Annotated in this window: 114 protein-coding genes, 4 tRNA genes and 3 pseudogenes (2 of these 121 running past the window's edge); 99 read left to right on the top strand and 22 right to left on the bottom strand. The window is 70.6% G+C overall.

All coding sequences use genetic code 11. The annotated features are described in order from the left end of the window. Together ABD369_RS04650 and ABD369_RS04645 are read right to left on the bottom strand one after the other, a co-directional pair. Positions 1–584: the start of an acyl-CoA carboxylase subunit beta gene (locus ABD369_RS04650; RefSeq protein WP_344634894.1), read on the bottom strand. The gene continues 1018 nt to the left of window position 1, outside the view; 584 of the gene's 1602 nt are visible here — the first part of the coding sequence; its start codon is at positions 582–584; the stop codon falls past the left edge of the window. Between the two features lie 513 nt (positions 585–1097). Further along, on the bottom strand, positions 1098–1499 hold the full coding sequence (locus ABD369_RS04645) for a PLD nuclease N-terminal domain-containing protein (RefSeq protein WP_344634893.1): 402 nt from the start codon (positions 1497–1499) through the stop codon (positions 1098–1100). 79 nt (positions 1500–1578) lie between these two features. Here ABD369_RS04645 and ABD369_RS04640 point away from each other — a divergent pair, with 79 nt between their 5' ends. The 3 genes from ABD369_RS04640 (at position 1579) to ABD369_RS04630 (ending at position 4457) form a co-directional block, all read left to right on the top strand. Further along, entirely contained in the window at positions 1579–3030 is a 1452-nt protein-coding gene (locus ABD369_RS04640) for a menaquinone biosynthesis decarboxylase (RefSeq protein WP_344634892.1), read from the top strand. A gap of 67 nt (positions 3031–3097) precedes the next feature. Then, a complete protein-coding gene (gene mqnP, locus ABD369_RS04635) occupies positions 3098–4000 on the top strand; it encodes a menaquinone biosynthesis prenyltransferase MqnP (protein ID WP_425557531.1) in 903 nt (300 codons plus the stop codon). A 79-nt stretch (positions 4001–4079) separates the two neighbouring features. After that, on the top strand, positions 4080–4457 hold the full coding sequence (locus ABD369_RS04630; protein ID WP_344634890.1) for a VOC family protein: 378 nt from the start codon (positions 4080–4082) through the stop codon (positions 4455–4457). An 89-nt stretch (positions 4458–4546) separates the two neighbouring features. Here ABD369_RS04630 and ABD369_RS04625 read toward each other — a convergent pair whose 3' ends face one another. Further along, positions 4547–5287: a cyclase family protein gene (locus ABD369_RS04625; protein WP_344634889.1), complete on the bottom strand. Its 741-nt coding sequence runs from the start codon at positions 5285–5287 to the stop codon at positions 4547–4549. Between the two features lie 104 nt (positions 5288–5391). Here ABD369_RS04625 and ABD369_RS04620 point away from each other — a divergent pair, with 104 nt between their 5' ends. The 6 genes from ABD369_RS04620 (at position 5392) to ABD369_RS04595 (ending at position 10975) form a co-directional block, all read left to right on the top strand. After that, positions 5392–6033 carry a UbiX family flavin prenyltransferase gene (locus tag ABD369_RS04620; RefSeq protein WP_344634888.1) on the top strand — a complete coding sequence of 214 codons (642 nt, stop codon included), beginning with the start codon at positions 5392–5394 and terminating at the stop codon, positions 6031–6033. 158 nt (positions 6034–6191) lie between these two features. Further along, on the top strand, positions 6192–6653 hold the full coding sequence (locus ABD369_RS04615; RefSeq protein WP_344634887.1) for an Lrp/AsnC family transcriptional regulator: 462 nt from the start codon (positions 6192–6194) through the stop codon (positions 6651–6653). Positions 6654–6669: 16 nt separating this feature from the next. Continuing rightward, positions 6670–7632 carry a threonine ammonia-lyase gene (locus ABD369_RS04610; protein ID WP_344634886.1) on the top strand — a complete coding sequence of 321 codons (963 nt, stop codon included), beginning with the start codon at positions 6670–6672 and terminating at the stop codon, positions 7630–7632. Positions 7633–7693: 61 nt separating this feature from the next. After that, complete coding sequence (gene mqnE, locus ABD369_RS04605; protein WP_344634885.1) at positions 7694–8857, top strand: aminofutalosine synthase MqnE; 1164 nt, start codon at positions 7694–7696, stop codon at positions 8855–8857. A 147-nt stretch (positions 8858–9004) separates the two neighbouring features. After that, positions 9005–9928, top strand: coding sequence for a L,D-transpeptidase family protein (locus ABD369_RS04600; RefSeq protein ID WP_344634884.1), 924 nt, complete (start codon positions 9005–9007; stop codon positions 9926–9928). Between the two features lie 105 nt (positions 9929–10033). Then, positions 10034–10975: a beta-ketoacyl-ACP synthase III gene (locus tag ABD369_RS04595; protein WP_344634883.1), complete on the top strand. Its 942-nt coding sequence runs from the start codon at positions 10034–10036 to the stop codon at positions 10973–10975. Positions 10976–11155: 180 nt separating this feature from the next. On the opposite strand, the gene ABD369_RS04590 is transcribed toward ABD369_RS04595, so the two are convergent. After that, positions 11156–11797, bottom strand: a complete 642-nt coding sequence (locus ABD369_RS04590; RefSeq protein ID WP_344634882.1) for a TetR family transcriptional regulator — start codon at positions 11795–11797, stop codon at positions 11156–11158. A gap of 338 nt (positions 11798–12135) precedes the next feature. Between ABD369_RS04590 and ABD369_RS04585 the strand changes: the two genes are divergently transcribed. Then, positions 12136–14427 carry an outer membrane protein assembly factor BamB family protein gene (locus ABD369_RS04585; protein ID WP_344634881.1) on the top strand — a complete coding sequence of 764 codons (2292 nt, stop codon included), beginning with the start codon at positions 12136–12138 and terminating at the stop codon, positions 14425–14427. A 49-nt stretch (positions 14428–14476) separates the two neighbouring features. Here ABD369_RS04585 and galE read toward each other — a convergent pair whose 3' ends face one another. Then, a complete protein-coding gene (gene galE / locus ABD369_RS04580; protein ID WP_344634880.1) occupies positions 14477–15460 on the bottom strand; it encodes a UDP-glucose 4-epimerase GalE in 984 nt (327 codons plus the stop codon). 208 nt (positions 15461–15668) lie between these two features. Between galE and ABD369_RS04575 the strand changes: the two genes are divergently transcribed. The 4 genes from ABD369_RS04575 to ABD369_RS04560 all read left to right on the top strand — a co-directional run bounded on the left by ABD369_RS04575 (position 15669) and on the right by ABD369_RS04560 (position 22911). Then, entirely contained in the window at positions 15669–17291 is a 1623-nt protein-coding gene (locus ABD369_RS04575) for a glycosyltransferase (protein ID WP_344634879.1), read from the top strand. A gap of 252 nt (positions 17292–17543) precedes the next feature. Next, positions 17544–20450: a bifunctional glycosyltransferase/CDP-glycerol:glycerophosphate glycerophosphotransferase gene (locus ABD369_RS04570; protein ID WP_344634878.1), complete on the top strand. Its 2907-nt coding sequence runs from the start codon at positions 17544–17546 to the stop codon at positions 20448–20450. Beyond that, positions 20447–21589, top strand: coding sequence for a glycosyltransferase family 4 protein (locus tag ABD369_RS04565; protein ID WP_344634877.1), 1143 nt, complete (start codon positions 20447–20449; stop codon positions 21587–21589). Before ABD369_RS04570 ends, ABD369_RS04565 begins: the two co-directional genes overlap by 4 nt. Positions 21590–21777: 188 nt before the next feature. Then, a complete protein-coding gene (locus ABD369_RS04560) occupies positions 21778–22911 on the top strand; it encodes a S1C family serine protease (protein ID WP_344634876.1) in 1134 nt (377 codons plus the stop codon). 111 nt (positions 22912–23022) lie between these two features. On the opposite strand, the gene ABD369_RS04555 is transcribed toward ABD369_RS04560, so the two are convergent. Then, positions 23023–24222 (bottom strand): sensor histidine kinase, encoded by a 1200-nt coding sequence (locus tag ABD369_RS04555; RefSeq protein ID WP_344634875.1) that lies wholly within the window; start codon positions 24220–24222, stop codon positions 23023–23025. A 310-nt stretch (positions 24223–24532) separates the two neighbouring features. On the opposite strand from ABD369_RS04555, the gene ABD369_RS04550 reads away from it, so the two are divergent. From ABD369_RS04550 to htpX, 11 genes are all read left to right on the top strand, one after another. After that, positions 24533–24940: an NADH-quinone oxidoreductase subunit A gene (locus ABD369_RS04550; protein ID WP_344634874.1), complete on the top strand. Its 408-nt coding sequence runs from the start codon at positions 24533–24535 to the stop codon at positions 24938–24940. 59 nt (positions 24941–24999) lie between these two features. Further along, on the top strand, positions 25000–25581 hold the full coding sequence (locus ABD369_RS04545; RefSeq protein WP_344635094.1) for an NADH-quinone oxidoreductase subunit B: 582 nt from the start codon (positions 25000–25002) through the stop codon (positions 25579–25581). After that, positions 25578–26693 carry an NADH-quinone oxidoreductase subunit C gene (locus tag ABD369_RS04540; protein ID WP_344634873.1) on the top strand — a complete coding sequence of 372 codons (1116 nt, stop codon included), beginning with the start codon at positions 25578–25580 and terminating at the stop codon, positions 26691–26693. The genes ABD369_RS04545 and ABD369_RS04540 overlap by 4 nt, the downstream gene beginning before the upstream one ends. A 2-nt stretch (positions 26694–26695) precedes the next feature. Then, positions 26696–27649, top strand: coding sequence for a complex I subunit 1/NuoH family protein (locus tag ABD369_RS04535; protein WP_344635093.1), 954 nt, complete (start codon positions 26696–26698; stop codon positions 27647–27649). Beyond that, on the top strand, positions 27649–28203 hold the full coding sequence (locus ABD369_RS04530) for a NuoI/complex I 23 kDa subunit family protein (RefSeq protein ID WP_344634872.1): 555 nt from the start codon (positions 27649–27651) through the stop codon (positions 28201–28203). Before ABD369_RS04535 ends, ABD369_RS04530 begins: the two co-directional genes overlap by 1 nt. Further along, positions 28200–28892 (top strand): NADH-quinone oxidoreductase subunit J family protein, encoded by a 693-nt coding sequence (locus ABD369_RS04525; RefSeq protein WP_344634871.1) that lies wholly within the window; start codon positions 28200–28202, stop codon positions 28890–28892. Before ABD369_RS04530 ends, ABD369_RS04525 begins: the two co-directional genes overlap by 4 nt. 6 nt (positions 28893–28898) lie before the next feature. Then, on the top strand, positions 28899–29267 hold the full coding sequence (gene nuoK, locus ABD369_RS04520; protein WP_344634870.1) for an NADH-quinone oxidoreductase subunit NuoK: 369 nt from the start codon (positions 28899–28901) through the stop codon (positions 29265–29267). Continuing rightward, complete coding sequence (locus ABD369_RS04515; RefSeq protein WP_344634869.1) at positions 29264–31279, top strand: NADH-quinone oxidoreductase subunit 5 family protein; 2016 nt, start codon at positions 29264–29266, stop codon at positions 31277–31279. The genes nuoK and ABD369_RS04515 overlap by 4 nt, the downstream gene beginning before the upstream one ends. A gap of 52 nt (positions 31280–31331) precedes the next feature. Continuing rightward, positions 31332–32903: a complex I subunit 4 family protein gene (locus tag ABD369_RS04510; RefSeq protein ID WP_344634868.1), complete on the top strand. Its 1572-nt coding sequence runs from the start codon at positions 31332–31334 to the stop codon at positions 32901–32903. 51 nt (positions 32904–32954) lie between these two features. Beyond that, positions 32955–34502, top strand: coding sequence for an NADH-quinone oxidoreductase subunit N (locus ABD369_RS04505; RefSeq protein ID WP_344635092.1), 1548 nt, complete (start codon positions 32955–32957; stop codon positions 34500–34502). Positions 34503–34720: 218 nt separating this feature from the next. Further along, a complete protein-coding gene (htpX, locus tag ABD369_RS04500) occupies positions 34721–35584 on the top strand; it encodes a zinc metalloprotease HtpX (protein WP_344634867.1) in 864 nt (287 codons plus the stop codon). A gap of 45 nt (positions 35585–35629) precedes the next feature. Here the strand turns inward: htpX and ABD369_RS04495 are convergent, their stop codons facing one another. The 5 genes from ABD369_RS04495 to ABD369_RS04475 all read right to left on the bottom strand — a co-directional run bounded on the left by ABD369_RS04495 (position 35630) and on the right by ABD369_RS04475 (position 39703). Then, on the bottom strand, positions 35630–36082 hold the full coding sequence (locus tag ABD369_RS04495; protein ID WP_344634866.1) for a DUF7144 family membrane protein: 453 nt from the start codon (positions 36080–36082) through the stop codon (positions 35630–35632). 150 nt (positions 36083–36232) lie between these two features. Continuing rightward, complete coding sequence (locus ABD369_RS04490; RefSeq protein ID WP_344634865.1) at positions 36233–36592, bottom strand: hypothetical protein; 360 nt, start codon at positions 36590–36592, stop codon at positions 36233–36235. Positions 36593–36656: 64 nt separating this feature from the next. Next, a complete protein-coding gene (locus tag ABD369_RS04485) occupies positions 36657–37277 on the bottom strand; it encodes a hypothetical protein (protein WP_344634864.1) in 621 nt (206 codons plus the stop codon). 65 nt (positions 37278–37342) lie between these two features. Continuing rightward, positions 37343–37918 (bottom strand): TerD family protein, encoded by a 576-nt coding sequence (locus tag ABD369_RS04480; RefSeq protein WP_344634863.1) that lies wholly within the window; start codon positions 37916–37918, stop codon positions 37343–37345. Positions 37919–38137: 219 nt separating this feature from the next. Beyond that, on the bottom strand, positions 38138–39703 hold the full coding sequence (locus ABD369_RS04475; protein ID WP_344634862.1) for an LCP family protein: 1566 nt from the start codon (positions 39701–39703) through the stop codon (positions 38138–38140). A gap of 370 nt (positions 39704–40073) precedes the next feature. On the opposite strand from ABD369_RS04475, the gene ABD369_RS04470 reads away from it, so the two are divergent. The 3 genes and pseudogenes from ABD369_RS04470 to ABD369_RS41070 form a co-directional block, all read left to right on the top strand. Further along, complete coding sequence (locus ABD369_RS04470; RefSeq protein ID WP_344634861.1) at positions 40074–40481, top strand: BlaI/MecI/CopY family transcriptional regulator; 408 nt, start codon at positions 40074–40076, stop codon at positions 40479–40481. Between the two features lie 147 nt (positions 40482–40628). Continuing rightward, positions 40629–41030, top strand: a complete 402-nt coding sequence (locus tag ABD369_RS04465) for a YccF domain-containing protein (protein WP_344634860.1) — start codon at positions 40629–40631, stop codon at positions 41028–41030. A 47-nt stretch (positions 41031–41077) separates the two neighbouring features. Next, positions 41078–41878: pseudogene (locus ABD369_RS41070) on the top strand (squalene/phytoene synthase family protein); the annotation flags it as partial. Positions 41879–42098: 220 nt separating this feature from the next. Here the strand turns inward: ABD369_RS41070 and mug are convergent. Next, the gene (gene mug / locus ABD369_RS04455) at positions 42099–42659 is read right to left on the bottom strand and encodes a G/U mismatch-specific DNA glycosylase (protein ID WP_344634858.1); all 561 of its coding nucleotides are present in this window, start codon (positions 42657–42659) and stop codon (positions 42099–42101) included. Between the two features lie 166 nt (positions 42660–42825). On the opposite strand from mug, the gene ABD369_RS04450 reads away from it, so the two are divergent. Then, positions 42826–43299 (top strand): hypothetical protein, encoded by a 474-nt coding sequence (locus tag ABD369_RS04450; RefSeq protein ID WP_344635112.1) that lies wholly within the window; start codon positions 42826–42828, stop codon positions 43297–43299. 19 nt (positions 43300–43318) lie between these two features. Here ABD369_RS04450 and ABD369_RS04445 read toward each other — a convergent pair. Then, positions 43319–43633, bottom strand: a pseudogene (locus ABD369_RS04445) (response regulator); the annotation flags it as partial. Positions 43634–43731: 98 nt separating this feature from the next. Then, positions 43732–44220 carry a YajQ family cyclic di-GMP-binding protein gene (locus tag ABD369_RS04440; RefSeq protein ID WP_344634857.1) on the bottom strand — a complete coding sequence of 163 codons (489 nt, stop codon included), beginning with the start codon at positions 44218–44220 and terminating at the stop codon, positions 43732–43734. A gap of 236 nt (positions 44221–44456) precedes the next feature. Here ABD369_RS04440 and ABD369_RS04435 point away from each other — a divergent pair. Further along, positions 44457–44537 (top strand) — tRNA-Tyr (locus ABD369_RS04435). A gap of 144 nt (positions 44538–44681) precedes the next feature. On the opposite strand, the gene ABD369_RS04430 is transcribed toward ABD369_RS04435, so the two are convergent. Continuing rightward, positions 44682–45281, bottom strand: coding sequence for a superoxide dismutase (locus ABD369_RS04430; protein WP_344634856.1), 600 nt, complete (start codon positions 45279–45281; stop codon positions 44682–44684). A 426-nt stretch (positions 45282–45707) separates the two neighbouring features. Between ABD369_RS04430 and ABD369_RS04425 the strand changes: the two genes are divergently transcribed. The 4 genes from ABD369_RS04425 to ABD369_RS04410 all read left to right on the top strand — a co-directional run bounded on the left by ABD369_RS04425 (position 45708) and on the right by ABD369_RS04410 (position 51221). Continuing rightward, positions 45708–46286 (top strand): universal stress protein, encoded by a 579-nt coding sequence (locus tag ABD369_RS04425; protein WP_344634855.1) that lies wholly within the window; start codon positions 45708–45710, stop codon positions 46284–46286. 10 nt (positions 46287–46296) lie between these two features. Next, the gene (locus ABD369_RS04420; RefSeq protein ID WP_344634854.1) at positions 46297–46707 is read left to right on the top strand and encodes a hypothetical protein; all 411 of its coding nucleotides are present in this window, start codon (positions 46297–46299) and stop codon (positions 46705–46707) included. A gap of 338 nt (positions 46708–47045) precedes the next feature. Then, positions 47046–48917, top strand: coding sequence for an APC family permease (locus ABD369_RS04415; protein ID WP_344634853.1), 1872 nt, complete (start codon positions 47046–47048; stop codon positions 48915–48917). A 309-nt stretch (positions 48918–49226) separates the two neighbouring features. Then, complete coding sequence (locus ABD369_RS04410; protein WP_344635091.1) at positions 49227–51221, top strand: APC family permease; 1995 nt, start codon at positions 49227–49229, stop codon at positions 51219–51221. 378 nt (positions 51222–51599) lie between these two features. Here the strand turns inward: ABD369_RS04410 and ABD369_RS04405 are convergent, their stop codons facing one another. After that, positions 51600–52895: an amidohydrolase family protein gene (locus tag ABD369_RS04405; RefSeq protein WP_344634852.1), complete on the bottom strand. Its 1296-nt coding sequence runs from the start codon at positions 52893–52895 to the stop codon at positions 51600–51602. Positions 52896–53150: 255 nt separating this feature from the next. Here ABD369_RS04405 and ABD369_RS04400 point away from each other — a divergent pair. The 6 genes from ABD369_RS04400 (at position 53151) to ABD369_RS04375 (ending at position 55862) form a co-directional block, all read left to right on the top strand. Continuing rightward, positions 53151–53223, top strand: a tRNA-Thr gene (locus tag ABD369_RS04400). Positions 53224–53266: 43 nt separating this feature from the next. Continuing rightward, positions 53267–53339, top strand: a tRNA-Met gene (locus tag ABD369_RS04395). An 82-nt stretch (positions 53340–53421) separates the two neighbouring features. Next, complete coding sequence (rpmG, locus tag ABD369_RS04390) at positions 53422–53586, top strand: 50S ribosomal protein L33 (RefSeq protein ID WP_006604855.1); 165 nt, start codon at positions 53422–53424, stop codon at positions 53584–53586. 149 nt (positions 53587–53735) lie between these two features. Continuing rightward, positions 53736–54194: an FAS1-like dehydratase domain-containing protein gene (locus ABD369_RS04385; RefSeq protein WP_344634851.1), complete on the top strand. Its 459-nt coding sequence runs from the start codon at positions 53736–53738 to the stop codon at positions 54192–54194. 5 nt (positions 54195–54199) lie between these two features. After that, complete coding sequence (locus ABD369_RS04380; RefSeq protein WP_344634850.1) at positions 54200–54622, top strand: MaoC family dehydratase; 423 nt, start codon at positions 54200–54202, stop codon at positions 54620–54622. Between the two features lie 199 nt (positions 54623–54821). Continuing rightward, on the top strand, positions 54822–55862 hold the full coding sequence (locus tag ABD369_RS04375) for a UDP-N-acetylmuramate dehydrogenase (protein WP_344634849.1): 1041 nt from the start codon (positions 54822–54824) through the stop codon (positions 55860–55862). Between the two features lie 34 nt (positions 55863–55896). Here the strand turns inward: ABD369_RS04375 and ABD369_RS04370 are convergent, their stop codons facing one another. Both ABD369_RS04370 and ABD369_RS04365 read right to left on the bottom strand, forming a co-directional pair. Then, on the bottom strand, positions 55897–56916 hold the full coding sequence (locus ABD369_RS04370; protein WP_344634848.1) for an adenosine deaminase: 1020 nt from the start codon (positions 56914–56916) through the stop codon (positions 55897–55899). A 91-nt stretch (positions 56917–57007) separates the two neighbouring features. Beyond that, positions 57008–58246, bottom strand: a complete 1239-nt coding sequence (locus tag ABD369_RS04365; protein ID WP_344634847.1) for a pyridoxal phosphate-dependent aminotransferase — start codon at positions 58244–58246, stop codon at positions 57008–57010. A gap of 272 nt (positions 58247–58518) precedes the next feature. Between ABD369_RS04365 and ABD369_RS04360 the strand changes: the two genes are divergently transcribed. The 18 genes from ABD369_RS04360 (at position 58519) to ABD369_RS04275 (ending at position 80881) form a co-directional block, all read left to right on the top strand. After that, a tRNA-Trp gene (locus tag ABD369_RS04360) sits at positions 58519–58591 on the top strand. A 149-nt stretch (positions 58592–58740) separates the two neighbouring features. Next, positions 58741–59082, top strand: a complete 342-nt coding sequence (gene secE, locus ABD369_RS04355; RefSeq protein ID WP_344634846.1) for a preprotein translocase subunit SecE — start codon at positions 58741–58743, stop codon at positions 59080–59082. A gap of 207 nt (positions 59083–59289) precedes the next feature. Continuing rightward, complete coding sequence (nusG, locus tag ABD369_RS04350) at positions 59290–60141, top strand: transcription termination/antitermination protein NusG (RefSeq protein WP_344634845.1); 852 nt, start codon at positions 59290–59292, stop codon at positions 60139–60141. Positions 60142–60300: 159 nt separating this feature from the next. Further along, positions 60301–60735, top strand: coding sequence for a 50S ribosomal protein L11 (gene rplK / locus ABD369_RS04345; protein WP_207809812.1), 435 nt, complete (start codon positions 60301–60303; stop codon positions 60733–60735). Between the two features lie 112 nt (positions 60736–60847). After that, positions 60848–61570: a 50S ribosomal protein L1 gene (gene rplA / locus ABD369_RS04340; RefSeq protein ID WP_344634844.1), complete on the top strand. Its 723-nt coding sequence runs from the start codon at positions 60848–60850 to the stop codon at positions 61568–61570. A 168-nt stretch (positions 61571–61738) separates the two neighbouring features. After that, positions 61739–62644, top strand: a complete 906-nt coding sequence (locus ABD369_RS04335) for an SCO4651 family lipoprotein (protein ID WP_344634843.1) — start codon at positions 61739–61741, stop codon at positions 62642–62644. A 31-nt stretch (positions 62645–62675) separates the two neighbouring features. After that, a complete protein-coding gene (locus tag ABD369_RS04330; RefSeq protein WP_344634842.1) occupies positions 62676–63494 on the top strand; it encodes an SCO4651 family lipoprotein in 819 nt (272 codons plus the stop codon). 357 nt (positions 63495–63851) lie between these two features. Further along, a complete protein-coding gene (gene rplJ / locus ABD369_RS04325) occupies positions 63852–64415 on the top strand; it encodes a 50S ribosomal protein L10 (RefSeq protein ID WP_344634841.1) in 564 nt (187 codons plus the stop codon). Between the two features lie 112 nt (positions 64416–64527). After that, positions 64528–64911, top strand: a complete 384-nt coding sequence (gene rplL, locus ABD369_RS04320) for a 50S ribosomal protein L7/L12 (RefSeq protein ID WP_344634840.1) — start codon at positions 64528–64530, stop codon at positions 64909–64911. A 736-nt stretch (positions 64912–65647) separates the two neighbouring features. Beyond that, positions 65648–69124, top strand: coding sequence for a DNA-directed RNA polymerase subunit beta (rpoB, locus tag ABD369_RS04315; protein ID WP_344634839.1), 3477 nt, complete (start codon positions 65648–65650; stop codon positions 69122–69124). Positions 69125–69238: 114 nt separating this feature from the next. Then, positions 69239–73144: a DNA-directed RNA polymerase subunit beta' gene (locus ABD369_RS04310; protein WP_344634838.1), complete on the top strand. Its 3906-nt coding sequence runs from the start codon at positions 69239–69241 to the stop codon at positions 73142–73144. Positions 73145–73292: 148 nt separating this feature from the next. Further along, positions 73293–74738 carry a WGR domain-containing protein gene (locus ABD369_RS04305; RefSeq protein ID WP_344634837.1) on the top strand — a complete coding sequence of 482 codons (1446 nt, stop codon included), beginning with the start codon at positions 73293–73295 and terminating at the stop codon, positions 74736–74738. Between the two features lie 98 nt (positions 74739–74836). Beyond that, complete coding sequence (locus tag ABD369_RS04300) at positions 74837–75598, top strand: SIR2 family NAD-dependent protein deacylase (protein WP_344634836.1); 762 nt, start codon at positions 74837–74839, stop codon at positions 75596–75598. Positions 75599–75834: 236 nt separating this feature from the next. Next, positions 75835–76509 carry a DUF4097 family beta strand repeat-containing protein gene (locus ABD369_RS04295; protein ID WP_344634835.1) on the top strand — a complete coding sequence of 225 codons (675 nt, stop codon included), beginning with the start codon at positions 75835–75837 and terminating at the stop codon, positions 76507–76509. Positions 76510–76606: 97 nt separating this feature from the next. Next, on the top strand, positions 76607–77824 hold the full coding sequence (locus ABD369_RS04290; RefSeq protein ID WP_344634834.1) for a sensor histidine kinase: 1218 nt from the start codon (positions 76607–76609) through the stop codon (positions 77822–77824). A gap of 49 nt (positions 77825–77873) precedes the next feature. Then, positions 77874–78554, top strand: a complete 681-nt coding sequence (locus ABD369_RS04285) for a response regulator (RefSeq protein ID WP_344634833.1) — start codon at positions 77874–77876, stop codon at positions 78552–78554. 101 nt (positions 78555–78655) lie between these two features. Next, entirely contained in the window at positions 78656–79864 is a 1209-nt protein-coding gene (locus ABD369_RS04280; RefSeq protein ID WP_344634832.1) for a cytochrome P450, read from the top strand. A 12-nt stretch (positions 79865–79876) separates the two neighbouring features. Next, on the top strand, positions 79877–80881 hold the full coding sequence (locus ABD369_RS04275) for an ADP-ribosylglycohydrolase family protein (protein ID WP_344635090.1): 1005 nt from the start codon (positions 79877–79879) through the stop codon (positions 80879–80881). Between the two features lie 87 nt (positions 80882–80968). On the opposite strand, the gene ABD369_RS04270 is transcribed toward ABD369_RS04275, so the two are convergent. Beyond that, positions 80969–82252, bottom strand: a complete 1284-nt coding sequence (locus ABD369_RS04270; RefSeq protein WP_425557541.1) for a DUF2786 domain-containing protein — start codon at positions 82250–82252, stop codon at positions 80969–80971. 161 nt (positions 82253–82413) lie between these two features. Further along, positions 82414–82572, bottom strand: a pseudogene (locus tag ABD369_RS04265) (ATP-binding cassette domain-containing protein); the annotation flags it as partial. 296 nt (positions 82573–82868) lie between these two features. Here ABD369_RS04265 and ABD369_RS04260 point away from each other — a divergent pair. From ABD369_RS04260 to tuf, 5 genes are all read left to right on the top strand, one after another. Next, a complete protein-coding gene (locus ABD369_RS04260; protein WP_344634830.1) occupies positions 82869–83537 on the top strand; it encodes a DUF1707 and DUF4190 domain-containing protein in 669 nt (222 codons plus the stop codon). Between the two features lie 379 nt (positions 83538–83916). Continuing rightward, entirely contained in the window at positions 83917–84288 is a 372-nt protein-coding gene (gene rpsL, locus ABD369_RS04255; RefSeq protein WP_014144289.1) for a 30S ribosomal protein S12, read from the top strand. A gap of 2 nt (positions 84289–84290) precedes the next feature. Next, the gene (rpsG, locus tag ABD369_RS04250) at positions 84291–84761 is read left to right on the top strand and encodes a 30S ribosomal protein S7 (RefSeq protein WP_344634829.1); all 471 of its coding nucleotides are present in this window, start codon (positions 84291–84293) and stop codon (positions 84759–84761) included. A gap of 39 nt (positions 84762–84800) precedes the next feature. Further along, positions 84801–86906: an elongation factor G gene (gene fusA, locus ABD369_RS04245; protein ID WP_344634828.1), complete on the top strand. Its 2106-nt coding sequence runs from the start codon at positions 84801–84803 to the stop codon at positions 86904–86906. Between the two features lie 234 nt (positions 86907–87140). Continuing rightward, positions 87141–88334 (top strand): elongation factor Tu, encoded by a 1194-nt coding sequence (gene tuf, locus ABD369_RS04240; RefSeq protein WP_344634827.1) that lies wholly within the window; start codon positions 87141–87143, stop codon positions 88332–88334. A 100-nt stretch (positions 88335–88434) separates the two neighbouring features. Here tuf and rfbC read toward each other — a convergent pair whose 3' ends face one another. Together rfbC and rfbA are read right to left on the bottom strand one after the other, a co-directional pair. Further along, entirely contained in the window at positions 88435–89025 is a 591-nt protein-coding gene (gene rfbC, locus ABD369_RS04235; RefSeq protein WP_344634826.1) for a dTDP-4-dehydrorhamnose 3,5-epimerase, read from the bottom strand. Further along, positions 89022–89897: a glucose-1-phosphate thymidylyltransferase RfbA gene (rfbA, locus tag ABD369_RS04230; RefSeq protein ID WP_344634825.1), complete on the bottom strand. Its 876-nt coding sequence runs from the start codon at positions 89895–89897 to the stop codon at positions 89022–89024. Before rfbA ends, rfbC begins: the two co-directional genes overlap by 4 nt. 96 nt (positions 89898–89993) lie before the next feature. Between rfbA and rfbB the strand changes: the two genes are divergently transcribed. From rfbB to ABD369_RS04050, 36 genes are all read left to right on the top strand, one after another. Beyond that, on the top strand, positions 89994–90977 hold the full coding sequence (gene rfbB, locus ABD369_RS04225; RefSeq protein ID WP_344634824.1) for a dTDP-glucose 4,6-dehydratase: 984 nt from the start codon (positions 89994–89996) through the stop codon (positions 90975–90977). Beyond that, the gene (gene rfbD, locus ABD369_RS04220) at positions 90974–91837 is read left to right on the top strand and encodes a dTDP-4-dehydrorhamnose reductase (RefSeq protein WP_344634823.1); all 864 of its coding nucleotides are present in this window, start codon (positions 90974–90976) and stop codon (positions 91835–91837) included. Before rfbB ends, rfbD begins: the two co-directional genes overlap by 4 nt. A gap of 159 nt (positions 91838–91996) precedes the next feature. Beyond that, on the top strand, positions 91997–92362 hold the full coding sequence (locus ABD369_RS04215) for a DUF2304 family protein (protein WP_344634822.1): 366 nt from the start codon (positions 91997–91999) through the stop codon (positions 92360–92362). After that, on the top strand, positions 92359–93162 hold the full coding sequence (locus ABD369_RS04210; protein WP_344634821.1) for a glycosyltransferase family 2 protein: 804 nt from the start codon (positions 92359–92361) through the stop codon (positions 93160–93162). Before ABD369_RS04215 ends, ABD369_RS04210 begins: the two co-directional genes overlap by 4 nt. Further along, on the top strand, positions 93163–94047 hold the full coding sequence (locus tag ABD369_RS04205; protein ID WP_344634820.1) for a glycosyltransferase family 2 protein: 885 nt from the start codon (positions 93163–93165) through the stop codon (positions 94045–94047). Positions 94048–94104: 57 nt separating this feature from the next. Next, the gene (locus ABD369_RS04200) at positions 94105–95400 is read left to right on the top strand and encodes a hypothetical protein (RefSeq protein WP_344634819.1); all 1296 of its coding nucleotides are present in this window, start codon (positions 94105–94107) and stop codon (positions 95398–95400) included. Between the two features lie 475 nt (positions 95401–95875). Beyond that, complete coding sequence (gene rpsJ, locus ABD369_RS04195; protein ID WP_012785157.1) at positions 95876–96184, top strand: 30S ribosomal protein S10; 309 nt, start codon at positions 95876–95878, stop codon at positions 96182–96184. Between the two features lie 14 nt (positions 96185–96198). Continuing rightward, entirely contained in the window at positions 96199–96846 is a 648-nt protein-coding gene (rplC, locus tag ABD369_RS04190; RefSeq protein WP_344634818.1) for a 50S ribosomal protein L3, read from the top strand. Between the two features lie 4 nt (positions 96847–96850). Then, positions 96851–97528, top strand: a complete 678-nt coding sequence (gene rplD, locus ABD369_RS04185) for a 50S ribosomal protein L4 (RefSeq protein ID WP_344634817.1) — start codon at positions 96851–96853, stop codon at positions 97526–97528. Continuing rightward, positions 97528–97848 carry a 50S ribosomal protein L23 gene (rplW, locus tag ABD369_RS04180; RefSeq protein ID WP_344634816.1) on the top strand — a complete coding sequence of 107 codons (321 nt, stop codon included), beginning with the start codon at positions 97528–97530 and terminating at the stop codon, positions 97846–97848. The genes rplD and rplW overlap by 1 nt, the downstream gene beginning before the upstream one ends. A 43-nt stretch (positions 97849–97891) precedes the next feature. Then, positions 97892–98728 (top strand): 50S ribosomal protein L2, encoded by an 837-nt coding sequence (rplB, locus tag ABD369_RS04175; RefSeq protein ID WP_344634815.1) that lies wholly within the window; start codon positions 97892–97894, stop codon positions 98726–98728. Between the two features lie 11 nt (positions 98729–98739). Beyond that, the gene (gene rpsS / locus ABD369_RS04170; protein ID WP_110670521.1) at positions 98740–99021 is read left to right on the top strand and encodes a 30S ribosomal protein S19; all 282 of its coding nucleotides are present in this window, start codon (positions 98740–98742) and stop codon (positions 99019–99021) included. 69 nt (positions 99022–99090) lie between these two features. Beyond that, a complete protein-coding gene (gene rplV, locus ABD369_RS04165; RefSeq protein WP_030232471.1) occupies positions 99091–99438 on the top strand; it encodes a 50S ribosomal protein L22 in 348 nt (115 codons plus the stop codon). Then, complete coding sequence (gene rpsC, locus ABD369_RS04160; RefSeq protein WP_344634814.1) at positions 99438–100259, top strand: 30S ribosomal protein S3; 822 nt, start codon at positions 99438–99440, stop codon at positions 100257–100259. The genes rplV and rpsC overlap by 1 nt, the downstream gene beginning before the upstream one ends. A 4-nt stretch (positions 100260–100263) precedes the next feature. After that, positions 100264–100683, top strand: a complete 420-nt coding sequence (gene rplP / locus ABD369_RS04155) for a 50S ribosomal protein L16 (protein ID WP_344634813.1) — start codon at positions 100264–100266, stop codon at positions 100681–100683. Further along, positions 100683–100907 (top strand): 50S ribosomal protein L29, encoded by a 225-nt coding sequence (gene rpmC, locus ABD369_RS04150; RefSeq protein WP_045305889.1) that lies wholly within the window; start codon positions 100683–100685, stop codon positions 100905–100907. Before rplP ends, rpmC begins: the two co-directional genes overlap by 1 nt. After that, positions 100907–101179, top strand: a complete 273-nt coding sequence (gene rpsQ / locus ABD369_RS04145) for a 30S ribosomal protein S17 (RefSeq protein ID WP_014136278.1) — start codon at positions 100907–100909, stop codon at positions 101177–101179. Before rpmC ends, rpsQ begins: the two co-directional genes overlap by 1 nt. A 100-nt stretch (positions 101180–101279) precedes the next feature. After that, on the top strand, positions 101280–101651 hold the full coding sequence (rplN, locus tag ABD369_RS04140; protein WP_030232481.1) for a 50S ribosomal protein L14: 372 nt from the start codon (positions 101280–101282) through the stop codon (positions 101649–101651). Between the two features lie 15 nt (positions 101652–101666). Continuing rightward, positions 101667–101978 (top strand): 50S ribosomal protein L24, encoded by a 312-nt coding sequence (gene rplX, locus ABD369_RS04135; protein WP_344635089.1) that lies wholly within the window; start codon positions 101667–101669, stop codon positions 101976–101978. After that, positions 101978–102547, top strand: coding sequence for a 50S ribosomal protein L5 (gene rplE, locus ABD369_RS04130; RefSeq protein ID WP_344634812.1), 570 nt, complete (start codon positions 101978–101980; stop codon positions 102545–102547). The genes rplX and rplE overlap by 1 nt, the downstream gene beginning before the upstream one ends. 4 nt (positions 102548–102551) lie before the next feature. Beyond that, positions 102552–102737, top strand: a complete 186-nt coding sequence (locus ABD369_RS04125; RefSeq protein WP_344634811.1) for a type Z 30S ribosomal protein S14 — start codon at positions 102552–102554, stop codon at positions 102735–102737. Positions 102738–103004: 267 nt separating this feature from the next. Then, positions 103005–103412, top strand: coding sequence for a 30S ribosomal protein S8 (rpsH, locus tag ABD369_RS04120; RefSeq protein WP_344634810.1), 408 nt, complete (start codon positions 103005–103007; stop codon positions 103410–103412). A gap of 22 nt (positions 103413–103434) precedes the next feature. Next, positions 103435–103974, top strand: coding sequence for a 50S ribosomal protein L6 (rplF, locus tag ABD369_RS04115; RefSeq protein WP_344634809.1), 540 nt, complete (start codon positions 103435–103437; stop codon positions 103972–103974). A 3-nt stretch (positions 103975–103977) separates the two neighbouring features. Next, complete coding sequence (gene rplR, locus ABD369_RS04110; RefSeq protein WP_344634808.1) at positions 103978–104361, top strand: 50S ribosomal protein L18; 384 nt, start codon at positions 103978–103980, stop codon at positions 104359–104361. 48 nt (positions 104362–104409) lie between these two features. Beyond that, entirely contained in the window at positions 104410–105030 is a 621-nt protein-coding gene (gene rpsE, locus ABD369_RS04105; RefSeq protein WP_045305885.1) for a 30S ribosomal protein S5, read from the top strand. Beyond that, positions 105030–105212 carry a 50S ribosomal protein L30 gene (gene rpmD / locus ABD369_RS04100; RefSeq protein WP_030300409.1) on the top strand — a complete coding sequence of 61 codons (183 nt, stop codon included), beginning with the start codon at positions 105030–105032 and terminating at the stop codon, positions 105210–105212. The genes rpsE and rpmD overlap by 1 nt, the downstream gene beginning before the upstream one ends. Position 105213: 1 nt before the next feature. Then, a complete protein-coding gene (gene rplO / locus ABD369_RS04095) occupies positions 105214–105666 on the top strand; it encodes a 50S ribosomal protein L15 (protein WP_344634807.1) in 453 nt (150 codons plus the stop codon). Between the two features lie 267 nt (positions 105667–105933). Beyond that, positions 105934–107241, top strand: coding sequence for a preprotein translocase subunit SecY (gene secY, locus ABD369_RS04090; protein WP_344634806.1), 1308 nt, complete (start codon positions 105934–105936; stop codon positions 107239–107241). Further along, complete coding sequence (locus ABD369_RS04085; RefSeq protein ID WP_344634805.1) at positions 107241–107900, top strand: adenylate kinase; 660 nt, start codon at positions 107241–107243, stop codon at positions 107898–107900. The genes secY and ABD369_RS04085 overlap by 1 nt, the downstream gene beginning before the upstream one ends. A gap of 133 nt (positions 107901–108033) precedes the next feature. Further along, a complete protein-coding gene (map, locus tag ABD369_RS04080; RefSeq protein ID WP_344634804.1) occupies positions 108034–108873 on the top strand; it encodes a type I methionyl aminopeptidase in 840 nt (279 codons plus the stop codon). A 108-nt stretch (positions 108874–108981) separates the two neighbouring features. Beyond that, complete coding sequence (gene mscL / locus ABD369_RS04075; protein WP_344634803.1) at positions 108982–109407, top strand: large conductance mechanosensitive channel protein MscL; 426 nt, start codon at positions 108982–108984, stop codon at positions 109405–109407. Between the two features lie 171 nt (positions 109408–109578). Next, positions 109579–109800, top strand: a complete 222-nt coding sequence (infA, locus tag ABD369_RS04070; RefSeq protein ID WP_003956442.1) for a translation initiation factor IF-1 — start codon at positions 109579–109581, stop codon at positions 109798–109800. Positions 109801–109835: 35 nt separating this feature from the next. After that, complete coding sequence (gene rpmJ / locus ABD369_RS04065) at positions 109836–109949, top strand: 50S ribosomal protein L36 (RefSeq protein WP_003956441.1); 114 nt, start codon at positions 109836–109838, stop codon at positions 109947–109949. Between the two features lie 173 nt (positions 109950–110122). Continuing rightward, the gene (gene rpsM, locus ABD369_RS04060) at positions 110123–110503 is read left to right on the top strand and encodes a 30S ribosomal protein S13 (RefSeq protein ID WP_344634802.1); all 381 of its coding nucleotides are present in this window, start codon (positions 110123–110125) and stop codon (positions 110501–110503) included. A gap of 72 nt (positions 110504–110575) precedes the next feature. After that, positions 110576–110983: a 30S ribosomal protein S11 gene (gene rpsK / locus ABD369_RS04055; protein WP_014136257.1), complete on the top strand. Its 408-nt coding sequence runs from the start codon at positions 110576–110578 to the stop codon at positions 110981–110983. A 121-nt stretch (positions 110984–111104) separates the two neighbouring features. Further along, on the top strand, positions 111105–111895 hold the 5' portion of the coding sequence (locus tag ABD369_RS04050; RefSeq protein ID WP_030263446.1) for a DNA-directed RNA polymerase subunit alpha. Its footprint extends 232 nt past the window's final position; the window shows 791 of its 1023 coding nt (coding positions 1–791); its start codon is at positions 111105–111107; the stop codon falls past the right edge of the window.

The raw sequence follows: 111895 nt of genomic DNA, 5'->3' as shown, positions 1-111895 counted from the left end.
GCCGGCGAGTACGCCGCACCGCCCGCGCACGGGCCGAGCATCACCGAGATCTGCGGGATGACACCGGAGGCCTTGGTGTTGCGCTGGAAGATGCCGCCGTAGCCGGCCAGCGCGGTGACGCCCTCCTGGATCCGGGCGCCGGCGCCGTCGTTCAGCGAGACCAGCGGCGCGCCGGCCGCGATGGCCATGTCCATGATCTTGTGGATCTTCTGCGCGTGGGCCTCGCCCAGTGCGCCGCCGAAGATCCGGAAGTCATGGGCGTAGGTGAAGACCGTCCGGCCGTGCACGGTGCCCCAGCCGGTGATCACACCGTCGGTGTGCGGCTTCTTCGCCTCCAGGCCGAACCCGCTGGCCCGGTGCCGGCGCAGTGGCTCGACCTCGCGGAACGAGCCCTCGTCCAGCAGCAGATCGATCCGCTCGCGCGCCGTCAGCTTCCCCTTGGCGTGCTGCGCCTCGGTGGCCTTCTCGCTCGGGCCCCGGCGGACCTTCTCCCGGAGATCGTGCAGCTCGGCCACCCGCCCGCGCGCATCGGCCGGGATCTCGGGGATCTCGTCGCCGACCGGCGCCTCGTGCAGAACCGTCATCTCGAACCACTCCAAGTGTGAGGGAACTGTCCGACAGCCGGCCTGCGGTGGCGGCGGCTGCTGCTGCGAACACTTCTTCACCTACGACACTACGAGGGTTCGGGCCCGGGTTTCGGCGTCGATTCCGTACAAGGTCGGGCCCGAGAACATGTGAAAGCCGTACAGAAAGCATGAGCGGCGTACCGCTCACCCATAGCTCGGGGTCGGCTACCGGGGGATGTGGCGGATGATCGGTGTGATGCACCGATTCCGCAGGTCAGCGCGGCAGGCCGGGCGCGCGACGGAGGTTCGGACGGATGTCCGGCGAGGCGGTGCGGGAAGCGGGGGCGGCGCCCGGGAACGCCCTGGCGGCGGCAGCGGATGGTAGGGATGTACCAAAGCGGTGCCCCGCGCCCGAGTGCCGGGCCCGGAGGTCCGAATGGGTGGTTCCCATGGGCCGTCCGCGTGTCGGCACGCCCTGCTCACGGCCCTTGGCCGACCCCTCGCGGGGCGGATCACCGGGGCCGGGACCGGTCAGGCGGGGCCGCCGTCCTCCGGGTGGCCCTTGCGCCGCAGCTCCTCCTCGCGGCGGCACAGGTCAGCCTCCCACCGCCTGAGCATGTCCTCGTGCCGCCGGTCCTCTTTGTGGGGAGTCTCCTTGTCGAGGGAGGCCAGGAACTCGGGGTCGTCGTCCGGGGCCATCGGGCGGGTCCGCCCGGCGCCGTCCGGGCCGCTCGCCGTCCGGGCAGCCGCCCGGCCGCGCCACCTCCCCGCCGCCAGCCAGGCGACCGAGCCGACCAGCGGGAAGAGCAGCACGATGATCACCCAGGCCGCCTTCGGTAGGTGGCGGACCTCCTCCTCGGGAGTGGTCAGGCAGTCGATGAAGGCCCAGATCCACAGGGCGAGCACGAGCAGCGGCGGCAGAATCCTCAGCACAGCGGCGTTCTCCCCCGGGCGATGACAGGTGGGGCCCTCTTTGCGGGCCCAGGCTAGTCGGTGTCGGATACTGACACGTATGGCATACGACGATCTCCGTTCGTTTCTCCGGGCGCTGGAGCGAGAGGGCGACCTCAAGCGCATCAAGGTCGAGGTCGACCCCTATCTGGAGATCGGAGAGATCGTCGACCGCGTGCAGAAGGCCAAGGGCCCGGCGCTGCTCTTCGAGAACGTCAAGGGCTCCTCGATGCCGCTGGCGATGAACGTCTTCGGCACCGAGCGCCGGCTGGCCAAGGCGCTCGGCCTGAAGTCGCCCGACGACATCTCGGAGAAGATCGCCGGACTGCTGAGGCCCGAGCTCCCACAGGGCTTCACCGGCTTCCGGGACGCCTTCGGCAAGCTCGCCTCGATGGCCCACGTGCCGCCGCGCAACGTCAAGGACGCCCCGGTCCAGGAGGTCGTGCTCACCGGCGACGACGTCGACCTGGACCGGCTGCCCGCGCTGTTCACCTGGCCGCTGGACGGCGGCTCCTTCTTCAACCTGGGCCTGACCCACACCAAGGACCCGGACACCGGCATCCGCAACCTCGGCCTGTACCGCCTGCAGCGGCACGACAAGCGGACCATCGGCATGCACTGGCAGATCCACAAGGACAGCCGCAACCACGCCGCCGTCGCCGCCAGGCGGGGCGAGAAGCTCCCGGTCGCGATCGCCTTCGGCTGCCCGCCCGCCGTCACCTACGCGGCGACCGCCCCGCTGCCCGGCGACATCGACGAGTACCTGTTCGCGGGCTTCGTGGCCGGCGAGCGGGTGCGGATGGTGGACTGCAAGACCGTCCCGCTCCAGGTCCCGGCCGACGCCGAGGTGGTCCTGGAGGGCTGGCTGGAGCCCGGCGAGATGCTGCCGGAGGGCCCGTTCGGCGACCACACCGGCTTCTACACGCCGCAGGAGCCGTTCCCGGCGCTGAGGATCGACTGCGTCACGATGCGCCGCCGGCCGCTGCTGCAGTCGATCGTGGTCGGCCGCCCGCCGACCGAGGACGGACCGCTCGGCAAGTTCACCGAGCGCTTCTTCCTGCCGCTGCTGAAGGTGATCATTCCGGACATCGTCGACTACGACCTGCCCGAGGCCGGCGGCTTCCACAACTGCGTGATCGTCTCGATCGACAAGAAGTACCCCAAGCACGCCCAGAAGGTGATGCACGCCATCTGGGGCGCCCACATGATGTCGCTGACCAAGCTGATCATCGTGGTGGACTCCGACTGCGACGTGCACGACTACCACGAGGTCGCCTGGCGCGCCTTCGGCAACGTCGACTACAGCCGCGACCTCACCGTGGTCGAGGGGCCGGTCGACCATCTGGACCACGCCTCCTACCAGCAGTTCTGGGGCGGCAAGGCGGGTATCGACGCCACCCGCAAGCTCCCCGAGGAGGGCTACACCCGCGACGGCGGTTGGCCCGAGATGGTCAGCTCGGACCCGGCCACCGCCGAACGGGTGACCCGACGCTGGAAGGAGTACGGACTGTGATGAAGCCTGTCACGATGGTGCCGGAGGAGCCCGGGGTCCGTCCCCGCGCTCGCGGGGTCGATCCGGAGTGCGAACTGTGACCACGGCCGCCGTCCCGCAGAGCAAGACCCGGGCCTTCCTCAGGCTGGTGATGATCGAGCACTCGGTCTTCGCCCTGCCCTTCGCGTACATCGCCGCGCTCACCGCGATGTTCCTGGACGACGGCCGGATGCACTGGGCCGAGCTGGTGCTGGTGACCATCTGCATGGTCGGCCTGCGCACCTTCGCGATGGCCGCCAACCGGATCATCGACCGGGAGATCGACGCCCGCAACCCCCGCACCGCGGGCCGCGAGCTGGTCACCGGCGCGGTCTCGGTGCGCACCGCGTACACCGGCTCGGCGATCGCCCTGTTGGTCTTCCTGGGCGCCGCCGCCGCGCTCAACACGCTCTGCCTGGTGCTCGCGCCGATCGCCGTCGTCCCGATGGTGGTCTATCCGTACGGCAAGCGGTTCACCGACTTCCCGCAGGCGATCCTCGGCCTCGCCCAGGCCATGGGCCCGGTCGGCGCCTGGCTGGCCGTCACCGGTACCTGGTCCTGGGACGCGGTCGTGCTCGGCCTCGCCGTCGGCATCTGGATCGGCGGTTTCGACCTGATCTACGCCTGCCAGGACGTCGAATCCGACCGCGCCGACGGGGTCCGCTCGGTGCCCGCCCGCTTCGGCGTCGCCGCCGCGGTGCGGGGCGCCCGGGTCTGCCACCTGGTCACCACCGGTCTGCTGGTCTGGTTCGCCGTCCGCACCCATGCCGGCCCGGCCATGTGGACCGGCCTGGCGGTGGTGGCCGGCGCCTTCGTCTACGAGCACACCATCGTCAGGCCCGGCGACCTCTCCCGGCTCAACCGGGCCTTCTTCAGCACCAACGGCTTCGTCGGCATCTCGCTCTTCGTGTTCGCCCTGCTCGACCTGGTCATCCGGGGTCTGGGCGGCTGACTCCGTTCCGGCCGCACCTGTCGCGGGCAGTGCCTATGCTGCCGAGCAGAGGGGCAGGTGCGGTCGGCGAGGAGGAACGATGATCGGCAAGTTGCAGTGCGTGGTGCTCGACTGCCACTACCCGGCCGGGCTGGCGCACTTCTACGGCACCCTGCTGGGCGGCGAGATCGGCCGCCCCGACCCGAGGTGGTCGGTGGACGACGAGTGGTCGACCGTCCACCTGCCCGACGGGATGGTGCTGGGCTTCCAGCGCGTCGAGGACTACCGCCCGCCGATGTGGCCGGACCCGGCCCACCCGCAGCAGCTCCACCTGGACATCGAGGTGGAGGACCTGGCCGAGGCCGAGGAACGGGTGCTGGCTCTCGGCGCGGAACTCAAGGACGTCGAGACGGGCTGGCGGGTCTACCTGGACCCGGCTGGGCACCCCTTCTGCCTCCTCCAGCGCGCCGTCTCCTAGGCCGGCACCGCTGCGGGCCCTTCGGGGCTCACACCGGCGTCCGGGTCGGCGACGGGCGGTGCCCAGCGGGTTGGTCAGCCCGGGGTGGATCAACCCAGCCGGGCGACCGCGCGGATCGGAGCGCCGTCGGCGGCGACCAGGCGGAGCGGGAACAGCGAGAGCTCGATCGGGCGGCCCGCCGCCTGCGCGTCGAGCAGCGGGGTCAGGTCGGTGAGGTTCTCGGCGATCACCGCTCCGCCGGGGGAGCCGAGCAGGATCCGGTGCGCGGCCAGCGTGGCGGGCTCGGCGGCGGGGTCGTGCTCGTCGGAGAGATCGGCGAGCAGTGCGGCGACGGCGACATCGCCCGGGCCCGGGTCGGGGGTGGGGTCGATGCTCAGGGCGTCCACGCCGACGGTGCGGACGCCTGCCGCGACGATCGCCTCCGCCGCTTCGGGCGTGAGCCAGGGGTGGGCGAGGTAGCCGTCGGTGCCCCAGTGCCTCGGCCAGCCGGTGGCGAGCAGCAGGATCGTCCCAGGGGCGGCGAACTCCAGTGCCGGTGCGAGCAGTTGGGGTGTCACGCCGGTGCGCGGAGCGAGCCCGCGAAGGTCGGCTAGCACGGCCGGCCCGGTGAACAGCTCCAGCGGCAGCCCGTCCAGGGTGGGCCAGGTGACGTCCACGTGGTACGGGGCGTCCACATGCGTGCCCGACTGCGAACCCAGGTGCAGGCCAAGCACGTTGACCCCGGCGGTGGCCGTGGTGAGCGCGGGCCGCAGTTCGACCTCCGGATCCCCGGGGTAGACGGGCATGCCCGTGGTGACCGGATGTGTGAGGTCGATCAACGTCGGCGCCATGCACCCATCTTCGCGCAGCCGGGCGAGGCCCGGGCGGCGCGGGGCTTCCCGGGTTTCCGGGGTCGCCCCTCCGCCCCGAGGGGGCGGGGTTATGGTGCGGAGTCATGGAGCAGCAGAGCGCACGTCAGCCGTGGGTGGTCGGAGTCTCGGGCGCGTCGGGAACGCCGTACGCGGCCTCGGTGATCCGGGCGCTGCTGGCGGCGGGCGAGGCGGTGGACCTGGTGGTGAGCCGGGCGGCCCGGCTGACCATCCTGGACGAGACCGGGGTGTCCTTCCGCGACGCGCACTGGCAGGAGGACCTGGCGGCGTGGACCGGCGTCGAGGACCTGAGCGACGTCCGCTACTGGTCGGCGGGCGACTTCGCGGCCGGCCCGTCCAGCGGCTCCTACCCGGCGAAGGGGATGCTGGTGGTGCCGGCGACCACCGGCGCGGTGGCCGGGATCGCGCTCGGGCTGAGCAAGGACCTGCTGCAGCGGGCCGCCGCGGTGACCCTGAAGGAGCGCCGCCCGCTGGTCGTCTGCGTCCGCGAGACGCCACTCGATGGGGTGACGTTGAAGCACCTGGTGGAGCTGGACGCCCAGGGCGCCGTGGTGCTCCCCGCCTCGCCGGGCTTCTACGCGGGCGGTTCGACCGCCCGTGAGCTGGTGGACTTCGTGGCGGGCCGGGTGCTGGACGCGGTCGGGGTGCGGCACGGGCTGTACCGGCGCTGGGAGGGCGAGCTCGGGTCCGGCGGCAAGACGGCGTGATCCCGGGGCCTTTGGGCCTCAGCGGCAAGGGCGAGTAAAGCCTCGCAGCCCGGGAGAGTATGTTCTTTGCGATATCCGGGTTGATCCGCGCACGGCGCCTTTGATTCCGGATAATGATCTGTGGGTCTGTAGCGGTTCGGAAGGACGCGGGCGGATATATGGACACGGTTGACAGACAGCTCATCCAGGCGCTGAGGGAGAACGGCCGGGCTTCGTACGCCGAGCTGGGACGCCTGGTGGGCCTGTCGGGCCCGAGCGTGACGGACCGCATCAACCGGCTGGAGCAGGCCGGTGTGATCACCGGCTACCGGGCCACGGTCAACCCGGCCTCGCTGGGTTTCGGGGTCACCGCGCTGATCGGCCTTCAACTCACCGACGCGGCGGACCACGAGGACGTCGCGCACCGGCTGAAGGACCTCGCCGAGGTCGAGGACTGCTGGTTCATCGCGGGTGACGACTCGTACATGCTCAAGGTCCGGGTGCCGGACGTGGAGGGCCTGGAGTCGGTGGTCAAGCGGCTCTCCGGCACGAAGGGCGTAGCCCGCACCAGGACCACGGTTGTACTCTCCACCAAGTGGGAGAACCGGGTGAGCGAACTCCCGCTGGACGCCTTGGACTAGGGACGGGGAGGGGCCCATGGCACTGGTCGGCCTGGAGGAGCTGCGCGCCGCGCAGCAGCGGATCGCCGCAGTGGCGGTACGGACTCCGTTGATCCCGTGCCCATGGGCCGCCGACGGTGCTCGCACCCTCTGGCTCAAGCCGGAGAACCTGCAGCCCACCGGGGCGTTCAAGATCCGTGGCGCCTACAACCGGCTGGCCGCGCTGAGCGACGCCGAGCGGGCCCGCGGCGTGGTCGCCCAGTCGAGTGGGAACCACGCCCAGGCGGTGGCCTACGCGGCGCGGCTGCTCGGCCTCAAGGCCGTGATCGTGATGCCGGACACCTCGCCCGCGGTGAAGGTCGAGAACACCCGGTCGTTCGGCGCCGAGGTGATCCTGGTCGCCCCGGGCGAGCGGGACACCTTCGTCGGTGAGCTGGCGGACGAGCACGGCTACGTCTGGGTGCCGCCGTACGACGATCCCCACATCATCGCCGGTCAGGGCACGGTCGGCCTGGAGATCGCGGAGGACGCCCCGGACCAGCTGGACACCGTGCTGGTCCCGGTCAGCGGCGGCGGCCTGATCTCCGGTGCGGCGGCGGCGATCAAGCTGACCTGCCCGGGCGTCAGGGTGATCGGCGTCGAGCCGGAGCTGGCGGCGGACGCTCAGGCGAGCCTGCGCAGCGGCCGGCTGACGGCCTGGCCGGTGGCCGACACCTACCGGACGATCGCGGACGGGCTGCGCACGCCCTCGGTCGGTGAGCTGCCGTTCGAGCACCTCCAGGCGTACGTGGACGACATCGTGACGGTCTCCGAGCAGGAGATCCGCGACACGGTGGCCCTGCTGGCGCGCCGGGGCCGGCTGGTCGCCGAGCCCTCGGGCGCGGTGGCGGCGGCCGGGTACTTCCACCGGGCCGATGAGCTGGCCGGCCGGGTGTTCGCGGCGGTGGTGAGCGGCGGCAACGTCGAACCCAGGCTCCTGGCCGAGCTGCTCCAGGCGTAGTCTCGTTCCGGTAAACAGACCGTGTGTTGCGGTCAGTCGGATCGAGGAGGCGGGTCACCGCATGGACGCAGGGCTCAAGCGCGAGCTGGAGGCGAAGGTCTACGCGGGTGAGCGGCTGACCCGCGAGGACGGCATCGCGCTCTACGAGAGCGACGATCTGGCCTGGCTCGGCGGTCTCGCCCACCATGTGCGGACGGAGAAGAACGGCGACGTCGTCCACTTCAACGTCAACCGCCACCTCAACATGACGAACGTGTGCTCCGCCTCCTGCGCGTACTGCTCGTTCCAGCGCAAGCCGGGCGAGAAGGACGCGTACACCATGCGGATCGAGGAGGCCGTCCGCCTGGCCAAGGCCATGGAGGTGGACTCCCTCACCGAGCTGCACATCGTCAACGGCCTGCACCCGACGCTGCCCTGGCGGTACTACCCGCGCAGCCTGCGCGAGCTGAAGGCGGCGCTGCCGAACGTCTCGCTGAAGGCGTTCACGGCCACCGAGATCCACTGGTTCGAGAAGATCAGCGGCCTGTCGGCAGCCGAGATCCTGGACGAACTGATCGACGCCGGCCTGGAGTCGCTGACCGGCGGCGGCGCCGAGATCTTCGACTGGGAGGTCCGTCAGCACATCGTCGACCACGACACCCACTGGGAGGACTGGTCGCGGATCCACCGCCTGGCACACTCCAAGGGCCTGAAGACCCCGTGCACCATGCTGTACGGGCACATCGAGGAGCCGCGCCACCGGGTCGACCACGTGCTGCGGCTGCGTGAGCTGCAGGACGAGACCGGCGGCTTCCAGGTCTTCATCCCGCTGCGCTACCAGCACGACTTCCACGACTCCAAGGACGGCGTGGTCCGCAACCGGCTGATGGAGCGGACCGAGATGGCCACCGGCGCCGAGGCGCTGAAGACCTTCGCGGTCTCCCGGCTGCTGTTCGACAACGTCCCGCACGTCAAGGTCTTCTGGGTGATGCACGGCATCGCCACCGCCCAGCTGGCGCTCAGCCACGGCGCGGACGACATGGACGGCTCGGTGGTCGAGTACAAGATCACCCACGACGCGGACAACTTCGGCACCCCGAACAAGCTCGGCCGCGAGGACCTGCTCGGCCTGATCCGGGACGCCGGTTTCCGCCCGGTCGAGCGCAACACCCGCTACGAGGTCATCCGCGAGTACGACGGCCCTGACCTGCAGCGTCGGGAGACGCCGCAGGCGATGCGACTCTGATCACAGCGCCGCGCACCCCCCAACCGTCCCGGGGCGCGCGGCGTCTTCGGCCACGGCATCCGGCGCACTCGCGGTGTGCCGATGCTCACAGGCTCACCACACGCCACGGGTTCCGATCACCCCGCTGGCTTTGGAAGGATCGTCAGCATGTCCGGTTCCCATCGTGTCACCGTCCAGCCCTACGCCGAGGTCCAGCCCCCGGCAGTCCACGGCGACGGAGGTGAGGCGCGCCGCCCGAGAGGGCACCGGCGCAAGCCGCGCAAGCGCCGGGGCAAGGCGCTGATGGGCGGTACGGCGGTGCTGCTGGCGGCCACCGCGGGCTGGTTCACGGTGGGCCAGAGCGCCGGGAGTTCCACGCACCCGTCCGCGGCGGCACCCGAGAAGCCGGAGGCTGACCCGGCGTCGGCCGGTGTCAACGCCGCGCAGGCGATCCGCAGCGACTCGGCCGCGGCCAACCGCTCGGACCGAGCCGACGGCACCTACGCGGCCATACCGGGCCTGGGCCCGAGCTTCAGCGCGAAGATCCCGGCACAGACCCGCCAGCTGGTGGTGGCCTCCGGCAAGGACCGCAACTCCTCCGACACCACGGTCACCCTGTGGACCCGCACGCCCGACAACCGCTGGAAGCCCGGCGCCGCCTGGCAGGGCCACAACGCGTACAAGGGCTGGACCACCGACAAGCACGCGGACGACCTGCACAGCCCGATCGGGGTCTTCTCGCTGTCCGATGCCGGCGGCCGGATGCCCGACCCGGGAGCCAAGCTCCCGTACGACCAGGACTCGCACTTCGTGGTCGGCGGCACCGGCTTCAAGGGCGAGCAACTGGCCGGGTCCTTCGACTACGTGGTGGCGATCAACTACAACCGGGTGCAGGGCGTCTCGCCGCTCGACAACCGCTTCCCCGACGGCAAGTCCAAGGGCGGTGGCATCTGGCTGCACGTGGACCACGGCGGTCCCACCCACGGCTGCGTCTCGCTGCCCGAGGACCAGATGATCGAGCTGCTCAAGACCCTGGACCCGGCGGCGCATCCGATGATCGCCATGGCGGACGCCGCGACCCTGGCCACCTGACCCTTGTGCCGCAAGGGGCGTTGTACGGCCCCTACAGGTTCCGGCCTGGGACGTTGTACCCGGGCGTGAGCACCTGACCGGTCGGTAACCGGGTTGAGTGGCAATATGACCAGCTCCAGAATCATTTCGCTCGGCCACTACCAGCCGCCGAAGGTCCTCACCAACGAGGACCTGTCGAAGCTGGTCGATACCGACGATGAGTGGATCCGCAGCCGGGTGGGCATCCGCACCCGGCACATCGCGGTCGAGGAGACCCTGGTCGACCTCGCCACCGAGGCGGCCCAGAAGGCACTGGCGAACGGCGGCTGGCAGGCCGCCGAGGTCGACCTGGTGGTGGTGGCCACCTGCACCGCCGTGGAGCGCAGCCCGTTCACGGCGGCCTCGGTCGCCGCCCGGCTGGGCATGACCGCGCCGGCCGCGTACGACATCAACACGGTCTGCTCGGGCTTCTCGTACGCGCTGGCGACCGCCGACCACGCGATCCGGGCCGGGGCGGCGCGGCGGGCGCTGGTGATCGGGGCCGAGCGGATGTCGGACACCATCGACTGGACCGACCGCACCACCTGCGTGATCTTCGGTGACGGCGCGGGCGCGGCCCTGGTCGAGGCGGTCCCCGACGAGCAGGCCGGGATCGGCCCGGTGGTCTGGGGCACCGAGCCGGAGAAGACCGACGCGGTGGTGATCACCGGCTGGGACCCGACCATCAGCCAGCAGGGCCAGGCGGTCTTCCGCTGGGCCACCACGAAGATCGCTCCGCTGGCCCGGGAGACCTGCCTGAAGGCCGGTCTGGACCCGTCCGAGCTGAAGGGCTTCGTCGCGCACCAGGCCAACCTGAGGATCATCGACGCCATCGCGAACAAGCTGGGGGCGCACGACGCGGTGATCGCCCGCGACGTGGTGGATTCCGGCAACACCTCGGCGGCCTCCATCCCGCTGGCGCTGAGCAAGCTGGTGGAGCGCGGTGAGCTGCACTCGGGCGATCCGGTGCTGCTCTTCGGCTTCGGCGGCGGTCTCGCCTACGCGGGGCAGGTCGTGCGCTGCCCGTAACGGGCCCCGGACACGGCTGTGGGGCGGCCGGAATCAGTCGATTCCGGCCGCCCCACAGTGGTCTCCAGCGCGTCGCGGCACGTCGGCGAACCTCCCCCGAGGACACAACCGCCGTCCGACGCACCCCGGACAGGAGGCCGGAGCTGCGCGCTGAGTGGATGGTGGGACAGATGCTTGTTACTACTTGGGCGGCTTCTTACCGGTGACGCCCAGGTAGACCTGCAGAGCCAGATTCGGCTTGAGGTCCTTGACCTTGACGCCCCAAGAGGTGAATGCCTTGGAATGCTCCGCTGCCGAGGCAAGCAGCGAGACCAGGGCGCCGGCGATGGCTGCCGGATCGACCGTTTTGTCGGTCTTGGCCTGGTTCACCTTCACGGCCTCGGTCAGGGCCGACGCCACCGAGTTGAGGACCTTCATGCGGATCTTGAAGAACCGCTTGTCCCCCTCGGCTGCACCGAGAGTAACGACTCGGAGAATGGCGTCGTTCTTGCGCCAGAAGGCGAGGAATCCGTCCACCAGTTCTTCCGAAGCGGTGTAACCGGGCTTTCCCGCCCAGGACTTTACGTCGACGAGCTCTTTGAGCCCGGCGCTGTCCTCGGCCATTTCCTCGGCGATCTCGAGGACTGCGCCCTCGACATCCGGGAAGTACTGGTAGAAGGTCGCGGGGGAGGTACCCGCCATACGGGCGACGTCGATGACCTTGACGTCCCGGTAAGGCGACGTGCTGAGCATCTCGCGGAGGCAGTCGAGCAGCTTCTGCCGCGTCTCCTGTCCACGTCGCCCGGCGACGCGACCGTCGACGGTGCGAACTTGTCCTGTCATGCCGTCAGCTTACCGTGGCACGATCTTGTCGCGATTCGGTGATGCGACTATTACTCCGCCCGGGGGTGGTTCGCGGCGTTCATCAGGGCGCTCGGAGTGATATTCCGAGCGCATCCGAAGCCCCCCCGTGTGCTGATGACCCCACAGCGTGACGGAAGGTTGGCTGAGGGGTGATCGGGTTGCGCAGAGTGATCGTCAGCGTGGGCTCCGGGCGGTGGCCGGGTCACGGTGGCCCGGGCGTGTCCCTGGCGGGGGAGATTGGATCCGGCGGCGCGGGCATTGGAGAATCGGGGCGGCGGCCCGGCCAGGGTCGCCGCAGACGGGGAGGAGGCAGCGGAGTGGACCAGCTGACGGCGCACGATCCGAGGCGGATCGGGCCCTTCGAGGTGCTGGGGCGGCTCGGTGCGGGCGGAATGGGCCTGGTCTACCTGGCGCGGTCGGCGTCCGGGCGGCGGGTGGCCATCAAGACCGTCCGGGGCGAACTGGCCGAGGACGAGCTGTTCCGGGTCCGCTTCGCCCGCGAGATCGCCGCCGCCAAGACGGTCGGCGGCTTCTACACGGCGGCCGTGGTGGACGCGGACGCGGACGCTCCGGTGCCGTGGCTGGCCACCGCGTACGTGCCCGCGCCCTCGCTGGAGGACCTGGTCACCGAGTGCGGGCCGCTGCCGGTGGACGCCGTCCGCTGGCTGATCGCCGGGATCGCCGAGGCGCTGCAGTCGATCCACACCGCCGGCCTGGTGCACCGCGACCTCAAGCCGTCCAACGTGCTGGTGGTCGAGGACGGCCCGCGCGTGATCGACTTCGGGATCGCCGCCGGGGTCTCCAGCGCCCGGCTCACCATGACCAACGTGGCCGTCGGCACCCCCGCCTACATGTCCCCCGAGCAGGCCAGGGACAGCCGCAGCGTGACCGGTGCCAGCGACGTCTTCTCGCTCGGATCGCTGCTGGTCTTCTGCGCCACCGGCCACCCGCCCTACCGGGGCGGCAACCCCGTCGAGACGGTGTTTCAGCTGCTGCGCGACCAGCCGGACCTCTCCGGGTTGCCGGTCGAGCTGATGGATCTGGTCCGGGCCTGCATGCGGCCCGCGCCCGAGCACCGGCCGACGCCCGCTCAGATCCAGTCCGAGCTGGCTCCGCACCTGTTCTCCCGGGACGACGCCTCCGGCGAGGCGGGGGACTGGCTGCCGGCCAGCGCCATCGCCCTGATCGAACACAAGCGCGGCCGCCGCCCGGCCGCACCGACCCCGCCGCCGGCACCGCCGGCCCCTGTGGTGCCGCCGCGGCCGGCCGCTCCGCCGGCCGCCCCTCCCGCCGCGCCCGTGGTGCCGCCCGCCCGCAGCGGCGTCCTCGACGAGGAGCTGGCCACCGAGAAGCTGGCCGCCCGCCGCCGCACGCCGGTCGGCCAGGGCTCGGCCGAGGTGCAGCTCTCCGGCGCGGCCGTACGGATAGGGCCGGGCCCGCGGGCCGACCTGACGCCTCCGGCCGAGGGGGCGGCGGCCGGTACGGACTGGGTGCGCCGCGCCGTCCCGCCGCAGGCCGCCCGCTGGCGGCCCTGGCGGTTCCGGATGTCCAACGACGTCTGGGGCACCCCGCTGGTCGCCGACGGCACCCTGTTCGTCTCCAGCTTCGAGGTGCACGCCCTGGACATCGGCTCCGGGCAGCGCCGCTACAAGACCCGTGACGTGGCCTGGGCGCTCACCGTGGACTCGGGCCGGGTCCACGCCGCCGACGGCCCCCACCTGTACACCGTGGACGTCGCCGACGGCACCGAGCGCTGGCGCCACGCGCTGGACGGCTGGGTCTACTCGCTGGACGCCGCCGACGGGGTGCTCTGCTGCGGCATCAGGGGCGGCGGGGTGCAGCTGCGCTCGGCGGCCACCGGCGCCGAGCTGTGGCGCGCCGACGACGCCCAGCAGGACTACGAGAGCCCGCAGTCCGGCCCCGCGCTGGTGGCCGGTGCCGTGTACTACCACGGTGGCGGGCGACTGCACTGCGCCGACCCGCGCGGCGGCGGGGAGCGCTGGTCGGTGCCGGTCGGCGAGGACGTGCCGTCCAGGCCGGTGGAGCGCGGCGGGGTGCTGTTCGTCACGGCCGGGCACCGGGTGCACGCGCTGGACGCCGCCAGCGGCCGCGAGCACTGGCGGTTCGACGCGGCCGTGGTGCTCTTCACCCCGCCCGCGCTGGACGGCGGCTCGGTGTACGTCGCCGACTACCTGGGCACCGTGTACGCGCTGGACGCCGCCACCGGGCTGGAGCGCTGGCGCGGCCGGACCGGCAGCCGGCAGGGGGCCGAGCCGGTGGTGGTCGCCGACGGCACCGCCCTGGTCGGGGCCGGGAACACGCTGCACGCCTTCGACACCGCCTCCGGGCGGGAGCGCTGGCGCTACACCGCCAGGGGCGAGATCGTCGGCTCCCCGGCCGCGGCGGACGGCCTGGTCCACCTCGGCAGCCGGGACCACTCGCTGCACACCCTGGACCTGGCCTCCGGACGCCTGCGCTGGCAGCTGGGCACCAAGGGCGAACTGACCGGCTCCCCGGTGGCCGTCGGCGGCAGGGTCTTCGTCGGCAGCAAGGACCGCTGCGTCTACGCCCTCGACGCCTTCTACGGCACCGCCGTCCCGCAGGGGTGAGCCGGCCGGGGCGCGGGGGTCCCGCGCCCGGGCCGGGCGGTTGCCGGGCTCAGCCCCGGCGGGCCTCCGGGTGGCGGGTGAGCCAGCCCTCCCAGGCGGAGGCGACCATGGCCTCGACGTCGTGCTCGGCGCTCCAGCCGAGCTCCTTGCGGATCAGGTCGGCGGCGGCGACCACCCGGGCCGGGTCACCCGGACGGCGCGGGGTGACCTCGGGGGCGATGTCCCGCCCGGTGACGCGGGCGATCACGGCGAGCATCTCGCTGACCGACACACCCTCGCCGCGCCCGATGTTGAGGGTCAGCGAGACCGGCCCGTCGGCCGCGTCGAGCCGCTTCACGGCCGCGACGTGGGCGGAGGCGATGTCCGAGACGTGGATGAAGTCGCGGATGCAGGTGCCGTCCGGAGTCGGGTAGTCGGCACCGAAGATCAGCGGCGGCAGCCCGTCCGTGAGCCGCTGGAAGACCATCGGGACCAGGTTGGTGACCCCGTCGTCGGCCAGCACCGGCGAGGCCGCGCCCGCGACGTTGAAGTAGCGCAGCGACACCGTGGAGAGGCCGTACGCCTGGGCGGAGGCGTTCAGCAGCCACTCGCCGACCAGCTTGGTCTCGCCGTACGGGTTGATCGGGGCGCAGGGCGTGTCCTCGGTGACCAGGTCCACGTCCGGCATGCCGTACACGGCGGCGGAGGAGGAGAACAGCACCTTCTTCACACCGGCGGCGACCGCGGCGGCCAGGACGGTGCGCAGGCCCTCCACGTTCTCGTGGTAGTAGTGCAGCGGCTCGGCCACCGACTCGCCGACCTGCTTCTTCGCGGCGATGTGCAGCACCCCGGTGACCTGGTGGGCGCGGAGCGCCTCGTCGAGGACCGCCCGGTCCAGGACCGAGCCGGTCACCAGGGGCACGCCTTCGGGCAGCCGGTCACGGGAGCCGCTGCTCAGGTCGTCCAGAACCACGACCCGCTCGCCGGCTGCGACCAGTTGGTGCACCACATGTCCGCCGATGTAGCCGGCTCCGCCGGTGATCAACCATGTCATGGCGGGAATCCTATGCCAGGTGGCGGCGGCTGGACCGGCCACGAGCGAACCGGGCGGCGGGCCTGGCGCGTCGGGCACCTCGGGGGAATCGGACGGCTGACATGGACGGTCCGGTACGATCGCAAGCGATTACTGGGATCACCGGGCGGCCCGTCCCTTCCCCTGAGTGACGCGGATAATGGCTGTGATGGAGGGGGTAGGGGCCCGAATGGCCAGTAGCAATTTCGGCGAACCTCCTCGGGTCAGCGTTGTGGTGATCGTCTTCAACGACGCCGAGCGGATCGCCACCGCCGTGCGGTCCGCGCTCTCCCAGGGTGACGCGGTCGGCGAGGTCGTCGTGGTCGACGACGCCTCCACCGACGCCACTCCGGAACGGCTGGCCCGGCTGGCGGCCGCGGACGGCCGGGTGCGGGTGATCACCAGGACCGAGAACAGCGGCGGCTGCGGCACCCCGCGCAACCAGGGCCTGAACGCCGCGCGCGAGCGGTACGTGATGCTGCTGGACAGCGACGACGTGCTGCCCCCCGACGCCGCCCGCACCCTGCTGGACACCGCCGTCGCCGAGCAGGCCGAGGTGGTCGCCGGCGTCTGCGTCCGCCGCGAGTTGCCCGCGGGCACCGACTCGCCCTGGCAGCGCGACCTGTTCCCGGCCGACGGCGCCCCGCCCGAGCGCTACGACGGCATCGGCGGCCGGCCCGAGTTCCTGCGTGACACGCTCTGCGTCAACAAGCTCTACGAGCGCGACTTCCTCGACCGCCACCAGGTGCGCTTCGCCGAGGGCGCGGTGCACTACGAGGACTTCGTCTTCACCGCCCTGCTCTACGCCGCCCGGCCGAGGCTGGTCGCGATCCCCGACACCGTGTACCTCTGGCACGTCCGCCGGGCCGCCGGGCGGCAGTCGATCTCGCTCCGCCGGGACGAGGTCCGCAACTGGCAGGACCGGGTGGACGCGCACACCGAGGTGGTCCGGATCCTGCTCGACTCCGACCAGCCCGAACTGGCCCGGGCGGCCCGGACCAAGTTCGTCGACCACGACCTGCGGATGTACGTCCGTGAGCTCCGCCACAAGCCCCCCTCCTACCGGGCCGAGTGGTGGCAGATCGCCCGGGCCCACCTGAGCTCCTTCGAGCCCGCCGCGCTGGCCGCCGCCACCCCGGCGGGCCGTTGGGTCGCCGAACTGCTGCTGGCCCGTCCCGAGCCGGTGACCGGCGCCGAGCTGCGCCGGATGGGTGAGCTCGCCGCCAACCCGCCCAGGCTCGCCCCGCCGTACCCGGTCGACGCAGAGGGCCGTCCGGAGCTGGCCGCCGGAGTGCCGCTGACCGGCCTCACCGAGCTGCCACCGGCCCAGCTCCCGCTGGCCGTGGACGGCGTCGTCAGGCTCGCCTCCTCGTGCGCCGTACGGTTGCGGGTGCACGACGCGTACGGGCTGGTCTCCGCCGCCGAGCCGGTCGGCGCCACCCTGGAGCTGCGCACCCGGGTCGGGCCGCCGCTGACCCTGCGCCACCCGCTGCAGCTGACCGAGCACCCCGAGGACGGCTGGATCGCCACCACCTCGGTGGACGCCTTCGAACTGCGGGACGTCGGCGAGATGACCGCCTGGGCGATGCGGGTCAAGGTGCGCTACGCCGACGGCAGCGGCGCCATCACCGCGGTCCGTTCGGCGACGCCGGCCAAGCGGCACGTGGTCTTCCGCCCGCCGCTGAGGATCGCCCTGGTGCAGGTGTACGAGACCGGGAACGGCGAGCTGGGCCTGCGGGTCGCCGACGGCGTCCGCGGCGGCTGGGAGGTCGTCCGCAGCCGGCTGCGCCGGGCGCTGGCCCGTCGGGGCTGAGACGGGTCGGTCCGAGACCTGCGGGAGCGCGCTCGTGTCCGGGCCCGCCGCCGTCCGGGCCGGGCCGGGCAGCCGGTGACCGGTGGCCGGGGGTGGGTCCGGCGGATGGCAGAATTTATGGGATTCCGTTACCGCGATCCGCTATGTCCTGCCAAGCGGACATCGCCCGGTGGTCCGCCGCCGGGGCGACAAACGCCCGAGGTCCCGGCGCTGCCGGGAGCTGAGCTCACCGACGACAAGGACCCTCGCTCCATGCCCTCCAGCCAGGCGAAGCCGCTGGTCAGCGTCATCGTGATCGTCTACAACGACGCGGACCGGCTGCCGCGGGCGGTCGCCTCCGTACTGCGCCAGTCGCTGCGCGGTGTCGAGGCACTGATCGTGGACGACTGCTCCACCGACGACAGCTTCTCGGTCGCCCAGCGGCTCGCGGCCGAGTACCCCGGGCAGGTCCGGGCGCTGCGCCTGCCGGAGAACAGCGGCGGCTGCGGCGGCCCGCGCAACCTCGGCATGACCGAGGTCCGGGGCGAGTACGTGATGTTCCTGGACAGCGACGACGAGCTGGACGACCACGCCTGCCGCAACCTCTACGAGGCGGGGGAGCGGACCGGTGCGGAGCTGGTCTCGGGCCTGAGCGTGCGCCGCTTCGTGGGCAACCGGAACGGCAAGACCGACCGCTGGTACCCCTGGATCTACTCGCGCACCCGGACCCTGGACTCCGTGTCCGAGCTGCCCGACCTGCTGGTCTGGGACACCCTCTCGACCAACAAGGCCTACCGGCGGAGCTTCCTGACCCGCACCGGGCTGCAGTTCCCGCTCGGCATCCTCTACGAGGACCTGCTCTTCTCGGCGCAGGCGTACCTGGCCGCCGAGCGGATCACCCTGATCCCCAACCGGGTCTACTACTGGGACCAGTGGCCGCAGGCCAAGGACAAGGGCGGTGCCTCGCTCTCCAACCGGCGCCACGAGATCCGCAACTTCACCGACCGGCTGGAGATCCACCGCCGGATCGACGCGATGCTCGCCGACCGCGACATGGCCGAGCTCAAGTACCGCAAGGACCTGAAGTTCCTCAAGCACGACCTGGTGCTGCACCTGCGTGACCTGCCGTTCCTGCCGGAGGACTTCCGCCAGGAGTTCGCCGGGCACGCCCGCGGCTACCTGGCCGGTCTGGACCCGGAGGCGGTCGCGGAGAGCCCCTTCATCCAGCGGATCTGCGCCTACCTGCTCACCCGGGACGACTGGGAGAACCTGCTCCCGGCCATCGACACCCTGCTCAACCGGGACAAGCTCTCCAGCCCGCTGGTGGAGCGGGACGGGCGGATCTTCTGGTGCGGCGAGCACCTGGACGACCCCGAGGGCCGCCGGGTGCTGGAGGTCACCGCCCACGGCTACCACTCCAAGGCGCTCGGCCAGCTCTTCCTGCGCAACCAGCTCACCCGCTACGCCGTCGGCCCGGGCGGCGTCGAGCTGGCCGGCCGGGTCGTCAACCCGCTCGGCCGGATCGCGGCCGACGCGAAGATCTCCGCCAAGCTGGAGTTCACCGCCCGCCGCAAGACGATCAAGTCCAAGTTCGCCTTCCCGGTCCGCGAGGTCCGGCACGACGCCGACGGCATCGTCTGGTCCGCGACCGCCGACCTGACCAAGGCACTGCGGCCGCTCGGTGTGCTGGACGACGTCTGGGACGTCCGCTGCGTGTTCACGGTGAACGGCGAGCGCACCACCACCCGGCTCACCGTCGGGGACCTGGACCTGGCGGCGCCGCCCACCCCGGCGGTCCGGCCCCGGCTCACCCGCCTGACCGGCGACCGCATGGAGCCGCACCGCTCGGTCCGCGGCCACCTGGCCTTCGAGCTGGCCGCCGAGGGCGGCCTGGCCCGCCGCGGCACCGACCTGATCGAGCGCGCCGTGCGCGGCGAGGCGGGTCCGGTCGCCAACACCGCGATGGACCGCGCCCGGCGCACCCTGCGCGGTGCGCTCAGGCTCAAGCGGCAGCTGAACAACGGCGACACCAAGCTGAAGGTCTACCACCAGCTGCTGCACCGGCTGCCGGTGGTCAAGGGCCAGGTGGTGTTCGAGAGCCACCAGGGCAAGCAGTACAGCGACAACCCGCGGGCGATCTACGAAGAGCTGCTGCGGCGCGGCGCGCCGATGAAGGCCGTCTGGTCGTACGCGGGCAGTGCGGCGGGCTTCCCGTCGGGTGCCACGCTGGTCAAGCGCTGGTCCTGGCAGTACCTGCGGGCGCTCGCCCAGGCCGAGTTCTGGGTGGACAACCAGGGCTTCCCGTACCGGCTGCGCAAGCGGCCCGAGACCACCTACATCCAGACCTGGCACGGCTCGGCGCTCAAGAAGATGGGCTTCGACCTGGCCTCGCTCAAGCGGCAGACCCCCGAGCAGCAGGCCCTGTACCTGGCAGGGCTGAACCGCTTCGACCACTTCGTGGTCCGCTCCGAGCACGACGTGCGGACCCTGGCGCCCGCGTACCGGATCGGCGAGGACCGGCTGCTGCGGGCCGGCTACCCGCGCAACGACGTCCTGCGCGACGAGGGTGCGGCCAAGGACCGTCAGCTGGCCGGCGAGCTCGGGATCGACCTGACCAAGCCGGTGGTGCTGTACGCGCCGACCTTCCGAGCGGACGCCTCCGGGCGGGTGCGGACCTTCGAACTCCCCTTTGACGTGGAGGAGTTCGTCGAGCGCTTCGGCGACCGGATGACCCTGCTGGTGCGCTGCCACTACCTCAACCGGGTGGTGCTGCCGCCCTCGGTGGCCGGCAAGGTGATCGACGTCTCCGACATCCAGGAGGTCACCCCGCTCTACCTGATGGCGGACGCGCTGATCACCGACTACTCCTCGCTGATGTTCGACTACGCGCTGCTGGACCGGCCGATGCTGTTCTTCGCCTACGACTGGGAGGAGTACGCCGACGACCTCCGCGGCACGTACTTCGACCTGCTGGGGGAGGCGCCCGGCCCGGTGTTGCGCGACGCCGGGGAGCTCTACGAGGCGCTCGGCGACCTGGACCTGGTCGGCAAGGAGTACACCGAGGCCAGGCAGCGGTTCGTGGCCGAGTACGGCGAGTACGACCGGGGCGACGCGGCGGCGAGGATCGCCGATCTGATGTTCGGCGCAGCCGACGGGACTGAGCAGGAGGCCGGTCGATGAGCCGCGACATCTTCATCGTCAGCAACAGCGTGGACGAGCTGGGCGGCGTCTCCAGCTGGTCGCACCGGATGGCCGAGCTGCTCAGCGCCAGGGGTCACCGGGTGCAGCTGGTCGGCATCGCGCCCGCCGTCCTGCACAAGGACTTCGGTGACGACCTGTCGTACGGCATGACCACCCTGTACCAGGAGCGCCCGGCGTCCGCCTGGACCCCGCGCTACCCCTGGCAGCAGCTGGACGTCGGGGCCCGCCGCCGGGAGGCGAAGCGGGTGGCCGGGGTGCGCGAGGCGGCCGCCCGGATGAGCCGGATGTTCCAGGACGCGGGCCCGGGTGCGGTGGTGATCGTCACCCAGGTCTGGGCGATGGAGTGGGTGGCGCAGGCCGACCTCAAGGGCCTGCTGGTGATCGGCATGACCCATGAGTCGTACGAGACCTGCCGGGCCACCTCCCGGTACGGCCGGGTCAAGCGCTACTACGCGGACGTGGACCGGCTGGTGGCGCTCACCGAGGAGGACGCCGACGCCTGGATCCGCGACGGCATGAACAGCACCTGCGGCATCCCCAACCCGCTGCCCTTCCCGCTGCCCGAGACGGTGCAGCCGGCCACGAAGACCGTGGTCAGCATCGGGCGACTGGCTCAGGAGAAGGGCTACGACCTGCTGCTGGAGGCCTGGGCCCTGGCGGTCGAGCGGCGGCCCGGCTGGCAGTTGAAGATCTACGGCCTGGGCGAGGAGGAGGAGGCGCTGCGGGCCCGGTGCACCGAGCTCGGCCTGGACGGCTCGGTGGAGCTCCCCGGACGGACCGACGACGTGCCGGGCGCGCTGGCCGGGGCCGCGGTGTTCGCCATGTCCTCGCGCGGCGAGGGCTTCCCGATCTCGCTGATGGAGGCGATGGCCTGCGGCGTGCCGTGCGTGTCGTTCGACTGCGCGCCGGGCGTCCGCGAGATCATCCGGGACGGCGAGGACGGCCTGCTCGCGCCGACCGGCAACACCACCGCCCTGGCCAGGCAGCTCGGTCGTCTGATGGACGACCGGGAGCTGCGCGACACCATGGCGAAGAAGGCGCGCGAGGCGATCGTCCGCTACTCGCCGGAGCAGGTGACGGCGCGCTGGGAGCAGCTCTTCGACCTCCTGGACGCATAGGGCCGCCCGGGTGCGGGGAGCCGTGCGGCAGGGCCGCTTCCCCGCACCCCCGGGGGGTCCCTCCCCGCTCCCATCGGCGCCGGGGTGTTGGCGCGTCGCACAGGTAAACGGACATACCGGTGGAATCCTGACAAAGTGTCGGCTGTTTGCCGAGGTCTCACCGTGTCCGGAACCGGAGGCAGCTCAAGGTGCACCCCAAGAAGGAACCCACCCGCCCGATCCCGGCAGGCCCCCGGCCCAACGGTCCGAGGCTGCTGCTCCCCGGGGCCGCCCTCACGCTGGCCGGCCTGCTGGTGAGCGGCTGCACCAGCGGCCCCTCGTCCTCCTCGACCGCCTCCACCTCCACCGCCTCGCCCAGCCCCTCGGGCTCCGCCATCCCCCCCGGCAACGGCGGGTTGCAGCTGCAGGAGGACTACCAGCGGGTCATCTCCAACGTGCTGCCCTCGGTGGTGCAGATCACCACCCCGAACGGTCTGGGCTCCGGGATCGTGTACGACACCAAGGGCAACATCGTCACCAATGCCCATGTGGTCGGCGCCGCCCAGACCTTCGCCGTCAGCCTGGCCAACAGCACCAAGACGTTGGACGCCACCCTGGTCGCCAGCTACCCGGAGTCCGATCTCGCGGTGATCAGGCTGGCCAGCCCGCCGGACGGCCTCAGGCCGGCCGCCTTCGGGGACAGCACCAAGGTCGAGGTCGGCCAGATCACCCTGGCCATGGGCAGCCCGCTCGGGCTCTCCTCCAGCGTCACCCAGGGGATCGTCTCGGCCACCGGCCGGACCGTCACCGAGCCGAGGAGTCCGGGGGCCCCGGGAGCCACCATCGGGAACATGGTGCAGACCTCGGCCGCCATCAACCCGGGCAACAGCGGCGGCGCGCTGGTCAACCTGAACAGCCAGGTGATCGGGATCAACACCCTGGCCGCGGTGGACCAGGAGACCAACGGCGGCGCCGCCCAGGGGATCGGCTTCGCCATCCCGGCCGCCACCGTCACCAACATCGCCGACCAGCTGATCAAGCAGGGCAAGGTCACCAACTCGGGCCGGGCCGCCCTCGGCATCACCGCCCGGACGTACTTCAACTCCAAATTCCAGCCGGCCGGCGCGGTGGTGGTCAGCACCACCCAGGGCGGCCCGGCCGCCGCGGCGGGGCTGCAGGTGGGCGACGTGATCACCAAGCTGGGCGACACCGACATCAACTCGCTCGGCGCGCTGACCACCGCGCTGGCCTCGCTCCAGCCGGGCGGCAAGGTCACCGTCACCTTCGTCCGGGACGGCCAGCGCAAGACCGCCGACGTCACCCTCGGCACCCTGGAGTCCTGAGCCCGACGGCCCCGAGGGCCGTCGGGAGCCGAGCCCCCGCCACGGCCCCGGACCCGGCGGCCGCACCGCGCAAGGGTGGCGGCCGCCGGGCCCGGCCGTGTCCGTACCGGGTCAGCGGGACCTGGTCCGCCACGGGAGTTCGACCGTGACCTCGGTCGGTCCGCCCGGCGGGCTGTCCACCACGAAGACCCCGTCCACCGCGCCGACCCGCTCGCCCAGACCGGCCAGGCCGCTGCCCGGGTAGGCGGCCGCACCGCCCGTGCCGTCATCCTGGACCACCACCATCAGCCGGTCGCCGGCCCGCCAGGCCTCCACCGAGGCGGTGCGGGCGCCGGAGTGCTTGGAGATGTTGGTCAGCAGTTCGCTGACCGTGAAGTACGCGATCCCCTCCACCGCCGAGTCCGGCCGCTGCACGGTGCCGTCCGGTCGGGACAGGTCCACGTTCACCCTGACCCCGCCGGGGACGGTGCAGCGGGCGGCGACCGCGGAGAGCGCGGCATCCAGGCCGCGGTCGGTCAGCACGGCCGGGTGGATCCCCCGGGCGAGGTCGCGCAGCTCCTGGAGGGCCAGCTTCACCTCGCCGTGCGCGGCGCCCACCATCTTCGCGGCGGCCTGGACGCCCTCGGCATCCGAGTCCTCGACCGAGTCGGCCAGCTTCTCCTTGGCCAGGCCCAGGTCCATGGCGAGGGCGACCAACCGGGCCTGCGCGCCGTCGTGCAGGTCCCGCTCGATCCGGCGCAGGTCGGCGGCGGCGGTGTCGACCACCGCGCCCCGGTCCTCCTCCAACTCCTTCACCCGCTCGGTGAGCGCGCCGGGGGCGAGCAGGCTGCCGATCAGCATCCCGTCCACCGTGCCGAGGAAGCGCATCGCCCAGGGCAGCACCGGCCAGCCGACGATCAGCAGGACCAGGGTCAGGGCGAAGCTGAGCACGCCCCAGGGCAGCAGCAGGAACGCGTAGAGTGCACAGCGCCAGTTCAGCCAGTCGGTCAGGACGGCGATCACCCAGCCCGCCCGGCCCGGCCGGGAGACCACCACCGGCCCCGGATCGGGCAGGTCGAGGCCGAGCCCGGTCCGCGCCCGGCGGCGGGCCAGCGAGCCGAGCGCCCGGCAGCCGGCCAGCCCGCCGGCCAGCAGCGGCATTCCGATCACGGTGATCGAGAGCCCCAGGCCGGCGGCCAGCGTCACTACGGTGAAGACGAAGGCACCGACGCCGAGCGGTAGGTTGAGCAGCAGGTGCTGCACCTGGCGCCACATCGTCGCCCCGTACAGCGGCGGAGCGGCCGGCCGTCGGCCCGGCGGTGCGTCGTTCATGGTCTTGGCCCTCTCGGTGGACTGTCGGGCTCCAGCATTCCGGGTCGGCGCAGCCCTGGGCCATGGGGGTGATCGGCGTCCGAGGCAGGGGGTTATCCCCACCCCCGGGCAGGCCTGACGCGGCCGGGCCGGGAGGAGGCGTTCTCCCGCTACTTGTCCACCGGACGTCTTGAAGGTCGGGCAGGGTGTGGGGAGAGTACACCGCTGCGCTTAGACTCGCGCCGTAGCGATGGTTATGTGCGCGTAAAAATGAGGCCGGGAGAGCCCGCCGGGAACGGTGGGGCCGCGGCCGATCTGGAGGCGAAGAAGTATGGAGGGGCCGCTGGCTGCTGCCGACCCCGCCGTGGGCGGCGGCTACTTCGACGCGTATGCCGCGGTGGGCCTGCTGGCCGTCGTCGGCGTGCTCTTCGTCACGGTGTCCTTCACCGCCAACCGGCTGCTGCGGCCGGTGGTGTACTCGCCGGAGAAGCTGCTCACCTACGAGTGCGGCGTCGATCCGGTCGGCGCGGACTGGGCGCACACCCAGGTCCGGTACTACATCTACGCCTTCCTGTACGTGATCTTCGCAGTCGATGCGATCTACCTCTTCCCCTGGGCGACGGTCTTCGCCGCCGCCGGGTTCGGTATGACGACCCTGGTGGAGATGTTCGTCTTCATCGGTTTCCTCGCAATCGGGCTGCTCTACGCCTGGAGGAAGGGCGTTCTGGAATGGACGTGACCCGCAACGTGACGCACAACCACTCGCACGGCTCCGCCGACGGGCCGATCGTGCTCGGCATGCCCGACCCGGCGCGTCCGGGCGCGGTCGAGCCACGTCGGCTCGGCCCGCTGGCCCGGCTCGCCCCGGACCCGGTCAAGGTGGTGCTCAACTGGGGGCGCCGCTACAGCCTCTGGTGCTTCAACTTCGGTCTCGCCTGCTGCGCGATCGAGTTCATCGCGGCGTCGATGGCCAAGCACGACTTCATCCGGATGGGTGTCATTCCGTTCGCGCCGGGCCCGCGCCAGGCCGATTTGATGATCGTTTCGGGCACGGTGACCGACAAGATGGCCCCGGCCGTCAAGCGCCTGTACGAGCAGATGCCCGAGCCCAAGTACGTGATCTCCTTCGGTGCCTGTTCCAACTCGGGCGGCCCGTACTGGGACTCGTACTCCGTCACCAAGGGCGTGGACCAGATCATCCCGGTAGACGTCTACGTGCCCGGCTGCCCGCCGCGGCCCGAGGCGCTGCTCCAGGGCATCCTCAAGCTGCAGGAGAAGATCGCGGCCGAGTCGCTGCCCGCACGGTACGCGGCGCCCGCCTCCGCGCTGCGCCGTCCGCTGGTCCCCGCGCCCGCGCAGACCCCGGGGGGCGAGCAGTGATCCCGCGCAGCGCCGAAGAGGTGGCGGCCGCGTTCGGCGAGTGGGCCACCGCCGCCGAGGCGTACGAGCTGCTGACCGTGGACGTCCCGGCCGAGCACTGGATCGAGGCGCTCACCAGCGCCCGGGACGTGCTCGGGCTCGGCTTCTTCGACTGGCTGAGCGCGGTGGACGAGCTGTCCGAGGGCTTCTCGGTGGCCGCCCACCTCGCCGCGCCCGGTGCGCCCGGGGTACGGCACCTGGTGCTGCGGACCCGAATCCCGCGCGCCGCCGCCGCGCTGCCTAGCGCCGTCGGGGTCTACGCCGGTGCCGCCTGGCACGAGCGGGAGACCCACGAGATGTTCGGCATCGACTTCACGGGCCACCCGCACCTGGCCACCCTGCTGCTACCGGACGGCTTCGAGGGCCACCCGCTGCGCAAGGAGTTCGTGCTGGCGGCCCGGGTCGCCAAGGACTGGCCCGGCGCCAAGGAACCGGGGGAGAGCGACCACGGCGGTGGTCCGGCCCGGCGCAAGATGCAGCCCGCCGGTGTGCCCGACCCCAACGAGTGGGGCCCGCTCAAGGGCACCCTGCCGCCTGCCGCCGAGCGTCCGGCTCGCGCCGCCCGTGGGCCGCGCGCGGCGGCGGCCGGAGCCGGTGCAGAGGGCGGACCCGCCGCGCGGGCCGACCGGCCGCGGCGGACCCGCAGCATCAGCGAGGGTTCGGTGAGCCAGGCGGCGGAGGGTGCGGAGGCCGCCGAGAGCGCGGCGCCGCCGGTTCGGGTGCGTCGGACGCGTAGCGTGAGCGAGGGGTCGGTGAGCCAAGCGGCCGGCGGCGCCGAGAGTGCCGAGGCCGCCGGGAGTGCGTCGGCACCGAAGCAGGAGGCGCCCGCACGACCGGCTGTGGCCCGTACCCAGTCCTCGGACGCGCCCTGGCACTCCCCGGTGCCCGCCACCGGACCCGAGCCCGCCGGGGAGGCTCCGCCGAAGGCGTCGCAGGCCGGGGATGAGACGCCCGCCGGTGACGAAGCGGGCGCGCCCGCCGAGAGCGCCGCCCAGGCCCCTGCCGAGACCCCCGGCAAGCAGCCCGCCGAGAACCCCACCGGGAAGCCCGCCCAGAACGGAGACAGCACGTGAACCTGCTCGACACGCTGCTGCGCTGCGTCGCGGTCCTGATCGTCTTCCTGGTCTTCCCGCTGATCATCGGCCAGACCGAGCACAAGGTGATGGCCCACATGCAGGGGCGGCTCGGCCCGATGTACGCGGGCGGCTTCCACGGCTGGGCGCAGCTGGTCGCCGACGGCGTCAAGTTCGCGCAGAAGGAGGACGTGGTACCGCTCGACGCGGACCGCCGGGTCTTCCAGGCGGCGCCGGTCGTCGCCCTGCTGCCGTACCTGATCGTGCTGCTGCTGGTCCCGGTCGGACCGAACGGCTTCGTCGGCCAGGCGGTGGACGCCGGCCTGTTCTTCGTCCTGGCCGTGATGGGCATCGGCGTGCTCGGCTCGCTGATGGCCGGCTGGGCGTCCGCCAACAAGTTCTCGCTGCTCGGTGGTCTGCGGACGGCCGCCCAGCTGATGTCGTACGAGCTGCCGATGCTGCTCGCCGCCGCCTCGGTGGCGATGGCGGCGGGCACGCTCTCGCTGCCGGGCATCGTGGACGCCTTCCACTGGTGGTGGGTGCCGTGGCAGCTGATCGGCGCGTTCGTCTTCTTCACGGCCGGGCTGGCCGAGCTGCAGCGTCCGCCGTTCGACATGCCGGTGGCCGACTCGGAGATCATCTTCGGCGCGTACACCGAGTACACCGGGCTGCGCTTCGCGTTCTTCCTGCTCTCCGAGTTCGCGGGCATCCTGGTGATCTGCGCACTGACCACGGTGCTCTTCCTCGGCGGCTGGCACGGCCCGCTGCCGGAGAGCCTCGGCTGGCTGTGGACCCTGCTCAAGACCTTCGCACTGGCCTTCGTGGTGATCTGGCTCCGGGTCACCTACCCCCGGCTGCGCGAGGACCAGCTGATGCGCTTCGCCTGGACCTGCCTGATCCCGCTCGCGCTGCTCCAGCTGGCCATCACCGGCGTCGTCAAGGTGGCGATCTCCTGATGAACATTCCAGGCAGTGGCCTGGCCAAGGGCCTGGCCGTCACCCTGCGGACGATGACCAAGCGGTCGATCACCGCCCAGTACCCGGACGTGCAGCCCGAGCTGCCCCCGCGTACCCGCGGTGTGATCGCGCTGCTGGAGGAGAACTGCACGGTCTGCATGCTCTGCGCCCGTGAGTGCCCCGACTGGTGCATCTACATCGACTCCCACAAGGAGACGCTGCCCGCGGCCGACCCGAACGCCCGCGCCCGCACCCGCAACGTGCTGGACCGCTTCGCGATCGACTTCTCGCTCTGCATGTACTGCGGCATCTGCATCGAGGTCTGCCCGTTCGACGCGCTCTTCTGGTCGCCGGAGTTCGAGTACGCGGAGACCGACATCCTGGAGCTGACCCACGAGCGGGACCGGCTGCGGGAGTGGATGTGGACGGTGCCGCCGCCGCCCGCGCTCGACCCGGGGGCCGAGGAGCCCAAGGAGATCGCCATGGCCCGCAAGGCCGCCGACAAGCTGGCGGCCGCGGCCGCCGCCGAGGCCGCCGGGGGTGGGGCCGAGTGACCGCCCTGCTCGCCGCGGCGGGTCCGCTGGACCCGGCCGCCCGCTCCTTCCTCTCCCCGACCGGTGTGGAGGTCGTCTTCCTGCTGGTCGGCATCGCCGTGCTCGGCTCCGCCGTCATCTCGGTGACCACCAGGCAGCTGGTGCACGCCGCGCTCTGGCTGGTCGTCGCGCTCGGCGGCCTGGCGATCGAGTTCCTGCTGCTGACGGCCGAGTTCATCGCCTGGGTCCAGGTGCTGATCTACCTCGGCTCGGTGATCGTGCTGGTGCTCTTCGGACTGATGCTCACCAAGGCGCCGATCGGCCGCTCGCCCGACGCGAACTCCGGCAACCGCTGGGTGGCGCTCGGCGTGGCCCTGGCTGCCGCGGGCACCCTGGTCACCCTGGTCGTGGACGCCTTCCGGACCTCCTGGCTGGACCTCGGGGCCGGCGGCGGCAGCGCCAAGGTGACCGGTGTCTACCTGTTCCGGCACTGGGTGCTGCCCTTCGAGGCACTGTCCGTGCTGCTGCTGGCCGCGCTGATCGGCGCTATCGTGCTCTCCCGCGACGGCGGCGGACGGTTGCCGAAGCCGCGCGCCGGGAAGCTGCGCGCGGGCAAGCCGGCCGGTACCAACGGCCGCGCGAGTGCGACCGCCGCCCGGGCCGGCAGTGCGGGCGCCGCCGCCCCGACGACCCCTGCGCAGGAGAACTGACCGCCGATGCACCTCGTGTACCCAGTCGTCCTCGCCGCGCTGCTGTTCAGCGTCGGCGTCTACGGCGTGCTCGCCCGGCGGAACGCCATCCTGGTGCTGATGTCCGTCGAGCTGATGCTCAACGCCGTCAACCTGAACCTGGTCGCCTTCGATGCCTGGCTGCGTGACTCGCTGCACGCCGGGCAGGCGCTCACGCTCTTCATCATCACCGTCGCCGCCGCCGAGATCGGCCTCGGCCTCGCCATCGTCCTGCTGGTCTTCCGGAACAGGGGCACGGCGGACATCGACCGGCTCACCGCGCTCGGTGACCCGAACGAGGACGCCGCCGAGGCCGCTGCGGAGGCCGCCGTGCCGAACGACAGGGCCGCCGCATGAACCTCGCCCTCCCCGCCCTGGTCCCCGCGCTGCCCGCGCTCGGCGCCGCCGCGACCCTGGCCACCGGCCGCCGCGCCCCCGGCTTCGCCCGGCCGCTGGCCATCCTCCCGGTGGCCGCCTCGGCCGTGCTCGCCCTGGTCGTCGCCCTCCAGCTGGGCGGTGGCCAGAGCCTGGACGCCGCCACCCGGCTCACCCCGACCGGCGGCCCCGCCATCTCGCTCGCCATCCACCTGGACGGCTTCAGCTCGCTGATCTCCCTGCTGGTCGGCCTGGTCGCGACCTGTGTGCAGGTCTACTCCACGGCCTACCTGAAGGACGACCCGCGCTACCCCTCGTACGCGGCGCTGGTCTCACTCTTCACCGCCGCGATGTTCCTGGTCGTGTACTCCGGCGACCTGGTGGTGCTGCTGGTCGGCTGGGAGATCATGGGCATCTGCTCGTACTTCCTGATCGGCCACCACTGGGAGAGCGCCGACGCCCGCTCGGCCTCGCTCAAGGCGTTCCTGGTCACCAAGCTCGGTGACATCCCCTTCCTGTTCGGGATCCTCCTGCTGGGGTCGGACGCCGGTACCTTCCGGATCAGCGGGGTGCTGGAGGCGGCGGCCGGCGGCAGGCTCGGCCACCCGACCCTGATCGCGCTGCTGCTGCTCGCCGGGGTCGCCGGCAAGAGCGCGCAGTTCCCCCTGCACACCTGGCTCCCCGATGCGATGGCCGGTCCGACTCCGGTCTCCGCGCTGATCCACGCCGCCACCATGGTCGCCGCCGGCATCTACCTGGTCGCCCGGCTGCTGCCGGTCTTCCTGCTCTCCGGCGCCGCGCTGCTGGTGCTCTCGGTGATGGCGGCCGTCACCATGGTCGGGTCCGCGCTGTGCGCGCTCGCCCAGGACGACCTCAAGCGGGTGCTCGCCTACTCGACCGTAGGCCAGCTCGGCTACATGGCCGGTGCGCTGGCCAGCGGCGACCGCGACGCGGCCGTGTTCCACCTGATCAGCCACGGCGCCTTCAAGGCCCTGCTGTTCCTCACCGCCGGCGTGGTGATCCACGCCGCGCACACCAACTCCATCTCCGCCATGTCCCGGATGCCGGACCTGCGCAGGCGCGTCCCCGACGCCTACTGGACGATGGGCATCGCCCTGGTCGCCCTGGTCGGACTGCCGCCCTTCAGCGGCTTCTTCAGCAAGGAGGCGGTGCTCACCGCCGCCGAGCACGCCGCGACCGGCGAGGCGATCACCAACGGACTCGGGCCCGCCTCAGCGGTGCCCGCCGCCGGCGGCTGGATCGTGCTGGTGTCCGGTGCGTTCACCGCACTGCTCACCGCGGCGTACGCGACGAGGCTCTGGCTGGTCGCATTCCACGCGCAGGCGACGGCCGCCCCGGCCGCCCCGGAGCCGGGGCAGGCGAACGGGCACGCCGAGGGCGCGCCGTACTCGCCCGAGATCGACGAGGCCGGGACGCAGCTCGAACCGCACGCCATGCGCTGGCCGCTGTGGGTGCTCGCCGTCCCCACCATGGGATTCGGCGTCGCCGGACTGCGCCCCGACTGGCTGCCGAGCCTGCTGGACGGCGGCTCGCTGCGGCCCTCAACCGGCACCGCGGTGATCGGTACCGCGCTCGCCCTGGCCGGGATCCTGGTCGCGTACGCGGCCTGGCGCTCGGGCACCGCCCGCGCCGCGGCGGCCGCCCGTACGGTACCGGCCGGCCAGGCGGCGGCTGGCGCCGCCGCCGACCCCGGTCGGACCCTGCTCGGCCCGCTCTTCGGCCCCGCGCAGCACGGATTCCACGTGGACCGGCTCTACAGCGCGCTGTTCGTCCGCCCGACGACCGCGGCCGCGCAGCTGGTCCGCTTCCTGGACCGCGAGGTCATCGAGACCTACGTCCGCGGCACGGGCGGCGGCGCCAATCTGCTCGGCTGGCTGGTCCGGCGGGCGCAGAACGGCAACGCGCAGGCCTACGTGAGTGCCCTGCTCGCCGGTGTCGTCCTGCTCGCCGTCCTGGTGGCGGTCGGCACATGACCCGTACACCCCCCTCCCGCCCGTCCGCCGCAGCACGTCCTTGGAGCCCCCGATGAACGCAGTCCTCATCGCCCTCCTGCTGCTGCCCCTGCTCGGCGCCGCCGCCACCCTCGCGCCGCTCGGCGCGGACCCCGCAGCCGCCGACCGGCGCGCACTCCGGCTCGGTACGGCCGTCACCGGCGTCGTCCTGCTGCTCACCGTCGTGCTCGCGACCGGCTTCGACCGCGGCGCGCCGAGCCGGATGCAGGCCGTCACCGACCTGCGCTGGATCCCGGCCATCGGAGTCCGCTTCCACCTCGGGGTGGACGGCATCTCGCTGCCGCTGATCGTGCTGACCGCCCTGCTCACCTTCCTGTGCGCGGCGTACTCGACCAAGCGGCTGCCGGACGGGGAGGGCACCCCGAGCGCCCGCTCCTTCACCGGGCTGCTGCTGCTCCTCGAAGTCGGCATGCTGGCCACCTTCGCGGTGCTCGACCTGGTGCTGTTCTTCCTGGCCTTCGAGATCGTGCTGATCCCGATGTACTTCCTGATCGCCCGGTGGGGGAACGGGCAGCGGGTGATGTCCGCCAACCGGTTCATCCTCTACACGCTGCTCGGCTCGGCCGTGATGCTGCTCGGCTTCCTGCTGGTCGGCACCCAGGCGGGCACGTTCGACATGACCGAGCTCGCCGCCGCCCACGGCAAGGGGCTCAGCCACACCACCCAGGTGATCGCCGCGCTGGCCATCCTGGCCGGCCTGGCGGTGAAGGCCCCCGCCTGGCCGCTGCACAGCTGGCTCCCGGACGCGCACACCTCGGCCCCCACCGTCGGCTCGGTGCTGCTCGCCGGTGTGCTGCTGAAGATGGGTACGTACGGCCTGGTCCGCGTCCTACTCCCGATCGTGCCGGACGGCACCGCCACCTTCGCCCCCTACCTGGGCGCGTTGGCGGCCGTCGGCATCGTCTACGGCTCGTTGGCCTGCCTCGCTCTGGCCCTCCCGTCGCCCACCGCCGATTCCGGCGCCAAGGGCGACCTCAAGCGTCTGATCGCCTACTCCTCCGTCGGCCACATGGGCTTCGTGCTGCTGGGCATCGCCTCCCTCACCCCGACGGGCGTCAACGGCGCGCTGTTCGCCAACATCGCCCACGGCCTGATCACCGGCCTGCTGTTCTTCCTGGTCGGCGCCGTCAAGGACCGCTACGGCACGGCCGACCTGGACACCATCTCGGGTGCCACCGGCGCCGCCCTCTACGGTCGGGCACCGCGCATCGGCGCGCTGCTCGCCTTCGCCTCCGTCGCCAGCCTCGGCCTCCCCGGGCTGGCGGGCTTCTGGGGCGAGCTGCTCGCGATGTTCGGCGCCTTCGATCCGGCCGCCGGGCTCTCGCGCCCCGCCTTCGTGACCTACATGGTGATCGCCGGACTCGGCACCCTCCTCACCGCCGCGTATCTGCTGGTCGTGGTCAGACGCGTCTGCATGGGTGACCCCAAGCAGCCCGCCGTGGTCGCCGAGATCCCCGACATCCGCCCGTACGAGGCCGTCAGCTGGACCCCGCTCGCCGCGCTCACCGTGGTGGCCGGGCTCTGGCCGGCCCTCCTGCTGAGCCTGTCCGACCCCGCGGTCAAGCACCTCCTCGGGGGTGGCTGACCGATGCCCGGTACCCCGCTCGGCTCTCACCTCCTCCTGGGGCAGCCCGCCATGACCCTGTCCGCGCCTGATGTGACCTCGCTGGCCGTCGCCAACCCGGGCATGCTCGTGCAGTCGATCGACTGGCTCGCGATCGCGCCCCCGCTGATCGCCGCCCTGGCCGCGATCGGCGTGCTGCTCGCGGACCTCTTCCTCCCGGCGGGGAAGAAGAAGGCCCTCGGCCGGCTCACCGCCGGCGGACTCGCCCTCGCCCTCATCGCACTCCTCCCACTGGCGCGCGGTAACACCCGGTCGACCTTCTGCCTGCGGAACGTAGCTGGCGCCACCGACAATCCGCTGTGCTCCTACGTCGCCGACCACTTCGCGCTGGTCTTCCAGCTGCTGGCACTCGGCGGTGCGCTGATCGCGGCCCTGCTGTCCGTCCACACCGTGGACGAGGAGCGGCTCCCGGGCGGCGAGTACTGGTTCCTGCTGCTCAGCAGCGCCGCCGGCGCCGCCCTGCTGCCCGCCTCCCGCGACCTGGCGACGCTGGTCATCGCGCTTGAGGTGGCCTCGCTGCCCGCCTTCGCGCTGGTCGCCCTGCGCCGGGACGGCCGGGGCGCCGAGGCCGCGCTGAAGTTCTTCCTCTCCTCGGTCACCGCGACGGCCGTGATGCTGCTCGGCATCAGCTTCGTCTACGCCGCCACCGGCAGCCTGCACCTGGCCGCCGTCGCCGACGGCCTGGGCCACGCCCCGGCGCAGCTGAAGCCGCTCGCGGAGGCGGGCGCCGCGCTCACCCTGGTCGGCTTCGCCTTCAAGGTGGCCGCCGTCCCGTTCCACTTCTGGCTGCCCGACACCTACACCGGCGCCCCGGTCCCGGTCGCCGGATACCTGTCCGTGGTCGGCAAGGCGGCCGGCCTCTCCGGCCTGGTCCTGGCCACCACCATCGCCTTCCGCCCGTACGGCCACACCTGGGGCCTGGCGCTGGCCGTGCTCGCCGCGCTGACCATGACAGCGGGCAACGTGGCCGCGCTGCGCCAGCGCGGGAACACCGCGCACAGCGCCGTCCGGCTGCTCGCCTGGTCCTCGATCGGCCAGGCCGGCTACCTGCTGGTCCCGCTGGCGGCCGCCGGCTACGCGGGCACGGACCAGCCGATCGGGGCCACCGCCGCGTACGCGCTGATCTACGGCGTGGTGAACCTCGGTGCCTTCGCCGTGGTCGCCGCCGTCAGCCGCAGAGCCGGCAGCCGGCTGGACGACTACGCGGGCCTGTTCGCCCGGCGCCGCTGGACGGCGCTCGCGATGGCCTTCTTCCTGCTCTGCCTGGCCGGTCTGCCGCCGGGCGTGGTCGGCCTGTTCGGCAAGGTGGTGGTCTTCCGGGCGGCCGTGGACGCGGGCCTGGGCTGGCTGGCCGTGGTGATGGCGGTCAACGTCGTGATCGCGCTGTACTACTACCTGCTGTGGACCGCGAAGCTGTTCGCCCCGGCGGAGCGGGTGGTCACCGACGGCCGCCTTCCGACCCCGCTGGCGGCCACCCTGGGCGTGACCGCGGTCGTGGCGGCCGTGCTCTCGGTGGCCCCGCAACTGGTCCTCCAGGTCGCGGGCGGCAGCCTGTTCTGAGCCGCACCCGGCCGGACCGGGGAGGCCCATCGGAGGGCGCGAGGCACCGCACGGGTGCCCGCGCCCTCCGCCGTACCGGCAGGCGGAAGCCTCCGCGGCCCCGCCCCGATCCTGGTGGGGCGGAGTGCACAAGGGAACGAAGTCGGCGCGTTCCGCCGTTGATCGGGCAGAGGGATGTGAACCGAAGGCTTCCCACCGCACCATTTGGAGGGCCTGCCGTGCACCGCCGGCACAACGGATTGAGAACGGCCGCGCTGCTCGGCGGCCTGTCCGCGCTGATCCTGGTGATCGGCAGCTTCTTCGGGCGCACCGGCTTCGTGGTCGCCCTGCTGGTCGCCCTCGGCACCAACGCGTACGCGTACTGGAACAGCGACAAGCTGGCCCTGCGCGCGATGCGGGCCCGCCCGGTGAGCGAGATCGAGGCGCCGCAGCTGTACCGGATCGTCCGCGAGCTCTCCACCTCGGCCCGCCAGCCGATGCCCCGGCTGTACATCTCGCCGACCCCGGCGCCGAACGCCTTCGCCACCGGCCGCAACCCGCGCAACGCGGCGGTCTGCTGCACCGACGGCATTCTGCAGCTGCTGGACGAGCGGGAGCTGCGCGGGGTGCTCGGCCATGAGCTCAGCCATGTCTACAACCGGGACATCCTGATCTCCTCGGTGGCCGGGGCACTGGCCTCCGTGATCATGTTCCTGGTGAACTTCGCCTGGCTGATCCCGTTCGGGCGGGACGAGGACGACGAGGGGCCCGGGCTGATCGGGCTGCTGCTCATCATGATCCTCGGCCCGCTCGCCGCCACCCTGATCCAGCTGGCCGTCAGCCGCTCCCGCGAGTACCAGGCCGATGCGGACGGCGCCAGGATCACGGGCGACCCGCTCGCCCTGGCCAGTGCCCTGCGCAAGCTGGAGATCGGCACCCAGCGGGCGCCGCTGCCGCCGGAGCCGCAGCTCCAGACGGCCAGCCACATGATGATCGCCAGCCCGTTCCGCCTGGGCGAGGCCGGTACCCGGCTGTTCTCCACCCACCCGCCGATGGCCGAGCGGGTCGCCCGGCTGGAGCAGCTGGCCGGCTACCACCGCTGATCGGCCACCGCCGGGCACGCGGTCGCGGGGCACCGCGACCGCGGATCAGTCGGCGGTTTGCGAGTGGTACGTGCACAGCGCCCAGAGGATGAAGCCGTCGATCGCGATGATCACCAGGGACCAGAGCGGGTAGTACGGCAGGAAGATGAAGTTCAGTGCCAGGCCGACGGCGACCACCAGGATGGCGAGCACCCGGGCCCAGGCGGCGCCCTTGACCACGCCGTAGCCGATCGCGGCGATGGCCAGGCCCCACACGATGTGGATCCAGCCCCACGCGGTGAGGTTGAACTCGAAGGTGTAGTGCGGGCTGGTCACGTAGATGCTGTTCCTGGACAGCGCGACGATGCCCTGGAGGATCCCCAACACCCCGTTGACCAGCATCAACACGCCGGCGAACAGCACCACGCTGGCGACGGCCTCCGGGCTGTCCAGCCGGGGCTGGTGCGCGGCCGGGACGGGGCCCGACGGGTTGTGGAGCGGACCAGAAGCCTGGGACATGGCTGCCTCCCTGCGGCTGCGGGACGCTTCGACATTCGGTGAGGCGTCCGTCAGTTGCAGCGTAGGAGGCGTCCGCGACCTCGCAACTCGTCGGGCCGGAGCGGCCCGGGAGACCCGGACGACCGGAGTGGCCGGGCCGGCCGCCGACGGCTATCGTCGACGGAAGATCCGCTTGAGCGCGAACACGATGGCGACGATCAGGCCGATCGCGAAGAGGACGATCAGCAGGATCACCACGATCACCGCGATCCCGAGCTTCTTGAAGAAGCCGCCCTTCTTCTTGGTGGTCCTGGTGTCCTTTCCGGCGGCGAGCTGCCGGGTCCGCTGCTGCTCCTGGGCCTGGGTCGGCGCCTGGGTCCGGGCGGTGTCCCCGGCGGCGGCGGGCGTGGCGGGCGCGGCGGCCACCGTACGGACCGTCACGGGGGCGGCCTGGGCCGCGGTCTGCTGGCCCAGCAGCAGTGCGGCCAGCAGCAGAGCGGGCACGGCCCCTGCGATGCGGCGTATGTTCACGATCTCTTCCTCAGGTCCTTCGTACGCGTCGGTGGACCGGCTCTCCGGCCGGTCCGGCCCGAGGCTACTGGAGACGGAGGTGGAGGTAGGGCAGCAGTCCACGTTCCAGCAGAGCGGTCCGCCAGGCCTCGCGGGCCCGCTTGAGCTCCTCGGGTCGGCCCGCCGCCGGGGTGTCCGACTGGGCGGCCCGGCGCCGGGCCGCGGTGGTGAGCAGTCCGACGACTCCGCCGATGACGCAGATGCCGGCGACCACGGCGGTCGCCCAGCCCGCGGTGAGCAGCGAGTCGGCCAGGTGGCGCTGGGACTTGGCCAGTCCCAGCGCGTACCCGAGGAGCAGCAGGATCGCCGCGGCGGTGCCGGTGAGCAGGGGGACCAGGACGGCGAGTACGCCCATCAGGCCACCCGCCCAGTCCTGGTCGATGCTGCGCGGGGAGTCGTAGGCGGGGCTTCCAGCCGCGCCGCGCACCCGGAGGTACTCCAGGTACTCGTCGGCGGCGGCGGCCGCGATCTCGCCGGTCGCCGTCCGGGCGAGGGCCTGGAGCTGCTCTGGGCAGAGGTCCGGGTTCCGTTGCAGCGCGTCCCGGATCTCCGGTCGGGCCAGGGCCTGGCGGAGGGCCAGTTCGAAGTCGGCCCGGTCCTGCTGGGACAGGTTGCTCAGCTGTGGCGGGCGGTTGAGTCGGTCCATGCGTTCCCCCGAAGTCATGGAGGTGAAGGGAGTGACCGTCGGCCTGTCCTGGCCCGCCGGGCAGCTCAGACGTTGACGCCGTAGTCCAGGGCGATGCCGCGCAGGCCGGAGGCGTAACCCTGGCCGATGGCGCGGAACTTCCAGTCGGCGCCGAGGCGGTACAGCTCGCCGAAGACCATCGCGGTCTCGGTGGAGGCGTCCTCGGTCAGGTCGTAGCGGGCGATCTCGCTGCCGGTGGCCTGGTCGATCACGCGGATGAAGGCGTTGCGGACCTGGCCGAAGTTCTGCCCGCGGGTGTCGGCGTCGTAGATGGAGACCGGGAAGACGACCTTGGCGACCCCGGCCGGAATGGCCGTCAGGTCGACCTTGATCTGCTCGTCGTCGCCACCGCCGCCGCCGGTGAGGTTGTCGCCGCTGTGCTCGACCGAACCTTCGGGGCTGCGCAGGTTGTTGAAGAAGACGAAGTGCTGGTCGCTGAGCACCCGGCCGGCCTCGGTGCAGAGCAGCGCACTGGCGTCGAGGTCGAAGTCGGCGCCGGTGGTGGAGCGGACCTCCCAGCCGAGGCCGACGATGACGGCCGTCAGGCCCGGGGCCTCCTTGGTCAGCGAGACGTTGCCGCCCTTGGAGAGCGTGACTCCCATGATGCCCCTCCTGGAGTTCCTGGCCTCGGTCCGGCAGGCGCGGACCTCGGCGGTGCGGCCGGTCCTGGAACGGCCGACCTGGTCAATGAATCTACATCAGTGTAGAGATAGCGAGAATGCAACGACGGGAGAATTGTTTTGCCGGACCTTGGGGCGGTGTCGGCCCTGGTCGGAGGCGCCCGGCAGGCCGCACGGCGGGCCTCGACCAGGCGGCGGGCGTCAGCCGTACGACAGCTTGCTGCACGGGTCGTCGTCGGCGGAGCGGGCCGCGTCGCTGACGCTGGTCGGCAGCGGTCCGGGCGGAACGGCGGCGCTCTTGTCCCCGCCGTCCGAGGAGGCGAAGTCCTGGCCGAGGACCAGGCTGATGCCCGGGCGGCCGACCGCCTCCAGCCGGGAACCGGGGAAGAGCCGGGCCACCGTCTGCGCCCCGTCCTTCTCGCCGCTGCCGTACTCGACCGTGGTGGTGGCGTGGTCCCGGTCGGCGGCGTTGGCCTTGCCGGTGACCGTGAAGTCGGCCCCCTCCAGCAGGCTCGCGGCCTTGGTGCTCAGACCCGGTGCGGTGGTGCCGTTGTAGACGGCGACCGCGATCCCCGTGCCCTTCGCGGCGGGCGCGGCGGCCGCGGGCGATGCGGTGGGGGTGCCCCCGGGGCCGGGAGAACTCGACGCGCCGCCGCCGGCGTCCTGGCCGTCGAGCGTGCGGTCGGCCTTCAGCGCCGCCCAGAGCTGGTCGATGTCGGGGTGCACCAGCGAGACCCGGGCGCCGTTGTATCTCCACGGGGCGGTGAGGAACTTGATGTTCTTCAGGTCGATGTCCTTCAGTGACATCGCGAAGGCGAGCAGCTTGTCCGCCGAGCCGAGCCCCGGGTCCACGGTCAGCGACTTGGTGGCCGCGTCGGCGAGCGGGAGCAGGGTGGTCGGGTTCATCCCCTGGCTCTTCACGGTCTTGGCCAGCGAGGAGAGGAAAGCCTGCTGACGCTGCATCCGGCCGATGTCCGAGCCGTCGCCGATGCCGTGCCGCACCCGTACGTAGTCCAGTGCCTGCTGACCCGACACCTTCTGCGGACCCTTGGCGAAGATCTGCTTGCCCTTGCGGCCCAGGTTGGGGTTGAGGTCGCCCTCGTAGACGTCGCTCGGGACGCAGACGTTCACCCCGCCGACCGCGCTGGTCATCGCCGCGAACCCGGTGAAGTTCACCACCACGGTGTGGTCCATCCGCAGGCCGGTCAGCTTCTCGATGGTGTTCTGGGTGCAGGCCGGGTTGCCCTGCGCGGTGTCGCCCACCGCGAAGGCGCTGTTGAACATGGCGTTGGTCTGCGGTGCCGTCCACTTCCCGTCCGCCTTGCACGGCGGGATGTCCACCAGCGAGTCGCGCGGGATCGAGACGCCCACCGCGTGCTTGTGGTCGGCGTAGACGTGCAACAGGATCGTGGTGTCCGAGCGGGCTCCGATGTCCCCGCCGCCGCCGAGGTCCTTGTTGCCGCCGTCGCGCGAGTCCGAACCGATCAGCAGCACGTTCACCGGGGTGTTGCCGTTGGCGTCCGGGGCGGCCGCCGGCGGGCGGTCCGCGCTGAGGCCGCCGCCGTCGAAGGTGTTGATGTTGGCGTTCAGCCGGTAGTAGACCCCGGCGGTGCCGAGGATCACCAGCGAGAGCGTCGCGGCGCCGGCCCACAGGGCGATCTTCTTCTTGCCGCGCCGTGGCTTCGGGGCCGGGCCGTCGGGTATCCCGGGACGGCCCTCGGGGGCGGGTCGGCTGCGTGGAGGCGTACGCGAATCCGAGCCGGTCATGCGCGCAACCTTTCGCGGCGGGTGCGGAGTGAATCGCCGCGCGGGCGGCGCGCAGGCGTGGCCGGCGCGGTGCGGACGGGCGAGGGTGGCGGGCAGGCTCGACGATGGGCCCCCCGATTGTCTTCTACAGTGGTGTAGAAGACGAGCGAAGCATACAAAGCCGACACGGTGAAGTCACCCCTGCCGGTTCCGCCAAGGGGTGTGACCCGGCGTCGGGTGCCGCAGCGGGCAGCCCCGGCCCCACCGCGCGCCGGGCTCCGGGGCCGCCCGCCCGGGCTCCGGGTCGACTCATGGTCCGAGCCCGCTCAGTAGGATGAAGGCCGCGCCCCGCCCGGCGGCGCCGCGGCGGCGGAGGGATGAGGTCATCGCCATGGACGAGGAGCTGAACGCACCGGCGAGGGACCCCAGGGTGCGCCGTCGGGGGCAGGGCGAACTGGAGGCCCAGGTGCTCGCCGTCCTGCGCGAGGCGCCGGGCCCCGCGACCGCGAGCTGGGTCCAGGAACGCCTCGACGGGGACCTCGCCTACACCACGGTGATGACCATCCTCTCCCGGCTGCACGCCAAGGACGCCGTCTCCCGCACCAGGTCCGGGCGTTCCTACCGCTGGCTCGCCTCCGCCGACGCCGCCGGACTCGCCGCGCTGCGGATGCGCAGGGTGCTCGACGGCGAGGACGATCGCGACGCGGTGCTGGCCAGCTTCGTCAGTGCCCTCCTCCCGCACGACGAGGACCTGCTGAGGGCCCTGCTCGACAGTGCCGCGGAGGACGGCACCGGCTGAGCGGGGCGAACCGCCCGCACTCCTGTGCGTCGCACGGCCGTTGACGGCTCGTTCGGGCCCGTGGGGCGCTCGGCGGGTGTCGCGGGCCCGTGGTGTGCGCGGCCGGGCGGGCGCTTCGGCGGGGCGCCACGTGGGAAGCTGGACGGTGTGAAGCTCATCGATTTCGTGCTCAATGTGCTCTGGCTGGTCTTCTGCGGGATCTGGATGGCCATCGGCTATGCCGTCGCCGGGATCGTCTGCTTCGTGCTCGTCGTGACCATTCCGTTCGGCATCGCCAGCTTCCGGATAGCCGGGTACGTGCTGTGGCCGTTCGGGCGGACGACGGTGGAGCGGCCCGACGCCGGGGCGGGGTCGTTCATCGGCAATGTGATCTGGTTCGTCTTCGCGGGCTGGTGGCTGGCGATCGGGCACCTGGTGACCAGCATCCCGCTGTTCCTGTCGATCATCGGGATCCCGTTCGGCTGGGCCAACCTGAAGCTGATCCCGATCTCGCTGATGCCGCTCGGGCGCGAGGTGGTCTCCACCGACGAGCGCTTCGGCGGGCGCTGAGGCGGCGGGCCGGGGGCACCGGGGCCGCCCGGAGCGGGTTCGGTACGGTGGGGCGCCCCGTTCCACCGAAGGAAGAAGACGCCGTCGTGCCCACCTGGCGCCGTACGCTGACGGCCGCTGGCATCACCGAGGCGCCGGTGCGCGCGGTCTACACCGCCGCCGCCCGGCGGGTGGTGCGACGGGAACAGGCCCCTTACCTGGCACTGCGGTTGCTGGCGGAACCCGCGCTGGTGCCGCACCTGGTGGCCGGGTTGGCGTTCATGAACCTGGTGGACGACGTGGCCGAGAGCGGCCCAGTCGAACAACGGGCCGGAAACCTCCGGGAGTTGAGCGAGCGCACGATGCGGGCGCTGTCCTGCGGGCACAGCACGGAGCCGGTGCTGACGGCATACGCGCACGCGGTGGCCGAGCGGGGGCTGCCGACCTCCTGGGTGTCGGCCTTCCTGGGCGGGGCGGCCGCCGTCGAGGCGTCCTTCGCCGGCTTCGGCACCGAGGGTGACTACCAGGCGTACCTGGACGACTACGCCTGCCCGGGGCTGCTGGTCTTCGCCGGGCTGCAGTACCAGGGCGGGCCGGGCGCGCAGGAGGCGGCCGGTTGGCGGCGGTTCGTGGACGCGGCGCAGCGGGTGGACTTCCTGGCCGACCTCGCCGGGGACCTGCGGGAGGGCCGGCTCTGCATCCCGCGCGATCAGCTGGACCGGCACAAGGTCACCCGGGCCGAGCTGGAGCAGGGCGTGGACAGCGGCGCGGTGCGGGCGCTGCTGGCCGAGCTGCGCGGGCAGGCGGGAACGGCGCTGGACGCGGCGCGGGACGTGGTCGGGCTCAGCGCGCCCGGACTGCGGCCGGTGGGGCGAGCGATGATCGAGTTGATGGAGTGCCAGTTGCGTGCGGTCGAGCGCGCGGGGGCGGGGCGCTCCGACGGGACGTGGGGTACGGAGTGGTGGCGCCGCTGCGGGTGCTGGCGCGGGCGCGGCGAACCTCCCGGTGAGCGTCGGCACCCCGCATTCGCCCGCCCGTCCGTGCCCCGTACCGGGAACTCCGGTCGGCCGAACTCCCCGCCGCGGGGCGTCAGTCGGCGGGCGGCAGTGCCTCGCGCAGCGCGCGGAACTCCGCCGCCAGCCCGTCCAGTGTGTAGTGGGCGTTCAGGCCACTGGGGTTGGGCAGTACCCACACCTCGGTGTCGCCGATCCGCTCCGGCTGCCGGCCGATCCGGGTGCGCGGCCTGCCGAAGGCGGTCCGGTACGCGCCGATCCCCAGCACGGCCAGTACCCGGGGCCGCAGGCGTTCCACCCGTTCCACCAACCCCGCGCCGCCCTGCCGGTACTCCTCGGCGGTCAGTTCGTCCGCCTTGGCCGTGGTGCGCGCGACGACGTTGGTGATGCCCAGGCCGAGTGCGAGCAACTCCCGCTGTTCGTCCGGCCGGAACTGGCGCGGGGTGAATCCCGAGCGGTGCAGCGCCGGCCAGAACCGGTTGCCGGGACGGGCGAAGTGGTGACCGGTGGCGCCCGACCAGAGACCGGGGTTGATCCCGCAGAACAGCACCCGCAGTCCGGGAGCGGTGACGTCCGGGATGGTGGTGCCCTGGGCGGCGGCGAGCTGCTCGGGGGTGGGGCGGATCGGCTTGGTCATCCGGTCAGTCTGTCGGGCCGGGACCCGGCACCGCCAAGCGGTCCCGCATTCCCGGGACTCGGTTCCGGCCGTCCTGACCCGGCCGGAACTTGGCAGAAGATCTAATAAATAGTCAGTTCGAATATTCCTGTGGCCCGGTATGCCATAAGTAGCGCAGAATGACTGAGTGTCATACGAACTCAGAGCGCTGATCGCCTCGGTCGAACTGGCCAATGTGGTGGCCGCGGAGGTCCGGCTCGCGCGGGCTGTGCAGCTGCAGCAGGAGCTGGCCCTGATCCCGCTGACCGCCGAACTCCTCGACTCTCTCGACCAGCACGAGGGCGCGGTGGTGGCGGGCTTCACCTTCTTCCCCCGGGGGTTCGAACGCAGGCTGAACGCGTGGTCCAAGGCCGGCCCGATCGCCTATGTCGAGGCCGACTACTTCGGTGGCCGGGGTAGCCAGCAGGGCGCGGTCTGGCTGGACGGGAAGATCGCACTCGGCCCGGTCGGTGTCGCGGTCGGTGAGTCCTTCCCGGCCGAAGGCAGTCCGATATCCCAGGTGCTGCGCCGCCTCGGCGCCCACCGCCCGTACGGGGAGGACGAGTTCGAGGCGGTCGGCCTCGGCAGGCACCGGCACACGGAGGGCTGGCTGGAGCGCTGACCCGGCCGGCGGCGGTCCACCCGGCGTGCAGCGCCCCGTAGACGTACTCGTCGAGGTCGAAGGTGGTGACGATCACCACCCGCAGCGGGGCGGCCACCCCGGGCCCGGCCGGGGCGCGGGTGGCCTCGATGCCGTCCGGTCCCGGTGTCCGGATGTCGACCAGGCACGCGTCCGGGCGTAGCCGCCGGGCCAGGTCCACCGCCTCGGCGCCGTCGGCGACCTCGCCGACCACGGTGATGTCGTCCCGGTCCTCCAGGGTGAGCCGCAGGCCGCCGCGGACAATGGCTTGGTCGTCCGCGAGCAGGAGCGTGCCGTGCCCGGCGCCCGGCCGCAAGAGGGTGGGCAACACCGAGGGCGCAGGCTGTGGTCAGCACTGCGCCCTCGTGTGCCCTGGCCTGCGAAAACCAGCGTTTTCGCAGGCCCAGGGCCTGTTTAGCGGTAGTTCACGAACTGGATCGCGAAGTCGAGGTCCTTGCCCTTGAGCAGCGCCTGGACCGCCTGCAGGTCGTCCCGGCTCTTCGAGGTGACCCGCAGCTCGTCGCCCTGAACCTGAGCCTTGACCCCCTTGGGGCCCTCATCGCGGATGATCTTCGCGACCTTCTTGGCATCGTCCTGGGAGATGCCCTCCTTCACGTTCGCGAAGATCTTGTACTCCTTGCCGGAGAGCTGCGGGTCGCCCGCGTCCAGCGCCTTGAGCGAGAGCCCGCGCTTGATGAACTTGCTCTGGAGCACGTCCAGGATGGCCTTGACCCGCTCCTCGCCGTTGGCCTTCATCTCGATCTTCTCGCCCGACCGGCTGATCTCGCCGCCGACGTTCTTGAAGTCGAAGCGGGTGGCGATCTCGCGGGAGGTCTGGTTGATCGCGTTGTCGACCTCCTGCCACTCGACCTTCGAGACGATGTCGAAACTGGAGTCGGCCATGTGTGTTGGTCTCCTTGATGCTCTGGCTTCACGGTCCGCCCCCGCCCGCACGGAGCAGGTGCCGCCCAAGCCTATCCAGCGCCGTACCCGCCCGCCCGCGACAGCCACGCGGTGCCCGGGATCGCTTCCGGGTCCGCCGGGTTCCCGGCGGCCGCCTACCGAGTGGCGAACCACCCCCATCCATCAGGTATGGTTTACCAAGTCGAACGGGGCAAACCCCGGGAGGCCAAAATCCTGGCTGGTTGCCCGAGCGGCCAAAGGGAGCAGACTGTAAATCTGTCGCGCAAGCTACGCAGGTTCGAACCCTGCACCAGCCACAGGATAGAGAAACGGCCCCTGATCTGCGGAAACGCAGATCAGGGGCCGTTTTTCGTCGTGCCGCGTCGTGCCGTCGTGAAGGCCGTCGCGGCAGGTGCTCGGGGCCGGGGCCGCGCCGGGTGGCGGCTCCCGGCCGGGGAGGGTCAGGCCTGGGTCGCGGCGAAGCGGGCGGAGACGTCCTGCCAGTTGACGACGTCCCAGAGGCGGGTGACGTAGTCCGGGCGGACGTTCCGGTACTGCAGGTAGTACGCGTGCTCCCAGGCGTCGAAGGCGAGCAGCGGGGTGGTGCCCTGGCCGACGTTGCCGTGGTGGTCGTAGACCTGCTCGACGATCAGGCGCTGGCCGAGCGGTTCCCAGGAGAGGATGCCCCAGCCGGAGCCCTGGACGCCGACGGTGGCGGTGGTGAGTTGCTTCTGGAAGGCCTCGAAGCTGCCGAAGTGCTCGGTGATGGCGTCGGCGAGGGCGCCGTCGGGGCGGTCGCCGCCCTCGGGGGAGAGGTTCTGCCAGAAGAGCGAGTGCAGGACGTGGCCGGAGAGGTGGAAGGCGAGCGTCTTCTGCAGGCCGACCAGGCCGCCGAACTGCTCCTTGTCGCGGGCCTCGGCGAGCTGCTCGACGGTGTCGTTGGCGCCCTTGACGTAGGCGGCGTGGTGCTTGGAGTGGTGCAGTTCGAGGATCTCCGCCGACATCGCGCGCTCCAGCGCGGAGTAGTCGTACGGAAGGTCGGGGAGCGTGTACTGAGCCATGGTTGAGAGAGCTCCTAGTCGCTGTGGTTCAGCTGTGCTGCACAGGTGTTCGCCGTGCCCGGGCAACACTATTGCGTATGGCTTGCAATTACATCTGAATGGCAGCAGAGTGTTGCTCCGGGGGGTGGGCGGCCAGTCAGCCTCCCCGCTGAAGATCGTTCCGGAGTACTGCCGGGGGCCTTCGCCAGAGCTGATCGTCTTCCCAACCGGCGCCCGCCGGGACACCCGGCCGCTCGCCCCCGCACCCGGTGCGCGCTCCCCGGGGTCCGCCGTCGACGCCGATCCGTCCAGGCCCCGTCAGGGCCGCGTAGGGATCCCCCGCCGCCCCGTCAGGGCTTCGTCAAGGGCGATCGCGCCGCCCGTCGCCGCTGCTTCGCTGGGAGGGACCGAGCCGGAAGGCCGGGCCGGAGCGAGTGGAGGGCGGAGATGGAGCACAGCCGGGAGTACGGCGCGCAGCGCCGTCTGGTGGTCGGCGTCAGCGGATCTCTGGGCAGCCTGGCCGCGCTGCACCAGGCCGTCGCCGAAGCCCGCCGCACCGATGCCGAGGTGCTCGCCGTCCTGGTCTGGGAGCCGCCGGGCGGGGAGCACGGGTACCGGCGCTCGCCCTGTCCACCGCTGCTCTCGGCCGTCCGGGCCGCCGCGGTCGACCGGCTGCGCACCGCGTTGGACGAGGCCTTCGGCGGTGCGCCTGCCGACCTCGGGGCGCGCTTCCAGTCCGAGGTCGTCCGCAGTGAACCCGGTTTCGCCCTGGTGCGGTTGGCGGACCGGCCGGGCGACGTCCTGGTGATCGGCGCCGGACACGGCAGCCGGTTGCGCCCCTCGGTCGCCCGGTACTGCCTGCGGCACGCCACCTGCCCGGTGCTCGCGGTGCCCAGGCCCGAGCTCCAGCGCGAACTGGAGCACCGTCGGTACTGGCCGCTCCGCGGCCTCGGCGACCTCCGTGCGCTCTGGCACCCGCGGACGCCCGAAACGGTCGAGGACCTCGAACTCGCCTTCCGGCGCTGAGGGGCGTGCCGTGCGGTTGTACCGGGCCAGGCCCGGTAGCCACTGGTACCGTCCGGTCACCTTCCGGCTGGCGCCGGACATGTCGATGGCGCTCGGGCTTGTCGGCGGTGCCGCACTGGCCGGGACGCTCGCCGGGGTGGGGGAGTTGCGGCCGAGCTGGTTCGCGCTGGGCGCGTACGCCGTGCTCTGCGGCGTACTCGGTACGGTCTCGCGCCCGCTGGCAGCGCCGATGATCGCCGGAGCCGGCTGGCTGTTCTACGACGGCTTCGTCGTCCACCGCTTCGCCGAGCTCGGCTGGGCGGGCCTGGGGGTCGAACCGGCCCGCTTCGCGCTCCTCACCGCCGCCGCCCTGGCCGGCTCGCTCCCGGCCGCCCTCCCGCGGCGCCGGATACGCGTCACCCGGCTCGCCCCGCCCGTGTAGGTCCGGCGGGGCGAGCGGAAGCCTCGGGGGTGCGCCGAGGCGGGGCCTCCCGCTCGCCTCCTCGAACTTGGACGAGCTCCGCTCTGCTGTGCTCCGCTCCGGCCCGGCGCAGGCGCCCGTCCGGCTCCCCCGTCCTGCGCCCCGCCCACTCCTTGCGCACCGCGCCCCTGACGGCACGTCCGCTCGCGCGTCGAGGCGCGCCGCCGGCGCGCGAGCGGACACGCCGTCAACACCGCGTCAGTTCGCCCGGTCGGAGCGTCAAGAAGGCGTCAGGAGAAGCTGTCCGCGCCCCGGCCCCGGCCACGATCGGAGCACACCGAACAATGGAGGTCAGGCCGATGCCCGGCACCGACATGGAGCGCCCGGCGGGTTTCCTCGCCGTGGATGAGGAGCCACCTGATACCGGCGCCCCGCACGAGGACGCGCACTCCCGCGACAAGCTGACCGTCCTCGGCGGCCTGGCAGCCCTGTCGCTGGACGCGATGGCCTCGGTGGCGTACGGTCCCGAGTCGATCGTGCTGGTGCTGGCCGCCGCGGGGGCGTACGGCCTCGGGTTCACGCTTCCGGTCACCGTCGCCATCGCCGTGCTGCTGGCCGTGCTGGTGGCCTCCTACCGGCAGGTGATCGCCGCCTTCCCGGACGGCGGTGGCTCGTACGCGGTCGCCAAGGCGCACCTCGGCCGTCGGGCCGCGCTGACCGCGGCCGCCTCGCTGGTCATCGACTACATCCTGAACGTGGCGGTCTCCGTCACCGCCGGCGTCGCCGCGCTGACCTCCGCCGTGCCCGAGCTGTACGACCAGCGGGTCTGGCTCTGCCTGGGCGTACTGGCCCTGGTCACCGCGGTGAACCTGCGTGGGGTCGCCGAGTCGGCCCGGTGGTTCATGGCCCCGACGGCCGTCTTCGTGCTCTCCATCCTGGCGATCATCGTGGCCGGACTGTTCCGGTCCGCGCCCGCCAGCACCGCGGCCGCTGCCGGGCACGCCTCCTCCCTGGCGGACAACGCCACCACGGTCGGCGCGCTGCTGCTGCTCAAGGCCTTCGCGGCCGGCTGCTCGGCGCTGACCGGCGTCGAGGCGGTGGCCAACGCCGTCCCGTCGTTCCGTACGCCCAGGGTCAGACGCGCCCAGCACACCGAGGTCGCGCTCGGCGCGCTGCTCGGCGTGATGCTGATCGGCCTGGCCGTACTGATCGGCCGGTTCCACCTCCAGCCGGTCGAGGGCGTCACCGTGCTCGCCCAGTTGGCGGACGCCTCGCTCGGCCACGGCTTCGGCTTCTACCTGGTGCAGTTCTCCACCGTGATCCTGCTGGGACTGGCCGCCAACACCTCCTTCGGCGGACTGCCCGTGCTGATGCACCTGCTGGCCCGGGACAACAACCTGCCGCACGTCTTCGCGCTGCGCGCCGACCACCAGGTGCACCGGCACGGCGTGCTCTTCCTCTCGCTGGCCTCGGCGGTGCTGCTGGTCGGCTCCGGCGGTGACGTCAACAGCCTGGTGCCGCTCTTCTCCATCGGCGTCTTCGTCGGCTTCACCATCTGCCAGGTGGGCATGGTCAGGCACTGGAAGGGCGAGCGCGGGTCCGGCTGGCGCGGCAAGGCCCTGCTCAACGGCTTCGGCGCGGTGCTCACCGGCACCGCCACCGTCGTGGTCACCGGCACCAAGTTCACCGAGGGCGCCTGGGGCATCTGCCTCGCGCTGCCGCTGCTGGTCGCGCTGTTCGAGCTGGTGCACCGCAGCTACGACCGGATCGGCGAGCGGCTGGAGCTGGGCCGCCTGCCGGGCCCGGTGACCCGGCAGCGCTCGCTGGTCCTCGTCCCGGTCACCGCGATCTCCCGGCTGACCAGGGACGCCCTGACGGCCGCGGTCTCGCTCGGCGACGAGGTCATGGCCGTCACCGTGGTGCACACCAGCCCGGACGCCGAGGACAGGCAGGCCGCCGAGGCGCTGCGCCGCGACTGGGAGCTGTGGGAGCCGGGCGTCCCGCTGGTCGAGGTGCCGGACGCGCACCGCAGGCTCGGCGCTCCGCTGGCGGCGTACGTCAACGAGCTCAGCGTCGAACGCTCCTACGAGCGGATCACCGTGTTGATCCCCGAGGTCGAGCCCGCCAAGTTCTGGCAGCGCGCGCTGCAGAACCAGCGCGGCGCGGTGATCGACCGGGCGCTGCGCCGCCGGACCGACGCCGCGGTCTGCCGGCTGCGGCTTCGGATGTAGCGCGGGCGGCGTAGCTGGAAACGGGCTGTCAACGGGCTGTGAACCGGCTGAAAGGTAACCGTTGCCCCATATCCCGATTACAGCTCGACATCTTGACGGACCCTTAACGCCGGGCCCGCAGACCACTGCGGGCCCGGCGCGAGACGCTCGCGCCAACTACTCCGACCTGGGTAAACGCTGCTCCAGCCGGGTGAGTGGGTGGCGTGTCGGGGGTCGTATGGGCCCATTAAGACCTCGTTAGAGCGTCTTACGCTCGCTGCTGTGTTCAACGTGCCCCAGGCGCTCAAGCGCCTTGTGATCGGTAAGGCCATGCGCAGCGAGGAACTGGGCGAGACGCTGCTGCCCAAGCGCCTCGCCCTGCCGATCTTCGCTTCCGACCCGCTCTCCTCGGTGGCCTACGCCACCGAGGAGATCCTGCTGGTGCTCACCGTCGGTGGCACCGCGTTCCTGTACCTGACCCCGTGGATCGCGGCGGCCGTGGTCGCGCTGATGGCGGTCGTGGTGATGTCCTACCGCCAGGTGGTGCACGCCTATCCGGGGGGCGGCGGCTCGTACGAGGTGGTGACCAGGAACCTCGGGGCCAAGCCGGGCCTGGTGGTGGCGGCGGCACTGCTGGTCGACTACGTGATGACCGTCGCGGTGTCGGTGGCCTCCGGCGTGGACAACATCATCTCGGCGTTCCCGGGCATCGACGACTACCGGGTCCCGATGGCCGTCGCCTTCGTGGCGCTGCTCGCCGCGATGAACCTGCGCGGAGTGCGGGAGTCGGGCAAGGCCTTCGCCGCGCCGACGTACCTGTTCATCGGCGGCATCCTGCTGATGATCGTGACCGGCGTGATCAAGATGGCCTTCGGGCACACCCCGGTGGCCGCCAGCGCCCAGTACGGCATCGCGCCGATCGACCACAACGACACCCTCAAGGGCATCGGTCTGCTGATGCTCGGCCTGCGCGCCTTCGCCTCCGGCTGTACCGCGCTGACCGGGGTCGAGGCGATCTCCAACGGCGTGCCGGCCTTCCGCGAGCCGAAGGCCAGGAACGCCGCCCGGACCATGAGCGCGATGGGCTTGATCGCCGTGCTGATGTTCGTCGGCGTCACCGTGCTGGCACTGGTCGCCAAGGTGCACAAGACCGACGACAGCTGCCAGCTGATCGGGTACGTCGGCGACTGCCACAGCTACTCCCAGCCGACCGTGATCGCCCAGCTGGCCGCCGCGGTCTTCGGCGGCGACCACAGCATCCTGTTCTACGTGATCCAGGCGGCCACCGCGCTGGTCCTGGTCCTGGCCGCGAACACCGCCTTCAACGGCTTCCCGCTGCTCGGCTCGATCCTCGCCCAGCACAGCTACCTGCCCCGGCAGATGCACACCCGGGGCGACCGGCTGGCCTTCTCGAACGGCATCATCGCACTGGCCGTGGTCAACATCGCGCTGCTGTGGGCCTACAAGGCGAACGTCAACAACCTGATCCACCTGTACATCCTGGGTGTGTTCACCTCCTTCACGCTGTCCCAGATCGGCATGGTCCGGCACTGGAACAAGGTCCTGGACGGGGAGACCGACCCCTCGGTGCGCGGCTCGGCGCAGCGCTCCCGGGTGATCAACGCCTTCGGCGCGCTCACCACCGGCCTGGTGCTGGTGATCGTGATGGCCACCAAGTTCACCGAGGGCGCCTGGCTCGCCGTGGTGGCGGCGCTCGTGCTGTTCGCGATGATGCGCGGCATCCGCAAGCACTACGACTCGGTCGCCGAGGAGCTGGCCGTAAACGACCCCCGCGAGGAGGCGGTCCGTCCGTCCAAGGTCCACGGCATCGTCCTGGTCTCCAAGCTGCACCGGCCCACGCTGCGCGCCCTCGGTTACGCCGAGGCGTTCCGCCCGGACGTGCTGGAGGCCGTGACGGTGGCCGTCGACAAGGACGACACCGAGGAGCTGGAGGCCAAGTGGGAGGAGTACGGGATCGAGGTCCCGCTGAAGGCGCTGGACTCCCCGTACCGCGAGGTCACCAAGCCGGTCGTCGCGTACGTCCGCTCGATCCGCCGCACCACCCCCAGGGACGCCGTCGCGGTCTTCATCCCCGAGTACGTGGTCGGCCACTGGTGGGAGCACGTGCTGCACAACCAGTCGGCGCTGTGGCTGAAGAGCCGGCTGCTGTTCACCCCCGGTGTGATGGTGATCAGCGTCCCGTGGCAGCTCACCTCGGCCGGGCGGGCCTACCACCCGACCCGCCGCGCCCCCGGCGCGGTCCGCCGCGGCGAGCCGTCGGTGCGGTCCGAGCACGAGGAGCTCCCGGCCCCCGAGAACGCCTGAGGCGCGGCGCAGGGCCCGCGAAGCCCCGACCGCGTGAGCGGTCGGGGCTTCGTTCGTCAACGATGCGTCAAGAGCGGGCCGTTGCCCGCCAAGAGCGCGTCAGCGCGGCCGGTGGCGGGCCCTGTCGGCGGATAGCCTCGTGGCCGAGAGCCGGCGCTGCTCCGTGGGGGTGCCGCAGCCGGCCGCGCGGTGGGCGTGGGGGCCCACCGGCCGCGATGCCCGTTCGGGCAGTTGAGGGCGCCGCCGTACCGGGGAGACGAGTCACGCGTACGGCGGCTGCCCGGGCCGGCGCCTCCAGGGCGCATTCCGGCGGCGCGAGGAGCCGTGCGCGCGCCGGGGCGCTGGCCGGTGGGCACAGCCGTCTCCCGGTGCTGGCGGTCAGCCGGGGCCGCACTGGCGGGGCAGCGCGAGGGCCACGGTGTCCGCGAACTCGCGGACCGCGCTGGTGCGGCTGACGATCCGTCCGCAGTGCACCACGAGACGGCTGTGCCCACCGGCCAGCGCCCCGGCGACGCTGTCGCCGCGCACCGCGAGCAGCTCGGCGGGGAAGCCCGCGTCCACCCGTACCGGAGGCAGCCCGAGGGTGATCCTGGCCTGGTTGCTGACCGCCTCGTACGCGGCCTGGGCATCGAGCGTGCCACCCGCCGCGAGCAGGTACGCGGACTCCAGCGGGTCGGCCCGGCCGACCGGATTGCTGAGGTCGCGCAGGGCGCCGCTGCCGGCCGTGAGCGGGATCCGGGCATCGGTCAACTCCCGTACCAGTGAAGGGCGCAGTCCGGTCGGCGGGCCTTCGAGCCCGGAGCAGCAGCCGTTCTGCGGCAGACAGACCAGCCGGATGCCGCCGGCGGCCAGCACGGTGGACGCGCCGGGTGTCAGCGCGCTGCACGGACCGAGCGCGACCCGTGGCCGCAGGGGGGCCAACAGGCCCGTGATCCGGGCGAGTTGGGCGGTGTCGGCGGCGGCGGTGTGCAGGTCGACCGGGCAGTCGGCCTCGCGGGCGGCCTCCAGCAGCACCTGGACGTAGCCGACGGGGTCGGGGTCGAGGTCGGGGCAGCCCCCGGCGGCGGTGGCGCCGAGCCTGAGGGCCTCGCGCAGTTGGGCGCGTCCGTCGGCCCCGGCGAGGCCGGTGAGCAGCCGGGGCATGGCGACCGTCTGGAGTTCGGCGAGCCCGCGCAGGGCCTGCCGGGCGGCGAGGACGGCCTCCAACCGGCGCAGGCCGTGGACGTCGCCGATCCGGACGTGGGTGCGCTGCGCGGTCGCGCCGTAGCCGAGCGAGGTGAGGGCGGCCTCGGTGACCCGGCGGACCAGGGCCGCCGATCCCTCGGGGGGCGGGGCGGTCGGCGCGGCGGAGAAGGCGGCGTCGTGGTGGGCGTGCGCCTCGGCCGGGGCGGGCAGGAGCACATAGCCACCCAGGTCGATCCGGGCGCCGGTGGTGGCGGTCGGGGCGCCCGGGAGGGCGGGGAGCGGGCCGAGGCTGCCGCTGGTGCCGACGGCCTGGATCCGGTCGCCGCTGATCCGCACGTCCACGACCCGGCCGTCGGCCAGCTTGGCGCCGGTGAGCAGCAGGACCGGGCCGTGGCTGAGCGGTCCCTCGGGCCCGGGGCGGGGGGAGGAGGGCGGCTGACCGGCCCGCCCGGCCCCGGGGCCGTCGGCGGGTGTGCTGTCAGCGCTCATCGGCCGGCTCCTCGCTGTCCGGCGGCCCAGGGCGCCCCGCGAGCCGCAAGATCACTGGGGGTCGAGCCTATGGGGAGTGGCGCCGGGGCGCTCGGAGGCGGGCAAAAGTCGTATCGGGTCGGGCCGTGGGTTCCCAGGCGGCGCTCGAACGCGAGTCTGGGATCGAAGCGTCCGTCCGGAGCGTCGACCTGGGATCTTCCGTGTCGGATGCGGATTTCACCTCTGGCCCGGAACCGTGTAATGTCTTCCTCGTTCGCCCCTATAGCTCAGTCGGTAGAGCGTCTCCATGGTAAGGAGAAGGTCAACGGTTCGATTCCGTTTGGGGGCTCTGGTGAGAGGACTCACGCCTCGGTGTGAGATCTGATCATCTAAGCGGTGTAGCTCAGTTGGTAGAGCAAGCGGCTCATAATCGCTGTGTCACCGGTTCAAGTCCGGTCACCGCTACCCGCGTAGTCGATCGGGAGATCGAACTCCCGATCGGCTACTCTTGTTGTGTTCTTATTCGTTGTCCAAGGAAGGCACTCCCGTGGCTGCCACCGACGTCCGCCCGAAGATCACGCTGGCCTGCGTGGAGTGCAAGGAGCGGAACTACATCACCAAGAAGAACCGGCGCAACGACCCGGACCGTCTTGAGATGAAGAAGCACTGCCCCCGTTGCAACTCGCACACCGCGCACCGCGAGACCCGCTGACCCAGCAGGGCGTCGTCGGGCCTGTGTGACAAAGGCTCTTGGCTCCAGGCCGCATCCCGCAAGGGGCGCGGCCTGGAGCTTTTTGCGTTGCTCCCGCACGGCCCCCACAGGTCGTGAAAAGTTCTGATCAGTAGTCGGAGGAGTTGCCCATGGCGCTCGACCCCTCGTTCATCGGGCGGACGTACCCGCCCACCCCGCCGTACGAGGTCGGCCGGGAGAAGATCCGCGAGTTCGCCGTCGCGATCGGCGACGCCAACCCGGCTTACACCGACCCCGAGGCGGCCAAGGCGCTCGGCTACCCGGACGTGATCGCCCCGCCGACCTTCCCGTTCGTGATCACGTACCAGGCCGCGGCGCAGGTGGTCAACGATCCGGAGCTGGGTCTGGACTTCTCCCGGGTGGTCCACGGCGACCAGAAGTTCGCCTACACCCGCCCGGTGCGGGCCGGTGACCGGCTGGCGGTCACCGTGACCATCGACTCGATCAAGTCGCTGGCGGGCAACGACGTCCTGTCGGTCCGCGGCGAGGTGCACGACGACAGTGGCGAGCACGTGGTCACCGCGTTCATGACGCTGGTGGCGCGGGCCGCGGACGAGGCGGGGGAGTAGCAGCCATGGCGATCAGCTTCGACGAGGTCGCGGTCGGCACCGAGCTGCCGGCCCGGTCCTTCCCGGTCACCCGGGCCACCCTGGTCCGCTACGCGGGCGCCTCGGGCGACTTCAACCCGATCCACTGGAACGAGAAGTTCGCGCTGGAGGTCGGCCTGCCCGACGTCATCGCGCACGGCATGTTCACCATGGCCGAGGCCGCCCGGGTGATCACCGACTGGGTCGGCGACCCGGGCGCGGTGGTCGAGTACGGGGTGCGGTTCACCCGGCCGGTGCCGGTGCCCAACGACGGCGTCGGCGCGGTGATCGAGGTCACCGGCAAGGTCGCGGCCCTGCTGGACGACCGGCGGGTGCGGGTCGACCTGGTGGCGACCAGCGGCGGCCAGAAGGTGCTCGGGATGTCCCGGGCCGTGGTCCAGCTCGGCTGACCGGGGCGCAGGCCGGGGCCCGGGGACGCTGCACCGCCTCCCCGGGCCCCGGTGCCGTCCGGCGTGCCCACCGCCACCGAGCCGCGGCCGAGCGGTGCCGCACCCGCCGCGGCGGGCGGCTGTGCCACCGTCCGGGCTCCGCGTCCGGACGGGCGGAGGCCGGGCGAGCAGCCCGGGGGCACCCCGTAGTCTGGAGCGCGTGCTTGTAGAACACGACGCCCCGCTCGCCCCGCTGACCACCCTCCGGCTCGGCGGCCCGGCCCGCCGTCTGGTCACCGCCACCACCGACGCCGAGGTCATCGCCACCGTCCGGGAGGCCGACGAAGCCGGTGAGCCGCTGCTGGTCATCGGCGGCGGCTCCAACCTGGTGATCGGGGACGCCGGGTTCGACGGCACCGTGCTGCGGATCGCCACCGGCGGCTTCGAGCTGGACGGCGCCACCCTGGAGCTCGCCGCCGGCGAGGTCTGGGCGGACGCCGTGGCCCGTACCGTCGACAAGGGGCTGGCGGGCATCGAGTTCCTGGCCGGCATCCCCGGCTCGGCCGGGGCCACCCCGGTGCAGAACGTCGGCGCGTACGGCCAGGAGGTGGCCAGCAGCATCACCGAGGTCGTCGCGTACGACCGCGCGGCCGGTGAGACGGTCACGCTGAGCGGCGCCGAGTGCGCGTTCTCCTACCGGCACAGCCGTTTCAAGGAGCAGCCCGACCGCTACGTGGTGCTCCGGGTGCGGTTCGCCCTGGAGGACGCCGCCGGGCAGTCCTCGCCGGTGAAGTACGCCGAGGTGGCGAAGACCCTGGGGGTCGAGGCCGAGCAGCGGGTCGACCTGCGGACGGCGTACGAGGCGGTGCTGCGGCTGCGGGCGGGCAAGGGCATGGTGCTGGACCCGGCGGACCACGACACCTGGTCGGCCGGCTCCTTCTTCACCAACCCGATCCTGACGGCCGATCAGCTCGCCGCGTTCCGGGCCCGGCTCGACGGGCGCACCGCCCCCGCCTACCCCGCGCCGGACGGCTGCACCAAGACCTCCGCCGCCTGGCTGATCGACCAGGCCGGCTTCGGCAAGGGTTGGGGCAGCGGGCCGGCCACCCTGTCCACCAAGCACACCCTGGCGCTGACCAACCGGGGCGGCGCGACCACCGAGGACCTGCTGGCGCTGGCGCGGGCGATCCGGGACGGCGTGCGGGACGCCTTCGGCGTGGAGCTGGTCAACGAGCCGGTGATGGTGGGTGTGAGCCTGTAGCGGGTGCTCCGGCGGCCGGCACGGCCGCCGGCCGCTACTGGGTCAGCCAGGCGTCGATGTCGGCAAGCAGCACCTTCTGGACGTCATCGGGAGCGCGCGAGCCGCGGACGGACTGGCGGGCCAGCTCGGCGAGCTCCTGGTCGGTGAAACCATGGGCGGTGCGGGCCAGTTCGTACTGGTCGGCCAGGCGGGAGCCGAACAGCAGGGGGTCGTCGGCGCCGAGGGCGAGCGGGACGCCGGCGTCGAAGAGCCGTCGCAGCGGGACCTGCTCGGCGTGCTCGTAGACGCCGAGCGCGACGTTGGAGGCGGGGCAGACCTCGCAGGTGATCTGGCGGTCGGCCAGGCGCTGCACCAGCCGGGGGTCCTCGGCCGACCGGACGCCGTGGCCGATCCGGCCGGCGCCCAGGTCGTCCAGGCAGTCCCGGACGGACTCGGGTCCGGCGAGCTCGCCGCCGTGCGGGGCGGCCAGCAGCCCGGCCTTGCGGGCGATCGCGAAGGCCCGGTCGAAGTCCCTTGCCAGACCGCGCCGTTCGTCGTTGGAGAGGCCGAAGCCGACCACGCCCCGGTCGGCGTAGCGGACGGCCAGCCGGGCGAGGGTACGGGCGTCCATCGGCGACTTCATCCGGTTCGCGGCGACCAGCACCCGGATTCCCACCCCGGTCCGCTCGGAGGCGTCCTTGACGGCGTCCAGGATCAGTTCCAGGGCCGGGATCAGGCCGCCGAGGCGCGGGGCGTACGAGGTCGGGTCGACCTGGATCTCCAGCCAGCGGGAGCCGTCCCGGCGCTCGTCCTCCGCGGTCTCCAGGACCAGCCGCCGGATGTCCTCCTCCTCGCGCAGCACCGAGCGGGCGGTGTCGTACAGCCGCTGGAAGCGGAACCAGCCGCGCTCGTCGGTGGCCCGCAGCTTCGGCGGCCGGCCCGAGCTCAGCGCTTCGGGCAGGCGGACGCGGTGTTTGGCGGCCAGTTCCAGCAGGGTCGCGGGCCGCATCGAGCCGGTGAAGTGCAGGTGCAGGTGGGCCTTGGGAAGCGCCCGTACGTCGCGCAGGGGATCCATTCACGAATCCTGCCGCATCGAGGGCGGGAACGGGAAGCGCCCCCTTCAGGTCCCTCGAAGGGGTGAAGGGGGCGCCACGCGCGAGGGACCGTCAGTCGCGGGCCTCGCCCAGCAGCTTCTGCATCCGGCTGACGCCCTCGACCAGGTCGGCGTCGCCGAGTGCGTAGGACAGCCGCAGGTAGCCCGGGGTCCCGAAGGCCTCGCCGGGGACGACCGCGACCTCGGCCTCGTCGAGGATCAGCGCGGCCAGCTCGGCGGAGGTCTGCGGGCGCTTGCCGCGGATCTCCTTGCCCAGCAGGCCCTTGACGGACGGGTAGGCGTAGAAGGCGCCCTGCGGCTCGGGGCAGAACACACCGTCGATCTCGTTGAGCATCCGGACGATGGTCTGGCGGCGGCGGTCGAAGGCGGTGCGCATCTCGGCGACGGCGTCCAGGTCGCCGGAGACGGCGGCCAGGGCGGCGCGCTGGGCCACGTTGGAGACGTTGGAGGTGGCGTGCGACTGCAGGTTGGCGGCGGCGTTGACCACGTCCTGGGGGCCGATCAGCCAGCCCACCCGCCAGCCGGTCATGGCGTAGGTCTTGGCCACGCCGTTGACCACGATGCACTTGTCGCGCAGGGCGGGCAGCAGCGCGGGCAGCGAGGTGAACTTCGCGCCGCCGTAGACCAGGTGCTCGTAGATCTCGTCGGTGAGCACCCACAGGCCGTGCTCCAGCGCCCACTCGCCGATCGCCCGGGCCTCGGCCTCGGTGTAGACCGCGCCGGTCGGGTTGGACGGCGAGACGAACAGCACCACCTTGGTGTTCTCGGTGCGGGCGGCCTCCAGCTGCTCCACCGAGACCTTGTAGCCGGTGGTCTCGTCCGCGACGACCTCGACCGGGACACCGCCGGCGAGCCGGATCGACTCCGGGTAGGTGGTCCAGTACGGCGCCGGGACGATCACCTCGTCGCCCGGGTCCAGGATGGCGGCGAAGGCGTTGTAGATCGCCTGCTTGCCGCCGTTGGTGACCAGGACCTGCGAGGCCTCCACCTGGTAGCCGGAGTCGCGCAGCGTCTTGGCGGCGATCGCGGCCTTCAGCTCGGGCAGGCCGCCGGCCGGGGTGTAGCGGTGGTTCTTCGGGTCCTGGCAGGCGGCGACGGCGGCCTCGACGATGTAGTCGGGGGTCGGGAAGTCGGGCTCGCCCGCGCCGAAGCCGATCACGGGGCGGCCGGCCGCCTTGAGGGCCTTGGCCTTGGCGTCCACCGCGAGGGTCGCGGACTCGGCGATGGCGCCGATGCGGGCGGAGACGCGGCGGTCTGCGGGACGAATGGTGGCGGGGGTGGAAGCGCTCATACCAGCATCGTGGCAGAGTCGGCGGGGGCCGGGCACGGCGGTTCCAGCATGCGTACCGCTCCGTCCACGATGTGTGCGCCGCGGGGGAGCCGTCTGACGGGGCTTCGGACGGGGCTTCGGAGGGGGTGGCGGGGAAGGGGTTCGACCAATCGCCGAAGAACCCGTACACTCATCGCTCGATGGCTCCCGAACTGCGGATCCGCCGAGGCGTACAGCACGCAGCGGTCCGGATGCGGTAGGTTGGGGACATCTCCGGAGCCGCGAGGCACCGTAGGGCAATAGCTCAATTGGTAGAGCACCGGTCTCCAAAACCGGCGGTTGGGGGTTCGAGTCCCTCTTGCCCTGCTGCTTGATCCGACGTAAGCCCGTTCGCTCCGCAGAGCGAGCGGGCTTGATGCGGAGAGGGCCCCGATCAGCACTGCTTTCGCCGGATCGCCCGTGTTGCACAGGCACGCAAGCGAGGTTCGGCAGGATCCGAATTCAGGTGAGGACGAGTGACCGAGACCACGGGCTCCACCGCAACGCCTGAGAGCGGCAACCCCGCGAACGAGACCGCGGCCGCCGAGGACAAGGCGCTCTCGCGGCGTGAGCGCAAGCGGGCCAACAAGGCGGCCGGTGGCGAGAAGTCCGGCAAGCGGGCCAAGAAGGGCGTGTTCGCCCGGATGGGGCTGTTCTACCGGCAGATCATCGCCGAGCTGCGCAAGGTCGTCTGGCCGAGCCGGAACGACCTGATCCAGTACACCAGCGTCGTGGTGACCTTCGTGGTCGTGATCATGGGCCTGGTGTACGGCCTCGACACCGGCTTCGGAAAGCTCTCCTTCTGGATCTTCGGCTGATCCGCACCTCCCCGAACCACCTCCGACCCGGGTCACCCGCCATCGCGCTGGGTGCCCGGGTCGAGCTGTCGGCGCCGACCGCAGGAGCCCGCTACCGTTGACTCGGTACTGTTGAGGTATCCGAGACTTCATCCACACGGGCCCGCGAGGGCGCCGGGTGGCTCCGGAGCCGTTCCATCTCCACATCCCAGGAAAGAAGCAGCCACCGTGTCTGAGTCCCCCCTGTACGACGCCGCCGAGCTGGACGCGGCCGCCGCCGCCGAGGCTGACGAGGCTGCCGAGCAGATCCTCGACGCGGCGGACGCCGATGCGGACGAGGTCGAGGCTGCGGACGAGTCCGAGGCGGGCGTGCCGGCCGAGAGCGCCGCGATGCACGAGGTGTCCGCGGACGAGGCTGCGGCGGACGAGGCGTTCGCCGAGGCCGTAGCCGAGGTCGAGGTCGAGACCGCCGAGGTCGACCCGGTCGCCAAGTTCCGCGAGGAGCTGCGGTTCATGCCGGGCGAGTGGTACGTCATCCACACCTACGCGGGCTACGAGAACCGGGTCAAGCAGAACCTGGAGCAGCGCGCGGTCTCGCTGAACGTCGAGGAGTACATCTTCCAGGCCGAGGTGCCGCAGGAGGAGGTCGTCCAGATCAAGAACGGCGACCGCAAGACCATCCGCCAGAACAAGCTCCCCGGCTACGTCCTGGTGCGCATGGACCTGACCCCCGAGTCCTGGGGCGTCGTCCGCAACACCCCGGGTGTCACCGGCTTCGTCGGCAACGCGTACGACCCGTACCCGCTGACCCTGGACGAGGTCGTCAAGATGCTCGCCCCCGACGTGGAGCGCAAGGCGGCCAAGGAGGCCGGCAAGGCCTCGCCGGTCCGCCCGGTCGAGGTCCAGGTGCTGGACTTCGAGGTCGGTGACTCGGTCACCGTCACCGACGGCCCGTTCGCGACCCTGCAGGCGACCATCAACGAGATCAACCCCGACTCGAAGAAGGTCAAGGGCCTGGTCGAGATCTTCGGCCGGGAGACCCCGGTCGAGCTGTCCTTCGACCAGATCCAGAAGAACTAACAGGTCTTCGGGTCCGGGGCGGGGCTTCGGCTCTGCCCCGGACCCGTTTTGGCCAGGCGGCGCATCCGCGTTAGCCTGGTCCGATGTGTGTACTCCCGGCCGGGTGTCGCCCCGGCCCGTACACACCAGCAACCACCTCTCGGAAGGACCCGGAGAGACATGCCTCCCAAGAAGAAGAAGGTCACGGGGCTTATCAAGCTCCAGATCAACGCTGGTGCGGCCAACCCGGCCCCGCCGGTCGGCCCGGCGCTGGGTCAGCACGGCGTCAACATCATGGAGTTCTGCAAGGCCTACAACGCCGCGACCGAGTCGCAGCGCGGCATGATCGTGCCGGTGGAGATCACGGTCTACGAGGACCGCTCCTTCACCTTCATCACGAAGACGCCGCCGGCCGCCCGCCTCATCCTGAAGGCCGCGGGCATCGACAAGGGCTCCAGCGAGCCGCACAAGACCAAGGTCGCCAAGCTCACCAGCGCCCAGGTCCGCGAGATCGCCACCACCAAGATGCCCGACCTGAACGCCAACGACCTGGACGCGGCGGAGAAGATCATCGCCGGCACCGCCCGGTCGATGGGCATCACCGTCGAGGGCTGAAAGTCCTAGTCGTTCCCCCCGTGGTAGGGCCAGCGCGGCCCGTTGACACCACGACTCCTCCACCCTCCTGGCCCGCCTATCGGCAGGAGGGGCCCAACCTTCAGGAGAAGCAGTGAAGCGCAGCAAGGCTCTCAAGGCCGCGGACGCCAAGGTCGACCGCAGCCGGATCTACGCCCCGCTCGAGGCCGTCCGCCTCGCCCGGGAGACCTCCACCACCAAGTTCGACGGCACCGTCGAGGTCGCCATGCGCCTGGGTGTCGACCCGCGCAAGGCCGACCAGATGGTCCGCAGCACCGTCATCCTCCCGCACGGCACCGGTAAGACCGCTCGGGTCCTGGTCTTCGCGACCGGCGAGCGTGCCGAGGCCGCGCGTGCTGCGGGCGCCGACATCGTCGGCTCGGACGAGCTGATCGACGAGGTCGCCAAGGGCCGTCTGGACTTCGACGCCGTCGTCGCCACCCCGGACCTCATGGGCAAGGTCGGCCGCCTCGGTCGCGTCCTCGGCCCCCGTGGCCTGATGCCGAACCCGAAGACCGGCACCGTGACCCCGGACGTGGCCAAGGCCGTGAACGAGATCAAGGGCGGCAAGATCGAGTTCCGCGTCGACAAGCACTCGAACCTGCACCTGATCATCGGTAAGGCCTCCTTCACCGACGAGCAGCTGGTCGAGAACTACGCCGCCGCCCTCGAGGAGGTCCTGCGGGCCAAGCCGGCCGCCGCCAAGGGCCGCTACATCAAGAAGATCGCGTTCTCGACCACCATGGGCCCCGGTGTCCAGGTGGACCCGAACCGCACCCGCAACCTCATGGTCGAGGAGGACCCGGCCGCCGTCTGAGCCTGAGCTCGCACTGCGACCGCGTCCTGGGCGCGACTGAAGTCCGTACGACGGGCCCGTACCCCCTCGGGGGTGCGGGCCCGTCGTCGTACCCCTTGTCCAGGCCTCGGGGCGATCGATTAGAGTCCGAGAAAATCTGATGAGCACGACATATGAGGGGGGACTCCTGTGCGCACCCCGCGCCTTGCCTCAGCCGTTGCCGCGACCGCGCTCCTGCTCGGCGGGCTGACCGCCTGCAGCAGTGGCGGCGGCGGCGACACCGCCAAGGACGCCGCCGCGTCCGCCGGAGCCACGCCCTCCTCCGCCGCCCCGGGCGGCGGCGGGGCCGCCTCGGGCGGCGGCAGCGCGGCGGGGGCGCCGAAGCCCGATGCGAAGGCGGATCCGAAGGCGGCCCTGCTGGCCTCGGCCGCGGTCATGGAGAAGGCCCGCGGCGCCAGGCTGACCCGGGCCACCGGGGACGGCGGCTCCGGCTCGTACTCGTGGAACCGGGACGCCCCCGCCCTGGAGCTGTCGCTGAAGGACAAGGGCGGGGAGAGGCGGATGCTCGCGGTCGGCAGCGGGCTCTACACCAGCCTGGACGCCGAGACGGCCGCGCTGATGGACGGCAAGAAGTGGCTGAAGCTGGCCCCCGGGTCGGCCGGCGGCGGCAAGGCCGGCGGTGCCGAGGACTACGGTTCGATCGCGGCGGTGCTGGTGGCGCTCCAGCCCGCCGCCCAGCTGTCCGCCAACGCCGCCGCGGGCAAGCTGAGCCGGGTCGGCGAGGAGAAGGTGGACGGGGTGGACACCGTCCACTACCGCAGCGAGGCCCCGATCGAGCAGCTGGCCAAGCTGCTGCCGATCCCGGACGGCCAGCGGCAGCTGGTGACCGACCAGTTGAAGAAGGACGGCGACAACTCCACGGTCGACTTCTGGATCAACGGCAAGTGCGAGCTGCTCCAGCAGACCACCACCAACACGGGCATCGGCCTCGACGGCCCGCAGACCTTCAAGTACACCGAGATCGGCAGCGCCCCGCAGGCCAAGGCACCCGCCGACAGCGAGGTCATGGACTTCGCGGACATGCTGAAGAACTGACCGGATCACCGGGAAGCGGAGGAGTACGGGGATGAGCGTGGCGCGGCGGGCGGCGATCGCGGTGCTGGCCGCCTGCCTGCTGGCCGGGTGCGGCAGCGGCGGCGGGGACGGGAAGTCCTCGCCGCCCGCCACGGCCGCCAGCCCGTCCGCCACGCCCACCGACCGCTCGCCGCACGGGGTACTGCTCTCCGCGAAACTTCAGATGGACACCGCCCGCCGGGCGAAGTTCAGCTACCGGCTGGGGACGCAGAGCGCGACCGGAATGCTGTTCTGGGCGCCGAAGACCGTCCTGGTGCTCGACCGGCTCGGCGCCCCGGAGCGGGTGATAGTGCTGGACACCACCGCCTACCTGGGCGGCGACCCGGCCACCGCGGCCCGGCTGGGCGGCCGGCACTGGGAGAAGTTCGCCACCGCCCCCGGCCCGGCCGGCCGGCGCGAGGTCCCGTACTCCGCCATGGTGGACCGGCTCAACCCGATGGTGGCGCTCACCGCGGCGGTGGCGGCCCCGGACCCGGCCCTGGTGGGCGAGCAGCAGACCGCCGACGGAACGTTCCAGCACTACCGGGTAAGCCTGACCGCGGACGCGTACACCGCCGCCCAGACCCAGCTGAGCGCCGACCGGCGGGCGGCGCTCAGGGCGGCGCTCGGGCCCGGCCCTTTGGTGCTCGACCTGCTGCTGAACGACAAGGACCAGCTGGCCGAGGTGCACCGCACCGGGACCGGTCCCGCCGACCCGGTCGACGACACCGTCCGGTACAGCGAGTTCGGCGGCGCGCTCTCGGTGCAGGCCCCGGCGGACGGCGACACCGCGGACGCCGGGACGAAGAGCCTGCCGCCGCTGGCGCCGTAGTCGGACGGCAGCGCCCGAGGCGCGGCGGCACCACCATCGATTTGGTGGTTTTCGGGCGGTCGAGTACGGTAGTCCCTGCCAAAGACCGCTGGTTGTTGCACTGTTTCCGCGAGGGAGCGGCGCAACCGAAGGATCCGCGTTTTCGCGGACGGCCCGCGCAGGAGTGTCTGGAGCTTGGACTTCCGTCCGCATGCGTTGCCGTGCGGTCGTCGAGGTCTGTACTGAGCCCCGTGCGACTGCGCACTGGGGCTCTCACTGTTTCTGCAGGGCTTCCTTCCCGGCCAGCCGGTTCGCGGCGTTGAATGGTCGACTTCACGGTCGGCCCGACTTCGACATCACGGAAGGAGGCGTAAGCCCATGGCAAGGCCTGACAAGGCGGCTGATGTCGCGGTGATCACGGACAAGTTCCGTGCGTCCAACGCGGCCGTGCTGACCGAGTACCGCGGTCTCACGGTGAAGCAGATGAAGACTCTGCGTCGCTCGCTGGGTGAGAACGCCCAGTACGCCGTGGTGAAGAACACGCTGACCAAGATCGCTGCCAACGAGGCCGGGATCACCGAGCTCGACGACCAGTTCGCTGGTCCGACGGCTGTCGCCTTCATCACCGGTGACCCGGTGGAGTCGGCGAAGGCTCTGCGTGACTTCGCCAAGGAGAACCCCGCTCTGATCATCAAGGGCGGTGTCCTTGATGGCAAGGCGCTGTCCGCCGATGAGATCAAGAAGCTCGCGGACCTCGAGTCCCGCGAGGTGCTGCTCGCCAAGCTGGCGGGTGCCCTGAAGGCCAAGCCGTCCCAGGCTGCCGCGGTCTTCCAGGCCCTGCCGTCGAAGCTCGTCCGCACCGTGGACGCGCTGCGCGACAAGGTCGAGCAGGGCGGTGCCGGTACGCCGGCTCCCGCCGCCGAGGACGCCGCCGCCGAGTAAGGCGCACCACGCCCCGCTGGGGCGTGGGGCGGTCTACGCCCTCGCAGCGGGCCCGCGCCCGCCAACCCCGTACATCCGGCACCACCTGCCGATTTAGTGGAAGGACGCCATCATGGCGAAGCTGACCCAGGACGAGCTGCTCGCGCAGTTCGAGGAGATGACCCTCATCGAGCTCTCCGAGTTCGTGAAGGCCTTCGAGGACAAGTTCGACGTCACCGCTGCTGCTCCGGTCGCCGTTGCCGCCGCCGGTGTCCCGGGCGCCCCGGTCGAGGCCGTCGAGGAGAAGGACGAGTTCGACGTCATCCTCGAGGGCGCTGGCGACAAGAAGATCCAGGTCATCAAGGAGGTGCGCACCCTGACCTCCCTCGGCCTGAAGGAGGCCAAGGACCTCGTTGACACCGCCAACGCGGTTGTCCTGGAGAAGGTTGCCAAGGACGTTGCCGAGAAGGCCAAGGCTGCCCTCGAGGGTGCCGGCGCCAAGGTCGTCGTCAAGTGACCCCGCGCCCCCTCTGAGGGGGCTCACGGGCCGGGCCGATCACCCTTGTGGGTGGTCGGCCCGGCCTGTTTCGTTCCGGCCTCCAGGCGGGCGCTGGCAGCCCCGGAACGGCACGCACTCGGCTACTGTCGGTGTGGACCGGTATGGTGATCGCTGTCATCGCAGACGGCCGCCACCACGGGTTCTGTAACGTCCCGGCGGTGTCGAACGATGGGTGGTGCGAGGTCCACGCTCCGGCGCGGGCCTTGACGAACGGCACCGGGCGCGCGATTCTCAAGGCGCGCGCCCAGCATGGAGAGCACGCTCCAAGTCGGAGCGCCCTGGATGCATATTCAGTGGCCCCGACGGGAAGTGACTGCATGTGAGGTGCGGTGGCCCGGCGTAGTCCGGGCCAAGGTTGTGCGAGGCAGGCGCCGCCCTGCGGCACGGCTCCCGGGGCGGGGTCGGGCCGGTGGACGGCTACCGGAGGGAGCGTCCGATTCGGTCTCCGAATCAGGGCTTGTCAGCAGTGTGCCTTTTGGCTACACTGTCCCTTTGCGCTGCCTGTTAGCTGCTCCGTGACTCGTCGCCCGGAGTCTGCGTTCCCCTGAAGGGGTCTGGCACCGCCTCCGCAAAGCGGCTCTGACCTGGGATTTATTCCCGGCTGGGACCCTCGGCGCCGGAGGTGGCTCCAAGCCTTTCCAGGCCCGGCTGGTACGCGCGTAGTGAGCTCCGAGCCCTCGGAAGGACCCCCCTCTTGGCCGCCTCGCGCAACGCCTCGAACAATTCCGCCGCATCCACCGCCCCGCTCCGCGTCTCGTTCGCGAAGATCAAGGAGCCCCTTGAGGTCCCGAACCTCCTGGCCCTGCAGACCGAGAGCTTTGACTGGCTGCTCGGCAACGCGGCCTGGAAGGCCCGGGTCGAGGCGGCGCTGGAGAGTGGTCAGGACGTCCCCACCAAGTCCGGACTGGAGGAGATCTTCGAGGAGATCTCCCCGATCGAGGACTTCAGCGGGTCGATGTCGCTGACCTTCCGCGACCACCGTTTCGAGCCGCCGAAGAACTCCATTGACGAGTGCAAGGACCGCGACTTCACCTTCGCGGCTCCGCTCTTCGTCACCGCCGAGTTCACCAACAACGAGACCGGTGAGATCAAGTCTCAGACGGTCTTCATGGGCGACTTCCCGCTCATGACCCACAAGGGCACGTTCGTGATCAACGGCACCGAGCGCGTCGTCGTGTCGCAGCTGGTCCGTTCCCCCGGCGTGTACTTCGACTCGACGCTGGACAAGGTGTCCGACAAGGACATCTACTCCGCCAAGATCATCCCCTCCCGCGGTGCCTGGCTGGAGATGGAGATCGACAAGCGCGACATGGTCGGTGTCCGCATCGACCGCAAGCGCAAGCAGTCGGTCACCGTCCTGCTCAAGGCGCTCGGCTGGACCAACGAGATGATCCTCGAGGAGTTCGGCGAGTACGAGTCGATGCGCGCCACCCTGGAGAAGGACCACACCCAGGGCCAGGACGACGCACTCCTCGACATCTACCGCAAGCTGCGCCCGGGCGAGCCGCCGACGCGTGAGGCCGCGCAGACGCTGCTGGAGAACCTGTACTTCAACCCGAAGCGCTACGACCTCGCCAAGGTCGGCCGCTACAAGGTCAACCGGAAGCTGGGCAACGCCGAGTCGCTGGACTCGGGCGTGCTCACCGAGCCGGACATCATCAACACCATCAAGTACCTGGTCAAGCTGCACGCCGGCGAGGTCGACTGGCGTGACGACGAGGGCCGCGACATCGTGGTCGAGGTCGACGACATCGACCACTTCGGCAACCGTCGCCTGCGCAACGTCGGCGAGCTGATCCAGAACCAGGTCCGTACGGGTCTCGCCCGTATGGAGCGCGTCGTGCGCGAGCGCATGACCACCCAGGACGTCGAGGCGATCACGCCGCAGACCCTGATCAACATCCGGCCGGTCGTCGCCTCCATCAAGGAGTTCTTCGGCACCAGCCAGCTGTCGCAGTTCATGGACCAGACGAACCCGCTGTCGGGCCTGACCCACAAGCGCCGTCTGTCCGCCCTCGGTCCCGGTGGTCTCTCCCGTGAGCGCGCCGGCTTCGAGGTCCGTGACGTGCACCCCTCGCACTACGGCCGCATGTGCCCCATCGAGACCCCTGAAGGCCCGAACATCGGTCTGATCGGCTCGCTGGCCTCGTACGGCCGGGTGAACGCCTTCGGCTTCATCGAGACCCCGTACCGCAAGGTCGTCGACGGTGTCGTCACCGAGCAGGTCGACTACCTGACGGCCGACGAGGAGGACCGCTTCGTCATCGCGCAGGCCAACGCCCCGCTGACGAACGACCTGCACTTCGCCGAGCCGCGCGTCCTGGTCCGCCGCCGTGGCGGTGAGATCGACTACATCCCGGGCTCCGAGATCGACTACATGGACGTCTCGCCGCGCCAGATGGTGTCGGTCGCGACCGCCATGATCCCGTTCCTCGAGCACGACGACGCCAACCGCGCGCTCATGGGCTCGAACATGATGCGCCAGGCGGTGCCGCTGCTGAAGAGCGAGGCTCCGCTGGTCGGTACCGGCATGGAGTACCGCTGCGCGGTCGACGCCGCCGACGTGATCACCGCCGAGAAGGCCGGTGTGGTCCAGGAGGTCTCCGCCGACTACGTCACGGTGGCCAACGACGACGGCACCTACACCACGTACCGCGCCGCCAAGTTCACCCGCTCCAACCAGGGCACCTCCTTCAACCAGAAGGTGCTCGTGGACGAGGGCTCCCGCGTGGAGGCCGGCCAGGTTCTGGCCGACGGCCCCTGCACGGACGAGGGCGAGATGGCGCTCGGCAAGAACCTCCTCGTGGCGTTCATGTCGTGGGAGGGCCACAACTACGAGGACGCGATCATCCTGTCGCAGCGCCTCGTGCAGGACGACGTCCTCTCCTCGATCCACATCGAGGAGCACGAGGTCGACGCCCGTGACACCAAGCTGGGCCCCGAGGAGATCACCCGGGACATCCCGAACGTCTCCGAGGAGGTCCTCGCCGACCTCGACGAGCGCGGCATCATCCGGATCGGTGCGGATGTCGTCACCGGCGACATCCTGGTCGGCAAGGTCACCCCGAAGGGTGAGACCGAGCTGACCCCCGAGGAGCGCCTGCTCCGCGCGATCTTCGGTGAGAAGGCCCGTGAGGTCCGCGACACCTCGCTGAAGGTGCCGCACGGTGAGTCCGGCAAGGTCATCGGCGTCCGCGTCTTCGACCGCGAAGAGGGCGACGAGCTGCCCCCGGGCGTGAACCAGCTGGTCCGCGTCTACGTGGCGCAGAAGCGCAAGATCACCAACGGTGACAAGCTCGCCGGCCGCCACGGCAACAAGGGTGTCATCTCCAAGATCCTCCCGGTCGAGGACATGCCGTTCCTCGAGGACGGCACCCCGGTCGACATCATCCTCAACCCGCTGGGTGTCCCGTCCCGAATGAACCCGGGACAGGTCCTGGAGATCCACCTCGGGTGGCTCGCCAAGCAGGGCTGGGACGTCTCCGGCCTCGCCGACGAGTGGGCCAAGCGCCTGCAGGCGATCGGCGCCGACACGGTCGTGGGTGGCACCAACCTCGCCACCCCGGTCTTCGACGGCGCCCGCGAGGACGAGATCACCGGCCTGCTGGACAACACCACCCTCACCCGTGACGGTGAGCGCCTGGTGAACTCCACCGGTAAGGCCCGGCTGTTCGACGGCCGCTCCGGCGAGCCGTTCCCGATGCCGATCTCGGTCGGCTACATGTACATCCTCAAGCTGCACCACCTGGTCGACGACAAGCTGCACGCCCGCTCGACCGGTCCGTACTCGATGATCACCCAGCAGCCGCTGGGTGGTAAGGCGCAGTTCGGTGGTCAGCGCTTCGGTGAGATGGAGGTGTGGGCCCTGGAAGCGTACGGTGCCGCGTACGCGCTGCAGGAGCTGCTCACCATCAAGTCCGACGACGTCCTCGGCCGAGTCAAGGTCTACGAGGCCATCGTCAAGGGCGAGAACATCCCCGAGCCCGGCATTCCCGAGTCCTTCAAGGTGCTCATCAAGGAAATGCAGTCGCTCTGCCTCAACGTGGAGGTGCTGTCCTCGGACGGCCAGTCCATCGAGATGCGGGACTCCGACGAAGACGTGTTCCGCGCTGCCGAGGAGCTCGGCATCGACCTGTCCCGGCGCGAGCCGAGCAGCGTCGAAGAGGTCTGACGGAGGTTGGGCCGGCCCGGCCAGCGACATCTAGAAGCTGCCCGGGCCGGCCCGCCCCCAGGCCCCCTCAGACCACAGATCAACCTCGACTTACGAAAGAGGGCTTGACGACCAGTGCTTGACGTCAACTTCTTCGACGAGCTCCGCATTGGCCTGGCCACGGCCGACGACATCCGCCAGTGGTCGCACGGCGAGGTCAAGAAGCCGGAGACCATCAACTACCGCACCCTGAAGCCCGAAAAGGACGGCCTCTTCTGCGAGAAGATCTTCGGCCCCACCCGGGACTGGGAGTGCTACTGCGGTAAGTACAAGCGCGTCCGCTTCAAGGGCATCATCTGCGAGCGCTGTGGCGTCGAGGTCACCCGCGCCAAGGTGCGCCGTGAGCGGATGGGCCACATCGAGCTGGCCGCCCCGGTCACCCACATCTGGTACTTCAAGGGTGTCCCGTCCCGTCTGGGCTACCTGCTGGACCTGGCGCCGAAGGACCTCGAGAAGGTCATCTACTTCGCCGCCTACATGATCACCTGGGTTGACGACGAGCGCCGTCAGCGCGACCTGCCGTCGCTGGAGGCGCACGTCTCCGTCGAGCGCCAGCAGATCGAGAACCGCCGCGACGCCGACCTGGAGGCCCGCGCCAAGAAGGCCGAGACCGACCTGGCGGAGCTGGAGGCCGAGGGCGCCAAGGCCGACGTCCGCCGCAAGGTGCGCGAGGGCGCCGAGCGCGAGATGAAGCAGCTGCGCGACCGTGCGCAGCGCGAGATCGACCGCCTCGACGAGGTCTGGGCCCGCTTCAAGAACCTCAAGGTCCAGGACCTCGAGGGCGACGAGCTGCTCTACCGCGAGCTGCGCGACCGCTTCGGCACCTACTTCTCCGGCTCGATGGGTGCGGCGGCCCTCAAGGACCGCCTGGAGACCTTCGACCTGTCGGAGGAGGCCGAGCGCCTCCGCGAGATCATCCGTACCGGCAAGGGCCAGAAGAAGACCCGTGCGCTCAAGCGCCTCAAGGTCGTCTCCGCCTTCCTGCAGACCAGCAACAAGCCCAACGGCATGGTGCTGGACTGCGTCCCGGTGATCCCGCCGGACCTGCGTCCGATGGTGCAGCTGGACGGTGGCCGCTTCGCGACCTCCGACCTGAACGACCTGTACCGCCGTGTGATCAACCGCAACAACCGCCTGAAGCGGCTTCTCGACCTCGGCGCGCCCGAGATCATCGTGAACAACGAGAAGCGCATGCTCCAGGAGGCCGTCGACGCGCTCTTCGACAACGGCCGCCGCGGCCGCCCGGTCACGGGCCCCGGCAACCGTCCGCTGAAGTCGCTCTCCGACATGCTGAAGGGCAAGCAGGGTCGCTTCCGCCAGAACCTGCTCGGCAAGCGAGTCGACTACTCGGCCCGTTCGGTCATCGTCGTCGGCCCGCAGCTCAAGCTGCACCAGTGCGGTCTGCCCAAGGCCATGGCGCTGGAGCTCTTCAAGCCGTTCGTGATGAAGCGCCTGGTCGACCTGAACCACGCGCAGAACATCAAGTCGGCCAAGCGCATGGTCGAGCGTGCCCGTCCGGTCGTGTGGGACGTCCTCGAAGAGGTCATCGCCGAGCACCCGGTTCTGCTGAACCGTGCGCCCACCCTGCACCGCCTCGGCATCCAGGCCTTCGAGCCGCAGCTGGTCGAGGGCAAGGCCATCCAGATCCACCCGCTCGTCTGCACCGCGTTCAACGCGGACTTCGACGGTGACCAGATGGCCGTCCACCTGCCGCTCTCCGCGGAGGCGCAGGCCGAGGCCCGCATCCTGATGCTGTCCTCGAACAACATCCTGAAGCCGGCCGACGGTCGCCCCGTCACCATGCCGACCCAGGACATGGTGCTGGGTCTGTTCTTCCTCACCTCGGACCGCGAGAACGTGAAGGGCGCCGGCCGCTCCTTCTCGTCCACCGCCGAGGCGATCATGGCCTTCGACGCCCGCGAGCTGGACGTCCAGGCCTCGATCGACCTGCGTCTGCCGGTCGGCACCGTGCCGCCGCGCGGCTGGACGGCGCCGGTCGACCCCGAGTGGACCGACGGTCAGCCGGCGAGCTGGACCGAGGGCGAGTCCTTCCGGCTCACCACGACCCTGGGCCGCGCGCTCTTCAACGAGCTGCTGCCCGAGGACTACCCGTTCGTCGACTACGAGGTCGGCAAGAAGCAGCTGTCGGCCATCGTCAACGACCTGGCCGAGCGCTACCCGAAGGTCGTCGTCGCCGCGACGCTCGACAACCTGAAGGCGGCCGGCTTCTACTGGTCGACCCGTTCCGGTGTCACCGTCTCGATCTCGGACGTCATCGTCCCGCCGAGCAAGCCCCAGATCCTGGAGGGCTACGAGGCGCAGGCGGAGAAGGTCCAGCGTCAGTACGAGCGCGGTCTGATCACCAACGACGAGCGCAAGAGCGAGCTCATCGGCATCTGGACCCGGGCGACCAACGAGGTCGCCGAGGCCATGGCCGCGAACTTCCCGAAGACCAACCCCATCTTCATGATGGTGGACTCGGGTGCTCGAGGAAACATGATGCAGATGCGCCAGATCGCCGGTATGCGTGGTCTGGTGTCGAACGCGAAGAACGAGACCATCCCGCGGCCGATCAAGGCGTCGTTCCGTGAGGGTCTGTCCGTGCTGGAGTACTTCATCTCCACCCACGGTGCCCGTAAGGGTCTCGCGGACACCGCCCTGCGTACCGCCGACTCCGGTTACCTCACCCGTCGTCTGGTCGACGTCTCCCAGGACGTCATCATTCGCGAGGAGGACTGCGGTACCGAGCGCGGCCTGAAGCTGTCGATCGGTTCGGTCGGCGCGGACGGCGTGCTGCGCAAGGCCGACGACGTCGAGACCAGCGTCTACGCCCGCATGCTGGCCGAGGACATCACGGTGGACGGCAAGCTCGTCGCCACCGCCAACACCGACCTCGGTGACGTCCTGATCGACGAGCTGATCCGCCACGGCATCGCCGAGGTCAAGGTCCGCTCGATCCTGACCTGTGAGTCGGCCGTGGGTACCTGTGCCCACTGCTACGGCCGCTCGCTGGCCACCGGCAAGCTGGTCGACATCGGTGAGGCGGTCGGCATCATCGCCGCCCAGTCCATCGGTGAGCCCGGTACCCAGCTGACCATGCGTACCTTCCACACCGGTGGTGTGGCGGGTGACGACATCACCCAGGGTCTGCCGCGTGTCGTCGAGCTCTTCGAGGCCCGTACCCCCAAGGGTGTGGCCCCGATCTCGGAGGCGCAGGGCCGGGTCCGCATCGAGGACACCGAGAAGACCCGCAAGATCGTCATCACCCCGGACGACGGCACCGACGAGATCGCCTACCCGGTCTCCAAGCGTGTCAAGCTCCTGGTGAGCGAGGGCGAGGCGGTCGAGGTCGGCCAGAAGCTGACCGTCGGTGCGACCAACCCGCACGACGTCCTGCGCATCATGGGCCAGCGCGCCGTCCAGGTCCACCTGGTCGCCGAGGTCCAGAAGGTCTACAACTCGCAGGGTGTGTCGATCCACGACAAGCACATCGAGATCATCATCCGGCAGATGCTCCGCCGCGTGACGATCATCGAGTCGGGCGACGCCGAGCTGCTTCCGGGCGAGCTCGTCGAGCGCGGCCGCTTCGAGCAGGAGAACCGCCGCGTGGTCTCCGAGGGCGGCCACCCCGCCTCCGGTCGTCCGCAGCTGATGGGTATCACCAAGGCCTCGCTGGCCACCGAGTCCTGGCTGTCGGCCGCCTCCTTCCAGGAGACGACCCGGGTCCTCACCGACGCGGCGATCCACGCCAAGTCGGACCCGCTGCTGGGCCTCAAGGAGAACGTCATCCTCGGTAAGCTCATCCCGGCCGGTACGGGTCTGCCCCGCTACCGCAACATCCGGGTCGAGCCGACCGAGGAGGCCAAGGCCGCCATGTACTCGGCCGTCGGCTACGACGACTACGACATGTCGCCCTTCGGCGCCGGCTCCGGCCAGGCGGTTCCGCTGGACGACTACGACTACGGCCCGTACACCGGCTGACGGTCGTTTCCGCAACGCCGCAGGGCGGTCACCCCTCACGGGGTGGCCGCCCTGCGGCGTTTCTGGTCCGGTGGCGGGCCTGATCGGTTGTCAGTGGCGGCAACTAGCTTGGTGCCAACAGGTTTTCGACCGTCCGAAGGGCCGTTCCATGTCCACTGCCGCCGTTGACGAGCAGGTCACCTACCTGGAGCTCTCCGAGGAGGGGAGCGGTGCGCACAAGTTCTACGAGGTACGGCTGGTCGGGGCCGAGGTGACGGTCACGTACGGCCGGATCGGGGACGGCGGGCAGGCGAAGGCGACCACGTACCCGTCGGCGGAGAAGGCCGCGGCGGCCGCTGCCAAGAAGGTGGGGGAGAAGGTCCGCAAGGGGTACGCGCCGGCGGTGCGCGGGGTGCGGCAGCACCGGGCGGTGACCCGGCGGGAGATCGTCAGCAGCCGGTCGACGGCTCGTCAGGCGCCGGTGCTGTGGCGGTTCAGGTCGGGTGCCGCCGCGTTCGGGATCTTCGTCGGCGAGGAGCACGCCTGGGTGGGCAACCAGGCCGGCGACGTCTACACCCTCACCCACGACGGCGAGGTGACCGGCCGCTACGGTCTGCCGGACGGGGTGAAGTGCATCGTCGCCGACGACTACTGGATCTACGCGGGCTGTGACGACGGCCGGGTCTACGACCTGGGCGGGAAGGTGCCCAGGGTGGCGTACGAGATCGCCGCCGACGTCGACATCTACTGGATGGACATCCACGACGGGGTGCTCGGTGTCTCCGACGCCCAGGGCGGGATCACCACCGTGGACCACGAGGACGAGTTCCAGTGGCGGCGCTCCGCCCCCGGCAGTTCCGGCTGGATGGTGCGCTGCGACCAGGACGGCGTCTTCCACGGCCACACGGCCGGCGTGTCGCGCTACGCGGCCCGCGGCGGCGAGCGGGTATGGCACGTGCGGACGGAGGGCGCGGTCCTCTTCGGCTGGCAGGAGCGGGACGAGGTCTTCGCCGGCACCGGGAAGGGCTGGGTCCACCGGCTCGCCAAGGCGGACGGGGCGGAGGCCGCCCGGTACCGCTGCGACGCGGCGGTGTTCTCCTGCGCCACCTCGCCCGACGGGCGGTACGTCTTCGCCGGCGACAACCACTCCTCGGTGTACTGCTTCGCGGCGGACGGCACCCGGCTGTGGAAGCTGGGCACCGGATGCGGCTCGGCGTACAGCATGCAGTACCGGGCCGGGCGGCTCTACATCGTGACCACGGACGGCTCGTTGGCCTGCATCGACGCGAGTGAGAGCGCCGTGCGTGCCGCCGAGGGCGGGGAGCTGCCCAAGACGGCCGACATCAAGGCGACGGGCTGGGAGCCGGTCCGGGCCGGCGCGGCGCTGGAGACGGTGAGCACGGTGGCGGCCGGCGCGGGTGTCGAGGTCGAGTGCGTGCAGGAGGGCGGCCGGATGAGGGTCCGGGTGCTCTCGGCGGGCTTCGACCCGTCCCGGCGGGTGCAGTTCCCCAAGGACATCCGGGTGCCGGGGGCGCGGTACCTGGTGGCCGAGGTGCTGGAGTCGGCGTCGGGCGGGTTCTACCGGGCCAGGGGCGAGATCAAGCGCCTGCTGTGAGGCGGCCCGGGAGCCGAGCTCCCGGGGGCTTCGCCCGGCCCCGTGACGGCTCGGATTTTCGGTGGCGTGGGACGGGCGGCGGCCCGTACCGTCCGGGCATGGGAGCGAAGCGGCCGCTGATCGCGGTGTTGACGGGGGCGGGGATCTCGACCGACTCGGGGATTCCGGACTACCGGGGGCCCAAGGGGCTGTGGCAACGCGACCCTAAGGCACAGGAGTTGGTGACGATCGGGCCGTACCTGGCCGATCCCGAGGTGCGGCGCCGGTCCTGGTTGATGCGGCGGGACGTCGGGGCCCTCGGGGCTGAGCCGAACGCCGGGCACCTGGCGCTGGTGGCGCTGGAGCGCAGCGGGCTGCCGGTGCGGGTGTTGACGCAGAACGTGGACGGGCTGCACCAGCGTTCGGGACTGCCCGAGCGGAAGGTGCTGGAACTGCACGGGACGGCGCAGCGGGTGCAGTGCGTCAGGTGCCGGGTGCGCGGTCCGATGGCGCGGGCGCTGGAGCGGGTGGCGGCGGGGGAGCCGGATCCGGTGTGCGAGGAGTGCGGGGGCGTGCTCAAGCCGTGCACCGTGATGTTCGGCGAGGCGCTGGACCCGGTGGTGCTGGACCAGGCGGAGGCGATCGCCAAGGCGTGCGATCTGTTCGTGGCGGTCGGGACGCTGTTGCAGGTGCATCCGGTGGCCGCCCTGCCGCAGCTGGCGCTGGAGGCCGGGGCCCGGCTGGTGATCGTCAACGGTGAGCCCACGCCGTACGACCCGGTGGCGCACGAGGTGATCCGGGAGCCCATCTCACTCGCACTGCCGGCGCTGGTTCGGCGGATCATCGCGGGGGAGTTCGCGGGGGATTCCGGGGAGGGGTGAGGCCGGGCCCGCTCGCCAGGGGGAGGTGCTCCCTCGTACGGGGGAGCACGCGGGGGATTCCGCGCAGGCGTGGGTCCGGGCTCGCCCGGGCGAGGGGGGTGATCCCCCTGGCGGGGGAGTCGGACAGACCGCTCGGCCGGGCGATCCGGAGGGCGGGGGTGCTCGGGCAGTCTTCTACCTGTCGGATCGGGGAGGCCGGTTCGAACGGCCGAGCGGGGAGAACTGCGATGAACCGGGTGTCCTTTCGAGTGCTGGCCTACACCGCCATCACCGTCGCGATCGTGGGCGGGATGTCCGGCTGCTTCCAGGACGACCAGACCAGGACCGTGGGCTACGAGGTTCCGGAGACCGTGAACTCCCTGGTGATCGAGGGTGGTACCGGGGACATCCGGGTGGTCGGCGGCGGCACCGGGGTCCGGGTGACGGAGCACCAGACCTACCGCTCCACCGCGCCCGCCGCCGAGCACAGCACCTCCGCCGGCACGCTCACCCTGAGCTACAAGTGCCCGGACGGCGACTGCGGCATCGGGTACGAGGTGGAGGTCCCGGCCGGCACCCGGGTGCGGGTGAAGGACGGCACCGGCAACGTGCACCTCTCCGGTCTGAGCGGCGAGGTCGAGGCACAGACCGGTACGGGCGGCATCGACGCCAAGCGGATGAGCAGCGACCGGGCCAGCCTGAGCACCAGCACCGGCGACGTCTCGACCGTCTTCACCACCCAGCCGCACACGCTCAAGGCCACCACCAGCACCGGCAACGTGACCGTGAAGGTGCCCACCGGGGACCCGTACGCCGTCACCGCCACGAGCGACACCGGCACGGTCGACCAGCGGATCGCCCAGCAGCCGGGCGCCGCCCACAGCATCGTCGCCACCACCAACACCGGCGATGTCCGGATCGGCAATGCGTGAACACCCCGGTGGGGGCCGGGGGCGGCTCCCGGGCGGCGCGTTGCTCCTGCGGTTAAGGCAAGATCATCCCCCGGAGAGCTTCGGGGGAGGAACGGACGTGGAGCGGATCACGCGGGCGCAGGCGCGGATCATCGCGCTCGGGCAGCGATGGCACGGCGGCCGCTTCGGCCGGATCGACCCGATCGCGCTGGACATCGCACTGACGGTGTTCTCGGCCCTGGTCTCGGCCTGGGCGGTGGTCTACGACAACAAGGGTTGGCCCTGGTGGGTCTATCTGCTGGCGGTCTCCAACAGCCTCGCCCTGCCCTGGCGGCGCAGCCATCCGGGCAGTGTCTACCTGCTCACCGGGCTGCCGGCGCTGGTGCTGTCCTACGTCGCGCACTCGGCGACGCCGCAGGTCTCGATCTCCGCCGTGCTCGCGATGTACAGCCTGGCCGACCGGGGCCGGGACTGGCAGCGCTGGCCGCTGCTGGTGGTCACCGTGGCCGCCAACATCATCGGCACCCACTCGCCGAACGGCATGCTGTTCAGCCTGATCATGTCGATCGGTAGCTTCGTCTTCGGCGCGCTGGTCCGCGACTGGCGCGCGCTGGCCAGGTCGGAGGCCGAACGCGCCCATCAGCTGGGCCTGCAGACCGCGAGCGAGGCCGCCCGCGCGGTGGCCGAGGAGCGCGCCAGGATCGCCCGCGAGATGCACGACATCCTGGCTCACGCGGTCTCGCTGATGGTCATCCAGGCAGAGGCGGGCCCGCTGATGGTGCACCGGGACCCGGAGCGGGCGATCCGGACCTTCGACACCATCGCCGACTCCGGGCGCGACGCGATGGTGCAGCTGCGCCGGGTGCTCGGGGTGCTCAAGGAGGAGGGCGCGGGCCCCGAACTCGCCCCGCAGCCCAGGCTGGCCGAACTGCCGGCCGTGGTCGAGCGGGTGCGGCAGTCGGGCATCCAGGTGGAGCTGGAGCTGGCCGCGCCGGAACGTCCGGTGCCGGCCGACGTCGAGGCGGCGGCGTACCGGATCGTCCAGGAGGCGCTGACCAACGTGGTCAAGCACTCCGGGGCGGACCGCGCGGTGATCCGGGTCGCCCAGGTCGCCCGGACCCTGGAGATCGAGGTGTCCGACAACGGGAACGGCGCGGCCGCCGGAGAGCGGACCGGCCGGGGCGGGTCGGCGGACGGCTGGTCGGGCGGGCGCGGGCTGCTCGGTATCCGCGAGCGCGCCGCGGCCTGCGGCGGCAGCGCGACGGCCGGCCCGGGGCCGGCGGGCCGGGGGTTCCTGGTCAGCGCGGAACTGCCGCTGGGCGGGGCCGTACGGTGAGGGCCGGCCGGGTACCGTACGGCCCGGCCGGGAGAGGGGAGTTGTGAGCATGGATGCGATACGAGTGGTGGTCGCCGACGACCAGGAGCTGGTGCGGGCGGGGTTCGGCATGATCCTGGACGCCCAGCCGGACATCGAGGTGGTCGCCGAGGCCGCGGACGGCGCCCAGGCCGTCGAGGCGGTCCGGGAGCACCGCCCCGACGTGCTGCTGCTGGACGTCCGGATGCCCGTCATGGACGGCCTGGAGGCCGCCCGCCGGGTCTGCGCCGAGTTCCCCGGAACCAAGGTGATCATGCTGACCACCTTCGACATCGACGACTACGTCTACGACGCCCTCTACGCGGGGGCCAGCGGCTTCCTGCTCAAGGACGTCCGCCGGGACGACCTCGCGCACGGCGTGCGGATGGTGGCCTCCGGCGAGGCGCTGCTGGCGCCATCCGTGACGCGCCGGCTGATCGGCGAGTTCACCGCCCGCAGGCCGGCCGGGCCGGCGGCCTCGGTGCGCGAGCCCTCCAAGCTGCTCGACCAGCTGACCGTCCGCGAGCAGGAGACGCTGCGGCTGCTCGCCCGGGGCCTGTCCAACGCCGAGATCGCGGCCGAACTGGTGGTCAGCGAGCACACGGTGAAGACGCACGTCAGCAATGTGCTGAGCAAGCTCCGGCTCCGCGACCGGGTGCACGCGGTGGTCTTCGCCTACGAGGCGGGGGCGGTGGTGGCGGGGGAGGCGTAGGGCCTGTCCGGCGTGCCGAGGGGACGGCCCGGGCGAGGAGCCACCCTCCCGCGGCCGGCCCGGGCCTGAATACGATGGCCCCCCGACCGGCAGGAGTGATCATGACTGCTCAGTTCGACCCGTGGTCCGCCGAGTTCGTGGCGCACCCCTACGAGGCGTACGCGGTGCTGCGCGAGCAGGCTCCGGTCAGCTACTACGAGCCCAGTGGCCAGTGGCTGATCTCCCGGTACCAGGACGTCAGCGCGCTGCTGCGGGACCGCCGCCTGGGCCGCACCTACACCCACCGCTACAGCCACGAGGAGTTCGGCCGCCCGGCGCCCGACCCCGCGCTGGAACCCTTCCACACCCTCAACGACCACGGACTGCTCGACCTGGAGGCTCCGGACCACACCCGGATCCGGCGGCTGGTGTCCAAGGCATTCACCCCACGGATGGTGGAGTCGCTGCGGCCCACAGTGGCCCGGCTCGCGGACGAACTGGTCGGCGGACTGCTGGCGGACGGCGGCGGCGACCTGATCGCCAAGGTCGCCGAACCGCTGCCGGTCGCGGTGATCGCCGAGATGCTGGGCGTCCCCGGGAACGACCGGCACCTGCTGCGGCCCTGGTCGGCCGACATCACCGGGATGTTCGAGCTCAACCCCTCGGCCGGGGCGGCCGAGCGGGCGGTGCGGGCGAGCGTCGAGTTCTCCGAGTACCTGCGCAAGCTGATCGCCGAGCGGCGGGCCGCACCGGGCGAGGACCTGATCAGCGCACTGGTCCAGGTCGCCGACGGCTCCGACGCGCTGAGCGAGCAGGAGATGGTCTCGACCTGCGTCCTGCTGCTGAACGCCGGGCACGAGGCCACCGTCAACACCACCGGGAACGGCTGGCTGGCGCTGCTGCGCAATCCCGGTGAACTCGCCCGGCTGCGCGGCGCGGTGGACGAACTGCTGCCCACCGCCGTCGAGGAGTTGATGCGCTACGACACCCCGCTGCAGATGTTCGAACGCTGGGTGCTGGAGGACATCGAGGTCGCCGGGGTGACCGTCCCGCGCGGTGCCGAGGTGGCCCTGCTGTTCGGCTCGGCCAACCGCGACCCGGCCCGCTTCACCGGCCCCGACCGCCTCGACCTGGGCCGCACCGACAACCCGCACATCACCTTCGGCGCGGGAATTCATTTCTGTCTCGGCGCTCCGCTCGCCAGACTGGAGCTCACCGAGTCCTACGGCGCGCTGCTGCGCCGGGCGCCCGGGCTGCGGCTGGTCCGCGAGCCCGAGTGGCGGCCCGGGTACGTCATCCGGGGGTTGCGGGAGCTGATCGTCGAGGTGTGAGGGGTGACGGGCATGGGCCGGGCGACGGGAGCACTGCTGGGTCTCGCGATCGGCGACGCCCTGGGACACCGGACGGAGTTCGACGAGATCGAGCACATCGCCGCCTGGTGCCGGGACTGGCGTGAACTCCCGCTGCCCGAGCCCGCGTTGGTAACCGACGACACCCAGATGACGCTCGCCCTGGCCCGGGGCCTGCAGACCGCACTGGCCGCGGGCCCGCTCACCCCGGCGAGCCTGGAGCCGCCGGTGCGGGCCGAGTTCGCGGCGTGGTACCGCTCGGAGGAGAACAACCGCGCGCCCGGCCAGACCTGCCTTGCGGCCTGCTGGCGCCTGAGCAAGCCGGCGCTGCGCTGGCAGGAGGCCAGCGAGGTCCGCTCCAAGGGCTGCGGCGCCAACATGCGGGTCGCCCCGATCGGGCTGATCCCCGGGCTGAGCGACGAGCAGCGCTCCGGTGCCGCGCAGCTGCAGTCCGCGCTCACCCACGGCCACCCCACCGCACTGGCCGCGAGCGACCTCACCGCGCGCACCGTGCGGTTGCTCGCCGAGGGCACCGAGCCGGGTGAACTCCCCGCCCTGCTTCGGCAGTACGCGCACGCGAACCGTACCCGCTACCGCGAGCGGTGGCTCGGCGACCTCGCCGCGCTGGCCCATGACCCCACGCCGGAGCACTTCACGGCGCGCGGCTGGGACGAGTGCCTGTTCGTCCTCGACCGCCTCGACGCCGCGTTGGCCAGGCCGTCGTACGACACCGATCCGTGCGAGATCACGGGTGAGGGCTGGATCGCCGAGGAGGCCTTCGCCACCGGCCTGTTGTGCTTCCTGCTATTCCCCGACGACCCGGTGGCCGCCGTCCGCCGGGCCGCCTACAGCTCCGGTGACTCGGACTCCATCGCCTGTCTCACCGGCGCCTTCGCCGGTGCCCGCCACGGTGATCCGGCCTGGCCGTCGGAGTGGACCGAGCGCATCGAGTACCGCGACGAACTGCTCGCCCTCGGCTCGCTCTGGGACCGCTGCTGACCCGCTCCTGACCCGCCCCGGCCGAGGCGGGCCGGCGCACGGGCCTTGGGTCGGCAGAAGCCGGACCGGCCGCGTCCAGGTGGCGGCTCAGCGCGGGATGGCACCCGCGCGGCCGTGCAGCGAGGCGCGGTCGGCGGCGGCGCGGCCGGCCGCCCAGCCCTCGCCGTCGCTGACCCGTACCCGCTGGGAGGTCAGCTTGGGGAACATCCGGCCCACCGTGTCGTCCACCGCCTCCTCGCGGGCGGCGAGCGCGGGCAGCAGCCGCTCGTCCGGCACCAGCTGCTCGCAGCTGCCGTCCTCGCGCAGGTGCCGGCCGGCGGCCGCGTCACTGGTGGTCTGCTCGGTCGCGGCCGTCAGCCGCTCCCGGATCCGGGCGGCGTACGCGACCAGGAACGACTGCCGGAAGGACTTCGTACGGGAGGCGCTCTCCGGGTGCCGGCCGCCGTCGGCCGTGCCCGGGTGGCGGGAGCGGCCGGTCTGGCGGGGCTGCATGGCGGAGGTCGCCTGCACCAGGAGCGAGGTGTACAGCAACTCGACCGAGTCCAGGTCCGGATCGAAGCCGACGACGGTGCAGAAGCCGAATTCCTTGGCCCACACCACGCGGCACCGGTTCGCCGCCGCGACGGCGTCCAGCAGCATCGTCTTGGGGCCCTCGTACGGGTTGTCCACCCCGATCCGCAGCGCCGCCGGGGCGTCCTCGGCCGGGCGCGCGGCCGCCAGCAGGGCCTCGTCGATGCTGTGCTGGGCCATCAGCTGCTGCGCCTTGGCGGTCAGCGCCTCGGCCTCCTCGGGGTACTCCGTGGACTCCGCCTTCGCCAGCAGCGCCCGGATCCGCGAGAGCATCCTCGACTCACCCCGCCCCGCCCCGGCCCCTCGCTGCGGCGCGGCACCCGGGACGGGCCCGACCGGTGCGATCGGCGGCAGGTGGCTCCAGGTCCGCAGCAGCTCCAGCACGGCCGTGGCCAGGGCGAACCGGTCCAGCCGGTGGTGCTGGGCGAAGTCGGCCAGGAATCGGTCGTCCCCCTCCCACCAGACCTCGGTGGACAGCTCGTGCAGCTGCTCCTGCCAGCGGCGGTCCAGGGTGGCGGCCGGGTGCCGGCGCCCCTCGGCGGCGACCAGGTCCACCGCCAGCGCTTGGTGCACCGGGCCGAGCCGGCGCCGCACCACCCGGGCCAGATCCGCCGGACGCCAGCCGCCGGCCCAGGCCCGCGCGACCGTACGCTCCGCGAACACCAGCACCGCCCGGCTGACCTCGGGCCACTGCTCGGCCGAAGCCGCCAGCAGCGAGGCCCCGGTGTCCAGCGCCAGATCGAGCTCCTCCTCGGGGGCGCCGATCACCTGGTGGGCGGCCTGCTCCACCAGGCCGTCCATGCCGGGACCCCGCTCGCCCTTGCGCCTGCCCACGGTGTCCCTGCCTCTGTCTAGTCCGAACCTCCGACCCATGATGCCGGACCGCCGGCGGGGCGGGGCGGGCCACGGGCCCCGGGACCCCGGCGGGGGTGCTCCGCGCTCGACGGCGACGTGGACCGAGGGTCCGGGCGGAGCAGCCCGGTGACCATCGACAGCGTGGTGGTCCTGCCCGCGCCGTTGGGGCCGACCAGGCCGATGAAGGAGCCGACCGGCAGTTCGAGGTCGAGGTCGGCCGCCGCGGCCTGATGGCCGAAGGTCTTCCACGGACCGCGGATGCTCACCGCGGAGACGGGCGGATCGGACGGCGCTTACTCCAGGGCGGACGCCTGTATCGCGAGGGCTCCTGCGGTGCATGGGTATGTGGGTGCCGTCAGCCTCTCACTTTCGGGATAACTGGCCCAGAGAGCCTGCGAATCGGGCGTTTCTAGGCCGAATGAGTGGTATTCCGGGACCCTCCTCCACATTGGGCCCGCAGATCGGCAACTAGTACGCGCTCCGGTTCGTCTGGCTCAGTGACGGAGCAGTGCGCGGTGACAGCGCGCGGTGACAAGCGCGCCGGGTGTCGGGAGGTGGCCGGATGGCCGGGGAGCCGTGGCAGATGGAGCAGTCGGCCGACGGGCCCTTCGCCGGGCAGCGGCCCTCGCCGTCCGGGCCCCCGTCCAGGCTCTCCCACGGCTGGCAGCCCGCCGTACCGCCCGTACCCGCCGGGTATCCGGACGGACCGCAGGCCGCGCACACCGCGCAGGCCGCGATGCGTGCCGCGCACACCGACCGCGAGCGCACGGTGGACGTGCTGAAGGCGGCCTACGCGGAGGGGCGGCTGGACGCCGAGGAGTACGGGCAGCGCTTCGAGGCGGCGAACCGGGCGAAGACGTACGGGGAGCTGAGCCGGCTGGTGGCCGACCTGCCGTCCGGGCCGTTCGTGGCCCCGGCGCAGGTCTCCGGCCCCGCCGTGCCGCCCACCTTCCTGGCGCCGCCGAACCTGGTACCGCCCAAGCCGCGCGCCAACCCGCTGGCGGTCACCTCGATGGTGCTCGGGCTGCTCGCCATCCCGACCATGGGGACGACTGCGGTCCCGGCCGTGGTGACCGGCCATGTCGCCCGGGCGCAGCTGCGCCGCCGCGGTGAGCAGGGCGACGGGATGGCCACGGTCGGCCTGGTGCTCGGCTGGCTGGTGACCGCCGGCTGGCTGGCGATGATCCTCGCGGTCCTGGTCGCCGCGGCCGGCAGCTCCCACCCGGCCTGAGAAGTCGCGGCTCGCGGCGTTCGCCCATCTGTGGTATGACGGCAGAGCCAGGTTACGCCGAGCGGGTGTATCGGCCCGTTCAGGGCTGAGCTGCGGCGTTGCATTTGTTTTGACCGGCGCCGATGCGCTAGGTACGCTCTGACCCTGTGCCTGGGGTGTCCCCGGGTCCTTGTGCGTGCATGCACACCGGCCGCCGCGCCGACACCGGAGCGTCGCAACACGCTCTGTTCGCGCGAGCGCCGTCGCTGCACATCAGCATCATGGGATTCCGCGATTCCTCCATCAAAGAGGCTCAACACGCCCGACCGCGTGGGTCGGCGGGTTGGGATCACCGCAGGTTAGTTTGACGCAGCCTTGGCACACAGAAAACGGAGAAACGGTGCCTACGATCCAGCAGCTGGTCCGAAAGGGCCGGCAGGACAAGGTCGAGAAGAACAAGACTCCCGCACTGAAGGGCTCCCCTCAGCGCCGCGGTGTCTGCACGCGTGTGTACACGACCACCCCGAAGAAGCCGAACTCGGCTCTCCGTAAGGTCGCCCGTGTGCGCCTCACCAGCGGGATCGAGGTCACCGCTTACATCCCGGGCGAGGGCCACAACCTGCAGGAGCACTCCATCGTGCTGGTCCGCGGTGGACGTGTGAAGGACCTTCCTGGTGTCCGCTACAAGATCATCCGCGGTTCCCTCGACACCCAGGGTGTCAAGAACCGCAAGCAGGCCCGCAGCCGCTACGGCGCCAAGAAGGAGAAGTAAGAATGCCTCGTAAGGGCCCCGCCCCGAAGCGCCCGGTCATCGTCGACCCGGTTTACGGCTCCCCGCTGGTGACCTCGCTGGTCAACAAGATCCTGCTGCACGGCAAGCGCTCCACCGCCGAGCGGATCGTGTACGGCGCCCTCGAGGGCGTCCGCGAGAAGACCGGTGCTGACCCGGTGGTCGCGCTGAAGCGCGCTCTGGAGAACGTCAAGCCGACCCTCGAGGTCAAGTCCCGCCGTGTCGGTGGCGCCACCTACCAGGTGCCGGTCGAGGTCCGCCCGGGCCGCGCCAACACCCTGGCGCTGCGCTGGCTGGTCGGCTACTCGCGCGCCCGTCGCGAGAAGACCATGACCGAGCGTCTGCTGAACGAGATCCTGGACGCCAGCAACGGTCTGGGCGCCTCGGTCAAGCGTCGCGAGGACACCCACAAGATGGCCGAGTCCAACAAGGCCTTCGCGCACTACCGCTGGTAGTCCGTACCCCGTCACTAGACAGAGAGAGAACGAGCCACCATGGCTGCAACCTCCCTTGACCTCGCCAAGGTCCGCAACATCGGGATCATGGCGCACATCGACGCGGGCAAGACCACCACCACCGAGCGGATCCTGTTCTACACCGGTGTCTCGTACAAGATCGGTGAGGTCCACGATGGCGCTGCCACCATGGACTGGATGGAGCAGGAGCAGGAGCGCGGCATCACGATCACGTCGGCCGCGACGACCTGCCACTGGACGCTGGACGGCAGCGACCACACCATCAACATCATCGACACCCCGGGTCACGTCGACTTCACCGTCGAGGTGGAGCGTTCGCTGCGCGTCCTCGACGGTGCCGTGACGGTGTTCGACGGTGTCGCCGGTGTCGAGCCGCAGTCCGAGACCGTGTGGCGGCAGGCTGACCGCTACGGCGTCCCGCGCATCTGCTTCATCAACAAGCTGGACCGCACGGGCGCGAACTTCTTCTTCTGCGTCCAGACCATCGTGGACCGCCTCGGCGCCACCCCGCTGGTCATGCAGCTCCCGATCGGCGCGGAGTCCGACTTCGTCGGCGTCGTCGACCTGGTGAAGATGAAGGCTCTGGTCTGGTCGCCCGAGGCCACCAAGGGCGAGATGTACGACGTCGTCGACATCCCGGCCGAGCTGGCCGAGCAGGCCGCCGAGTACCGCGAGGCGCTGATCGACACCGTGTCGAACATCAGCGACGAGGTGATGGAGCTCGCCCTCGAGGGCGAGGACATCCCCGAGGAGCTGCTGATCGCCGCGATCCGCCAGGGCACGCTGAACTCGGACTTCACGCCGATCTTCTGCGGCACCGCGTTCAAGAACAAGGGCGTTCAGCCCCTGCTCGACGCCGTCGTGAAGTTCCTGCCGTCGCCGCTGGACATCGAGTCCATCAAGGGCCACAAGCCCGGCGACGAGTCGGTGGAGATCGCCCGCAAGGCCTCCGACGACGAGCCGCTGGCCGCCCTCGCGTTCAAGATCATGTCTGACCCGCACCTGGGCAAGCTGACCTTCGTCCGCGTGTACTCCGGTCGCCTGGAGTCCGGCACCTCGGTGCTGAACTCCGTCAAGGGCAAGAAGGAGCGCATCGGCAAGATCTACCGCATGCACGCGAACAAGCGTGAGGAGATCGACTCGGTCGGCGCCGGCGACATCATCGCCGTCATGGGCCTGAAGCAGACCACCACCGGTGAGACGCTGTCCGACGAGAAGAACCCGGTCATCCTGGAGTCCATGGACTTCCCGGCCCCGGTTATCCGCGTCGCGATCGAGCCCAAGTCCAAGGGTGACCAGGAGAAGCTGGGTGTCGCCATCCAGCGTCTCGCCGAGGAGGACCCGTCCTTCCAGGTCAACACGGACGAGGAGACCGGCCAGACCATCATCGCGGGTATGGGCGAGCTGCACCTCGAGGTGCTGGTCGACCGTATGAAGCGTGAGTTCAAGGTCGAGGCCAACGTCGGCAAGCCGCAGGTCGCGTACCGCGAGACGATCCGCAAGACCGTCGAGCGCATCGACTACACGCACAAGAAGCAGACCGGTGGCTCCGGCCAGTTCGCCAAGATCCAGATTGCGATCGAGCCTCTGGAGAGCGGCGAGGGCTACGAGTTCGTCAACAAGGTCACCGGTGGCCGCGTGCCGAAGGAGTACATCCCCTCGGTCGACGCCGGCTGCCAGGAGGCCATGGAGTTCGGTGTGCTCGCCGGCTACCCGCTCCAGGGTGTCCGCGTGACCCTGCTCGACGGTGCCTCGCACGACGTCGACTCCTCCGAGCTCGCGTTCAAGATCGCCGGTTCCATGGCGTTCAAGGAAGGTGCCAAGAAGGCCGGCCCGGCTCTGCTCGAGCCGATGATGGCCGTCGAGGTCACCACCCCCGAGGACTACATGGGCGACGTGATCGGCGACATCAACTCTCGTCGTGGCCAGATCCGGTCGATGGACGAGCGTCACGGTGCCCGCGTCGTTTCGGCGCTGGTTCCGCTGTCCGAGATGTTCGGCTACGTCGGTGACCTGCGCAGCAAGACCTCTGGTCGCGCAAGCTACTCGATGCAGTTCGACTCGTACGCCGAGGTTCCGCGGAACGTGGCGGACGACATCATCGCCAAGGCCAAGGGCGAGTAAGGACCGGCGCAAGCCGAGTCCTTGCCAAAGGTCCGACTAGTCCCGTCTTTCGGGACGAATCAGACCCCTTAGGCTATTAGGAGGCAAACCTGGAGGGATCTGCCCAGATCCCTCCAGGCCCTCCGGCACCCCACCCGCGGGACGGCATGGGGCGCGACCAGCGCCCCGTTCCCAAACCCGATCCAGACCAACTGACGTCGTACGGCGTACAGAACTGTCCTCAGGAGGACTGAAGTGGCGAAGGCGAAGTTCGAGCGGACGAAGCCGCACGTCAACATCGGCACCATCGGTCACATTGACCACGGCAAGACCACGCTGACCGCGGCCATCACCAAGGTGCTGCACGACGCGTACCCGGAGATCAACCCCTTCACGCCGTTCGACCAGATCGACAAGGCGCCGGAGGAGCGTCAGCGCGGTATCACCATCTCGATCGCGCACGTCGAGTACCAGACCGAGGCGCGTCACTACGCCCACGTTGACTGCCCGGGTCACGCGGACTACATCAAGAACATGATCACCGGTGCGGCCCAGATGGACGGTGCGATCCTCGTCGTCGCCGCCACCGACGGCCCGATGCCGCAGACCAAGGAGCACGTCCTCCTGGCCCGCCAGGTCGGCGTCCCCTACATCGTCGTCGCCCTGAACAAGGCCGACATGGTCGACGACGAGGAGATCCTGGAGCTCGTCGAGCTCGAGGTCCGTGAGCTGCTCTCCGAGTACGAGTTCCCGGGCGACGACCTGCCGGTCGTCCGCGTCTCCGCGCTGAAGGCGCTGGAGGGCGACAAGGAGTGGGGCGAGAAGCTCCTCGGCCTGATGAAGGCTGTCGACGAGAACATCCCGGAGCCGGAGCGCGCCGTCGACCAGCCCTTCCTGATGCCGATCGAGGACGTCTTCACGATCACCGGTCGTGGCACCGTCGTCACCGGCCGCATCGAGCGTGGTGTCCTGAAGGTCAACGAGACCGTCGACATCATCGGCATCAAGGAAGCCAAGACCACCACCACGGTCACCGGCATCGAGATGTTCCGCAAGCTGCTCGACGAGGGCCAGGCCGGTGAGAACGTCGGTCTGCTGCTCCGCGGCATCAAGCGCGAGGACGTCGAGCGCGGCCAGGTCATCATCAAGCCGGGTTCGGTCACCCCGCACACCGAGTTCGAGGCCCAGGCCTACATCCTGTCGAAGGACGAGGGTGGCCGCCACACCCCGTTCTTCAACAACTACCGCCCGCAGTTCTACTTCCGTACCACGGACGTGACCGGCGTTGTGACCCTCCCCGAGGGCACCGAGATGGTCATGCCGGGCGACAACACCGCCATGACGGTTCAGCTGATCCAGCCGATCGCCATGGAGGAGGGCCTCAAGTTCGCCATCCGCGAGGGTGGCCGCACCGTCGGCGCCGGCCAGGTCACCAAGATCATCAAGTAATTGATGCTCTGACCTGAGCTCTGCACCGCAGGCTCATACGAGAGGGCCCTCCCCGTCCGCCAGGACGGGGAGGGCCCTCTCGCTTTCCCCGGGGCCTGCCCTAGCGGCTCCGGGTGTAGGCCCTGCAGTGCTCGTACGAGGGGAGCAGTCCGCTCGCCAGCGCCTCGGCGAGGCTGGGCGCGGTCTCGTCCTTGGCGGAGAGCTGCGGCGCCCCGGCCGGCCACTCGATCGCCAGCTCGGGGTCGAGCGGATGGACGCCGTGCTCGCCGGTCGGGTTGTAGGTCTCGGAGCAGAGGTAGCTGAGCGTGGCATCGTCGGTCAGCGCACAGAAGCCGTGGCCGAGTCCCTCGGAGAGGTAGACGGCGCGGCGGTCCACGTCGTCCAGCCGCACCCCCTCCCACCGGCCGAAGGTGGGGGAGCCGACCCGCAGGTCCACCACCACGTCCAGCACCGCGCCCCGGACGCAGGTCACGTACTTGGCCTGCCCCGGCGGCACGTCGGCGAAGTGGACACCGCGCACCACCCCGCGGGCCGAGACCGAGAGGTTGGCCTGGGCGAGCCGCAGCGGGTGCCCGACCACCTCGGCCAGCCGGTCGAAGCGGTACCACTCGGTGAACAGGCCGCGCGGGTCGCCGTGCAGCTGCGGAGTGACCTCGAAGGCGCCTTCGATGGCCAACTCGCGGAATTTCACTGGGAACTCTCCTCGTCGAGCAGATCGAGCAGGTACCGGCCGTACCCGCTCTTGAGCAGTGGCTCGGCCAGCGTGCGGAGCTGGTCGTCGTCGATCAGTCCGGCGCGCCAGGCGGTCTCCTCCAGGCAGCCGATCTTCATGCCCTGCCGTTCCTCGATCACCTGGACGAAGTCGGAGGCCTGCATCAGCGAGACGAAGGTGCCGGTGTCCAGCCAGGCGGTGCCCCGGTCGAGCTTGGTGACGTGCAGTTCGCCGGCCTTGAGATAGGCCTCGTTGACCGCGGTGATCTCCAACTCGCCGCGTGCGCTGGGGTGCAGGCCCCGGGCGATCTCCACCACCCGGTTGTCGTAGAAGTACAGTCCTGGCACGGCGTAGCGGGACTTGGGGAACTCGGGCTTCTCCTCGATGGAGATCGCCTGCCCGTCCTGGTCGAACTCGATCACGCCGTAGGCGCGCGGGTCGGCGACCGGGTAGGCGAAGACCAGCCCGCCGGTGAGGTCGGTGTGGTCGGCCAGCCGGGTGCCGAGCCCGGTGCCGTGGAAGATGTTGTCGCCCAGGATCAGGCCCACCGACTCGTCGCCGATGAACTCCGCGCCCAGGACGAATGCCTGGGCGATCCCCTCCGGGCGCTCCTGGACGGCGTACTCCAGTCTCAGCCCGAACTGGGAGCCGTCGCCGAGCAGTCGGCGGAACTGGGCCTGGTCCTGCGGGGTGGTGACGATCAGTATCTCGGTGATCCCCGCCATCACCAGGGTGGAGAGCGGGTAGTAGATCATCGGCTTGTCGAACACCGGCAGGAGTTGTTTCGAAACCGCGCGGGTGAGCGGCCACAGCCGTGAGCCGGTGCCCCCCGCCAGGAGAATTCCTCGCATGTGAGGCAGATTATGCGTTCGGGACCGAAGAGTCCCGGCTTGATTTCGCCGATCTTCCCCGGGCCGCTCCGTACCGGGAGGTAAGCTGCACGCACTATGCGCATCCTCGTAACCGGCGGTGCCGGGTTCATCGGTTCGGAGTTCGTCCGGTCGCAGCTCGGCGCGGACGGTGGGGTCAGGATCACCGTCCTCGACAAGCTCACCTACTCGGGCGTGGAGGCCAATCTGGCCCCGGTCGCCGGCCATCCGGGCTACACCTTCGTCAGGGGCGACATCTGCGACCCCGAGCTGGTCGACTCGGTGATGCCCGGTCATGACGCGGTGGTGCACTTCGCGGCCGAGTCCCATGTGGACCGGTCGATCGCCGGAGCCGGCCCGTTCGTGCGGACCAATGTGACTGGGACTCAAGTCCTGCTGGACGCCGCAAGGAAGCACGGAGTGGCGCGCTTCGTGCACGTCTCCACCGACGAGGTCTACGGCTCGATCCTCCAGGGCTCCTGGACGGAGGAGTGGCCGCTGGCCCCCAACTCCCCCTACTCCGCCTCGAAGGCGGGCAGCGACCTGCTGGCGCTGGCCTACCACCGGACCCACGGCATGGACGTGGTGGTCACCCGCTGCTCCAACAACTACGGGCACTACCAGTTCCCGGAGAAGGTCATCCCGCTGTTCACCACCAATCTGATCGACGGTCAGAAGGTGCCGCTGTACGGCGAAGGCACCAACATCCGTGACTGGCTGCACGTTTCGGACCACTGCCGGGGTATCGACCTGGTCCTGCGCGGCGGCCGGGCGGGCGAGGTCTACAACATCGGCGGCGGCACCGAGGTCACCAACAAGGAGCTGACCGGCCTGCTGCTGGAGGCGGTCGGTTGCGGTTGGGACATGGTCGAGCGGGTGCCCGACCGCAAGGGGCACGACCTGCGCTACTCGCTGGACATCAGCAAGATCCGTGCTGAGCTGGGGTACGAGCCGCAGGTCTCCTTCGCCGACGGGCTGGCCGCGACCATCGACTGGTACCGGGAGAACCGGGCCTGGTGGGAGCCGCTCAAGGCGGGCCTGGGGCCCGCGGTGACGGCGTGACCCGCTGGCTGGTGACCGGCGCGGGCGGGATGCTCGGCCGGGATCTGCTGGACGTGCTGTCCGGGGAGCAGGTCACCGCGCCCGACCGGGCCGCGCTCGACATCACCGACGCCGAGGCGGTCCGGGCCGCTGTGGCGGGGCACGACGTGGTGGTCAACTGCGCTGCGTGGACGGACGTGGACGGCGCCGAGAGCGCGGAGGACGCGGCAACCGCCGTGAACGGTACGGCGGTCGGACATCTGGCCCGGGCTTGCGCGGAGAGAGGGGCGCGGCTGCTGCAGGTGTCGACGGACTACGTGCTGCCGGGTGACGCCTCGCGGCCGTACACCGAGGACGCGGCGACCGGGCCGGTCAACGCGTACGGGCGCAGCAAGCTGGTGGGGGAGCACGCGGTCGCCCGGCTGCTGCCCGAGGCCGGGTACATCGTGCGGACCGCCTGGCTGTACGGGGAGCACGGGCGGAACTTCGTCGCCACGATGCTCTCGCTGGCCGCCCGGCAGGAGACCGTCCAGGTCGTCGACGACCAGTACGGGCAGCCCACCTGGTCCTACCAACTCGCACTTCGGCTGGCCGAGTTGGGTCGTTCGCGGAGTGCTCCGCCCGGGGTCTACCACGGCACCGCCTCGGGGCGGGCCAGCTGGTTCGAGCTGGCCCGCGCCGCGTTCGAACTGGCCGGGCTGGATCCCGAGCGGGTGCGTCCGACGGACTCGGCCGCGTTCCGCCGCCCGGCCGCCCGGCCGGGCTACAGCGTCCTCGGTCACGCCCGCTGGTCGGCGGCCGGGCTGCCCCCGCTGCCGCACTGGCGCGACTCGCTGACCGAGGCGATGGAGCAGGCGGCCTTCGGAGCGTTCAAGGGCTAGCTCAGGGGCTGGCTCCGGGGTGCGGGGAGCCCACTGCGAAGGACCGCGGGTGCCTTCGCGGGGCTCCCGGCGGTTTCACCCGTTCGCCGCGTCACCCCGCGGTGACGGCCGCCGTTCTCCTGGCAGGGACCGCCCTGGCCACGGAAGGCGTCAACCGCTGTGCAACTCTCGACCGTCACCTCGATCACCGGAATCGTGGTGCTGGCCTACATCCTGGAGCTCCTCCGCAGGCAGCAGCTGCGCGAGAAGTACGCGGCGATCTGGCTCTGCATCGGCCTGGTGGTGGCCCCGCTCGGCTTCTTCCCGTCGCTGCTGGACTCCACCGCCCGCAGTGTCGGAGTGGCCTCGGGGGTGAGCCTGGTGCTGTTCGCCGGGTTCGTCCTGGTGCTGCTGGTCAGCCTCCACCTCAGCTGGGAGGCCAGCCGACTGGAGGCCAGGACCCGCACGCTGGCGGAGGACATCGCGCTGATCCGCTCCCGGCTCACCGAGCTCCCCGGGCCCGGTGGCGAGGGGGACACCCGATGACCACCCCCGACGGCCGGCGCGTCCTGCTCATCCTCCCGGCCTGGAACGAGGCCGACGCGCTCTTGGCCGTACTCGGCGAGATCAAGCAGCAACTGCCGTACGTGGAAACCCTGGTGGTGGACGACGGCTCCACCGACCGGACCGCCGAGGTCGCCGCCGCGGCCGGCTCGGCGGTCGCCCGGCTGCCGTTCAACCTCGGGGTCGGCGGTGCGATGCGGCTCGGCTACCGGTACGCCCGCGAGCACGGCTACGACGTCGCGGTCCAGGTGGACGCGGACGGCCAGCACGACCCGTCCTACGTCCCCGCCCTGCTGGCCCGGCTCGACGAGGCCGACCTGGTGATCGGCGCCCGGTTCTGCGGCGAGGGCGAGTACCGGGTGCACGGCCCGAGGCGGTGGGCGATGGCACTGCTCTCGCTGATCCTCTCCAGGCTCACCCGCACCCGCCTCACCGACACCACCTCCGGATTCCGCGCCTGCAACCGACCGGTGATCGAGTTCTTCGCGCGCTGGTACCCCGTGGAGTACCTCGGCGACACCGTGGAGAGCCTGGTCGGCGCGGCCCGCTGCGGCTTCGCGGTCTGCCAGGTACCGGTGGCCATGCGGGCCCGTGCCGCCGGACGGCCGAGCGCTTCGCCGGTGAAGGCGATGATCTACCTGGTCCGCGCGGGTCTGGTGCTGCTGCTCGCGGTGATCCGGCGGATGCCCGCCGAGCTCAGGGAGCTTGCGCCCGGCTCCCCGGCCTACGAGGCCTACCTGGCGGAACAGTCGGCCCGCCGCTCACTGGCCACGGAGGGCTGAGTGCCGCGCTTCGAGATCACCCTGCCCTACTACGGCGACGTCGCCCTGATGCAGGACGCCGTCCGAAGCGTGCTCGCCCAGGACGGCGACGACTGGCGGCTCACCGTGGTGGACGACGGCCGGGAACCGGATGTCCCCGGGTGGTTCGAACGCCTCGCCGACCCCCGGGTCCGGTACTACCGGAACGAGCGGAACCTCGGCGTCACCGGCAACTTCAACCGCTGCGTCGAGCTGGCCGAGTACGAGTACCTGGTGCTGATGGGCAGCGATGACCTGATGCACCCCGACTACCTCTCCGTCGTCCGCCGGGCCGCCGAGCGGCAGCCCGGGGCCGCAATGATCCAGCCGGGCGTCCAGGTGATCGGCAGCGACGGACTCCCGTACGACACCCTCGCCGACCGCACCAAGCGACTGCTGTACGCCCCCAGGGGGCCCGAGCGCGCCGTGCTCGACGGCGAGCCGCTGGCCGTCAGCCTGCTGCGCGGCAACTGGCTCTACTTCCCGTCCGTCTGCTGGCGGACCGAGGCCGTGCGGCGCTTCGGCTTCCGCCCCGACCTCGGGGTGATCCAGGACCTCGCGCTGGTGATCGACCTGCTGGTGGCGGGGGAGCGCCTGGCCGTCACCCCGGAGGTCTGCTTCAAGTACCGGCGGCACGCGGCCAGCGAGTCCTCGGCCACCGCCTACACCGGGTGCCGCTTCGAGGAGGCCAAGCGCTTCTTCCGGGAGACCGCCGACCGGCTCACCGCCTTCGGCTGGCCGCACGCCGCCCGGGTCTCCCGCCGCCACCTCTCCTCCCGCCTGCACGCCCTCACCCTGCTGCCCGCCGCCACCCGCCACGCCGGCGCCCCGGGGGCGGCGGCGATGCTCCGGCACGTCTTCCGGTGACAGCTCGTGAGCTTCTCAACAGCCGCTGACAGCAAGGGAGTTGCGGTGGAGTCGCGGATGAGTCGGGCTGTCGCGCTGCGCGGCGCGCTGCCGCCGGGAACCCAGGCCGTGGCCGCCGGCACAGTGGTGCTCGGCGGGGCCTCCTACCTGCACCTCGCCCTCGCCGGGCACAGCCTGCCCACCCGGGACATGGCAGGCGTCTCGGTGCTCTGGACCATTCTCATGTCGGTCGGCATCGGCCTGTTCTTCCCGATCGAGCAGGAGCTCACCCGGATCGTCGCCGCCCGCGCGGTGCGCGGGCAGGGCGCGGGGCCGGTGCTGCGCCGCGCGGCGCTGCTCACCACCGGTGTACTCGTCCCCGTGCTCGGTCTGATGGCCGCAGCCGCCCGGCCGCTGGCCGGCCTGCTCTTCCATGGCGACCGCGCCCTGCTCGCGGCCCTCGGCGCCGCCTTCGCCGCGATGGCCTGCTGCTACCTGACCAGGGGCATCCTGGCCGGTCTCGGCCGCTTCGGCGCGTACGGAACCCAGCTCGGCCTCGACGGGTCGCTGAGAGTGCTGCTCGCCGTCGGCCTCGCCGTCGCCGGGCCGCACTCCGCGCTCGCGTTCAGCCTGGTCCTGACGGCTGCGCCGCTGCTCGCCCTGCTCGCCACCCTGCCGGTCACCGTCCGCGCGGCCCGGCCGGGGCCGCCGATCGGCTGGTCCCGCCTCCTGGGCGGTCTCGGTCTGTTGATCTGCTCGACGCTGCTCGCGCAGTGGATGGTCAGCGCCGCGGTGGTCAGCGTGCAGCTACTGGACGCGGCCGACGTCGACCTGATCGCCGCCCTGCTCAGCGCCCTGGTGCTGGCCCGGGTCCCGATCTTCGTCTTCGGCGCACTGCAGGCCTCCCTGCTCTCCGGGCTGGCCTCCTGGGCCGCGCAGGGGCAGCACGCCGCCTTCACCGCGTTGCTGCGCCGGGCCGCCCTGGCGGTCGCCCTGCTCTCGCTCGCCCTGGGCCTGCCCGCGCTCGCGCTCGGCCCCTGGCTGATCCGGCTGCTGTTCGCCGCCCCGTCCGTGCTGACCAGGGCGGACTTCCTCTGGCTGGCGCTGGGCACGTTCTGCTACCTGCTGGCGATGGTGCTCGGCCAGGGCCTGATCGTGTTGCACCGGCACCGCGTCCAGCTCGCCTGCTGGGCCCTGGGCACCGCCGTCCTGGTCGCAGTCACCCTGCTCCCTGGCGGACTGGCCACCCTGGTCTGCCTGGCGTACGCCGCCGGGACGGCCGCCACCGTCGCCGGGATGCTGCTGGGCCTGCTCCGCCGCCCCGGGGCGCCGGAGCGGGCTGGTGAGGCACCCCGGACGCTCGACGCGGTTTGACGGCCTGTGCCGCCTGGGTACTCTTCCGGACCCCGATTGGCGTTCCGGTGCACTCCTGTGGCAGTATGTCCAAGTTGCTCGGTTGAGTGCCGATGCTGCGCGCCTCCCGCCGGGAGGACCGGAAGCGAGTCCCATGTACTCGTCGTTCCCGTGATGGCCGTTCATGTGTTCACGTGCGGTATGTGAATGCAGTGGTGTGTAAGCGACACCGCGGCAGCTGCGGGGCGAAAGTACGGGAATCTTCCGGGAAGCGTGGGCGGGGCCTCGACCCGGCGCCTGGTGGGTGCAAGGCCTCACCGATCGAGAGCGAAATCCGAACAAGAAGGCATCTTGTCCGGTTTTTTGCAAGCGGAAGGGCGACACGCCCGACCGCGTGGGTCGGAGAAGCAGCCACCCGGAGGTGCCGCCGGACCAGTCCACCCGGACGAATCCGGTCGTGGAAGCAGCAGACGACACAAAGGACTACTGAGTAGCCATGGCGGGACAGAAGATCCGCATCCGGCTCAAGGCCTACGACCACGAGGTCATCGACTCCTCGGCGAAGAAGATCGTCGAGACGGTGATTCGTACTGGTGCGCAGGTCGCGGGCCCGGTGCCGCTGCCCACTGAGAAGAACGTGTACTGCGTCATCCGCTCGCCGCACAAGTACAAGGACTCGCGCGAGCACTTCGAGATGCGTACTCACAAGCGTCTGATCGACATCCTCGACCCCACGCCGAAGACGGTTGACTCGCTGATGCGTCTCGACCTGCCGGCCGGCGTCGACATCGAGATCAAGCTCTGAGAGGCGCACCGAAGATGGCTAAGCAGATTAAGGGCATCCTGGGCGAGAAGCTCGGCATGACCCAGGTCTGGGACGAGAACAACCGGGTCGTCCCGGTGACCGTCGTCAAGGCCGGGCCCAATGTCGTGACCCAGGTCCACACCGCCGACAGCCCGGCCGGCTACGACGCCGTCCAGATCGGCTTCGGCGAGATCGACCCCCGCAAGGTGAACAAGCCCCTCGCGGGCCACTTCGCCAAGGCCGGTGTCACCCCGCGCCGCCACCTGGTCGAGCTGCGTACCTCGGACGCCTCCGAGTACACCCTGGGCCAGGAGATCACCGCTGAGCTGTTCGAGGCGGGTGTCAAGGTCGACGTGACCGGCACCTCCAAGGGCAAGGGCTTCGCCGGTGTCATGAAGCGTCACAACTTCAAGGGCCTCGGCGCCGGTCACGGCACCCAGCGCAAGCACCGCTCGCCCGGTTCCATCGGTGGCTGCGCCACCCCGGGCCGCGTGTTCAAGGGCCTGCGCATGGCTGGTCGGATGGGCCACGAGCGTGTGACCACCCAGAACCTGACCGTGCACGCGGTCGACGCGGAGAAGGGCCTGCTGCTCATCAAGGGCGCAATCCCGGGTCCGAACGGCGGCCTCGTCCTCGTCCGCACCGCGGCGAAGGGGCTGTGAGGAAATGAGCACCATTGACATCCTGTCGCCGAACGGCGACAAGGCCGGCAGCATCGAGCTGCCCGCCGAGATCTTCGACGCCAAGGTCAGCGTTCCGCTGATGCACCAGGTCGTCGTGGCGCAGCTCGCTGCGGCCCGTCAGGGCACTCACAAGGTCAAGAACCGTGGCGAGGTCCGTGGTGGCGGCAAGAAGCCGTACCGCCAGAAGGGCACCGGCCGCGCCCGTCAGGGCTCGACCCGCGCGCCGCAGTTCGCCGGTGGTGGCGTCGTGCACGGTCCCGTGCCGCGTGACTACTCGCAGCGGACCCCGAAGAAGATGATCGCCGCCGCTCTGCGCGGTGCGCTCACCGACCGGGCCCGCCACGAGCGCATCCACGTGATCACCGCCGTGACCGCGACCGAGGCGCCGTCGACCAAGGCCGCCAAGGGCCTGTTCGGCAAGATCACCGAGCGCAAGAACGTCCTCCTGGTCGTCGAGCGCGAGGACGAGCTGGGCCTCAAGTCCGCTCGCAACCTGCCGAACGTCCACATCCTGGACGCCGGTCAGCTGAACACCTACGACGTGCTCGTCTCCGACGATGTGGTCTTCACCCAGGCCGCCTTCGAGCGCTTCGTGGCCGGTCCGGCCGCGTCCGCCAAGGCCGTTGCCGCTGAGGGCGAGCTCGAAGGGAGCGCCGCCTGATGAGCGACGTTACGAGCAAGACGTACACGGACCCCCGTGACGTCCTGGTGAAGCCGGTCATCTCCGAGAAGAGCTACGCGCTCCTCGACGAGAACAAGTACACGTTCATCGTGTCGCCGGGCGCCAACAAGACCCAGATCAAGCAGGCCGTCGAGGCGGTCTTCTCGGTCAAGGTCGAGGCGGTCAACACGATCAACCGGCAGGGCAAGCGCAAGCGCTCGCGCACCGGTTTCGGCAAGCGCAAGGACACCAAGCGCGCCATCGTGACCCTGGCCGAGGGCAACCGCATCGACATCTTCGGTGGTCCGGTCTCCGCCTGACGGAGAACGTGATCGTCGATAAGGACGAGGACGAGAGAAGCCAATGGGCATCCGCAAGTACAAGCCGACTACGCCGGGCCGTCGTGGCTCCAGCGTGGCCGACTTTGTCGAAATCACGCGGTCCACTCCGGAGAAGTCGCTGGTTCGCCCGCTGCACAGCAAGGGCGGCCGTAACAACACCGGTCGTGTCACCGTTCGCCACCAGGGTGGCGGTCACAAGCGCGCCTACCGCGTGATCGACTTCCGTCGTCACGACAAGGACGGCGTGCCGGCGAAGGTCGCTCACATCGAGTACGACCCGAACCGCACCGCGCGCATCGCGCTCCTGCACTACGCGGACGGCGAGAAGCGCTACATCATCGCCCCGCGCGGTGTTGCTCAGGGCGACCGGATCGAGAACGGTCCGGCTGCCGACATCAAGCCCGGCAACAACCTGCCGCTGCGCAACATCCCGGTCGGTACCACCATCCACGCGGTGGAGCTGCGTCCCGGTGGCGGTGCCAAGATGGCCCGCTCCGCCGGTTCCGGCATCCAGCTGCTCGCCCGTGAGGGTCGCATGGCGCACCTGCGCATGCCCTCCGGCGAGATCCGCCTGGTCGACGCGCGCTGCCGCGCCACCGTCGGCGAGGTCGGCAACGCCGAGCAGTCGAACATCAACTGGGGCAAGGCCGGCCGTATGCGCTGGAAGGGCGTCCGCCCGACCGTGCGTGGTGTCGCCATGAACCCGATCGACCACCCGCACGGTGGTGGTGAGGGTAAGACCTCTGGTGGTCGCCACCCGGTCTCGCCGTGGGGCCAGAAGGAGGGTCGTACCCGTCGCCCGAAGAAGGCGTCGGACGCTCTCATCGTGCGCCGCCGCAAGACCAACAAGAAGCGCTAGGAGCAGGTCAGATGCCGCGCAGTCTTAAGAAGGGCCCCTTCATCGACGGCCACCTCATCAAGAAGGTGGACGCTCAGAACGAAGCCGGTACCCAGAACGTCATCAAGACCTGGTCCCGTCGTTCCGTGATCTCCCCGAGCATGCTCGGTCACACGATCGCGGTTCACGATGGCCGCAAGCACGTCCCGGTGTTCGTCACCGAGTCGATGGTCGGCCACAAGCTCGGCGAGTTCGCTCCCACGCGCACCTTCAAGGGGCACGTGAAGGAAGACCGCAAGTCGAAGCGTCGCTAGTCCGACACTTCAAGCTTCGAGCTTGAGCGCCAGAACGACTAAGTGACTTACTCCATTAAGGGGACAACCATGGAAGCCAGGGCCCAGGCGCGGTACATCCGCGTCACGCCCATGAAGGCCCGCCGCGTGGTGGACCTCATCCGTGGCCTGAACGCCACGGAGGCCCAGGCCGTCCTGCGTTTCGCTCCGCAGGCCGCCACCGTGCCGGTCGGCAAGGTGCTGGACAGCGCCATTGCCAACGCCGCGCACAACTACAACCACTCCAACGTGGACGACCTCTACATCTCTGAGGCGTACGTTGACGAGGGCCCGACCCTGAAGCGGTTCCGTCCGCGCGCCCAGGGCCGTGCCTACCGGATCCGCAAGCGGACCAGCCACATCACCGTGGTCGTCAGCAGCAAGGAAGGGACCCGGTAATGGGCCAGAAGGTTAACCCGCACGGGTTCCGCCTCGGCATCAGCACGGACTTCAAGTCCCGCTGGTACGCCGACAAGCTGTACAAGGACTACGTCAAGGAAGACGTCGCCATTCGTCGCATGATGACGAAGGGCATGGAGCGCGCCGGCATCTCCAAGGTCGAGATCGAGCGCACCCGCGACCGCGTCCGCGTTGACATCCACACCGCCCGCCCCGGCATCGTCATCGGTCGCCGTGGCACCGAGGCCGACCGCATCCGCGGCGACCTCGAGAAGCTGACCGGCAAGCAGGTCCAGCTGAACATCCTCGAGGTCAAGAACCCCGAGCTGGACGCCCAGCTCGTGGCTCAGGGCGTCGCGGAGCAGCTGTCCTCCCGCGTCTCCTTCCGTCGTGCCATGCGCAAGTCGATGCAGGGCACCATGAAGTCCGGCGCCAAGGGCATCAAGGTCCAGTGCTCCGGTCGTCTCGGCGGCGCCGAGATGAGCCGTTCGGAGTTCTACCGCGAGGGTCGCGTGCCGCTGCACACCCTGCGTGCGAACGTCGACTACGGCTTCTTCGAGGCCAAGACCACCTTCGGCCGTATCGGCGTGAAGGTCTGGATCTACAAGGGCGACGTCAAGAACATCGCCGAGGTCCGCGCTGAGAACGCCGCTGCCCGCTCGGGCAACCGCCCGGCCCGTCCCGAGGGTGGTCGTCCCGCCCGCGGTGGCGAGCGCCGTGGTGGCGAGCGCGGTGGCCGCGGTCGTCGTCCCGCCGCCACCGAGGCTCCGGCCCAGGTGACCGAGGCGCCGGCTGCCGAGAACACCGGAACGGAGGCCTGACCCCATGCTGATCCCTCGTAGGGTCAAGCACCGCAAGCAGCACCACCCCAAGCGTGGTGGCGCCGCCAAGGGTGGCACCGAGCTGGCGTTCGGCCAGTACGGCATCCAGGCTGTGACCCCGGCTTACGTGACGAACCGTCAGATCGAGTCCGCTCGTATCGCGATCACCCGTCACATCCGTCGTGGTGGCAAGGTCTGGATCAACATCTACCCGGACCGCCCGCTCACCAAGAAGCCGGCCGAGACCCGCATGGGTTCCGGTAAGGGTTCGCCGGAGTGGTGGATCGCGAACGTGCACCCGGGTCGGGTCATGTTCGAGCTGTCGTACCCGAACGAGAAGGTGGCTCGCGAGGCGCTCACCCGCGCCGCGCACAAGCTGCCGATGAAGTGCCGGATCGTCCGGCGCGAGGACGGTGAGAGCTGATGTCGGCCGGCACCAAGGCTGCTGAGCTGCGCGAGCTGGACAACGAGGCCCTCGTTGCCAAGCTGCGCGAGGCCAAGGAGGAGCTGTTCAACCTCCGCTTCCAGGCGGCGACCGGGCAGCTCGACAACCACGGACGGCTCAAGCTCGTCCGTAAGGACATCGCGCGGATCTACACCCTGATGCGCGAGCGCGAGCTGGGCATCGAGACGGTGGAGAACGCCTGATGACTGAGAACACCAACGAGACGCGCGGTTTCCGCAAGACCCGTGAGGGTCTCGTCGTCAGCGACAAGATGGACAAGACCGTCGTCGTCGCCGTCGAGGACCGCGTCAAGCACGCTCTGTACGGCAAGGTCATCCGCCGTACGAACAAGCTGAAGGCGCACGACGAGCAGAACGCGTGCGGCGTGGGCGACCGGGTTCTCCTGATGGAGACCCGCCCGCTGTCCGCGACGAAGCGCTGGCGCGTCGTCGAGATCCTCGAGAAGGCCAAGTAACGAAGTCGATGCGGTACGGCCGTATGTGCAACGGGTCCCCAGGGACGCCGGTGTGAGCAGCGGCCGGCCCGTCAACTCTCGTTGACGATCAGGAGTAACTGTGATCCAGCAGGAGTCGCGACTGCGTGTCGCCGACAACACGGGTGCCAAGGAGATCCTCTGCATCCGCGTTCTCGGTGGCTCCGGTCGCCGCTACGCCGGTATCGGGGACGTCATCGTCGCGACCGTCAAGGACGCGATCCCCGGTGGTTCGGTGAAGAAGGGTGACGTCGTCAAGTGCGTCGTCGTCCGCACCGTGAAGGAGCGCCGTCGTCCGGACGGTTCCTACATCCGGTTCGACGAGAACGCCGCCGTCGTCCTCAAGAACACCGAGGGTGACCCCCGTGGTACCCGCATCTTCGGCCCCGTGGGCCGCGAGCTGCGTGACAAGAAGTTCATGAAGATCATCTCGCTGGCGCCGGAGGTGCTCTAACCCATGGCGAACAGCATGAAGATCAAGAAGGGTGACCTGGTTCAGGTCATCACCGGCAAGGACAAGGGCAAGCAGGGCAAGGTCATCAAGGCCATGCCGGCTGAGCAGAAGGTCCTGGTCGAGGGTGTGAACCGGGTCAAGAAGCACACCAAGCCGGGCCCGGGCACTCAGGGTGGCATCGTCACCGTCGAGGCCCCGGTGCACGTCTCCAACGTCCAGCTGGTCGTGGAGAAGGACGGCAAGAAGGTCGTCACCCGCGTTGGGTACCGCTTCGACGACGAGGGCAACAAGATCCGTGTTGCCAAGCGAACCGGTGAGGACATCTGATGTCTGAGACGACTGTTGAGAAGGTGACCCCGCGTCTCAAGGAGCGTTACAACTCCGAGATCAAGGGTCAGCTGCAGGAGCAGTTCAAGTACGAGAACGTCATGCTGACCCCCGGCCTGGTCAAGGTCGTGGTCAACATGGGTGTCGGCGAGGCTGCCCGTGACAGCAAGCTGATCGAGGGCGCGATCCGCGACCTGACCGCGATCACCGGTCAGAAGCCGGCCGTGACCAAGGCTCGCAAGTCCATCGCGCAGTTCAAGCTGCGCGAGGGCCAGCCGATCGGCACCCACGTCACCCTCCGTGGTGACCGCATGTGGGAGTTCCTGGACCGTCTGGTTTCGCTGGCTCTGCCGCGTATCCGTGACTTCCGCGGTCTCTCCCCCAAGCAGTTCGACGGCCGTGGCAACTACACCTTCGGTCTGACCGAGCAGGTTATGTTCCACGAGATCGACCAGGACAAGGTCGACCGTCAGCGCGGTATGGACATCACCGTCGTGACCACCGCTCAGACCGACGACGAGGGCCGGGCGCTGCTGCGCGCTCTGGGCTTCCCGTTCAAGGAGGCGTGAGCCAATGGCGAAGAAGTCCCTGATCGCTAAGTCCGAGCGCAAGCCGAAGTTCGCTGTCCGGGCCTACACCCGCTGCCAGCGCTGCGGCCGCCCGCACTCGGTGTACCGCAAGTTCGGCCTGTGCCGTGTGTGCCTCCGTGAGATGGCCCACCGCGGCGAGCTGCCGGGCGTGACCAAGAGCTCCTGGTAATCAACTGCCGTTAGCTCTGGGCATTAGGCGAAGCAGAGGTGCCCGGCCTCCCACTTTTGGGCTTCCGTTAGGAATCCCGTAAGGTGGTGGGGTCGGGCCCCCTGCCGCGGCATTCCCCATGGATGCTCGCGGCTCTCTTGTGAGGGCTCGCAACCCAGTCTTACTACGTCGCAGGTCCCCTGCGCTTGTGCCCCTCCCGCACTCCCACCGAGTGCGGGAGGGGGACCTGGTGCGGAGAAACCACGGCGAGAGAGGCCTGAGGCCACCATGACCATGACCGACCCGATCGCAGACATGCTCACGCGTCTGCGTAACGCGAACTCGGCGTACCACGACACCGTCGTGATGCCGTCGAGCAAGATCAAGGCGCACGTCGCCGAGATCCTGCAGCAGGAGGGTTACATCTCCTCCTACAAGGTTGAGGAGCCCGCGGAGGGCGAGGTCGGCAAGAAGCTGACCGTCGAGCTCAAGTTCGGCCCCAACCGTGAGCGCTCCATCGCCGGCATCAAGCGCATCAGCAAGCCGGGTCTGCGTGTTTACGCAAAGTCCACCAACCTGCCGAAGGTTCTCGGCGGCCTGGGCGTGGCGATCATCTCCACGTCGTCCGGCCTCCTGACCGACAAGCAGGCTGCCAAGAAGGGCGTAGGCGGAGAAGTTCTCGCCTACGTCTGGTAATTCGGGAAACGGAGGTACAGCAATGTCGCGCATTGGACGGCTGCCCATCCCGGTTCCCGCCGGCGTGGACGTCACCATCGATGGCCAGACGGTCTCGGTGAAGGGCCCCAAGGGCTCCCTCACCCACGTCGTCGCCGCGCCGATCGAGATCGGCAAGGGCGAGGACGGCACTGTGCTCGTCACCCGCCCGAACGACGAGCGTATGTCGAAGGCCCTGCACGGCCTGACCCGCACGCTGGTGGCGAACATGATCACCGGCGTGACCGCGGGCTACCGCAAGTCGCTGGAGATCAGCGGTGTTGGTTACCGTGTCGCGGCGAAGGGCTCCAACATGGAGTTCTCGCTCGGCTACAGCCACCCGATCCTGGTCGAGGCCCCGGAGGGCATCTCCTTCGTCGTCGAGTCGCCCACCAAGTTCCACGTGGACGGCATCGACAAGCAGAAGGTCGGCGAGGTCGCTGCCAAGATCCGCAAGCTGCGCAAGCCCGACCCGTACAAGGCCAAGGGCGTCAAGTACGCGGGCGAGGTCATCCGCCGCAAGGTCGGAAAGAGTGGTAAGTAAGCGATGAGCGTCTCTGTCAAGATCGGCAAGGGTAACGCCTACAAGAGCGCCGCTCGCAAGCGCCGCGCGATCCGCGTTCGCAAGCGCGTCGTCGGCACCGAGGTGCGTCCGCGCCTCGTTGTGACGCGCTCGAACCGCCACATGGTCGCCCAGGTCATCGACGACGCCAAGGGTCACACCCTGGCGTCGGCGTCCACCCTCGACGTGTCCATCAAGGGCACCGAGGGCGACAAGACCGAGCTGGCCAAGAAGGTCGGGAGCCTGGTCGCCGAGCGCGCCAAGGCCGCCGGCATCGAGGCGGTCGTCTTCGACCGCGCGGGCAACCGGTACGCCGGCCGCATCGCCGCCCTGGCGGACGCGGCCCGTGAGGCCGGGCTCGACTTCTAAGCCGCTCGTCGGCTCTGTCGACGGACGTAAACGAGAGAGGTAATTCCAATGGCTGGACCCCAGCGCCGCGGCAGCGGCGCCGGCGGCGGCACCGGCGGCGAGCGGCGCGACCGTAAGCGTGACGACCGGGGCGCTGCCCAGGTTGTCGAGAAGACCGCTTACGTCGAGCGCGTCGTCGCGATCAACCGTGTCGCCAAGGTTGTCAAGGGTGGTCGTCGCTTCAGCTTCACCGCGCTGGTCGTGGTGGGCGACGGTGACGGCACCGTGGGTGTCGGTTACGGGAAGGCGAAGGAGGTTCCGGCCGCCATCGCCAAGGGCGTTGAGGAGGCCAAGAAGAACTTCTTCAAGGTTCCCCGCATCCAGGGCACCATCCCGCACCCCATCCAGGGCGAGAAGGCCGCCGGCGTCGTGCTGCTGAAGCCGGCGTCCCCCGGTACCGGTGTTATCGCCGGTGGTCCGGTGCGTGCCGTCCTGGAGTGCGCCGGCGTTCACGACATCCTGTCGAAGTCGCTCGGCTCGGACAACGCGATCAACATCGTGCACGCCACCGTGGCTGCTCTGAAGGGCCTCGTCCGCCCCGAGGAGATCGCCGCCCGTCGTGGCCTGCCGCTGGAGGACGTCGCTCCCGCCGCTCTGCTGCGGGCTCGTGCTGCCGGGGTGAGCGCCTGATGGCTCGCCTGAAGATCACGCAGACCAAGTCCTACATCGGCAGCAAGCAGAACCACCGCGAGACGCTGCGCTCGCTGGGTCTGAAGCGCATGCACGATGTGGTCGTCAAGGAGGACCGTCCCGAGATCCGCGGGATGGCCCAGACCGTGCGTCACCTCGTCACGGTCGAGGAGGTGGACTGACATGGCGGACTCGCCGATCAAGATCCACAACCTGCGTCCCGCCCCGGGTGCCAAGACCGACAAGATCCGTGTCGGTCGTGGTGAAGGCTCCAAGGGTAAGACCGCCGGTCGTGGTACCAAGGGCACCAAGGCCCGCTACCAGGTTCCGCAGCGCTTCGAGGGTGGCCAGATGCCGCTCCACATGCGCCTGCCGAAGCTGAAGGGCTTCAAGAACCCGGCCCACAAGCAGTTCCAGGTCGTGAACCTGGACAAGCTGGCCGAGCTCTACCCGCAGGGTGGCGAGGTCACCGTCGCCGGCCTGGTCGAGAAGGGCGCCGTTCGCAAGAACGAGCTCGTCAAGGTCCTGGGCCAGGGCGAGATCTCCGTGGCGCTGCAGGTGACGGTCGACGCCGTCTCCGCCTCGGCCGCCGAGAAGATCGCCGCCGCGGGCGGCACCGTGACCGAGCTCATCTGAGACCGGTGACTCACGGGCCCGGTACCTCCCGAAAGGGAGGTACCGGGCCCGTTCTCTTTGTGTGTCAAATACGGGCATCCCGTACCCCATAAGTAGGGGAGCGGCCACATCTGCTTTTTCCGAGTGGCCACACACTGTTAGAGTCCGTGGAGTTCCCTTGTACGCTGGCGCGAGCTTTGCCTGCGCCAGCCGCCGAGGGGATTGTTCATCTCCCCCCATCAGGACCGACCCTCCCGCCGACAGCGCGCGGGAGGCGCAGGAGGCACCGTGCTCAGTGCGTTCGCGCGGGCGTTCCAGACGCCCGACCTGCGCAAAAAGCTGCTGTTCACGCTGGGCATCATGGTGCTGTTCCGGCTGGGCGCACACATCCCCGTGCCGGGCGTCAACTTCGTCGCGGTCAACCAGTGCTACAAGCAGACCACCTCGGGTCTGTTCGGCCTGGTCAACCTCTTCAGCGGTGGAGCTCTGCTCCAGCTGACGATCTTCGCGCTCGGCATCATGCCGTACATCACGGCCAGCATCATCCTCCAGCTCCTCACCGTGGTGATCCCGCGGCTCGAGGCGCTGAAGAAGGAGGGCCAGGCCGGCACCGCGAAGATCACCCAGTACACCCGCTACCTGACCATCGCGCTGGCCGTGCTGCAGGGCACCGGCATCGTGGCGACGGCCTCCAGCGGCGCGCTTTTCCCGGGCTGCCCGCTCGCCAACCAGATCGTGCCGGACCAGTCGGTCTTCCGGATCGCCGTCATGGTCATCACCATGGCCGCCGGCACCACCGTGATCATGTGGCTGGGTGAGCTGATCACCGACCGTGGTATCGGCAACGGCATGTCCATCCTGATCTTCACTTCCATCGCGGCCGGTTTCCCGGGCTCGATGTGGGCGATCAAGCAGTCGGGCAAGCTGTTCGGCGGCTGGGGCGAGTTCTTCAGCGTCATCGCCGTGGGCATCGTCGTCGTGGTCCTGGTGATCTTCGTCGAGCAGGCCCAGCGCCGGATTCCGGTTCAGTACGCCAAGCGAATGATCGGCCGCCGGGCTTTCGGCGGCACCTCGACCTACATCCCGTTGAAGGTGAACCAGGCTGGTGTCATCCCGGTCATCTTCGCCTCGTCGCTGCTCTACATTCCGGCGCTGGTGGTCCAGCTGACCAACAGCCAGGCGGGTTGGGCGACCTGGATCCGGACGAACTTCGTCAAGGGTGACCACCCGATCTACATGGTCACGTACTTCGTACTGATCGTGTTCTTCGCCTTCTTCTACGTCGCCATCTCCTTCAACCCCGAAGAAGTTGCCGACAACATGAAGAAGTATGGTGGGTTCATCCCGGGTATCCGGGCCGGCCGTCCGACGGCCGAGTACCTTAACTACGTGCTGACCCGTATCACGTGGCCGGGTGCGCTCTACCTGGGCCTGATCGCGTTGATCCCGATGATCGCCCTGGTCGCCTTCGGACAGCAGACCAACTTCCCGTTCGGCGGCACCAGCGTCCTCATCGTCGTCGGCGTCGGACTCGAAACTGTCAAGCAGATCGAGAGCCAGCTCCAGCAGCGTAATTACGAAGGGTTCCTCCGCTGATGCGTATCGTCCTCGTCGGACCTCCCGGGGCCGGGAAGGGTACTCAGGCGCACGTGCTCGCCAAGACCCTGTCCATCCCCCACATCTCCACCGGTGACCTGTTCCGCGCCAACATCAGCCAGGGCACCCCGCTGGGGCTCGAGGCCAAGGCGTACATGGACGAGGGCCGGCTCGTGCCGGACGAGGTCACCATCGGCATGGCCAAGGACCGGATGCTGCAGCCGGACGCCGCCGACGGCTTCCTGCTGGACGGCTTCCCGCGGAACCTGGGCCAGGCCAAGGCGCTGGACGAGTTCCTGACCGAGCAGGGCATCGCGCTGGACGGCGTGCTCGACCTGGAGGTCCCCGAGGACGAGGTCGTCAAGCGGATCGCCGGCCGCCGGCTGTGCCGCAAGGACGGCGCCCACGTGTTCCACGTGGCCTACAACGCGCCGGCCGTCGAGGGCGTGTGCGACGAGTGCGGTGGCGAGCTCTACCAGCGCTCGGACGACACCGAGGAGGCCGTCCGGGTCCGCCTGGAGGAGTACCACTCCAAGACCGAGCCGATCATCGGCTACTACGCGGACCAGGGCCTCCTGGTGACCATCTCGGCGCTGGGCAAGGTGGACGAGGTGACCGAGCGCGCGGTCGCCGCCCTGGAGCAGAAGAAGAACGGCTGACCGTTCGCAACGGTCCGTACGGCCGCGGAGCCCCTGGTGGGGAACCGCGGCCGTACGGCGTCGTACGGTGGTATGAGTGCACGGCCGCCCGGCAAGGACCGGGCGCGCGACGAACAGTGGAAGGCGTGACCAGATGGTGGAGATCAAGACCCCCGAGCAGATCGCGAAGATGCGGACGGCCGGGCTGGTCGTCGCCGAGGCGCTCAAGGCCTGCCGGGAGGCGGTCGCCCCCGGCATCACCACGGGCGAGCTCAACGACATCGCGGACAAGGTCATCACCTCGCACGGTGCCACCTCCAACTTCCGCGCCCACCACGGCGGTCTTTGGTTCCCCGGTGTGATCTGCGCCTCGGTCAACGACGAGGTGGTCCACGGCATCCCCGGTGACCGGGTGCTGATGGAGGGCGACCTGATCTCGATCGACTGCGGTGCGATCGTGGACGGCTGGCACGGCGACGCGGCCATCACGGTGCCGGTCGGCGAGGTCCGTCCCGAGGTCGCGATGCTCAGCCAGGTCACCGAGGGCTCGATGTGGGCCGGTGTGGCCCAGATGAAGAAGGGGAACCGCCTGGTCGACGTCTCCAAGGCGATCGAGGGCTTCATCCGCCGTCAGCCGCTGCCCCCGAAGGGCAAGTGGGGCATCACCGAGGGGTACGGCGGCCACGGCATCGGTTCCGCGATGCACATGGAGCCGCACGTGCTGAACTACGTCGAGGGCCGCCGGGGCAAGGGCGTCAAGCTGGTCCCGGGCACGGTGCTGGCGATCGAGCCGATGGTCTCGCTCGGCACCCCGCACACCTCGGTGCTGGAGGACGACTGGACGGTCGTCACCAACGACGGCACCTGGGCCGCGCACTGGGAGCACTCGGTGGCGATCACCGAGCAGGGGCCGCTGGTCCTCACCGCCTTCGACGGCGGCAAGGCCGCCCTGGCGAAGCTCGGCGTCACCGCCGCTCCGGACCCGCTCGGCTGAGCTGAGACCCGGTCAGGGCCCGGCGGTTCCGACCACCGGGCCCTTTGTCCTATTTGGCGCTGATAGGCTCCCAGGCTTGGTCTGGACAACAGGACGAAGGGGAGATCGGTGCTCAAGGGCTTCCGCGACTTCATGATGCGCGGCAACGTGGTCGACATGGCGGTCGGTGTCGTGATCGGTGCGGCCTTCACCGCGGTGGTGAACGGCTTCGTCTCGGCCTTCCTCACCCCGCTGGTGGGTGTGGTGGTCGGTGCGGCCGGTGACTTCAGCAGCTACCGGTTCACCGTGGCGGGTGTCACCTTCCCGTACGGCCAGTTCCTCAATGTGCTGATCGCCTTCTTGATGACGGCCGCGGTGCTGTACTTCTTCGTGGTGCTCCCGGTGAGCAGGGCGACCGCCCGCTACCTTCCCAAGAAGCCGAAGCCCGCCGTGCGCCCCTGCCCGGAGTGCCTGACCGAGATCCCCGCGGCGGCCCGCCGCTGCTCGGCCTGCACCGCTCACGTGGAGCCGTCGGCGGCCGCCGCCCAGTGGTGAATTTCGCCTTGGCGCGGTGCTTGGTTTACGATGGTGCGTCGGCTCACTCGTAGCGTGCTTCGGCACGTCCTCTTCCCACAGGGCTCAGCCTCTGGCAGGGGTGGGGTGGACCCAGGCTCGCACGAGCGTGCCGCATGCGGTAGCCGGCCCGGAAGGTGGATCTCGCAGTTCATGGCAAAGAAGCAAGGCGCCATTGAGATCGAGGGCACCGTGATCGAGTCTCTTCCGAACGCCATGTTCAAGGTCGAGCTGCAGAACGGTCACAAGGTCCTCGCGCACATCAGCGGCAAGATGCGTATGCACTACATCCGCATCCTCCCGGACGACCGGGTCGTGGTGGAGCTCAGCCCCTATGACCTGACCCGCGGCCGGATCGTGTACCGGTACAAGTAAGCAACTGTCAGATCTAGACCCGGAGAACCTGAACCATGAAGGTCAAGCCGAGCGTCAAGAAGATCTGCGACAAGTGCAAGGTGATCCGCCGTCACGGCCGGGTCATGGTGATCTGCGACAACCTGCGCCACAAGCAGCGCCAGGGCTGATCTCTCCCCAGCATTTCTCGTAGTACTTCGCGCGACGCGAAAACGTCATAAGCGGGCCGTCCGATCCAGCCGCAGGCTGGACTGCCACCCCCGGTCAGAGGCCGGGGCTCCCTCACCGTGAGGTGTCGGAGTAGGCGGCACGTCAGACCTCTGAAGAACCACAGGAGCCATCAATGGCACGCCTTTCCGGCGTTGATCTCCCCCGCGAGAAGCGGATCGAGATCGCCCTCACCTACGTCTACGGCATCGGCCGCACCCGCGCCCAGCAGACGCTGGTCGAGACCGGTGTGAACCCGGACGTCCGCGTCCGCGACATCACCGAGGAAGACCTCGTCAAGCTGCAGAAGTTCATCGACGCGAACTTCGAGGTCGAGGGTGACCTCCGCCGTGCGGTGGCCGCCGACATCCGCCGCAAGGTCGAGATCGGCTGCTACGAGGGTCTGCGTCACCGCCGTGGCCTGCCGGTCCGCGGTCAGCGCACCCACACCAACGCGCGTACCCGCAAGGGCCCGCGTCGCGCGATTGCCGGCAAGAAGAAGCCGGGCAAGAAGTAGTCCGCCCGTCAACCGGACATCCCTCCGGCCCGCGGGTTAGCGGACCGACCACCTCAGTAGGAGAACAGACTTATGCCCCCCAAGGGTCGTCAGGCTGCCGGCGCGAAGAAGATCCGCCGCAAGGAAAAGAAGAACGTCGCTCACGGCCACGCGCACATCAAGAGCACGTTCAACAACACCATCGTTTCGATCACCGACCCGTCGGGCAACGTGATCTCCTGGGCCTCCGCCGGCCACGTCGGCTTCAAGGGCTCGCGCAAGTCCACCCCGTTCGCCGCGCAGATGGCCGCCGAGGCCGCTGCCCGTCGCGCGCAGGAGCACGGCATGCGCAAGGTTGACGTCTTCGTCAAGGGGCCGGGCTCCGGCCGCGAGACCGCGATCCGTTCGCTCCAGGCCACCGGCCTGGAGGTCGGCTCCATCCAGGACGTCACCCCCACCCCGCACAACGGCTGCCGTCCGCCGAAGCGCCGCCGCGTCTGACGCAGCGCCTTCGGGCACGCGCTGAACCTGGTACGGGGTCCTGTCTCGCACAGGACCCCGTACTCTTGGTCCTGTCGGCATCAAATAGTGGGTGCCGAAGACAACTGGAGGAACACCTCTCATGCTGATCGCTCAGCGTCCCTCGCTGACCGAAGAGGTCGTCGACGAATTCCGCTCGCGGTTCGTGATCGAGCCGCTGGAGCCGGGCTTCGGCTACACCCTCGGCAACTCGCTCCGCCGTACGCTCCTCTCCTCGATCCCCGGTGCCGCCGTCACCAGCATCCGGATCGACGGTGTCCTGCACGAGTTCACCACCGTGCCGGGCGTCAAGGAGGACGTCACCGACCTCATCCTCAACATCAAGCAGCTGGTCGTCTCCTCGGAGCACGACGAGCCGGTCGTGATGTACCTGCGCAAGCAGGGTCCGGGTGTGGTCACCGCCGCCGACATCGCGCCGCCGGCCGGTGTCGAGGTGCACAACCCCGAGCTGGTCCTCGCCACCCTGAACGGCAAGGGCAAGCTGGAGATGGAGCTGACCGTCGAGCGCGGTCGCGGCTACGTCTCCGCCGTGCAGAACAAGGCTTCCGGCCAGGAGATCGGCCGCATCCCGGTCGACTCGATCTACAGCCCGGTGCTGAAGGTCACCTACAAGGTCGAGGCCACCCGTGTCGAGCAGCGGACCGACTTCGACAAGCTGATCGTCGACGTCGAGACCAAGCCCGCCATGCGCCCGCGTGACGCCATGGCCTCGGCCGGTAAGACCCTGGTCGAGCTGTTCGGTCTCGCCCGCGAGCTGAACATCGACGCCGAGGGCATCGACATGGGCCCGTCCCCGACGGACGCCGCCCTGGCCGCCGACCTGGCGCTGCCGATCGAGGAGCTGGAGCTCACCGTCCGCTCCTACAACTGCCT

Source organism: Kitasatospora cystarginea, assembly GCF_039533515.1.
GTDB classification, from domain to species: Bacteria; Actinomycetota; Actinomycetes; order Streptomycetales; family Streptomycetaceae; genus Kitasatospora; species Kitasatospora cystarginea.
This window is presented reverse-complemented; position numbering and strand designations above follow the sequence as displayed.

Excerpts from the sequence above, each read along its gene's own strand:
- rplD (WP_344634817.1), top strand. The coding sequence starts at position 96,851 with ATGAGCACCATTGACATCCTGTCGCCGAACGGCGACAAGGCCGGCAGC.
- ABD369_RS04430 (WP_344634856.1), bottom strand. The coding sequence starts at position 45,281 with ATGGCTCAGTACACGCTCCCCGACCTTCCGTACGACTACTCCGCGCTG.
- ABD369_RS04480 (WP_344634863.1), bottom strand. The coding sequence starts at position 37,918 with ATGGGAGTCACGCTCTCCAAGGGCGGCAACGTCTCGCTGACCAAGGAG.
- rplR (WP_344634808.1), top strand. The coding sequence starts at position 103,978 with ATGAGCGTCTCTGTCAAGATCGGCAAGGGTAACGCCTACAAGAGCGCC.
- ABD369_RS04565 (WP_344634877.1), top strand. The coding sequence starts at position 20,447 with ATGAGCCGCGACATCTTCATCGTCAGCAACAGCGTGGACGAGCTGGGC.
- rplL (WP_344634840.1), top strand. The coding sequence starts at position 64,528 with ATGGCGAAGCTGACCCAGGACGAGCTGCTCGCGCAGTTCGAGGAGATG.
- rpsQ (WP_014136278.1), top strand. The coding sequence starts at position 100,907 with ATGACTGAGAACACCAACGAGACGCGCGGTTTCCGCAAGACCCGTGAG.
- map (WP_344634804.1), top strand. The coding sequence starts at position 108,034 with ATGGTGGAGATCAAGACCCCCGAGCAGATCGCGAAGATGCGGACGGCC.
- ABD369_RS04200 (WP_344634819.1), top strand. The coding sequence starts at position 94,105 with ATGAGTCGGGCTGTCGCGCTGCGCGGCGCGCTGCCGCCGGGAACCCAG.
- rpsK (WP_014136257.1), top strand. The coding sequence starts at position 110,576 with ATGCCCCCCAAGGGTCGTCAGGCTGCCGGCGCGAAGAAGATCCGCCGC.
- rpsE (WP_045305885.1), top strand. The coding sequence starts at position 104,410 with ATGGCTGGACCCCAGCGCCGCGGCAGCGGCGCCGGCGGCGGCACCGGC.
- rpmJ (WP_003956441.1), top strand. The coding sequence starts at position 109,836 with ATGAAGGTCAAGCCGAGCGTCAAGAAGATCTGCGACAAGTGCAAGGTG.
- ABD369_RS04555 (WP_344634875.1), bottom strand. The coding sequence starts at position 24,222 with ATGAACGACGCACCGCCGGGCCGACGGCCGGCCGCTCCGCCGCTGTAC.
- ABD369_RS04620 (WP_344634888.1), top strand. The coding sequence starts at position 5,392 with ATGGAGCAGCAGAGCGCACGTCAGCCGTGGGTGGTCGGAGTCTCGGGC.
- rplW (WP_344634816.1), top strand. The coding sequence starts at position 97,528 with ATGAGCGACGTTACGAGCAAGACGTACACGGACCCCCGTGACGTCCTG.
- ABD369_RS04595 (WP_344634883.1), top strand. The coding sequence starts at position 10,034 with ATGACCAGCTCCAGAATCATTTCGCTCGGCCACTACCAGCCGCCGAAG.
- rpsS (WP_110670521.1), top strand. The coding sequence starts at position 98,740 with ATGCCGCGCAGTCTTAAGAAGGGCCCCTTCATCGACGGCCACCTCATC.
- ABD369_RS04275 (WP_344635090.1), top strand. The coding sequence starts at position 79,877 with ATGGGCCGGGCGACGGGAGCACTGCTGGGTCTCGCGATCGGCGACGCC.
- ABD369_RS04570 (WP_344634878.1), top strand. The coding sequence starts at position 17,544 with ATGCCCTCCAGCCAGGCGAAGCCGCTGGTCAGCGTCATCGTGATCGTC.
- rplC (WP_344634818.1), top strand. The coding sequence starts at position 96,199 with ATGGCTAAGCAGATTAAGGGCATCCTGGGCGAGAAGCTCGGCATGACC.
- ABD369_RS04440 (WP_344634857.1), bottom strand. The coding sequence starts at position 44,220 with ATGGCCGACTCCAGTTTCGACATCGTCTCGAAGGTCGAGTGGCAGGAG.
- ABD369_RS04630 (WP_344634890.1), top strand. The coding sequence starts at position 4,080 with ATGATCGGCAAGTTGCAGTGCGTGGTGCTCGACTGCCACTACCCGGCC.
- ABD369_RS04410 (WP_344635091.1), top strand. The coding sequence starts at position 49,227 with ATGCGCAGCGAGGAACTGGGCGAGACGCTGCTGCCCAAGCGCCTCGCC.
- ABD369_RS04380 (WP_344634850.1), top strand. The coding sequence starts at position 54,200 with ATGGCGATCAGCTTCGACGAGGTCGCGGTCGGCACCGAGCTGCCGGCC.
- galE (WP_344634880.1), bottom strand. The coding sequence starts at position 15,460 with ATGACATGGTTGATCACCGGCGGAGCCGGCTACATCGGCGGACATGTG.
- ABD369_RS04125 (WP_344634811.1), top strand. The coding sequence starts at position 102,552 with ATGGCGAAGAAGTCCCTGATCGCTAAGTCCGAGCGCAAGCCGAAGTTC.
- rpmC (WP_045305889.1), top strand. The coding sequence starts at position 100,683 with ATGTCGGCCGGCACCAAGGCTGCTGAGCTGCGCGAGCTGGACAACGAG.
- ABD369_RS04300 (WP_344634836.1), top strand. The coding sequence starts at position 74,837 with ATGGGAGCGAAGCGGCCGCTGATCGCGGTGTTGACGGGGGCGGGGATC.
- ABD369_RS04330 (WP_344634842.1), top strand. The coding sequence starts at position 62,676 with ATGAGCGTGGCGCGGCGGGCGGCGATCGCGGTGCTGGCCGCCTGCCTG.
- rplB (WP_344634815.1), top strand. The coding sequence starts at position 97,892 with ATGGGCATCCGCAAGTACAAGCCGACTACGCCGGGCCGTCGTGGCTCC.
- rplO (WP_344634807.1), top strand. The coding sequence starts at position 105,214 with ATGGCGGACTCGCCGATCAAGATCCACAACCTGCGTCCCGCCCCGGGT.
- rplJ (WP_344634841.1), top strand. The coding sequence starts at position 63,852 with ATGGCAAGGCCTGACAAGGCGGCTGATGTCGCGGTGATCACGGACAAG.
- ABD369_RS04590 (WP_344634882.1), bottom strand. The coding sequence starts at position 11,797 with ATGACAGGACAAGTTCGCACCGTCGACGGTCGCGTCGCCGGGCGACGT.
- mug (WP_344634858.1), bottom strand. The coding sequence starts at position 42,659 with ATGACCAAGCCGATCCGCCCCACCCCCGAGCAGCTCGCCGCCGCCCAG.
- ABD369_RS04365 (WP_344634847.1), bottom strand. The coding sequence starts at position 58,246 with ATGAGCGCTTCCACCCCCGCCACCATTCGTCCCGCAGACCGCCGCGTC.
- ABD369_RS04550 (WP_344634874.1), top strand. The coding sequence starts at position 24,533 with ATGGAGGGGCCGCTGGCTGCTGCCGACCCCGCCGTGGGCGGCGGCTAC.
- ABD369_RS04210 (WP_344634821.1), top strand. The coding sequence starts at position 92,359 with ATGACCACCCCCGACGGCCGGCGCGTCCTGCTCATCCTCCCGGCCTGG.
- rpsG (WP_344634829.1), top strand. The coding sequence starts at position 84,291 with ATGCCTCGTAAGGGCCCCGCCCCGAAGCGCCCGGTCATCGTCGACCCG.
- rpsM (WP_344634802.1), top strand. The coding sequence starts at position 110,123 with ATGGCACGCCTTTCCGGCGTTGATCTCCCCCGCGAGAAGCGGATCGAG.
- ABD369_RS04415 (WP_344634853.1), top strand. The coding sequence starts at position 47,046 with ATGCCCGGCACCGACATGGAGCGCCCGGCGGGTTTCCTCGCCGTGGAT.
- infA (WP_003956442.1), top strand. The coding sequence starts at position 109,579 with ATGGCAAAGAAGCAAGGCGCCATTGAGATCGAGGGCACCGTGATCGAG.
- ABD369_RS04270 (WP_425557541.1), bottom strand. The coding sequence starts at position 82,252 with ATGGACGGCCTGGTGGAGCAGGCCGCCCACCAGGTGATCGGCGCCCCC.
- ABD369_RS04305 (WP_344634837.1), top strand. The coding sequence starts at position 73,293 with ATGTCCACTGCCGCCGTTGACGAGCAGGTCACCTACCTGGAGCTCTCC.
- ABD369_RS04530 (WP_344634872.1), top strand. The coding sequence starts at position 27,649 with ATGAACATTCCAGGCAGTGGCCTGGCCAAGGGCCTGGCCGTCACCCTG.
- ABD369_RS04280 (WP_344634832.1), top strand. The coding sequence starts at position 78,656 with ATGACTGCTCAGTTCGACCCGTGGTCCGCCGAGTTCGTGGCGCACCCC.
- fusA (WP_344634828.1), top strand. The coding sequence starts at position 84,801 with ATGGCTGCAACCTCCCTTGACCTCGCCAAGGTCCGCAACATCGGGATC.
- rpmD (WP_030300409.1), top strand. The coding sequence starts at position 105,030 with ATGGCTCGCCTGAAGATCACGCAGACCAAGTCCTACATCGGCAGCAAG.
- ABD369_RS04385 (WP_344634851.1), top strand. The coding sequence starts at position 53,736 with ATGGCGCTCGACCCCTCGTTCATCGGGCGGACGTACCCGCCCACCCCG.
- ABD369_RS04600 (WP_344634884.1), top strand. The coding sequence starts at position 9,005 with ATGTCCGGTTCCCATCGTGTCACCGTCCAGCCCTACGCCGAGGTCCAG.
- rplK (WP_207809812.1), top strand. The coding sequence starts at position 60,301 with ATGCCTCCCAAGAAGAAGAAGGTCACGGGGCTTATCAAGCTCCAGATC.
- rplE (WP_344634812.1), top strand. The coding sequence starts at position 101,978 with ATGTCTGAGACGACTGTTGAGAAGGTGACCCCGCGTCTCAAGGAGCGT.
- rplF (WP_344634809.1), top strand. The coding sequence starts at position 103,435 with ATGTCGCGCATTGGACGGCTGCCCATCCCGGTTCCCGCCGGCGTGGAC.
- ABD369_RS04615 (WP_344634887.1), top strand. The coding sequence starts at position 6,192 with ATGGACACGGTTGACAGACAGCTCATCCAGGCGCTGAGGGAGAACGGC.
- ABD369_RS04405 (WP_344634852.1), bottom strand. The coding sequence starts at position 52,895 with ATGAGCGCTGACAGCACACCCGCCGACGGCCCCGGGGCCGGGCGGGCC.
- ABD369_RS04085 (WP_344634805.1), top strand. The coding sequence starts at position 107,241 with ATGCGTATCGTCCTCGTCGGACCTCCCGGGGCCGGGAAGGGTACTCAG.
- ABD369_RS04505 (WP_344635092.1), top strand. The coding sequence starts at position 32,955 with ATGACCCTGTCCGCGCCTGATGTGACCTCGCTGGCCGTCGCCAACCCG.
- rfbB (WP_344634824.1), top strand. The coding sequence starts at position 89,994 with ATGCGCATCCTCGTAACCGGCGGTGCCGGGTTCATCGGTTCGGAGTTC.
- ABD369_RS04260 (WP_344634830.1), top strand. The coding sequence starts at position 82,869 with ATGGCCGGGGAGCCGTGGCAGATGGAGCAGTCGGCCGACGGGCCCTTC.
- rplV (WP_030232471.1), top strand. The coding sequence starts at position 99,091 with ATGGAAGCCAGGGCCCAGGCGCGGTACATCCGCGTCACGCCCATGAAG.
- ABD369_RS04545 (WP_344635094.1), top strand. The coding sequence starts at position 25,000 with ATGCCCGACCCGGCGCGTCCGGGCGCGGTCGAGCCACGTCGGCTCGGC.
- rplP (WP_344634813.1), top strand. The coding sequence starts at position 100,264 with ATGCTGATCCCTCGTAGGGTCAAGCACCGCAAGCAGCACCACCCCAAG.
- nuoK (WP_344634870.1), top strand. The coding sequence starts at position 28,899 with ATGCACCTCGTGTACCCAGTCGTCCTCGCCGCGCTGCTGTTCAGCGTC.
- ABD369_RS04485 (WP_344634864.1), bottom strand. The coding sequence starts at position 37,277 with ATGGACCGACTCAACCGCCCGCCACAGCTGAGCAACCTGTCCCAGCAG.
- ABD369_RS04610 (WP_344634886.1), top strand. The coding sequence starts at position 6,670 with ATGGCACTGGTCGGCCTGGAGGAGCTGCGCGCCGCGCAGCAGCGGATC.
- ABD369_RS04425 (WP_344634855.1), top strand. The coding sequence starts at position 45,708 with ATGGAGCACAGCCGGGAGTACGGCGCGCAGCGCCGTCTGGTGGTCGGC.
- ABD369_RS04640 (WP_344634892.1), top strand. The coding sequence starts at position 1,579 with ATGGCATACGACGATCTCCGTTCGTTTCTCCGGGCGCTGGAGCGAGAG.
- rpsC (WP_344634814.1), top strand. The coding sequence starts at position 99,438 with ATGGGCCAGAAGGTTAACCCGCACGGGTTCCGCCTCGGCATCAGCACG.
- ABD369_RS04515 (WP_344634869.1), top strand. The coding sequence starts at position 29,264 with ATGAACCTCGCCCTCCCCGCCCTGGTCCCCGCGCTGCCCGCGCTCGGC.
- ABD369_RS04625 (WP_344634889.1), bottom strand. The coding sequence starts at position 5,287 with ATGGCGCCGACGTTGATCGACCTCACACATCCGGTCACCACGGGCATG.
- ABD369_RS04285 (WP_344634833.1), top strand. The coding sequence starts at position 77,874 with ATGGATGCGATACGAGTGGTGGTCGCCGACGACCAGGAGCTGGTGCGG.
- mqnE (WP_344634885.1), top strand. The coding sequence starts at position 7,694 with ATGGACGCAGGGCTCAAGCGCGAGCTGGAGGCGAAGGTCTACGCGGGT.
- rfbA (WP_344634825.1), bottom strand. The coding sequence starts at position 89,897 with ATGCGAGGAATTCTCCTGGCGGGGGGCACCGGCTCACGGCTGTGGCCG.
- ABD369_RS04370 (WP_344634848.1), bottom strand. The coding sequence starts at position 56,916 with ATGGATCCCCTGCGCGACGTACGGGCGCTTCCCAAGGCCCACCTGCAC.
- rpsJ (WP_012785157.1), top strand. The coding sequence starts at position 95,876 with ATGGCGGGACAGAAGATCCGCATCCGGCTCAAGGCCTACGACCACGAG.
- ABD369_RS04470 (WP_344634861.1), top strand. The coding sequence starts at position 40,074 with ATGGACGAGGAGCTGAACGCACCGGCGAGGGACCCCAGGGTGCGCCGT.
- ABD369_RS04575 (WP_344634879.1), top strand. The coding sequence starts at position 15,669 with ATGGCCAGTAGCAATTTCGGCGAACCTCCTCGGGTCAGCGTTGTGGTG.
- rpsH (WP_344634810.1), top strand. The coding sequence starts at position 103,005 with ATGACCATGACCGACCCGATCGCAGACATGCTCACGCGTCTGCGTAAC.
- ABD369_RS04495 (WP_344634866.1), bottom strand. The coding sequence starts at position 36,082 with ATGTCCCAGGCTTCTGGTCCGCTCCACAACCCGTCGGGCCCCGTCCCG.
- rplX (WP_344635089.1), top strand. The coding sequence starts at position 101,667 with ATGAAGATCAAGAAGGGTGACCTGGTTCAGGTCATCACCGGCAAGGAC.
- ABD369_RS04475 (WP_344634862.1), bottom strand. The coding sequence starts at position 39,703 with ATGACCGGCTCGGATTCGCGTACGCCTCCACGCAGCCGACCCGCCCCC.
- ABD369_RS04510 (WP_344634868.1), top strand. The coding sequence starts at position 31,332 with ATGAACGCAGTCCTCATCGCCCTCCTGCTGCTGCCCCTGCTCGGCGCC.